This is a genomic window from Streptomyces sp. NPDC020884 (assembly GCF_044333935.1).
Classification (GTDB): Bacteria; Actinomycetota; Actinomycetes; order Streptomycetales; family Streptomycetaceae; genus Streptomyces.
This window is the reverse complement of record NZ_JBIRRY010000009.1, coordinates 170326-282522: the sequence shown is the minus strand read 5'-3', so window position 1 is coordinate 282522 and position 112197 is coordinate 170326. Positions and strand designations below refer to the sequence as shown.

Genomic DNA, 112197 nt, shown 5'->3' with positions numbered 1-112197 from the left:
GTCCCGCACCTGAGCTATGTCGGCGACGCGACGATCGGCGATCACACCAACATCGGTGCGGCCAGCGTGTTCGTGAACTACGACGGGGTGGCCAAGCACCACACGACGATCGGTTCTCACTGCCGTACCGGTTCGGACAATATGTTTGTGGCACCGGTCACGATCGGGGACGGGGCCTACACCGCCGCCGGATCGGTCATCACGAAGGATGTGCCCGCCGGTTCGCTGGCCGTGGCGCGGGGCCAGCAGCGGAATATCGAGGGTTGGGTGGCCCGGAAGCGTCCGGGCAGCGCCGCCGCTCAGGCCGCTCAGGCGTCGCCGCAGGAGACCGACGGGCAAAGCTGACCGGAAACAGGTGCGCCGGTGACGGCGTACCGTGATAGATGCTCACCCATTTCGGCTGGCTCGTTGCACATCGGGACCTATGCGTGCAGCGCCAGATACACGTCTGAGGAGACTGTGCTGTGACCGGGATCAAGACGACCGGCGAGAAGAAACTGATGCTCTTCTCCGGCCGCGCCCACCCCGAGCTTGCCGAGGAGGTCGCCCATCAGCTGGGAGTCGGTCTCGTGCCGACGAAGGCGTTCGATTTCGCCAACGGTGAGATCTATGTGCGGTTCCAGGAGTCGGCACGTGGCGCGGACTGCTTCCTGATCCAGAGCCACACGGCTCCGATCAATAAGTGGATCATGGAGCAGCTGATCATGCTGGACGCGCTGAAGCGCGCTTCGGCCCGCTCCATCACCGTGATCGTGCCGTTCTACGGGTACGCCCGTCAGGACAAGAAGCACCGTGGCCGCGAGCCGATCTCGGCCCGCATGGTGGCGGACCTGATGGCGACGGCGGGTGCGGACCGGATCCTCACCGTCGATCTGCACACGGACCAGATCCAGGGCTTCTTCGACGGCCCGGTGGACCACCTGTTCGCGCTGCCGATCCTGGCGGACTACGTGGGTGCGAAGGTCGACCGTTCCAAGCTGACGATCGTGTCGCCGGACGCGGGCCGCGTGCGGGTCGCCGACCGTTGGTGCGACCGGCTGGACGCGCCGCTGGCGATCGTGCACAAGCGCCGCGACAAGGACGTGCCGAACCAGGTCTCCGTCCACGAGGTCGTGGGCAACGTCGAGGGCCGGGTCTGTGTGCTGGTCGACGACATGATCGACACCGGTGGCACGATCTGCGCCGCCGCGGACGCCCTGTTCGCGCACGGTGCGGAGGACGTCATCGTGACGGCGACGCACGGGGTGCTGTCGGGTCCGGCGGCGGACCGGCTGAAGAACTCGAAGGTGAGCGAGTTCGTCTTCACGGACACGCTGCCGACGCCGGGCGAGCTGGAGCTGGACAAGATCACCGTGCTGTCGATCGCGCCGACGATCGCGCGTGCGGTGCGTGAGGTGTTCGAGGACGGTTCGGTGACGAGCCTCTTCGAGGAGCAGGGCTGACAGCCCTCTGGTGATCCACTTTGGGGTGCGGCCTCCCCGCCGGGTAGACTCAGCGAGTTGCTCGGCGAGGGAGGCCGTACCTGTGTGTACGGCTGTCCGTTATCGACGCGCTCTTCGTAGCAGGCCTGTCGTGGGCCGGGTGACCGTTCGTGTTCCGTCTCCCGACGGCTCACCCACCTGACGAGGAGTGCAACCATGGCTGAGATCAAGCTCGCCACCGAGGTCCGTACCGAGTTCGGCAAGGGCGCCGCCCGCCGCGTGCGCCGCGCCAACCGCGTTCCCGCGGTCGTCTACGGCCACGGCGCCGAGCCGGTCCACGTCACGCTGCCGGGTCACGAGCTGCAGCTGGCGCTGCGTACGGCCAACGTGCTGATCGGTCTCGAGATCGACGGCAAGGACGCGCTGGTCATCCCGAAGGCCGTGCAGCGCAACCCCCTCAAGGGCGACATCGAGCACGTCGACCTGCTGACCGTGAAGCGCGGCGAGAAGGTCAACGTCGAGATCGCGGTGCACGCCGAGGGCGACCTGGCGCCGGGCGCCAACCTGCTCGAGTTCGTGCTGAACACGCTGCTCGTCGAGGCCGAGGCCACCCACATCCCCGAGTCCGTGACGGTCTCCGTCGCGGGCCTGGACGCCGGTGACTCGATCCTCGCCAAGGACATCACGCTGCCCAAGGGCTCCGTGCTGGCCGGCGACGACGACGCCGTCGTGATCCAGGTCGTGGCCGCGCAGGCCGAGGAGCCGTCCGCGGACGAGGCTGCCGAGACCGCCGAGGCCTGAGCCTCACCGCGCGCCGTTCCACCTGCTTGACCGACGGGGTGGTGGTTTCCTTTCGGGGGAGCCACCACCCCGTTCGGCTGTTCCGCAAGCCTGTAGGCCCGTAGGCCCGTAAGCCCGTACGCCCGTATGTGCCGTATATGAGGAGACCGAGCGCTGATGTCCGACGCCACCGACCCCTGGCTCATCGTGGGCCTGGGCAATCCGGGTCCCGACTACGCGGCGAACCGGCACAACGTCGGGTTCATGGTCGCCGATCTGCTGGCGACGCGGATCGGCGGGAAGTTCAAGCGGGCGCAGAAGGCGCAGGCGCAGGTCGTGGAGGGGCGGATCGGTCCGCCGGGTCCGGCGAGCCGCCGGGTGATCCTGGTGAAGCCGATGTCGTACATGAATCTGTCGGGCGGGCCGGTGACGGCGCTGCGGGACTTTTACAAGGTGCCGCTGGACCATGTCGTGGCGGTCCATGACGAGTTGGACGTCGACTACGGGATGCTGCGGCTGAAGTTGGGCGGCGGGGACAACGGGCACAACGGGCTGAAGTCGATGACGAAGTCGATGGGCCCGGACTATCACCGGGTGCGGTTCGGGATCGGGCGGCCGCCGGGGCGGATGCAGGTCGCGGATTTCGTGCTGAAGGACTTCTCGTCGACCGAGCGCAAGGAGCTGGCGTTCCTGGTGGACCGGTCGGCGGACGCGGTGGAGTGTCTGCTGGCGGAGGGGCTGGAGCGGGCGCAGAGCGCGTACAACTCCTGACATTCCTGGTGCTGATGGGGTGTTTTTCGGCCATAGGTTGACCGGGGGTACGGGTCTGGCCAAGGATCGGCCCCCATGAAGCGGAGTTCTTCCCACCGTGCGGCGGTCGCGGGCCGTCGTGCGGCCATGGGCCTGGTCGTCCTGGTGCTGCTGGTCGCGGGTGCGTGGTCGTCGTGGAGCACCGCGCACCACATCGTTCTGGCCAAGGGCCGTGACCACGGCACCGTGACGGTGACCGAGTGCGGCGAGGAGAGCTGCACCGGGTCCTACGAGCCGGACTCGGTGTCGCGGGAGCGCCCGCGGGTCTCCGTGGACCGGTCGGTCGCGGCACGGGAGGGTGATCGTTTCCCGGTGGTGGTGAAGCCCGGTACCGATGCGGTGGTCCGCACGGGGATGCCGGGCTTTCTGCATGCCTGGGTGCCGCTGGGCGGGGCGCTGGTGCTGGCCGCGTTCGTGATCGGCGGCGGGCTGCGGCTGACGCGGACGGCCTGGGGCGTCGGTACGGCAGGGGCGGTCCTGCTGGTGGCGACGTTCGTCGCGCTGTAGCAGGACCGCCCCTTTTCCCGGCGTCCGTACGGTCAGCCTTTCGGCGTGTGCACGGTCAGCCGGTGTTGCGCAGGCCTGCCGCGACGCCGTTGACGGTGAGCAGCAGGGCGCGGGCGAGCAGCGGGTCGGCCTCCTCGCCGCGGGTCGCCGCCTCGCGCTGGCGGGCCAGCAGCGAGACCTGGAGGTAGGAGATCGGGTCCAGGTAGGCGTCCCGGATGGCGAAGGTCTGCTGGAGCACCGGGCTGGTGCCGAGCAGTTCGGTGGAGCCGGTGACCTTGAGGACTTCCCTGACGGTCAGCGCGTGCTCGGCCTCGATGGCGTCGAAGACGTGCTTCAGCTCGTCGGGGACGAGCGTGTCGACGTAGTGCCGGGCGATGCGCAGGTCGGTCTTGGCGAGCGTCATCTCCACGTTGGAGAGGAAGTTCCGGAAGAAGTGCCAGTGCTCGTGCATCTCGTCGAGGACCGTGTCGAGACCGGCTTCGCGCAGGGCCTTGAGGCCGGAGCCGACGCCGAACCAGCCGGGCACGATCTGCCGTGACTGGGTCCAGCCGAAGACCCACGGGATGGCGCGCAGGCCGTCGAGCGAGACGCCCGAGCCGGGGCGGCGGGAGGGCCGCGAGCCCAGGTGCAGATCGGCGAGCTGGTCCACCGGGGTGGAGGCCAGGAAGTACGCCGGCAGGTCGGGGTCCTCGACGAGCTTGCGGTACGCGTCGTGGGCGGCGTCGGAGACGGTGTCCATGGCCGCGTCCCAGCGGGCGAGGGCCTCGTCGGACTGGCGGGGGGCGGTGTGCAGGGCGGAGGCCTGGAGGGTGGCCGCGACGGTCAGCTCCAGGTTCTCGCGGGCGAGGGCGGGGATGAGGTACTTGTCGGAGATGACCTCGCCCTGCTCGGTCACCTTGATCTCGCCCTCGAGGGTGCCCCAGGGCTGGGCGAGGATCGCGTCGTGGGAGGGGCCGCCGCCACGGCCGACGGTGCCGCCGCGGCCGTGGAAGAGGCGCAGGCGTACGCCGTAGCGGTGGGCGACGTCGCGGAGGCGTCGCTGGGCGCGGTGGATCTCCCACTGGGAGGTGGTGATGCCGCCGAACTTGGAGGAGTCGCTGTAGCCGAGCATGACCTCCTGGACGTCGCCGCGCAGGGAGACGAGGCGTCGGTAGGAGGGGTCGGCGAGCATCTCGTCGAGGATGACATCGGCGGCCTTGAGCTCGTCGGTGGTCTCCAGGAGGGGGACGATGCCGATCTTGGCCCAGCCGGCGTGCAGGTCGACGAGTCCGGCCTCGCGGGCGAGGACGGCGGCGGCGAAGACGTCGTCGGCGCCCTGGCACATCGAGATGATGTAGGACTCGATGACTTCGGGGCCGAAGCGCTCGAAGGCCTGCTTGATGGTGTGGAAGACGCCGAGGGTCTTCTCCCCGGCCGCGTCGAGCGGGGCGGGGGTGGGGGCCAGCGGCCGGCGGGAGCGCAGCTCCTTGGCGAGGAGCTTCTGCCGGTAGTCGCGGGGCATGTCGGCGTAGCGCCAGGATTCCTCGCCGAGCCGGTCGAAGAGCTGACCGAGGGCGTGGTGGTGGGCGTCGGCGTGTTCGCGTACGTCCATGGTGGCGAGCTGGAGGCCGAACGCGGCGAGCGTACGGATGGTGCGGTCCATCCGGCCGTCGGCGAAGAGGCCGCCCTTGTGCGCGCGCAGGGAGGTCTGGATGAGCTCCAGGTCGGCGAGGAGCTCGGCGGTGCCGAGGTAGTCGCAGCCGGGGCGGTGGGGGGTGCCCTCGGCGAGGCGCTCGCGGGTGTTGACGAGCTTCTGCCGGATGCAGGTGGCCTTGAGGCGGTAGGGCTCCTCGGCGTTCAGCCGCTTGTAGCGGGGGCTGATGCCGGGGAGGCGCTCCAGGTCGGCCTGGAGGGAGGCGAGGAGTTCCTCGGTGGCTCCGGCGTAGCGGATGGAGTTGGAGAGCAGGCCGCGGAGGTGGTCGACCATCTCCAGGGCGTCGGTGATGCCGTGCTCGTGCTGGAGGATCAGGACGTCCCAGGTGACGGCGGGCGTCACGTTGGGGTTGCCGTCGCGGTCGCCGCCGATCCAGGTGCCGAAGGTGAGGGGGCGGGTGCCGGCGGGCAGTTCGACGCCGACGCGCTCCAGTTCGGCGGCGAGGTCCTCGAGGACGTCGCCGACGGCGTTGGCGTGGAGCTCGTCGAGGTAGTAGATGGCGTTGCGGGCCTCGTCGGCGGGCTCCGGGCGGACGACGCGGAGCTCGTCGGTCTGCCAGATGAGGTCGATGTTCTCGGCGAGCCGGAGGTCCAGGCGGCGGCGGTCGGCCTCGATGGCCGGGGTCTCCAGGAGGGCCGCGATGCGGCGCAGCTTGTTGAGGACCGATCGGCGGGCGGCCTCGGTGGGGTGTGCGGTGAAGACGGGCCGGACGTTGAGGTTCTTGACCGTCTCGCGCAGGTGCTCGGGGTCGGCGTCCTTGAGCCGGTCGGCGGTGCGGGCCAGGAGGCCGCCCTCGGCCGAGCGGCGGTCGCGCATCTCGTGGGCGCGGTGGACCTGCTCGGTGACGTTGGCGAGGTGGAAGTAGGTGGAGAAGGCGCGCACGAGCTGTGCCGCGGTCTCCAGGTCCGTGTCGCCGAGCAGCTCGGCGGCGGCTTCGCCGTCGGTGCGGGTCAGGGCGCGGACCCGCTCGACGAGGTCGAGGAGTCCCTGGCCCTCCTGGCGTACGAGGGTCTCGCCGAGGAGGTCGCCGAGGCGGCGGATGTCGGCGCGCAGCGCGGGGCTGGCGGCAGGGGTCTGGTCGGCACTGCTCACAGTGTGCGGCTCCTTGCAGTGAATGAGGAGGTGCGTTCGCTTCGCCGTCCCCACATGGGTGGTGGTGGGGGCGGGTGGCGGGGTCCGGGGCCCTGCGGCTGGCAGCGGTGCTGTCGCCACGCCCCGACGAGCGGGTGCGGACCGCGCTGTCCGACGCTCCCAGGATAGGTGTCGTCGCAGGCGGCGTGTCCGTTGCCCCGGCGGGGTGTCGGTCGCCGCCCGGCGCACCCGGGCCCTTACTCCTCTACCCCGTGGGCGGGTGGGCTACCGCGTGCGACGGGTTGGGGCGGCCTCTCGTGTTGTGGGGCCGGTCACTGCCATACTTACCAGGCCGTAGGTTACGGAACCGTAGCTACGGCCGTCCGAGTCCTCTCCCTCACCCTCCGAGGTATCCCCCCATGCCGAGCACCCCCCGTGTGATCGACGAGACCGAGCCACCGGAGGCCGCCGCGGCCTCGCTGCCCTCCGCCACGCTGGGCGGCGACAGCAAGCGGTCGATCGAGCAGTTCGCGCTGCTGGCGTTCATCGTGGTGCCGTTCGCGGCCCTGGTCGCGGCGGTGCCGCTGGCCTGGGGCCGGGGAGTGAGCTGGCTCGACGTGGGGCTGATGGTGGCGATGTACTTCATCGGCTGCCACGGGATCACGATCGGCTTCCACCGCTACTTCACCCACGGATCGTTCAAGGCGAAGCGGCCGCTGCGGATCGCGCTGGCGGTGGCGGGTTCGCTGGCGGTGGAGGGGCCCCTGGTGCGGTGGGTGGCCGATCACCGCAAGCACCACCGGTTCTCGGACGCGGAGGGCGACCCGCATTCGCCGTGGCGGTTCGGGGAGAGCCTGCCGGCCCTGATGAAGGGGCTGTGGTGGGCGCACATCGCGTGGATGTTCGACGAGGAGCAGACCCCGCAGCAGAAGTACGCCCCCGATCTGATCAAGGACCCGGCGATCCGGGGCATCTCGCGCCACTTCCTCTCCTTCACCATCGTCTCGCTGGCGATTCCGCCGCTGGTCGGCGGTCTGGTGACGATGTCGTGGTGGGGTGCGGCGACGGCGTTCTTCTGGGGTTCGCTGGTGCGGGTGGCGCTGCTGCACCACGTGACGTGGTCGATCAACTCGATCTGCCACGCGGTGGGCAGGCGTCCGTTCAAGTCGCGTGACCGGTCGGGCAATGTGTGGTGGCTGGCGGTGCTGTCGTGCGGCGAGTCGTGGCACAACCTGCACCACGCGGACCCGACGAGCGCCCGGCACGGTGTGATGAAGGGGCAGATCGACTCCAGCGCCCGGCTGATCCGCTGGTTCGAGAAGCTGGGCTGGGCCACGGACGTGCGGTGGCCCGATGCCGAGCGTATCGACGCCCGGCGCACGTCCGTACCGGCCGACGCGGCATGATTGACGACGTGGCGACCGACGGCAGCAGCGAGAAGAGCAGGCCTTCCCCCTCCCGGCGGACCCGGCGGGTCCGGATGACCGGCAAGGAGCGCCGCGAACAGCTGCTGGACATCGGGCGCGCCCTGTTCGCCGACAAGGGCTTCGAGGGCACCTCGGTGGAGGAGATCGCGGCGCGCGCCGGGGTGTCCAAGCCGGTGGTGTACGAGCACTTCGGCGGCAAGGAGGGCCTGTACGCCGTGGTGGTCGACCGCGAGATGCGTCAGTTGCTGGACATGGTGACGGGGGCGCTCACGGCGGGGCACCCGCGCGAGCTGCTGGAGCAGGCGGCGTTCGCGCTGCTGGACTACATCGAGTCGTACACGGACGGTTTCCGGATTCTGGTGCGGGATTCGCCGGTGGCGCAGTCGACGGGCACGTTCGCGTCGCTGATCAGTGACATCGCCACGCAGGTGGAGGACATCCTGGGCCTGGAGTTCAAGGCCCGGGGCTTCGACCCGAAGCTGGCCCCGCTGTACGCGCAGGCGCTGGTGGGGATGGTGGCGCTGACGGGCCAGTGGTGGCTGGACGTGCGCAAGCCGAAGAAGGCCGAGGTGGCCGCCCATCTGGTGAATCTGTGCTGGCACGGGCTGGAGAACCTGGAGGCGAAGCCCCGGCTGATAGGGCACCGGAAGAACTGACCGCGTAACCCTTCCGCACGTCGTCACCCCTTGTGATGACGCGTGCGGATTTCCCGCCGTAGGGTGGCCGGAAGGGCAGAGGATTCGTCCATGGGAGGAACCATGACCGCCGAGCCGACCGCCGCGCACAGCTCCCGCTGGCCGGTGCCCCCGCAGGACGGATACACCGTGGACGATCTGTTCACGCTGCCCGATCTCCCGCCGCACACAGAGCTGATCGACGGGAGCCTGGTTTTCGTGAGTCCGCAGCGAGACTTTCACAGCACGATGATTGATCTGCTGATGACAGGACTGCGCTGTACGGCGCCCCCGGAGGTGAAGGTGCGCCGGGAGATGACCGTGGTGCTGGATCGGCGGAACGCTCCGGAGCCGGACGTCTCCGTCGTACGGACCGAGGCGGTCACCGGGCTCGACGTGACGCGGTACCAGGCCGCCGACGTCCTCCTCGCCGTAGAAGTCGTCTCCCCCGACTCCGAGGCCCGCGACCGTGAGGCCAAGCCGCACAAGTACGCGACGGCGGGGATCCCGCACTTCTGGCTCGTCGAGATGACCGGCACCGACCAGCACCCCGTCGTCCGGGTCTACGAGCTGGACCCGGTGACCAAGGCGTACGCGCTGACCGGGATCCACCACGACCGGCTGAAGACGGGTGTGCCGTTCCCGGTGGACATCGACGTCTCGGCGGAAGCGCTCAAGGAGCTCTGAGTCTCACAGGGCGTCCGGCTCCAGGAACTCCAGCCGGTTGCCGACCGGGTCGTGGGCGTAGAAGCGGCGGTGGCCGGGAAGGGCCCCGTCCCACGCGACGTCGACGCCGTGGGCCTCCAGGCGCGCCGCGTACTCCACGATCCCCGTCACGCGCAGCCCCGGGTGGGCCTTCTTCGCGGGGCGGAAGTCGCTCTCGACGCCCAGGTGGAGCTGGACCGGGCCGGAGGCGAACCAGCAGCCGCCCCGGGCGGCGAGCACCGGGGGTTTCGGGATCTCGGACATGCCCAGGGCGTCGGTGTAGAAGGCGCGCAGGGCGTTCTCGGAGCCGGGCGGGGCGGCGAGCTGTACGTGGTCGACGGCGGCGAGGCCCACGGGAAGGGACACGACCTCTCCCGGCGCGGCTTCTCCCGGCACGACCTCTCCCGGCCCGACGTCCCCCGGCGCGGCTTCTCCCGTCATGGCTTCTCCCTGCGGGCGACGGCGAAGATGCGGCGGAACGGGAAGACGGTGCCGTGCGGGCCCGGCGGGTAGGCCTCGCGGAGCAGGTCACGGTAGGCGGCGAGGAACGCGTCGCGGGCCTCGGGCTCGTCGGCCAGGACGGTGAGGACGGGGCGCAGGGCGGTGCCCTTGACCCAGTCGAGGACCGGATCCTCGCCGTGCAGGGTCTGGAGGTAGGTGGTCTCCCAGACATCCGCCGCGCAGCCCAGGTCGCGCAGGCGGGTGAGGTAGTCGGCGGGTTCCAGGACGGAGGCGGTGCGGTCGCCGATGCCGTGGAGCAGCGGGCTCCAGCGGTCGGATCGGCGAAGGCCGGCCAGGAGGGTGTGGCTGGGGGCGGTGAAGTTGCCGGGGACCTGGAAGGCGAGGGTGCCGCCGGGGGCGAGGGCGTCGATCCAGCGGGGGAAGTGTTCGGCGTGGCCGGGGATCCACTGGAGCGCGGAGGTGGAGACGATCAGGCCGTACGTCTCGGTGGGCTCCCAGGTCGCGGCGTCGGCCTCGGCGAAGTCGAGCAGGGGCGGCCGGGCGTGGGCGGCGGCTTCGGCGAGCATCTCGCGTGAGGTGTCGTAGCCGGTGATCCGGGCGTTCGGCCAGCGGTCCGCGAGGAGGGCGGTGACGTTGCCCGCGCCGCAGCCGAGGTCGGCGATGCGGGGTGCGGGGTGGCCGGGGAGGTCACCGATATGGGCCAGGAGGTCGTGGAAGGGGCGGGTCCGGTGGTCCGCGTGACGCAGGTACTGCTGCGGATCCCAGGAGGGCCGATCAGGTGCGGTCATGTCGACCAGGATCACTCGCAGAATCTCTTGATGTCAAGACACTTGAATTCAAGAGACTTCATGTCGAGGGACCCTCTACACTGATCGACATGGAGGACGAGGTCGACCGACTGGTCGCTGCATGGCGCCGAGAGCGCCCCGACCTCGACGTGGAACCACTCGAGGTGCTCAGTCGCGTCTCCCGCCTGGCCCGCCACCTCGACCGGGCCCGCCGCATAGCCTTCTCCGAGCACAACCTGGAGCCCTGGGAGTTCGACGTGCTGACGTCGCTGCGCCGGGCCGGCGCCCCCTACCAGCTCTCCCCCGGGCAACTGCTCACCCAGACACTGGTCACCTCGGGCACCATGACCAACCGCATCGACCGCCTCACCAAGAAGAACCTCGTCGAGCGGCTGCCCGACCCGAGCGACCGGCGCGGCGTCCTCGTCCGGCTCACGGCCGAGGGGCGCGACAAGGCCGACCAGTCGCTGGCCGGCCTGCTCGACCAGGAGCGGGCCATCCTCGGCGAGCTCTCCCGTCACCAGCGGGGCGAACTGGCCGGACTACTGCGCCAGTTGACCGCCCCGTTCGACAACATCCCCTAGCGGGGCCGCTGCCGGCTCGGCGGGGCCGACCCCCGCCCGGCGGGCCAGCGCCACCGCGGCCAGCGTCGAGTGCACCCCGAGCTTGCCCAGCACGTTCTGCATATGGGTGCGGACCGTGTGCGGGGACAGGAACAGCCGCTCGGCGACCGCCTTGCGGCCGAGTCCCGCCACCATGCAGCGCAGCACCTCACGCTCCCGGGGCGTCAGCGACTCCACCAGCCGCTCGCTCTCGGTGCGGTGCTTGCGGGCTGCGGTCAGCTCCCGCAGGACGCCGGTGAGCAGGGCGGGCGGCAGATGCGTCTCGTCGCGCAGCACGCCCCGTATCACCGCCAGCAGCCGCTGCAGCGAGCAGTCCTTGGCCACCCAGCCCGACGCCCCCGCCTGGAGCGCCCGCGCGGCGGCCCTCGGGTCGTCCTTCTCAGCAAGCACGACCGACCGCACCGAGGGCCGGCCCGAACGGACCCCGGCGACCAGCGAGATGCCGTCGACGACGCCCGCCCCCTCCTGCCGGGGCGCGGGGACGGTGGGCACGCCGCCGGTCGCCAGGACGCCCAGCTCGGCGTCGACCAGCATCACGTCGTAGCCGCGCCCCTCGGTCGCCGCCCGCTCCAGAGCGCGCAGCGCGGCCGGGCCGCTGCCCGCCGCCGACACATCCACGTCCGGTTCGGCCTCGAGGGCCGCCGCGAGCGACTCGGCAAAGATGCGGTGGTCGTCGACCACCAGAACCCGGATACGCGCCACAGAACCCCCCTCGGTGGGGGCGGACAGCTGCGGGTACGGCGTCCGGGGCTTCCCGGCGGCCCGCCACGCCGACGGCCGCCGCCGTCGACACTGCCTGCCGCCCTGCCCCGGGCGCCGTACCCGACTCTCTCGCCCCCTGAATCGGCACCGGCCCCCACCGGTGCTGAGCATCAGCGTACGGACGGCGGCCACCGAGGGAAGGAGATTCGCCGAACTGGTTGCCTCAGGTGTTTAGGGTGTGCTTCATGTTCCGTCTTGAGACAGAAGTAGACAGAGAACGTCGCATTCTGCTGAGCGGGCGTCTGCACGAGGACAACGTCGCCGCGGCGGCCGGCCTGCGTGCCCTGCTCTCCACCTCCGCCGAGCACGAAGTCCCGCTGGAGGTGTGGGCGTTGGACGAGCACGGAGCCCTGGCCGGCGGGCTGACCGGGCGGACCTGGGCGTACTGGCTGCATATCGATCTGCTCTGGGTCGACGCCCCGCACCGGGGGTCCGGCCTCGGCGCGCGCCTGCTCGCCGAGGCCGAACGGACCGCCCGCACCGAGCGCGCCTGCACCCGCTCACGGCTGGAGACCTGGGACTTCCAGGCCCCCGGGTTCTACCGCAAGCAGGGGTACGAGGAGATCGGCCGGGTCGAGGACTACCCGCCGGGCGTCACCGAGTTCATCCTGGTCAAGGAGCTGTGAGCACCGGATTCCCGGGACTCTCCGCAGCAGGACGCACCGCGGCCGGACTCGGGTCAGCAGGACGCACCGCAGCCGGGCTCAGACCAGTCGGCGCGCTCCGGCCGAGGGGACGCCGTCGAAGATCCCCGGGGCCGCGTGTCCGGCCGCCGCGAACGCCTCGCTGACGGCCTTCGCCACCCGGCCGGCCACGGTCGCCTCCATCAGGACGACCGCCGAGCCGCCGAAGCCGCCGCCGGTCATCCGCGCGCCGAGCGCCCCGGCCTCGTTCGCCGCCTCGACCACGAGGTCCAACTCGGGGCAGGAGACCCGCAGATCGTCGCGGAGCGAGCGGTGGCCCTCGTTCAGGACGGGGCCCGCGGCGCGGACGTCGCCCGCGTCGAGCAGGGCGATGACCTGCTCGACCCGGTGGTTGTCGCCGACGACATGGCGTACGTAGCGGACGACGGACTCGTCCGCCCCGGCGTCGGCGAGGGTGGTGAGCGCCGCGTCGAGGTTCTCGTACGGCAGGTCGCGCAGCATCGGTATGCCGAGCAGCCGGGCGCCCTCCTCGCAGCCGGCCCGGCGCTCCGCGTACGCGCCGTCGCCGAGCGCGTGCTTGACCCGGGTGTCGACGACCAGGAGCGTCAGGCCCTGGGAGGCCAGGTCGAAGGGGACCTGGCGCAGGGAGAGGTCACGGGTGTCCAGGTACAGGGCGTGGCCCTCGGTGCAGCAGGCCGAGGCCATCTGGTCCATGATCCCGCAGGGCACGCCGACGAAGTCGTTCTCGGCGCGGCGGCCGACGACGGCGAGTTCGGCGGGGCTCAGGCCCAGCTCGAAGAGGTCGTTCAGGGCGAGGGCGGTGACGACCTCGAGGGCGGCGGACGAGGAGAGCCCGGCGCCGGTGGGCACGGTGGAGGTCAGCGCGATGTCCGCCCCGGTCACCGGGTGCCCGGCCGCGCGCAGCGCCCAGAGGACGCCCGCCGGGTAGGCGGCCCAGCCGTGGCCGGAGTGCGGGGCGAGTTCGTCGACGCGCAGCGAGACGACGCCGCCGGGCACATCGGAGGAGTACAGCCGCAGGACGCCGTCGTCGCGGCGGGAGACGGCGGCGCGGGCGGTGTGCGGGAGCGCGAGCGGCATGACGAAACCGTCGTTGAAATCGGTGTACTCGCCGATGAGGTTCACTCGTCCGGGTGCCGCCCAGATGCCGTCGGGCTCGCCCCCGTACAACTCGGCGAAGGTGACGGCGGGATCGGTCCCGGACGGCCCCGCGGAGGGCTCGGTGGTCTCGGTCATGGGGCGGTCGTTTCCTCTCGGCGGGCGAACTGCCAGGCGTCGGCGATGATTCCGGCCAGGTCGGCGCGGGACGGCTGCCAGCCGAGGCGCTCGACGGCGGTGGCGGCGGAGGCGACGAGGACGGCCGGGTCGCCGCCGCGGCGCGGGGCGGCGGTCTCGGGCACCGGGTGGCCGGTGACCTTGCGGACGGTCTCGATGACCTCGCGGACCGAGAAGCCGTTGCCGTTGCCGAGGTTGCAGATCAGGTGCTCGCCGGGGGCGGCGGCCTCCAGGGCCAGCAGATGGGCGTCGGCGAGGTCGGCGACATGGATGTAGTCGCGGACGCAGGTGCCGTCCGGGGTGGGGTAGTCGTCGCCGTAGACGGAGATCGACTCGCGCTGCCCCAGGGCCACCTGGAGGACCAGCGGGATGAGGTGGGACTCGGGCGAGTGGCGCTCGCCGCAACTGCCGTAGGCCCCGGCCACGTTGAAGTAGCGCAGCGAGACGGCGGCCAGTCCGTGGGCGGTGGCCTCGCCGCTGATCATGTGGTCGACGGCGAGCTTGGACGCGCCGTAGGGGCTGGTGGGGGCGGTGGGGTCGGTCTCGGTGATGGGGCTGGAGACCGGTTCGCCGTAGGTGGCGGCGGTGGAGGAGAAGACGAGCGTGCGCACGCCGTGCTCACGCATCGCGGCGAGCAGGGCGGTGGTGCCGCCGACGTTGTTGACCCAGTACTTCTCCGGGTCGACGACGGACTCCCCGACCTGGGAGAACGCGGCGAAGTGCAGGACGCCGTCGTAGGAGGGGTCCAGATGGCGGGCGGCGTCCTGGACGCGGCCCTCGATGAACGCGGCGCCGGCCGGGACGCCCGCGCGGAAGCCGGTGGAGAGGTCGTCCAGGACGGTCACGGTGTGCCCGGCCTCCAGCAGGTGCTGGGCGACGACGCTGCCGACGTATCCCGCGCCGCCGGTGACCAGGTACTTCTTCGGGAGCTTGCCGACGTTCGGGGAATCGCTCACTTGCTCGCTACCTCTCGCAGTCGCTCGGCCGCGGCCTCCGGCGGCACGTCGTTGATGAACACGCTCATGCCGGACTCGGACCCCGCGAGGAACTTCAGCTTGCCGGAGGTCCGGCGAATGGTGAAAAGCTCCAGGTGCAGGGCGAAGTCCTCGCGGCCGTCGATCCCGAACGGCGCCTGGTGCCAGGCGGAGATGTACGGGGTCGGCGGCTCGCCGGGGCCGAAGATCCGGTCGAAGCGCCTCAAGAGTTCCAGATAGACCTGTGGGAACTCTGTCCGCGCGTCCTCGTCCAGCTCCCGCAGGTCGGGGACGCGGCGGCGGGGGTGGAGGTGGACCTCGTAGGGCCAGTGCGCCGCGTACGGGACGAAGGCGATCCAGTGGTCGGTGGTGAGGACGACGCGCGATCCGTCCTTCTCCTCGCGGGCGACGACGTCGTCGAAGAGGTTGCGGCCGGTCTCCTCGTGGTGCCGGGCGGCCGAGCGGAGCATCAGCTCGGTGCGCGGGGTGACGAAGGGGTAGCCGTAGATCTGGCCGTGCGGGTGGCCGAGGGTGACACCGATCTCGGCGCCGCGGTTCTCGAAGCAGAAGACCTGGGTGACCTGGCCGAGGGCGGCGTGGGCGGCGGTGCGGTCGGTCCAGGCAGCGAGGACGAGGGCGGCCTGTTCCTCGGTGAGGTCGGCGAACGAGGCGTCGTGGTCGGAGGTGAAGCAGACGACCTCGCAGCGGCCGGAGTCGCCGGCCAGGGAGGGGAAGCGGTTCTCGAAGACGGCGACGTCGTACCGGTCGTCGGGGATCTCGCTCTGCCGTCCCTCTCGGGTGGGGCAGAGCGGGCAGGCGTCGGCCGGCGGGTGGTAGGTGCGGGCCTGCCGGTGCGAGGCGATGGCGACCGCGTCGCCGAGCAGCGGGTCGTGGCGGATCTCGGACGAGGTCGAGACGGGGTCCAGGGGGCGATGGTCGACGGCGTCGCGGACGGTGTCGTCCGCGGCGTCGTAGTAGATCAGCTCACGGCCGTCGGCCAGGGTCGTAACCGTCTTCTTCACCAGGGTCCTCCACCCAATCCTCCCAACATAATCGCACATAACAAATCACAAGCGAACAGTCTCGGTCAATGGTCCAGCCCTGTTCGCTGCGGACCGATCCCCGCTCTCCCCTATCCGACATACCGGGACATTGCCCCGCACTCGATCACGATCGAACAAAGAACCCCAACCAGACTGTTCATTTCTCGAACACAGAGGCGTAAGTTCCCTCGGGTTCAGTTCGCGCAACGAAGCGAGTACCCCCACATGCAGACACTGGCCGAAGGGCTTCGGCTCCCCACGAACGGGCTCGACTACGCCATCCTGGCGATCTACTTCGTCGTCGTACTCGGCATCGGCTTCGCGGCCCGTGCCAGCGTGAAGACGAGCCTCGACTTCTTCCTCTCCGGGCGGTCGCTCCCCGCCTGGGTGACCGGGCTCGCCTTCGTCGCGGCGAACCTCGGCGCCACCGAGATCCTCGGCATGGCGGCCACCGGCGCGCAGTACGGCGTCGCGGTGGTGCACTGGTACTGGATCGGCGCGATCCCGGCCATGGTCTTCCTCGGCCTGGTGATGATGCCGTTCTACTACCGCTCCAAGGTGCGCTCCGTGCCGGAGTTCCTGCTCCAGCGGTTCGACAGGTCCGCGCACCTGCTGAGCTCCGTGCTCTTCGCCTTCGCGGCGATCCTCATCGCGGGCGTCAACCTCTACGCCCTGTCGATCGTCGTGGAGGCGCTCCTCGGCTGGCCGCAGTGGGTCGCGATCGTCGTCGCGGGACTCTTCGTGCTGGTCTACATCACGATCGGCGGGCTCTCCTCGGCGATCTACAACGAGGTGCTCCAGTTCTTCGTCATCCTCGCCGCGCTGATCCCCCTCACCGTCCTCGGCCTCAAGCGGGTCGGCGGCTGGGACGCCATGAGCGACTCGCTGACGAAGCAGCACGGCGGGGACTTCATGACCGCGTGGGGCGGCACCGGCATCGGTGACGCCAACCCGCTGGGCGCCAACTGGCTGACGATCATCCTCGGCCTCGGCTTCGTGCTGTCCTTCGGCTACTGGACGACGAACTTCGCCGAGGTGCAGCGCGCGCTGTCCGCGAAGAACCTCTCCGCCGCCAAGCGCACCCCGCTGATCGCCGCCTTCCCGAAGATCTTCATCGTCTTCGCGGTGATGATCCCGGGCCTGGTCGCCGCCGTGATCGTGCCCAAGATCGGCACCCCCGGCTCCGACCTCACCTACAACGACGCGATACCCCTGCTCATGCAGGAACTGCTGCCCAACGGCGTCCTCGGCATCGCGGTGACCGGTCTCCTCGCCGCCTTCATGGCGGGCATGGCGGCCAACGTGTCCTCGTTCAACACGGTGTTCACCACCGACATCTGGCAGCGGTACGTGGTGAAGGACAAGCCGGACGCGTACTACCTGCGCTTCGGGCGGCTGATCACGGCGATCGGCGTGCTGGCCTCGATCGGCACGGCGTTCATCGCCGCCAGCTTCTCGAACATCATGAGCTACCTCCAGACGCTGTTCTCGTTCTTCAACGTCCCGATGTTCGTCGTCTTCATCATCGGCATGTTCTGGAAGCGGGCCTCGATGAAGTCCGGCGTCTGGGGCCTGGTCGCGGGCACCGGCGCCGCGATGATCAACTACTTCTGGATCTACAAGGGCGGGATCATCGACATCCCGTCCGACCAGGGCGCCAACTTCGTCTCCGCGATCGTCGGATTCGTCGCCGGGGCCGTCGTCATGGTGGTCGTCACCCTCTTCACCGCGCCGAAGCCCGACGCGGAACTGGCCGGTCTGGTCTACGGGACCGAATCGCCGGACCCCGACGAGGCGCTGGACGAGGCGGACAGCGCCTGGTACCGCAAGCCCGCGCTGCTCGGCTGGGGCGCGGTCGTCCTCGCCGCCGCGTGCTACATCCCGTACTCGTTCTGATCGGAGGAACTCACCATGTCCGACCTGCACAAGGAAGTCTCCGAACTGGAGCGCAAGTCCGCGACCGCGGCCCGGCTGTTCGACATCCGGCGGATCATCGGCGGCCTGTTCGTCGTCTACGGGGTGATCGTCACCATCGCCGGCATCAGCCCGTCCGACGCCGATCTGAAGAAGGCCGAGGGCGTCCACATCAACCTGTGGACCGGTCTCGCCATGCTGGCGCTCGGGCTCTTCTTCCTGGTCTGGATGAAGCTGCGCCCGGCCGAGGCCCCGGCGGCCGCGGAACCGGAGCCGGAGTCCGACGCGGGCTGAACCCCGCCCGCCTGTCGCCACGCCCCGCAGGGGCCCCGCGTCACCCGCTCCGACCGGGGACGCAGGGCCCCTGCGGCGTACCGCCGTGGCCCGCGGCCCGCTCCAGCAGTCCCGTGCGGGCGGCGAGGGCGGCCGCCTCCAGCCGGGAGCCGACGCCGAGCTTCATCAGGACCCGCTGGACATGGGTGCGGGCGGTGCTCGGGGCGATGTCCATCCCGGCCGCGATCAGCCGGGTGCCCTCGCCCTCGGCGACCCGCACCAGCACCTCCGCCTCGCGCGGGGTGAGCATCCGCAGCAGCCGGCGCCCCTCGTCGTCGGGCTGGGCCGCCGGGTTGAGCAGCTCGGCGAAGGCCTCCCGCAGGAGCGGCGGGGTGATGACGCACTCCCCCGCCCGTGCCTTGAGCATGGCCCGCTCGACGCCTTCGATGCGCTCGTCGTGCCGGACGTACCCCGCGGCCCCGGCGGCGAACGCCGCGGCGATCCCGCGCGGGCTGGGCACCGGCCCGAGGACCACCACCGCCACCTGCGGGCGTTCCCGGCCGATGCGCACGATCGGGTCGAAGACCCCGGGGGCGGCGGGCGCGGCCGTACCGAACAGGCAGACCTCCGGGGCCCTGCTGACCACCAGATCCGCCGCCCCGGACGTCGGCGCGGCCGCCGCGAGCACCCGGTGCCCGCGCAGTTTCAGCGCCGAGGCGAGTGCCTCGGCGAGCAGACGGTGATCGTCGACCACCATGAGCCGCACGCCCATCGACCAAGCCCCCAAATGCCCCTGTACGCCCCGGATACCGGCCCCCCGGACTCCTGCCCCGGCAAGTTACACGCTTGTTCGACGCCACGCGGCCCTTACGTGGGAGAAGGCCCCCGGAATGGGGAAAACGATCGGCCCCGCCGGTCAGGTGATCGACCGGCGGGGCCTGGCGCTGCTCGGGGGGAGGAGCGCGGTGATCAGTCGGCCCGGAAGGCGACGACGAGGTAGGCCTTCTCGTCCGCGTCGATGACGCTGCGCTCGCTCACCAACTGCTTCGACATGAAGAACCGGCCGTCGGAGTAGAGGAGTTCGGTCGAGTTGACGGAGAACCGCTTCTCCACCTCACGGACCGCCTCGTCGCTCGGGTTCTCGATCAGCAGGGTCTGCTTGAAGGTCTCCCCGTCGATGGAGACGACCTGGCCGCCCTTGTCGTACGGGCCTTCCTTGTAGGCGATGATGTTGGTGCCGTCCATCCGGAGCGGGACCAGGCTGTAGCGGTCGCCCGCGTCCGCCCGGCCGCCGAGGAGCTTTCCGGTGGTCAGGTCGAAGGCGACGACCTCGTTGGTGTCGCCGTACTCGCTGGTCCCGTCGTGGTTCTCGGTCGGCAGGTAGAGCCGGTTGTTGCCGACGGCCAGGCTCTGGCACTGCTCGACCTCGGTGGAGCCGCAGCGGGCCGCGTACTGCTCCGCGTCGGCGGGGATGCGGACGATCAGCTTGCCGGTCGCCGCGTCGATCGAGAAGAAGTCGGAGATGCTGCTGCCGTCACCGGCGGTGTCGCCGACGTCGGCCGCGACCACCAGCGGCTTGGTCGAGACGATGCTCGCGTAGTCGACGCCCGCGGGCATCTGGTACGAGGACAGCGGCGCACCGGTCGTCGGGTTCAGCGCCTGCACGGTGAGCTGCGGGCTGTCGGACGTGCCGCACTTGCGGACCACGGCGAGGGCTTCGCCGCCCCCGTAGCCGCGGTCGTAGCAGCCGTCCGCGCCGACCTTCGGCTTCCACAGTTCGGCGCCGTCGTCGAGCTTGAAGGCCGCGCCGCCCGAGGTGCCGCCCGCGGCGACGGTGGTCCCGCTGAGCGTGATCTCGTCGAAGCGGACCGCCTTGTCACCGCCGGTGGCGGCCATGACGCCCTTGCTCCACAGGAGCTTGCCCGCGGCCATGTCGATCGCGCCGACCTGGTTGCACGAGGGGTACTTGTTGGCCTTGGTCGCCTTCGTCTCCTCGAAGACGATGGCCGTCCTGTAGTCCTTGCTCATGTGCCGGGACGCGGAGCAGACCTCGCCGGGCAGCGGGATGGACCAGAGCTTGGTGCCCTTGTCGCGGTCGTAGGCGGTGATCTCGGCGACGCCGGACTTCACGTACGCCTTGTCGGTGACCCAGGAGCCCGCGACCGTGGTGATGTCGGTGACCGTCGGCTCGGGCAGCTGGAAGGCCACCTTGGACTTGGTGTTGGCGGGCGCCTTCTCGTCGCCGCCGGCCAGGCCGCTGCCCTCGCCGCCCTTGGCCTCGCCGCCGGTGGAGCCGGACGAGGAGGCCTCGTTCTTGCCGCCCTTGTCGTCGCCGCTGGAGGCGTAGATGATCCCGCCGCCGATGATCAGCACCACGGCGACGGCCGCGGCGACGATGATCTGCATCTGGGTGCTGAACTTCTTGCCGCCGTTGCCGTCCGGCTGCGGGGCCCCGTGCTGCGGGTGCATCGGCTGGGTCGGGTAGCCGTAGGCCTGCTGCGGCATCCCGGGCTGGCCGGCGGGCCCCTGCGGGTAGCCGTAGCCCTGCTGCGGGGCCTGGGGGTAGCCGTATCCGTTGGGCTGCGGCGCGGGCGGGGTGGGGTAGCCGCCCGGCTGCGGGGGCGGCGGGGTGCCGTAGCCATCGGCGGGCGCGCCCTGCGGCGCGGTGGGCGGCTGCTTGCCGAAGGGGTCCGCCGGCGGCGGGGTCGGTGCGCCGAACCCTCCCTGCGGCGGGTCCTGCGGCGCGCCGAACCCGCCGGAAGGCGGCCCGGCCGGCGGCGGGGGCGTGTGCGGCGGCTCGTTGGGCGGCTGCTGGGGCGGCTGACTCATGGCGTGCGTACCTCGGGAGACGAGTGCGGGTGGGGGCGCGTCCGGCCGGGAGGGGCCGGCTGCTGTCGGATGCCGTGTCGAGCCGTCACTTCTCGAACACCAGCAGCGTCGACTGCTCCAGCTCTTCCTTGTCGTTGCTCGCGCTCACGCGCTCGCTGAAGATGAAGGAGCGGCCGCCCTGGTAGGCGATCCTGGCCGAGAAGAAGCCGTTCTCGATCCGGCCGGTCGACTCCGGGTGCTGAAGCAGCGTCTTGGGGGTGCCGCCGGTCGGCGGGAGGGTCACGACGGAGCCGGCGGTGTCGTACGTCGGCCGCATGTAGAGCAGCACCTCGCCGCCCTCCATGCCCAGCGGCTTCAGGACGCGCTCGGCCGGGGCGGGCGCCTCCCACTTGGGCTTTCCGGTGTTCAGGTCGAAGGCGATGACCTTGTTCGTCCGGGAGGTCCCGCTGCTGTCGTCCTTGGTCGCGATGTAGAAGGTGTTGGCGTCGGCGGCGACGCCGCTGCATCCTTCGAGCTTCTGGCCGAAGATCGCGAAGCTGTTGCCGCAGTCAGCGGTGAGCGTGTCGCCCTTGGCGGGCGAGAGCTGGGAGCGGAGCTTGCCGCCGTTGGTGAGCGCGGCGATGGCCCACTGCTTCTTCTCCTCGTGGTCGAGCCTGACCACGAGCGGGCTGACCGAGTAGACCTTGCTGATCTCCCAGCCGCGCGGCGGCTGGTAGGTCCACTTGGGCTTGCCGGTGGCCGGGTTCAGTTCCTGGACCTGGTGCTGCGGGTTCTTGACGTCGTCGGTGCGGCAGCTGGCCGCGGCGATCAGCTTGGGTCCGCCGGCGAAGGCGAAGGGCTTGCAGTTGCCCTCGGGGTTGCCGAAGAGCTGCTTGCCGTCGCTGATGCGGTAGCCGTTGGAGTTGCTGGTGCGCCCGACGGTGACGGTGTCGCCGCTGATCGCCAGACCGATGTCCGACAGGAAGTCCCAGGTGCCGTTCTTCTTGATCGTCTGCTTCCAGCCGGCCTTGCCGGTGTTCAGGTCGATCATCTGGAGGAGCGCGCAGTTGGCCTTGTCCGTGGTGCCGTCCTTCACCCCGATGACGATCTTGCCGTCGGTGGTGGGCGCGTTCGGCGTGGCGCACACGTCGGCGGGGAGCGGGAGGCTCCACTTCTTCTTGCCGTCGGCGACGGAGTAGCCGGAGACCTCCCGGTACATGGCCTTGACGACCAGGTCGCCGACGAACCAGGGGCCGTAGACGGAGGAGCCGTTGCGGGGCAGGTCGACGTCGTTCTTCTGGAGCCAGGCGACCTTCGCCTCGCCCGGCTTGCGCCCGGCGTTGAGGTCGTCGTCCGCCTCCCGCCCGTCGCCGCTGCCGTCGCCCTCGTCGACCGTCGGCGACGCGGTGGGAGCCTTGGGGTCGCTGCTCGCGCCGGCGACGGGCTTCTTCTTCTCCTCGTCGCCGCTGTCGCTCACGAGGAACCAGGTGCCCGTGGCGGCGACCACGACCACGGCGAGCGCCGCCGCGACCACGATGCCGGTCTTGCCCTTGAGGAACCCGCCACCGCCGGGACCCGCTCCGCCGGGCGCGGGGGTGCCGGGGTACTGCTGCTGCGGGTAGCCGTAACCGGGCTGGGTCTGCTGACCGTACGGACCGGGAGCCTGCTGACCGTAGGGGCCCGGGGCCTGCTGACCGTACGCGCCGGACTGCTGGCCGTAGGGACCGGCGGCCTGCTGGCCGTACGGGCCGGGCGCCTGGCCGGGCTGCTGCGGGTAGCCGTAACCGGGCTCGGTCGGCGGCGTCTGCGGATAGCCGTACGCCGGAGCGCCCGGCGGCGTCTGCGGCGGTCCGGCCGGCGGCTGCGCGGGGGGCGGGCCCTGGGGCGGCGGGCCGGGCGGCATCTGCGGCGGCTTGGCCAGATTCGGCTGGTCCTGGGGCGGCTGAGGAGCTCCGTTCGGCGGCTCCTGCGGAGCCCCGAAGCCTCCCTGCGGCGGTTGCTGGCTGGGCGGCTGGCTCATCAGCACGTCCCCCTTCGTGCGGTCCGGTGCGCGATTCGGTCTCCCCCGCGATTCCGAAGGGGGTCAATTCCCCTCGGAAAGGAGCGAATCGGGCATGGCTTCCGCGGTGTTACGACAGTCGGCGGGGCTTCTTTGTACCACCCGCCCGCCATCGAACACCGGATCGGTCCACCCCCTGTTCCCAAGGGAGAACCGCCTTGTGATGCCCTCGTTACGCCCGGCCGGAGGTGATGGTCAGTCACCGAAGGCGATCATCGTCCGCATGTCCATCTCCTCCTCGTCACTGTCCGAGCTGACGTAGGTGGTGGCGATCAAGGAGCGTCCGCCGGAATAGCGGATCACGGGCTCGAACATGCCGCGCTCGGCCTCCACGGCCGAGGCCGGGTGCCGCAGGACCGGTTGCAGGGCGCCGCCCTGCGGCCCGAGCGCCATGATGCCGCCACCGGTCCTGGCCTTCGTGGCCGGCGGACTCAGATACAGCAGCACCTTGCCGTCCTCGACCCGCATCGGCTGGAGCGTCTGCATCGGCGGCGCCGGCACCTTCCACTTGACCTTGCCGGTGCTCATGTCGAAGGCGACGACGGCGTTGGTCAACTCCCGGTCCACGGGGGCGGGCTGGGTGGCGAGGTAAAGCGTGTCGGCATCGGCGGCCGCACCGATGCAGTTGTCGATGTTCTCGCCCTGCTCACCGCACCGGACCTCGAAGTTCTCCTTGCCGGGGATGGGCTGGGCACGGTAGGTGCCGTCGTCGTTCAGGAGCGCGATGGCCCACTTCGGCTCCAGATCGCCCTGCCGCAGCGAGACGACCGGCGGGTCGACGGAGTAGAACTGGTCGATCTTCCAGCCCTTCTTGACCTTGTACGTCCACACCGTCCGGCCGGTGGCCGGATCCATGCGCCGCACTTCCTCGTCGGCCGTGTCGTCATCGCCCGGAGCCTTCCGGCAGTCGACCGCCGCGAGGGGGACGTCGCCGCCGGTGAAGCCGTACGGCTGGCAGAAGCCCGGCAGCCGGTCCCACAGGTGCTTGCCGTCGCCGATCCGGTAGGCGTCGGTGCGGGTCGTCCGCCCGACCGTCAGGACGTCGCCGTTGACCGCCATGACGATGTCGGAGAGCCCGTCCTGCATGCCCGAACGGTCGAGCTCGGCGGTCCAGCCCGCCTTGCCGGTGGTCAGGTCGATCATCTGGAGCCGGTCGCAGGCCGCGCCCTCGTCGGTGTCGGTCCGGAGCCCGACGACGATCTTCCCGTCCGCGCTCGGCAGCGTGGGCGCCGCGCAGACGTCGGTCGGCAGCCGCAGGCTCCACTTCCGCGCCCCGCCCTCGACGGAATAGCCGGACGCCGTGCGGTACATGGCCTTGGCCACGATGTCGCCCGCGACCCACGGACCGCGGACGGCGACGCCCTTCTCCGGCAGGTCCACGCCGTTCTTCTGGACCCAGCGGACCTTCGCCTCGCCGTCCTTGCGGCCCTTGTTGAGCTCGGCCGCCCCCGCGGCCGGCGTCATCTCCGGGCCGGGATCGGCGCTGGGCTCCTTCGGAGCGGTGCTCCCCTTCGCGACGCCGGGCTTCTTGTCGTCGGTGTCGTCGCCGCCGACCGCGAACCAGACGCCCGTCCCGACGACGAGGACCCCGGCGAGCACCGCGGCGACGAGACCCGCGCCCCGGCCCCGCGAGCGCCCGCCGGAGGGCTGGTGCTGGGGCTGCGGCTGCGGCTGTCCGTACGGCACGGTGGGCGGCTGCGGATAGCCGTACGGCTGGGACGCCTGGGCCGGTTGACCGTACGGACCGGGGTGCGGCTGGTGCTGCGGCTGGGGTCGCACCGGCTCTCCGTACACACCGGGCTGCGGTTCGTACGGAGCGCCGAAGCCTCCCTGCTCCCCCGGGCTGCCCTGCGGCGGCGGCTGCGACATCGGTGCGTGATCCCCCTCGAACGTACGGTCCCTACCGCCCCGTTCTACCACCTGCCGCGGCGGCCTCCGTCAGGCGTCCTCGGCCAGCTCCAGCCAGCGCATCTCCAACTCGTCCCGTTCGGTGACCAGTTCGCGCAGTTCGGCGTCGAGCCCCGCGACCTTCTCGAAGTCGGTGGCGTTGTCGGCGATCTGGGCGTGCAGCTTGGTCTCGCGGGTGGAGAGCTTGTCGAGCTGCCGCTCGACCTTCTGGAGCTCCTTCTTCGCGGCGCGGGCCTCCTGCGCCGAGACGGCGGGGACGGCGGCGGGGGCCCCGGACGGACGGGGGGCCGCGGCGGAGGGGGTGACCGCCTCCTCCATCCGCTGCCGGCGCTCCAAGTACTCGTCGATCCCGCGCGGCAGCATCCGCAGGGCGCGGTCGCCGAGGAGCGCCATGACCCGGTCCGTGGTCCGCTCGATGAAGAACCGGTCGTGGGAGATCACGATCATCGACCCGGGCCAGCTGTCGAGGAGGTCCTCCAGCTGGGTCAGGGTCTCGATGTCGAGGTCGTTGGTGGGCTCGTCGAGGAAGAGGACGTTGGGCTCGTCCATCAGCAGCCGCAGGATCTGGAGCCGGCGGCGCTCACCTCCGGAGAGGTCGCCGACGGGCGTCCACTGCTTCTCCTTGGTGAAGCCGAACTGCTCGCAGAGCTGGCCGGCGGTCATCTCCCGGCCCTTGCCGAGGTCGACCCGGTCGCGCACCTGCTGGACGGCTTCCAGGACCCGGAGGTTCGGGTTCAGCTCGGTGACCTCCTGGGAGAGGTAGGCGAGCTTGACGGTCTTGCCGACGACGACCTTCCCGGCGGCCGGCTGCTCCTCGCCCTGACTGCGGGAGGCCTCGGCGAGCGCGCGCAGCAGCGAGGTCTTGCCCGCGCCGTTGACGCCGACCAGGCCGATCCGGTCGCCGGGGCCGAGCTGCCAGGTGAGGTGCGTGAGCAGGGTCTTGGGTCCGGCCTGGACGGTCACGTCCTCCAGGTCGAACACGGTCTTGCCGAGGCGGGCGTTGGCGAACTTCATCAGCTCGCTGGTGTCGCGCGGCGGCGGCACGTCGGCGATGAGCTCGTTGGCGGCCTCGATGCGGTAGCGCGGCTTGGAGGTACGGGCGGGGGCGCCGCGGCGCAGCCAGGCCAGCTCCTTGCGCATGAGGTTCTGCCGCTTGGACTCCTCGGTGGCGGCGATCCGCTCGCGCTCGGCGCGGGCGAACACGTAGTCGCTGTAGCCGCCCTCGTACTCGTGGACGCTGCCGCGCTGGACGTCCCACATGCGGGTGCAGACCTGGTCGAGGAACCACCGGTCGTGGGTGACGCAGACGAGGGCGGAGCGGCGGGTCCGCAGGTGGCCGGCGAGCCAGGAGATGCCCTCGACGTCGAGGTGGTTGGTGGGCTCGTCGAGGACGATCAGATCCTGCTCGTCGATGAGGAGCTTGGCCAGCGCGATGCGGCGGCGCTCGCCGCCGGAGAGCGGGGCGATCACGGTGTCGAGGCCGTGCTCGAAGCCGGGCAGCGCGAGCCCGCCGAAGAGCCCGGTCAGGACGTCGCGGATCTTGGCGCTGCCCGCCCACTCGTGGTCGGCCAGATCGCCGATGACCTCCTGGCGGATGGTCTTCGCCGGGTCCAGGGAGTCGTGCTGGGTGAGGACGCCGAGACGCAGTCCGCCGTTGTGGGTGACGCGTCCGGTGTCCGCGTCCTCCAGCTTGGCGAGCATCCGGATGAGGGTGGTCTTGCCGTCGCCGTTACGGCCCACGACACCGATCCGGTCGCCCTCGGACACCCCGAGGGATACACCGTCGAGCAGGGCACGGGTGCCGTACACCTTGCTGACCTGCTCGACATTGACCAGATTGACGGCCATTTCGCTCCTGCCTAGGGGGTTGATCGACCTTCCCAGGGTACGGCGCGGTGGAGGGCGGCCGGTCGTGCGGCCTGGAGAGCGGCGGCGGCACGGTACCGGAACGTGCGGAGTGAAGTTCGTGTGGGACCCGTCGTCCGCGTCGCCGCCTGCCGGTATCACTACGGCCGCTGCATCCCGGCCGGTACGGCGGGCCCCCGCCCCGCCCGCTCCACCAGCAGCCAGCCGCCCAGGGTCATCGCGACGGCCACCGGGGCGCTGACCGGGATCGCGATCAGCAGGGCCGTGCGGCCGTCCAGCAGGCCGCCGAAGCCGACCATGGACAGGCCCAGCACACCGAGCAGACACAGCGTCGCGCCGAGTGCGGCGAGGGGGCCGGCGCCCGGGGCCGCCGTGGTTCCGGGGGCCCCGAAGGCCGGGCGTTCGAAGGTGCGGAAGACCGCGACGAGCCCGGCGGTGAGGGCCGCCGCCAACGCGATCCGCAGCGGGACCTGGGCCCACCAGGCGGCGGTGGCCGGTTCGGGCAGGGGCACGTCGAGGGCGAGCAGCGCCCCGTACACCCCGAACATCGCCGTGAGGTGCCAGAGGAACGCGGTCATCGCCACCCCGTTGGCCGCCACCACCGTGCGCCAGACCCGGGGGCGCTCCAGCAGGCGGGCCGCCGGGGCGCGGAGCAGTTCGACCGCGCCGACGAGCCAGAGGCCGTGGCAGAGCAGGGCGAGGGTGGGCGGGGCCATGTTGCTGACCTTCTCGCCGGGCATCCCGACCATCGACAGCGGGTACGGGCCGAACGCCACCAGGGTGCAGGCGGTGACCAGGCCCGCCCCGGCGAGGAGGGCGGGGCGGCGGATGCGGCCGTCGGCGCGCAGGAAGCCGAGCTGGTGGACGGCCAGCCAGACGAACGCGAAGTTGAGGAACTCGACGTAGGGCACGCCGGCCGCGAACCGCAGGACGTCCACGGCGGCGGCCGCGCCCGCCAGGGCGGCGAAGGCCCCCCAGCCGTACCGCTCGTGCAGCCTCAGCAGCGGCGGGGTGAACGCCACCATCGCCAGGTAGATCCCGATGAACCAGAGCGGCTGGGTCACCATGCGCAGGGTGACGCCGGTCAGCCCGCCGCCCCCGCCGAGCAGCTGGACCAGCAGCGCCGCCGCGCCCCACACCAGGACGAAGACCGTGGTCGGGCGCAGCAGCCGCTGGAGCCGGGCCCGCAGGAACGCGGAGTAGACGGAGTCCGTGGAGCCGCCGGGGCGCTTGCGGAGCAGGGAGCGGTAGGACAGCGCGTGCGAGAAGCCGCCGACGAAGAAGAACACCGGCATCACCTGGAGCAGCCAGGTCAGCGGCTGGAGCGCCGGGACGAGGGCGAGCAGGTTGCCCACCCCGTCCGGGGTGACGGCGGCCATCAGCCAGTGGCCGAGCACGACCGCGGCCAGCGAGGCGACCCGCAGGAGGTCGACGTAGCGGTCCCGGGTGACGGGCGTCGTCCCGGCCAGTTCGCGAACACTTGATCCCATGGACGTACGGTCGCGCGGACCGGGCGGGGCGCGGCACCGCGACCGTACTCAGATCCGGGATGAGTACGAGGGGGGCGGGGGACGGGGGACGTGCGAAGGGTGCCGGGGGGGTGCGTGCGGGGTCAGATCGCCGTGGCGCCCGGCGCGGGCGACACCGCCGTGCGCGCGTTGCGGCACGTCCCGGACGCCAGCAGCGCGTCGGCGACCTTCCGGCCCGTCTCCTCGTCGGGGACCAGGAACGCCGTCGTCGGCCCGGATCCGGAGACCAGCGCGGCCAGGGCCCCCGCTTCCGTGCCCGCCGCCAACGTGTCCGCGAGGGAGGGGCGCAGGGAGAGCGCGGCGGGCTGGAGGTCGTTGCTCAGGGCCCCGGCGAGTGCGCCCGGGTCGCCGGAGCGCAGGGCGGCGAGCAGCGCGGGTGAGGCGGCCGGTTCGGGGACCTGTGCCGCTGCCGTGAGCCGGTCGAACTCCCCGTACACGGCGGGCGTGGACAGTCCGCCGTCCGCCACCGCGAAGACCCAGTGGAAGGCTCCGCCGACCTCGATCGAGGTCAGCTTCTCGCCGCGTCCGGTGCCGAGCGCGGCCCCGCCGACCAGGCTGAACGGCACGTCGCTGCCCAGCTCCGCGCAGATGGCCAGGAGTTCGTCGCGGCTCGCGCCGGTCCCCCACAGGGCGTCGCAGGCGACCAGGGCGGCCGCCCCGTCGGCGCTGCCGCCGGCCATGCCGCCCGCGACCGGGATGTCCTTGGCGATGTGCAGGTGCACGGCGGGGGTGCGGCCGTACCGCTCGGCCAGCGCGAGGGCGGCGCGGGCGACGAGGTTGGTGGTGTCCAGCGGGACCTGGGCGGCGTCCGGGCCCGAGCAGGTGATCCGCAGCGCGTCGGCGGGGGTCGCGGTGACCTCGTCGTACAGGCCGACGGCGAGGAAGACGTTGGCCAGGTCGTGGAAGCCGTCCGGGCGGGCGGCGCCCACGGCGAGCTGGACGTTGACCTTCCCGGGGACGCGGACGGTGACGGCGGCGCTCATCGGGAGACCTCCGGCTTGTGCTCCGCGATGGCCGCGAACTCCTGCACCGTCAGCGCCTCCCCGCGCGCCTGCGGCGAGATCCCGGCGGCGACGAGCGCGGCCTCGGCGGCGGGCGCGGAGCCGGCCCAGCCGGACAGCGCGGCGCGCAGCGTCTTGCGGCGCTGGGCGAAGGCCGCGTCCACGACCGCGAAGACCTCGGTTCGGGAAGCCGTGGTGGCGATCGGTTCGGTGCGCCGGACCAGCGAGACGAGGCCGGAGTCGACGTTCGGGGCGGGCCAGAAGACGGTGCGGCCGATGGACCCGGCGCGCTTGACGTCCGCGTACCAGTTGGCCTTCACCGACGGCACGCCGTAGACCTTGTTGCCGGGGCGGGCGGCGAGCCGGTCGGCGACCTCGGCCTGGACCATGACGAGGGTCCGCTCGATGCTCCCGAACCGCTCCAGCATGGTGAGCAGGACCGGCACGGCCACGTTGTACGGGAGGTTCGCGACGAGCGCGGTCGGGGCCGGGCCCGGCAGCTCGGTGACCAGCATCGCGTCCGAGTGGACCAGGGAGAAGCGGTCGGCGCGCTGCGGCATCCGGGCGTTCACCGTGGCGGGCAGGGCGGCCGCGAGGACGTCGTCGATCTCGACCGCGACGACCCGGTCCGCCGCCTCCAGCAGCGCCAGGGTCAGCGAGCCGAGCCCGGGGCCGACCTCGACGACGACGTCGTCCGGGCGGACCTCGGCCGTGCGCACGATGCGGCGGACGGTGTTGGCGTCGATGACGAAGTTCTGACCGCGCTGCTTGGTGGGGCGTACGCCCAGCTTCGCGGCCAGGTCGCGGATGTCTGCGGGGCCCAGGAGGGCGTCGGGCTCTGTGCTGCTCACCCGGTAAGCCTACGGCCGCAGTGGGGCCACGGACTCGCCCCCCGTTGCACGTACAGCTTCTTCGCCCGGGACGTCTGCTCGGCGGCGGGTGCGTCCTGGGGCCGGCCGCTGCCGCCGAGCGCCTGCCAGGTCCGGGTGTCGAACTGGTACAGCCCGCCGTAGGTGCCGCTCGGGTCGACCGCGCCGGGGCGTCCGCCGGACTCGCAGGCGGCCAGCGCGCCCCAGTTCAGCCCGTCCGCCCCGGCGACCGGGTCGGGGCGCTGCCGGGTGCCGGTGCGCACGACGCGGCTGACCGGCCGGTGGACCAGTTCCTCGGCCGCCCTGCGCGGCTTCTGCCGGACCCCGTTGACGGTCCGCACCGCGTACGTGACCCGGCGCACTCCGTTGCGGCCCGCCCGCTCGACGAGCTCGGTGCCCCGGAACAGCTCGGGGTCCTCGCTCCGTTCGACGGCGTACGGGACGGTCTCCTCGCGCACCTCGCGGGTGTCGGTGATCCGCATGACGGAGATCGTCTGGCCGTCGCGCGGGAAGCCCACGGGGTCGACCGAGGTGGTGTCCTGCCCGTGCAGGGTGATGCCCGCCTCGGCGAGGGCCTCGCGGACGGTGGCGGCGTTGGTGCGCAGGGTGCGTTCCTGGCCGTCGGCCATGAAGGTCACGGTGCGCTCGGTGCGGACGGTGAGGGTCAGGCCGGTGCGGGCGATCCGCGCGGAGCGGGCGGCGGAGAGGTACGCCCCCTCGGCCCGGATCCCGAACTCGCGCAGGGCCTCCGCCACGGTGCCGGCGGTCGTCCAGACCTGGCGGCGGACGCCGTCGAGGGTGAGGGTGATCGGCCGTCCGTGGCGGACGACGACCTCGTCGCCGTGGGCGAGGCCGGTGCCGGGGGCCGGGGCGACGACGTCGTGCGCGCCGACGGTGACGCCCTCCTCCGCCAGGAGCTCGGTGACGTCGTCGGAGAAGGTGTGCAGGGTCCGGGGGGCGCCGTCGACGCTCAGCCGGACGGCCTTGTCGTGGGCGACGAACGCGGTGGTGCCGCCGGCCAGGAAGGCGACGACGAGGGCCTGCGGGACGAGGCGCTTGAGGTTCTGGGGGTTCGCGACGAGGGTGCGGCGCCGCTTGGCGGCCCGCCGGACGTCGGCGCGGCCGGGACCCTGCCGTGGCACGACGAGGGGGACGAGGGGGGTGGCAAGCGGGGCGGCCAGGGGGGTGACGAGCGGGGTGTCGACGACCGTCGGGGCGTGGGCGGCGGTCGCCGGGGCACGGGCGGCGGGCTCTTCGCCCGCTTCCGCGCGGAATCCCTCCGCCACGGTCAGCTGCTCGTGGAACACGCCGGGGAACGCCGCCGGCACCGGGGCGGGAGGCGGCGGCGCCAGTGCCGTACGCGGTCCGCCGCGCGCCGCCCGGTGACTGCCCTGCGAAGTACTCACGCCGCTCCCGAAGATCCGCCCGCCGCCACCTCGTCGTGCGCGGGGACGATAGCGGAGCGTCGGTCACTCTCCAAAGCGACACGACTACCCAGCGTTCCGGTCGGAGTCCGGCCGGAGCGCCGGAGCCGGCGGGTCAGAAATCGAACGCCCGCGCCGTGTTGTCGTAGACCGCGGCGGCCAGCACGTCCTCGTCCAGCCCCTTCACCTCGGCCATGGCACGGAGCGTGACCGGAATGAGGTACGGCGCGTTGGGCCGTCCGCGGTACGGGGCGGGGGTGAGGAAAGGGGCGTCCGTCTCGACGAGGACCAGCTCGGCGGGGGCGACGGCGAGCGCGTCGCGCAGCGGCTGGGCGTTCTTGAAGGTCACGTTGCCCGCGAAGGACATGAAGTACCCGGCCCGTGCGCAGATCCGGGCCATGTCGGCGTCGCCGGAGTAGCAGTGGAACACGGTCCGCTCGGGTGCGCCCGCGTCCGCCAGGACCCGCAGGACGTCCGCGTGCGCGTCCCGGTCGTGGATGACCAGGGCCTTGCCGTGCCGCTTGGCGATCTCGATGTGGGCCCGGAAGGACTCCTCCTGGGCGGCGACCCCCTCGGGGCCGGTGCGGAAGAAGTCCAGACCCGTCTCGCCGACCCCGCGCACCTGGTCCAGGGCGGCCAGCGCGTCGATCTCCGCGAGGGCGTCGTCCAGCGCCGCCTTGCCGCCGGGCTCCCGGGCGCCCTGCCGGGCGGTGCCGTCAGCGACCCCGACGTATCCGTGGACGATGCGCGGGGCCTCGTTGGGGTGCAGGGCGACCGAGGCGTGGACGGCGCGGTGGGCGGCCGCGGTCTCGGCGGCCCAGCGGGAGCCGGCCACGTCGCAGCCCACCTGGACGACGGCCGTCACGTTCACCGCCGCGGCCCTGGCGAGGGCCTCCTCGACGGTGGCGTCCTGCATGTCCAGGTGGGTGTGGGAGTCGGCGACCGGAACCCGCAGGGGCTCGGGCAGCGGCGGGGCTTCGGTACGGCTCATGCCGACGACTCTACGAGGGCCCCGCGCCGCCGCGTCACCTGCGGTGGAGGAGGTGACCTGCGGTGGCAGCGGACAGGGTCACCTGCGGTGGAAGGGGTGGAGCAGGCTGGTCAGCCGCCGACGGGGCACCGGGGCGGCGGCGGACGACACCGCCCGGTCCTCCCCGGCGGCCTCCGCGCCGCGCGGGGCCTGCTGCTTGCGGAGCAACTCCTGGACACCGGCGACCCGCCCCGCCCGCATGATGCGCACCACGTGTCCTCCGCAGTTCGTGCAGGTGGGCGTGGAGAGCGGGGACGGCACGCGCTCGCCGCCCACCGTGTAGACGACGAAGGCATGGCCGTGGACGTCGACATGGTGCTCTATCTCGTAGGACTGCTCCCAGCCGTACCCGCACTTCATGCAGGCGAAGGCATACGCCTCATGGACAGTGGTCGCTGCGATCTCGCTCATGCCTGCTCCTCTTGTCCGCCGGTCGAACGCTCCGGGGACGGCCGACCCGCACGAGGGTTTCGAACGGGTGGCCCGTCCCTTCCAGTGGACACCTGCACCCGGACGGACGCACCAGCTCAGAGCCATTGTTGATGCGTTCTTGGCCTCCTTTTGCCGCCCTTTGCCGCCGCATGGCGCAGGGCAGGACCACGACAGGACAGCGCGTGACCGCCGGGCCACCGAGCGCCCCGTCCACGCCCGGCGCGGATCGTGAACGCGCCCGCGCACCACCCCCGCCCACACCCTTCTTCTTCCCCGAATTCCCGGGCTTTCACCCCACCCGCCCCACATGAATTCACCATTCAATTGAATACTCGATTTCCCCGGATGCCCCGCGCCGATTTGCGGCACCTCCATTCCTCCTTTTCACTCATTACGTCCACCCCATTTCCCACAGGACGGGGAACAACCCATGTTCACCACGGACACCACTGCCACCGACATCGAGCTCGACCTCGACGCGGCTCTCAACCCGGGCGAGGTCGAAGGTCTGTATCGCGACTCCCGCGAGTGCGCCTACCTCGCGCTTCTCGCGGGCGGCGGCGCCCTGCTGCTCTCGCCTCCGACCCCGCGCCCGAAGAAGGGCTAGTCGCCGGCACATGGACCAGACACATGCCTCGTCGCCCCTGGCGGGCGCCGTGCATGACCTGGCAACAGAGGTGGTCCTCGCTCTTCGGAGCGGGGACCACCTCGCCACGGTGTGCGGCGCGGCGGGAATCGACGAGGAGAATCGGACCGGAATCGCGGCGGCACGGGTCATCGGGGCCGACCTGCTGCTGCCCAGTGTTCTGTACGGACGTCATCCGCATCCGGGGGACGTCGCCGTACTCGACCGGGCGGTGCGGGAATTCCCGCCGAAGCCCGACGCCCCGGCCGCCACGGCCTGGAGCCACTGGCACATGATCTCCACGCTCCAGCGGATGGCGGCCCCGTCCCCCGGCTCCCCCGGCGTGCGGGGCACTCCCGGGACGTACCCCGGGACGTACGAGGAGCCCGACGCCGCCTGGCTGGAGGAGGCTCCCTGGCAGGCGTTCACCCACCAGCTCTCGGTGCTCGCGCCGCTCGCCGTCCCGGCCGCCCCGTCGGCCGTGCGGCGGGCCGCGGCGACCCGGGCGGTCGACCTGTCGCGCGGTTTCGTCCGCGCGGTCCGGCGGCGCGACTGGCTCCAGGCGGCGGGCGCGGGCCGCTGGCTCGCGGCCGTCGGCGGCGAACCGGCCACCCTCGGCCTGGAGCGCGGCCTCGACTTCGTCGAGCTGATGGGCGGCCACGACCCCCGCGTCACCCTGCACGTCCGGGCCGCACGGCTGATGGCCGAGGCGGGAGCACCGTGACGACGACGACCGCGGCACAGGGCCCGCAGGGCGGCCCGCGGCCCGGCAGCCGCCCGGGTCCGGGCCCGGACCCCGGGGCCGCGCTCGCGGTCCTGCCCGGTGTCCTGCGCGCCGCCCTCGCCTGGACCGACGCGCACCGGACGCACTTCACGCTCCCCGATGACGTCCTGGAGCCCCACACCCAGGTCAACTCCACGCTCAAACCGCTCGGCGAACTGGCCCAGCTCGGCTCCACGATCCGCCGCGCCACCGCCCCCGGCGCCCCGGAGCACGAGCTGGCCGGGGACCTCGTCGCCTACGCCTGGGAGCAGGTGGCGGCGGGCGAGCTGCTCCTGGAGCTGCTGCGCGCCGAGCCGTTCGCCGCGTACCCGTACGAGATCTACGCCGCCTTCGCCGGATACGGGCTGCGCCACGAGGGCTTCGAGGCGCTGGCCCGCCCGCTCACCGCGACCCGCGCCTGGGCCCACACCGAGCAGCACGCCAACCGTCAGCTGGGCCTGGTCAACTCCGAGCGGCGGGTCGGCGTGCTGACCCACACCGACGCCGGTGCGGTCCTGGCCCGGACCTGGCTCGGCGGCCTGTCGGAGCCGTGGATGTTCGAGGGCCCCTCCGGCTACGCGCTCACGCACACCGTCTTCCACCTCACCGACTGGGGCCGGATGCCGGACCGGGTGCCGGGGAAGATCGACGGCTATCTGCGGACCTGGCTGCCCGCCTGGGCCGACGGCTGTCTGGAGAGCGGGCAGTGGGACCTCACCGGCGAGCTGCTCGCGGTGGCCGCCTCGCTGCCGGGCCCGGCTCCGCTGGAGCTGCTGGACGCGGTGTGGCCGGTGCTCGCCGGCGTACAGCATCCGAGCGGCTGCGTCCCGGAGACCGGCCCACCGGCCCCGGCGGACGCCGGCCCGGACCCGTACCCCTTCATCGACTGCTATCACTCCACGCTCGTGACGGCCTTCGCCGCGGCCCTGTCCCTGAGGTCGCTGCGGGGGACCGGCGAGGCCGTGCCCGGCCGGGAAAGGCGGACCGCATGAGCAGCGGCATCCAGCAGATCCACGACGTCGGGGCCAAGGCCCTGGGCTGGCTGTACGAACACCGGGAGGGGTTCCGGCTGGAGGCCGACCCGTCCCCGGAGGCGGGGATGCTGGACCGGTTCAAACCGCTGGGCGAGCTGGCGCTGATCGGCAAGGTCATCTTCCGCGAGGGCGTGGCCGGCTCACAGCAGTCCTCGCTCGCGCACAAGCTCCTGGACCACGCCTGGCACGAACTGCTGGGCTCCGGGGTGCGGCTGCTGGAGGGGCAGCGGCGCGAGCCGCTCTCGCCGGTGCCGCTGGAGGTCTACGTACCGTTCCGGGAGCTGGGCTACCGGCAGCCGGACCTGGAGTCCGCGATCCGGCTCAACCACCGCCTCGCCAGCTGGGGGGCGCTGGAGGTGCTGCCGGTGCGGCGGCTGGGGCTGAGCGCGATCGAGCGGCGCTTCGGTGCGGAGCCGAGCGTTCCGGAGACGGCGGCGCTGGCGCACACCTGGCTGGCGCGGCGGCCGGAGCCGTGGACCGTCGAGGGCCACATCGGCTACGACATCACCCACACGGTCTTCCACCTCACCGACTGGGGCGAGAAGCCGGGCGGGCTCCCCGCCGACATCGCCGAGTATCTGGCGCTGTGGCTGCCGGTCTGGCTGGACGACTGGCTGGACCTGAAGCGCTGGGACCTGCTGGGCGAACTGCTGGTGGTCGACGCCGCGCTGCCCGAACCGACCCTGGACCCGGCGGCCTGGCAGGGCTTCGCGCAGGCCCAGCAGCCGGACGGGGCGATGCCGGTGGTCGGCGGGATGCCGGAAGGGGACGAGGAGTCGGTGTTCGACCTCGTCTACCACCCGACGCTGGTGGCCGCGTTCGCCTCGGCGCTCGCGATGTCCCGCGCCCTGTCCGGGCTCAGCGCCGCACCGGCCCCGGCATGACCGACGTGACGGCCGCGCCGGTGGCCGCCCCCGGCTGCCCGGCCACCGCCCGCCTCCTGGCTGAGGCGGCCGGGCGGGTCGACGCCCCGGACCTGGTGCTCGCGGTCAGCCGGCACGGGGTGCGCACCGTTCACACCGGCGGGAGCGTGGAGCCGGGCCCGGTCCCCCGCGAGCTGATGGGGTACGAGCTGGGCTCGGCGTCGAAGCCGTACGCGGGGCTGCTGCTGGCCCGGCTGGTCGCCCAGGGCCGGGTGCGGTACGCGGACCGGGCGGCGGACCTGCTGGCCCCGGGCTTCCCGGTGCACCCGGCGGTGCGCCGGATCACCCTGCGCCATCTGCTCACCCACACCTCGGGGCTGCCGGGCCTGCCCGCCGACTTCTACCCGCAGGCGGTGCCCCGCTGGTCCACCGATCCCTACGGCGGCTACCCGGCCGACCGGGTGGTCCGGGCCTTCCTGCGGGCCCGGCCGCGCCACCGGCCCGGTACCCGCTGGCACTACTCGAACTTCGCCGTCTCGGTCCTCGGCCACACCCTGGCGGCGGCCACCGGGACGCCCTGGGAGGTCCTGCTGCACCAGCAGGTGCTGGCCCCGCTGCGCCTGGCCGCGACCCGGGTGCGCCCCGGCCCGGAGGGCACCGGGGCGGTGGGCCACCGCCGGGACGGCACGCCGGTGCCCGCACTGGACACCGGGGGCTTCACGGCGGCGGGCGCGGTCCGGGCGACACCGCTGGACCTGCTGACGTTCCTGGAGGCGCATCCGGGCGGGCCGGGGAGCCCGGCAGAACCCCTGGACCCCACCCTGGCCGCCGCCCTGGCGGAGGTCGGACGCCCCCTGCTGCGGCGGGGCCTGCGGCACGCGCACACCCACACGCTCACCTGGTTCCACCACCCGTCCCCGTACGGTCCGGTCCTCTTCCACGCCGGAGCCACGCTCGGCCAGCAGGCGTTCCTGGGCTTCCGCCCGGACACGGGACTGGCGGTGGCGGCGACGGCGACGCGGCGGGTGCACCGGGCGGACACCTTCGTGGCGACGGCGTACGGCCTGCTGACGGAAACCCCCTGAGCCCTACGGCTTCGGCGGGGCCTTCTCCGCGTTCTTGGCGGCCACCACCGCGTCGAAGACGTCCCGCTTGGGCAGCCCGGCAGCGACGGCAACGGCGGCGATGGCCTCCTTGCGCCGCTCCCCCGCCTCCTCGCGCACCCGCACGCGCCGCACGAGCTCCTCGGCGTCCAGTCCCTCGTCGCCGGAGTCGGTCGCACCCTCCACGACGACGGTGATCTCCCCCCGCACCCCGTCGGCGGCCCACACGGCCAGCTCGCCGAGCGGACCGCGCTTGACCTCCTCGTACGTCTTGGTCAGCTCCCGGCACACGGCGGCGCGGCGCTCGGCGCCGAAGACCTCCGCCATGGCGGCGAGGGTGTCGTCGAGCCGGTGCGGGGCCTCGAAGAAGACCATCGTGCGCCGCTCGTCCCCGACCTCACGGAGCTTGGAGAGCCGCTCACCGGCCTTGCGGGGCAGGAACCCCTCGAAGCAGAAGCGGTCCACGGGCAGCCCGGAGAGCGCGAGCGCGGTGAGCACGGCGGACGGCCCCGGCACGGCGGTGACGCGGATGTCCTGCTCCACCGCGGCGGCGACGAGCCGGTAGCCGGGGTCGGAGACGGACGGCATGCCGGCGTCCGTGACGAGCAGGACCCGCGCGCCCCCGGTCAGGGCCTCCACCAGCTCCGGCGTACGGGCGGACTCGTTCCCCTCGAAGTAGGAGACGACACGCCCCGAGGTGTGGATGCCGAGCGCCTGGGTGAGCCGGCGCAGCCGCCGGGTGTCCTCGGCGGCGACGACGTCGGCCCGCTCCAGTTCGGCGGCCAGGCGTGGCGGGGCGTCCGCCACGTCACCGATGGGGGTCCCTGCGAGCACGAGCGTTCCAGTCGTTCCAGTCACATCAGCCATCCTCGCAGCACGGGCAGCACCCTTCGCACAGATGCGTTCCCTACGATGGCGCGGTGACGAGTACCGCACCCGAGACCCAGCGGGGCCAAGACGCCGGGGACCCGCTCGGCGAACAGCCGACCTCCTGGCAACGGCGGCTGCGCCGCTTCGGCCATGTCCCCCGCCCGGAGACCTCCCTCCGCGACCGGCTGGACCCGCCGTACACCCGGCCGGGACGGCAGATGTGGTCGGTGCTCGCGATCCCCCCGCACGTCGCCGACCGGCTGGTGCGGTGGTCCGGCTGGGGCGGTCCGCTGCTGGTGACCCTGGTCGCGGGGCTGCTGCGGTTCTGGAAGCTGGACCAGCCGCACGCGGTGATATTCGACGAGACGTACTACGCGAAGGACGCGTGGGCGCTGGTCAACCAGGGGTACGAGGGTTCCTGGCCCAAGGACGTCGACAAGCTGATCCTGAAGGATCCGTCCTCCGTCCCCATCCCGACCGACCCGGGCTATGTGGTGCACCCGCCGGTCGGCAAGTGGATCATCGGCTTCGGTGAGCAGCTGTTCGGCTTCACGCCGTTCGGCTGGCGCTTCATGGTGGCGGTGCTCGGCACGCTCTCCGTCCTGCTCCTCTGCCGGATCGGCCGGCGGCTGTTCCGCTCCACGTTCCTGGGCTGCCTGGCGGGCCTGCTCCTCGCGGTGGACGGCCTGCACTTCGTGATGAGCCGGACCGCGCTGCTCGACCTGATCGTCATGTTCTTCGTGCTGGCCGCGTTCGGCTGCCTGGTGGCGGACCGCGACCACTCCCGGCGCAGGCTCGCCGACGGGCTGCCGGTGGACGAGGAGGGGGTGCTGCGGCCGGACGCCCGGGTCGCGGAGACCCTGCGCCTGGGGTGGCGGCCGTGGCGTCTGGCGGCGGGCGTGATGCTGGGACTGGCCTTCGCCACGAAGTGGAACGGCCTCTACGTCCTGGCCGCGTTCGGCCTGATGACGGTCCTGTGGGACGTCGGCGCACGGCGCACGGCGGGTGCGGTGCACCCCTACCGGGCCGTGCTGCGCCGCGATCTGATCCCCGCCTTCTTCTCCACGGTCCCGGTGGCGATCGTCACGTACATCGCCTCCTGGACCGGCTGGATCGTCACGGACAAGGGCTACTACCGCAACTGGGCGGCCACCGAGGGCAAGGACTCCGGCTGGTCCTTCCTGCCGGACTGGCTGCGCAGCCTGTGGCACTACGAGAACCAGGTGTACGACTTCCACGTGGGCCTGACCTCCGGCCACACCTACGAGTCGAACCCCTGGAGCTGGCTCGTGCTGGGCCGGCCCGTGTCGTACTTCTACGAGGAACAGGCCGGCTGCAAGGAGTCGGCGACCGGCAAGTGCGCCAGCGAGGTCCTCGCCATCGGCACCCCGCTGCTGTGGTGGCTGGCGTGCTTCGCCCTCGCATATGTCGTCTGGCGCTGGTTCTTCCGCCGCGACTGGCGGGCGGGCGCGATCGCCTGCGGTGTGGTGGCGGGGTGGCTGCCCTGGTTCTTCTACCAGGAGCGCACGATCTTCCTCTTCTACGCGGTGGTGTTCGTGCCGTTCCTCTGCCTGGCGGTCACGATGATGCTGGGCGCGATCGTGGGCCCGGCGGCGGGCACGGGGGCACGGGCCGAACTGGGCCTCACCGCCCAGGACCCCACCGGCGAACGCCGCCGCACGCTGGGCGCGATCGCGGCGGGCGTGCTGGTGCTCCTGATCATCTGGAACTTCATCTATTTCTGGCCCCTGTACACCGGGACGTCGATTCCCGAGGACCTGTGGCGGGACCGGATGTGGCTGGACACGTGGGTGTAGGAACTCGGGTCGGCCGCCACGGCAGTTGACCGGCCCCCCTTTTTGACGTGCGGGTGGGCCGCGACGCCATTCCGTCGCGGCCCACCCGCAGGGGAAACCGTCGTTCGGCCATGGATCGCCCATGGCGCCGGCGGACTAGAAGAAATGCTTTCGCCCACCGACCGCGCGGCCGGTCGCGCCCAGAATCCACAGGATGGCGCCGACCACGATGAGGATGCCGCCGACCGTGGTCAGCAGCGACATCCCGATAAGAAAGCCGACTATGAGCAGAAGAAGTCCGAGAATGATCACGTTGAATCCCATCGTCAAGTTCGATTAGGCGTGTGCACCTGTATTCACAACGGCTGCAGTGCACCCATCGGTTCGTCCCGGTGCCGAATGTCCGCCAGAACTCGTTGCGTTCGTCCTTGTGCCCACCGATTCAGCGCTCACGCATCACGGCGTCGATGATGTTCGCCGCTGTCGCGCCAGGAATATCGCGGCCACCACCGAAAGGGTCAGGAAGAACAGCGCACCGGCGGCCGCCATCCACGCCAGCACGAGCGCGCCGCCGCCCCCGACGTCGTCCTCACGGGCGACCACCCGCGGGTCGTCCGCCTGGTACCGGACGGTCATGGTCGCGCCGACGGAGCTCTTGCCCCCTCCGCTGCCCACCGGAAGATCCACCACCACGGTCCGCCCACCGGCCTCGAACTCCACCTCGCACTGGCCCGTCATGCACGCGCCGCTGGTGTGCAGGGTCGCCTGAGCCCGCTCGCCGCCCTGGAGGGAGCGCAGGTGCTGAGCCGCCGGGAACATCACCAGCACCGAGAGCGCGCCCAGCAGCAGCCCGAGGGCCAGCGACATCACCAGGGACGCGCGCGGCCCCAGGTGCTGCGCGCCGCCGCCGGACGCGCCCGCGCCCGCGTTCGCCGGAGGGTGCGCTCCGGGCGCGCCCACGTTCGCTTCGCCGGCCAACCGACTCTCCTCCCGCCCATCGGCACCGAGCCGACGTTCCGTGGTCCTCGTGCCTGCTCGTGCCTGCTCGTGTTCGAGCAGGGTAGACGGGTCGCCGGGGGTGAATTCAGGGGTGATGTCGGCACACCGGACCGGTCCCGGCTGCCTGCTGTCGGCAACCAGGGCCCCCTCGCGTACGTTGAGCGCCATCGTTCGAACGGAAGGCATCAAAGTGAAGGCGTACGACCTGGGGTTCGGGGAATCCGCGGACGAGCTGTCGGTCCGGCCCGGCAAGACCGTCGGGATCGATCTGCCCGACGCCCGCGTCGCCGGGTGGTGCGGCGGCCGTGCGCCCGGCATCGAGCCGGCCGGGTGGCCCCGGAGTCCCGTCACCGGACTGCCGATGACCCATGTCATCACCCTCGAACTGCCCGAGGACTACCGGCGCAAGGGCGCAGACCTGGTGGCCATCGCCTTCTTCCACGCCGACGACCATGTCGCCGACGACATCGAGGGCGTCGCCGAGCTGCTGGAGGGCACCGCGCCCACCGCGGAGCAGGCCGCCGATCCGTTCTTCGCGGCGGTGGCCGCGACGGCGGCGGCACGCCATCCCCGACAGCAGGACCTGGAGGACCTCATCGGCGGCGCGCACGCGCTCCTGTGGCTCACCGCCGAGGAGTTCGCCGCGCCGCGCGTCGATCCCCCGGCCGACATCCGGCCCGCCGGGCTCGGTGACCGGTACAGCCGCGGCCAGAACGCCTGGGACGACAGCGCCCCCGAGACCACGGTCTGGCTCGGCGAGCGCACCGGCGACCCGAACACCGGCATCGCCCCGTCGGAGGACGGGGCGGGCGGTTATGCGGCCGCCTGGTCCTCGGACGACGAGAAGCTCGAGGCGTTCTGGTCCTCCGTCGAGGGAATCTCCCACCTCGGCGGCACGGTGATGCCCTGCCAGGGGATGCCGGATGGGCTGACCCCCTATGTGTTCGAGCTGGAGGACGGCGTCGGCGGGCTCAACCTCGGCGGCGGCATCGCACAGATCGACCTGGAGTCGGACGTCTTCGACTGGGCGCAGTAGCGGGCCGGCCCGCCGGCCCGCCGGCGCCCGGGGCTCCTCGGCGGCGCCCCGTCGGCTCAGTCGCCCCCGCAGCCGCCGCCGCAGCTCGACCCGCAGCTGGAGCCGCAGCCGCCCCCGTCGTGCCGGCGGCCGGAGTCGTTCCCGCTCGCCCGGGGCGACGGGCGGGGCGGTGGGTTCCTGCGGCGCTCCTCCGCCTCGCGTTGCGCCGCCCGGTAGCGTTCCGCCCGCTCCCGGCCCTCGCGGAGTCGCTCGCGCTGCCGGGCGGGGCCGTCCGCCGGTTCCCAGGGGCCCAGCCCGTGGCGGCCGCCCGGACGGAGCGGGGCGGTGGTCACGGTCTCGTACATCCGCCCCATCTCCTTCTGGCGGTGGTATTCGGCGCAGGCGTAGGCGAGGACGACCTCGTCGCCCTCGGCGAGGGTGCCGTACAGAACCGCTTCGAACGGCTCGTGCCTCGGGTCGATGTCGTGGTGCCCGTTCCCCACCCCGTACGCCGAGCCGCTGCCCAGCAGCCGCGTCATGGCGCGGGTGTCGCGCTTGCGGGGGACGTAGGCGACCAGGGGCCGCGCCGTGCGGGTGCGGGCGTCCGCGCACACCCAGTGGCGTCCGTCCGCCCCGGCCCGGACGCCCACGATCAGGGCCGGCTGCTCCTCCTCGAACAGCCGCCGCGCCGCCCGGTGGGCGAGCTGACCCCAGCCGCCGAAGGTCGTGCCGGCCACGAGCAGCACCAGACCGATGCGCTGCTGCCCGAGGGCGTCGTACGGGACACCGGCCGAGGTCAGGTCCTGGATCAGGCCATCGGTGAGGATGCCGACGGCGACCAGGCAGAGCGCCAGCCCGAGGTAGACCTGTGCGTGGCCGCGGTGGCCGTCCGACTCCGGGGCGCCCTCGGGCAGCGGGAAGCGACGCTTTCCGGCCGCGGCGAGGGCCAGGGCCCGCTGTCGGCGCCGGGCCCGCAGCCGCAGGCAGCTGCCCGTGACCGCCACGGCGCAGGCGGCGAGGACGACCAGGTGGCCGGCGGTCCCCACCCGGTCGGAGTCTTCGCGCGAGGCCAGGGACAGGCCCGCCTCCACCGCGACGTACAGCGCCGCCGGAACGGCCGCGACCGGGACGTACCGGTACCAGAGCGGCAGGGCGGTCATCAGGAGCACGCCCGGGTAGCGCAGCCAGTCCGTGCCGTCCCCGGGACCGCCGCCCCAGGCCCCGGACGCGGACGAGAGCCCGAACAGCAGGATGTACGCCGCCACGACCAGGGCGGCGAGGATCCAGCCGCCCACGAGCGGGGTGAGCGCGGCCGGGACCCCCGCCTTCCGCCATCGTTCGGCGTCGGCCACGCGCCAGATGGCGACGCCGCCGGAGAGCCGGGTGACCGCGCCGTCTCCGGTCACGGACCAGGTGTCGCCATCGCCTTCGGGCAGGATCCCGGGCGGCAGACGCTTGATGTGATAGGCCGTCACCGGTCCACCGCCGCACGCCCCCGTGTGCCCATCCCGCACGCCCCCCGACGCTCGCTCCCCGCGCATTCCCGACCAGTCTGCCCACGACGGTCCTCCATCACACGGCGGAGAGAGCGCCTTCCGGCCACGCATTCCGGTCCGGTAACAACGCCCTCACGGTCCGCCACAACCCCTTAGGGTTCCTCACAGTTGCCCCTTGAACATGTTCAAGGGGCTCTCCTGGGGAGGGGGACTGCGGGATGCGCAGTGGAGCGAAGGTCGCCGTGATCGGCGGAGCGTTCGTCCTGGTGGCCGGTGGGATCGGTTACGGGGCGTACAGCATGCTCGGGGACACGGGCGGCGGGGACGGCGGTACGCGCAACGCGTCGGAGTCCTCGAAGGTGAAGACGGGACCGCCGAGTGCGCAGGAGATAGCGGAGACGTCCAAGGGCTTCTTCGACGCGTGGGCGGCCGGGGACGCCGAGGCCGCGGCTCTCCTCACCAACAACGAGGCGGGCGCGGAGCCGGTGCTCGCCTCGTACGGCGAGGACGCCCACATCGGCAAGGTGAAGGTCACCCCCGGCCCGGCCGTCGGCACGAAGGTGCCGTACACGGTCAAGGCCACCGTCGCGTACGAGGGCAGGTCGAAGCCGCTGTCGTACGCCTCGGAGCTGACCGTGGTCCGCGGCCTGACGACGGGCAAGGCCCTGGTCGACTGGGCCCCCACGGTCGTGCACCCGCAGCTGACGGAGGGCGCGACGCTGAGGACCGGCGAGTCCTCGACGCCGACGATCGAGGCCGTCGACCACAACGGGACGGTGCTGACCAAGGAGAAGTACCCCTCGCTCGGGCCGATCCTGGACACGCTGCGCGAGAAGTACGGTCAGAGCGCGGGCGGTTCGGCCGGTATCGAGACGTGGATCGAGCCCGCCGACGAGACCCAGCCGGACGTCAACCTGCTGACCCTCTCCAAGGGCAAGCCCGGCAAGGTGCAGACGACGCTGGACGCGGGCGCGCAGGCGGCGGCCGAGCGGGCGGTGAAGAAGTACGCGCAGGCCTCGGTGGTCGCGGTGAAACCGTCCACCGGGGCGATCCGCGCGGTGGCCAACAACCCGGCGACCGGGTTCAACGCGGCGATGCAGGGGAAGCAGGCGCCCGGCTCCACGCTGAAGATCATGACGGCGGCGATGCTGCTGGAGAAGGGCCTGGTCACGGCGAACGGGGCGGCGGAGTGCCCCAAGGAAGCCCGGTACTACACCCGCACGATCCACAACCTGGAGCACTTCTCGCTGCCGGACGGCTCCACGTTCACGCAGAGCTTCGCCAGGTCCTGCAACACCGCCTTCGTCAAGCTGATCGACGACGTCGACGACGACTCGGCGCTCGCCAAGGAGGCGCGGGAGGTCTTCGGGATCGGTCTGGACTGGAAGACCGGGGTCGTCACGACCGACGGCAGCGTGCCGGAGGAAGTGCAGGGGGAGGCCGCCGCCCAGTACATCGGCCAGGGCACGGTCCAGATGAACGCCCTCAACATGGCGTCCGTCACCGCCACCGCCCGCACCGGCACCTTCCGCCAGCCGGTCATCGTCCCGCAGTCCCTGGACGACCGGCAGTTGGCGAAGGCCTCGCGCACGCTGTCTCCGTCCGTCTCGCAGCAGCTCACGACGATGATGCGCGCCACCGCCGCCTGGGGCACGGGCGCGAAGGCGATGGCCTCGGTGGGCGGCGACAAGGGCGCCAAGACCGGTTCGGCCGAGGTCGACGGGCAGGACACCTCGAACAGCTGGTTCACCGGCTTCAGCAACGACCTCGCCGCCGCGGCGGTCGTCCAGGTCGGCGGCCACGGCGGCGACGCGGCGGGCCCGGTCGTGGCCGAGGTGCTGCGCGCGGGCGGCTGAGGCCCCGCGGCCCCACGCGCCGGACAGGTCCTAGGAGGCGACCGCCCAGTCCCCCCGCCCCGCCAGGTCCAGCACCAGGGCGGCGATGTTCCACGCGTCGTCGTCGCCCCGGTGGTGGCGGCCCTCCAGCGGGAGGCCGGCCACCGTCAGCGCCTGCGCCATGCCGGGGCGGCGGCGCAGCCCGTACGAAGCGGTGAAGGCGGCCTTGGCATTCGTATGCCATCGGCCGAAGGGGTAGGCCGCACCCGTCGCCCGGCACTGGCGGGTGAACTGGTTGCGGTCGTAGTCACCCCAACTGGCCCACGGCAGAAGGCCGCTGTGGTGCTCGGCCGCCAGCACCCGGCACGCCTCCGCGAAGGACAGGCCGCCGTCCACCTCCGGCTGCGTCAGCCCGGTCAGCTCCGTGCAGAACGGGCTGACCGCCGAGCGCGCGGGCCGGACCAGCAGCCGGTGCTTGGCCACCCGCTCGCCCGCGCGCAGGTCGACGACGGTGAGGCCGATCTCGATGATCTCGCTGACCTGGCCGGGCGGCGGCTGCCCTTCCCAGCAGGTCGCTTCGACATCGACCACGTTCACCAGGTGCTCGCGCTGCTCCCCCCTGTCCATGGGGGCGAGGGTAGAAGCACGTCCGCCCCCGGGTCATCCGGGTTTCGCGGCCCCGCTCCCGGAGCGGGCGGCGACCCCGGGCAGCCGCGGCCGCGGCCCGCCCGGTTCGGACAGGGTGCGCAGGAACAGCCAGCTCAGCAGGGGCATCGCCACGAGCGGCGCCAGGGCCGTCTGCAGGGACGTGGCGTCGGCGAGGGCGCCGATGGCGGGCCCGGCGAGGCCGCCGATGCTGACGGTCAGTCCGAGGGTGATCCCGCTGGCGGTGCCGACCCGGGAGGGCAGGTAGTCCTGCCCGAGCGTGACCTGCAGCGAGAAGGGCACATACAGACCGGCCGAGGTCAGTGCCACGAACAGGTAGACGGCCGGGCCGGGCACCCACACCACGCCCGCGACGGCCACGGCCGTGATCAGGTACGACCGGCGCGCGACCGCCACCCGGTCCCATCGGGCGGCCAGGGACCCGCCGAGCACCGAGCCGATCGTGCTGCCGAGGTAGAGCACGGACAGGGCCGCGGTGCCCACGGCCATGCTGCCGCCCAGGCGCTGACGGACGTACAGCGAGATGAAGGTGCTCAGGCCGATGAACGCGACTGATCGGAAGACCACGGCCAGGGACAGCTTCACGAAGGAGCCGATGTCGTCGCTGCCGGCCGGCGGCGTCGTACCCGGTCCGGCGGCCTCCCTCCGCTGCAGGGCGCGCACCACGGGCAGGCACATCACGGCGCCGGCGAGGGCCGGCAGCACGAGCAGGGGCGTCCAGCGCAGCCCTCCGGTGGTCACCACGGCGGCGACCATGAGCGGGGCCAGCGCGAAGCCGACCGTGCCGCCCGTGGAGAACCAGCCCATGGCCCGGTGGCTGCCCCGGCCGGCGATACGGGCGACCCGGGCGGATTCGGGGTGGTAGGCGGCCACCCCGACCCCCGACAGCGCGACGAACGCCAGGGTGAGCGGGTAGGAGCCGCTCAGCCCGCTCAGCGCGATGCCGACACCGCCGAGCAGCGTGCTGACCGGCAGCAGCCACGGCATGGCCCAGCGGTCGGTGAGTGCGCCGAACACCGGCTGCGCCACGGAGGACAGCAGCGAGGCGGCCAGCACGATGCCCGAGGCGACCGCGAAGGAGTAGGAACGCTCGGCGACGAAGAACGGCACCAGGGCCGCCACGGAGCCCTGGTAGATGTCGACACAGGCATGGCCCACGGACAGCAGAACGATGGGTGTGTTCCTTCGCATCCCGCCATGCTCCGACCCACAGAGCTGTCGCGCTTTCGATAAACTGCCATATGATGCCGAACATCCGCCACGATCCCCTTCGCCAGGATCCCGTCCGGCACGACCCCGTGGCCCCGACCCGCACGCGGCGGCTCGCGCCCGGCGGCTCGATCGACGCCCACCGGCACGACGACCACCAGATCGTCTACGCGGGCCGCGGGGTGCTGGCGGTCACGACCAGCGAGGGATCCTGGGTCGCCCCGGGCACACGCGCCATCTGGGTGCCCGCCGGCACCGTGCACGCACACCGGGCGTACGGCGAACTCGATCTGCACCTGGTGGGGCTGCCCGTCTCCGAGAACCCGCTCGGCCTCGACGCACCGACCGTGCTGGCCGTCAGCCCGCTGCTGCGCGAACTGCTCATCGCCTACACACGCACCGGGGACGACGAAAGCCCCGAGCGGGCCCGCCTGCGCGCGGTGCTCCTCGACCAGTTGCGGGCCTCCGCCCAGCAGCCGCTGCATCTGCCCACTCCCACCGCTCCCCTGCTGCGCACCCTGTGCGACATCCTGCAGGCCGACCCGGGCGACGGCCGCACGCTCGCCGAGCTCGGCCGCCAGATCGGGGCGAGCGACCGGACCCTGTCCCGGCTGTTCCGCGGTGACCTCGGCATGACCTTCCCGCAGTGGCGGACCCAACTGCGCCTCCACCACGCCCTGATCCTCCTGACCGAGCGGACGCCGGTGACCGCGGTGGCGCATCAGTGCGGCTGGTCGTCCACGAGCGCCTTCATCGACGTCTTCCGCCGCACCTTCGGTCACACCCCGGGCTCCCACCCGACGGGCTGAAGCCATCCGAAGCCCCCTCGCACGCGCACTTCGCCGACCGCTAGCGTGCAGCCATGAACACATCCGAACCCACCGAAACCACTCCCGCCGCCCCCGTCTCCCACGCCCACCCCCGGTTCGCCGAGGCGCTGGCCGGGCTGGGCCTCCAGGTCGAGGTGCGCCGCTTCCCGGACGCGACGCGTACGGCGGCGGAGGCCGCGGCGGCGGTCGGCTGCGAGCTGAGCGAGATCGTCAAGTCCCTGGTCTTCACGGCGGACGGCGTGCCGGTGCTGGTCCTGATGGACGGCTCCTCGCGGGTCGACGTCGAGCTGGTCCGCCGTGAACTGGGCGCGCAGAAGGTCAAGCGGGCGGACGCGGACCTGGTCCGGGAGACGACCGGGTACGCCATCGGCGGCGTACCGCCCTTCGGCCACGCCACCCGGACCCGGGTGCTGGCGGACCGGCGGCTGCTGGACCACGCGGTGGTGTGGGCCGCCGCGGGCACCCCGCACACGGTGTTCCCGCTCGACCCGAAAACGCTGATCGCCCACGCGGGCGCGACGGTCACGGATGTGCGCGAGCCCGCCAAGTGACCCCCCTGGTCGCCGCCGCGGTCCTCATAGCCGCCGTCACGCACGCCAGTTGGAACGCCATCGCCCACGCGATCAAGGATCAGGTGGTCTCGTTCACGCTGATCTCCGGCGGCGGTCTGCTGATCGGCGCGGTGCTGGCCCTCTTCGCACCGGTCCCGGCGGCCGGGGCCTGGCCCTACCTCCTGGTCTCGGTCGCGCTGCACGTGGCGTACTTCCTGCTGCTGATGCTCTCGTTCACGCTGGGCGACTTCGGCCAGATGTACCCGATCGCCCGGGGCACGGCCCCGCTGGTGGTGACGGTCCTGGCGGCGGTGTTCGTCGGCGAGCGCCCGAACGGCTGGGCCACGGCGGGCGTGGCGGTGGCCTCCGCCGGACTGGTCGGCCTGGCGCTGTGGGGCATCCGGGGCTCAGGCAAGCGCCCGCACTGGCCGGCGATCCTGGCGGCCCTCGGTACCGGGCTCGCCATCGCCGGGTACACCACGGTCGACGGCGTCGGGGTCCGCGCCTCGGGCACCCCGCTCGGTTACGTCGCGTGGCTGATGGTCCTGCAGGGCCTGGCGGTCCCGGCGTACGCGTACTACCGCCGCCGCAACGAACTGGCCTCGCAGTTGCGCCCGTTCGCCGTGCGGGGCCTGCTGGGCGCCACCCTGTCGGTGGCCGCGTACGGACTGATCCTCTGGGCCCAGACGAAGGCCGCGCTGGCCCCGATCGCGGCGCTGCGGGAGTCGTCGATCATCGTCGGCGCGGCGATCGGCACGCTGTTCTTCAAGGAACGCTTCGGTGCTCCGCGGATCGCGGCGGCGGGGCTGATGCTGGTCGGCATCGGGCTGATGCTGCGCACGAGTTGACACCCCCCCACCCCTCCGGACAGGCAGGGGCGGAAGGGCGTCAGAGGAGGGATCGGGCTCAGACGGTAGCCTTCGTCGGCTCCTCGTCGCTGTCTCCGCCCGTCCCCTCCGTACCGCCGGCCTTCCGCACCCGCACGTATTCGAGGAAGCTGTCGAGCTCGCGCTTGACCACGGGGGCGAGGAGGTAGAGGCCGATGATGTTGATGACGGCGAGGGAGAAGAGCACCGCGTCGGCCAGGTCGATGAGGGTCTGCAGGGTGAGCATGGACCCGGCGACGGCGAACAGGGTGTAGAGGCCCTTGTAGATGGTCTCGCTGGTGCGGCTGCGGCCGAAGAGGTACGTCCAGGCCTTGAGGCCGTAGTAGCCCCAGGTGAGCACCGTGGAGATCGCGAAGAGCATCACGGCGACGGTCAGGATGTACGGGAACCAGGGCAGCACGGTCTCGAACGCGTCCGAGGTGATCGTCACGCCGCCGATGGACTCGCCGTCGCGGGCCTCGCCCCAGCTGGCCGGGTTGGCGATGACGATGGTCAGCGCGGTCATGGTGCAGATGATGACGGTGTCGATGAATGGTTCGAGCAGCGCGACGAGGCCCTCGCTGGCCGGGTGCTTGGTCTTGACCGCGGAGTGGGCGATCGGCGCGGAGCCGATGCCGGCCTCGTTGGAGAACGCGGCGCGCTTGAAGCCGATGATCAGTGCGCCGAGCACACCGCCCGCGACGCCCTCGGGGTTGAACGCTCCCTCGATGATCGTGCCGATCGCGGCGGGCACGGCGGTGACGTTGACGAGGATGACGACGAGGCAGGCGACGACGTAGATACCGGCCATCGCGGGCACGAGCCGGCTGGTGACCGAGGCGATGGAACGGATGCCGCCGAGCAGCACGATGCCGACGAGGGCTGCGACGAGGATGCCGAAGAAGAGCGCACCGCCGGAGGAGCCCATCGCACCGCTCTCGCCGCCGGTGACGGAGACGAGCTGGGCGTAGGACTGGTTGACCTGGAAGAGGTTGCCGCCGAAGAGCCCGAAGAACAGGATCATGATCGAGGAGAGGACGGCGAGGACCTTGCCGAGGCTCTTGCCGTTCTTCCCGAAGCGTTCGGCGAGCCCCTTGGGCAGGTAGTGCATCGGCCCGCCGGAGACGGTGCCGTCGGCGTGGACCTCGCGGTACTTCACGCCGAGGGTGACCTCGACGAATTTGGTGGCCATGCCGAGGAGGCCGCAGAGGATCATCCAGAACGTGGCTCCGGCGCCGCCGATGGAGACGGCGACGGCCACACCGGCGATGTTGCCGAGGCCGACCGTGCCGGAGACGGCGGCGGTCAGCGCCTGGAAGTGGTTGACCTCGCCCGCCGAGTCCTTGTCGTCGTACTTGCCGCGCACCACGTCGAGGGCGAGCCGGAACTTGCGCACCTGGACGAATCCGAACCAGCCGGTGAAGACGAGGCCGGCCACCGCCAGCCAGGCGACGATGAGCGGCACGTCCGCCCCGGCGATGGTGACGGAGTAGAAGACGATCCCGCCCAGCCAGTCGGCTATGGGCTCGAAGAACCCGCTGACGGATTCGTCGATGTTCTCGGTGATGGAGTCGAGTGTCACGTTGGCTACCTCGATGACGCAGGAACAGCGGACCGTGGGGCGTCCTGTGCCGTTCGGTGTGCGATGGGGGGACGTTTCTGGAGGGATGAGCGAATGTCGTCGTCCGGTCGGCGACCCAGCGCGTCCCATGGAGTGGACGACGATGACGGCCGCTCCGGCCTGCCACCGGGGCGGTCCCGGCACTCCGCTTCGGCGAGGGTTCCGCCTACGAAGTCGGGCATTTGTACCACGCCTTTTACCAGATCTTTAGTGACGCAGATCACTCTTGCAGGTAACGCGCGTGAAGATGCCGGGCGAGTGACGTCATCGTTATGCGGGATCGCAGATACGTTTATCGGACACCTATCGACAGGTCAGAGGGGGCGCCCCCGGTCGGAGGGGGTGTTCCCACCCCGCTTACCCCGCCGGTCGCCTCGTAGACAGACCGGCGCGGCTCATCAACCCGTCACACGTGCCGCGCAGTACTCCCGGACCGCGACGAGGACCGCAGCGTCCGACCAGATCCGCGCCGCCCAGGGAATGCCCCCACGACGACGACCGGCCCCGGCGCCGTTCACGCAAGAGCCTCGGAACGCCATCGTGCACGGACGCCTGAACCGAAGGGCCGGGACTTGTCGTGGAGGCACTGGCCGACCACTGGGGCATCACTCCCCGGGCCCGTTCCCCGCAAGACCGTGCGGGCGGAATTCGACCTCGTACGCGTGTGGTTGTTGAGTTCGCCCACGGGGATCCGGGGGGGGGGCAGCCGCGACCTCCGGGGGATCATGGGGTGTCGAGTCCCTGATCACCGCGGCGGTTCCGATGCCGCCGACTTCGTTCCCGTTGCGCAGTCCCCTAGAGGGACATGCCGCAGTACAGGCGCTGTCGCGGCCGGGCGGCGCGGGCGAGTTCGCCGAGGCGTTCCAGGAAGTCGGCCAGGAGCCCTGGGTCCTGTCCGTCGCCGTCCTCCGTGCGGGTCCACGCGGTGGCGGTTTCCAGCAGGCGCTCCGGGGTGGCCGCCGCGAGGGCGTCGCGGAGGCTGTCGGTGAGCGAGACGAGCCAGGGCCCTTCGCTCTCGGGGTCGTTGAGCAGTGCGCAGAAGCGGGGGTCGGCTTCCACCTGCTCCTCGGGCACCCCGGTCAGATGGGCCTCGACGGCTCCGAGCAGCACGTAGGGGTCCGCCCCCTTGAGGCCGAGCGTGCCGAACGGGTCGTCCGCGCAGCCGTCCGCGAACAGCGTGAGGGCCTGCCCGTCGTCGGTGGCCGCGTAGTAGTCGTAGATGTTTCCCATGGCGGGAGCGTGCCAGCTCGGGCACCGCCCCGGCCAGCGCCGCGACGCCCGCCGAGACCAGCGGGCAAGGCCTCCGCGACTACCATCCGGCCCATGACGACCACCGCGCGCGGCGAAGAGACCCACGGAAAACCGGACGGCCGACAGCCCGGGAACGGGTTCGAGAACGGTCTCGTGGACGGGTACGCCATCGACACCGATCCGGACCGCATCGACATCGGCCTGGTGCACCACTGGCTCTCCACCGACGCGTTCTGGGCGCTCGGCCGCAGTCGTGACCTCGTCGAGCGGTCCCTGCGCGGATCGCTCAACTTCGGTGTCTACGACGCCGAGGGGACGCAGGTCGCCTACGCCCGTGTCGTCACGGACCGGGCGACCTTCGCCTGGCTCTGCGACGTCTACGTGGACCCCGCGCATCGCGGCCGGGGCCTCGGCGTGCGGCTGGCGACCGCCGTACGCGACCACCTCGCCCCGTACCGGCTCAAGCGGACCCTCCTCGCCACGCTCGACGCCCATGAGCTGTACGCCAAGGTCGGGTTCGTGCCCGTCGCCGATCCCACGATGCTGATGGTCCTGAGCCCGGAGTCCTAGCGGCCCTCCTCCGCCGGGAAGAGGCTCGGGGATCGCGCGTCGGCCGGTGCGTTCACTCCGTGGCGCCGCGCCTGCCGGCGAAAGCCGCCCCGGCGACCGTCCACGTGGCCATGCCCCACAGGCAGAGGGCGGAGACGAGGCCCACGGTGAGACGGACAGCACGGTCGGGGCCGTCCGTCAGCCACACGGCCACGCCCGATGCCCCGGCCACGACCAGCAGGGCGGCCGGAACGCGCAGCCGGGGCTGCTCGAACACCGCGGCGAGCGGGAGGAAGTGCAGCCCGACGACCACCGCGACCAGCGGGGGAATGAGCACCGGCACCGCGGCCCGCGAGCAGAGAACCGCGATGCCCACGATCAGCAGCCACTGGAGAGCGTTGATCTGGTTGAACCGCCGACGCCGGTCGGCGGGAAAGGGCCCTCCCGCCGACGCGGGGAGCGAACGGCGCGCCGCGAGCATCAGCCCCACCGTGACGGCGCAGCCGGCCACCACGGCGACCAGCCGGGCCGCGCCGTCGAACGCGCTCGTGGCCAGCAGCCACCAGCCGAGGCCGAACAACGCGAGGAACCCCACCCCTGACTTGAACATGATCAGGAGCCTAGGTGAGGAATCAGCCATTCCACCCGGTCGTGCCTGCGGGGATCCCGCCTCGTCGCCCCGGCCTCACCGAGCGGAGTCCGTGATCAGCTCCGCCACCACCTCCCCGTCCTCCTCCACCCCCGTCGGGCGGAAGCCGAGCGCTGCGTACAGGTGCGCGGCGGCCTGGTTCTCCGGGGCGTAGGAGAGGCGTACGGCGGTGCCGTCCGCGCGGGCGGAGAGCCAGGCCGACAGGGTCCGTACGGCGGCGCGGCCGATGCCCGTGCCCTGGTGGGCGGCGTCGATCAGCATGCCGCCGATCCAGTGCGAACCGTCCTCGTCCCGGGCCCACATGATGTGCCCGGCCACCTCGTCGCCCGCGCGGACGGCCAGTGAGGTCCAGGTGTCCTCGCGGCCGCTCAGCACCAGGTAGCGGGCGGCCAGGGCCGGGACCCAGTCGCGCTGGTCGTCGCGGGGCGCGCTGTCGGCGACCGCCCGCCAGTTGTCCGCGTCCACCGCGCACAGGGTGACGGGGCGGCCGGTCTTGTCGGTGTGTCCGTGGTCGATCATCCGCGCAGGGTAAATCCGTCCTCGCACCGGCGACCACGGGATTTCGCGGCTGCCGCGGGCCCGTTCCGCCACCGGCGGCCCCGGATCACGGCTGCGTCATCGCCTGCCGGAAGCCGGTGTTCACCGCGAGGATCCCGCCGTCCACGCGCAGCGTCGTCCCGGTGATCCAGGCCGCGTCCGTGGAGGCGAGGAAGGCGACGGCGGACGCGACGTCCTCGGGGGTGCCGACGCGGCCGAGCGGGTAGAGGGCGGCGGCCCGGTCCAGTTCGGCGTCGCGGCCCGCCCAGGCGTCGGTGCGGATCGTGCCGGGGGCGACCAGGTTGACGCGCACGCCGCGCGGTCCCGCGTGGCCCGCCAGCGTACGGGTCAGGCTGGTCAGGCCCGCCTTGGCGGCGCTGTAGGCGTGGCCGCCGAAGGACTGTTCGCCGTTGACCGAGCCGATGGTGACGATCGCGCCCCGGCCCGAGGCGGCCAGGTGCGGCAGCGCGGCGCGGGCGCAGCGGAACGGGCCGGAGAGGGTGATGTCCAGGTCGCGTTCCCAGACCTCGTCCGTCTCGTCCTCGAAGAGCGGCTCGTCCTCGCCCGCCGCGTAGGCGTTGTTGACCAGGACGTCCAGGCCGCCGAAGGTCTCGACCGCGTACGCCACCGCCGCCTCGACCGCCGCCCGGTCGGCCACGTCGCAGACGAGGGGTTCGGCGGTGCCGCCCGCCTCGCGTACCGCCGCCGCCGTGCGGGCGGCGCGCTGCGCGTCCAGGTCGGTGACCAGTACGCAGGCCCCTTCCGCCGCCAGACGGCGGGCCGTTGCCGCGCCGATGCCTTGGCCGGCAGCCGTGATCAGGGCGCTGTATCCGGCAAAACGGGCTGGTGTCCGGGCTGGTGTCATAGCGCCGACCGTACTGCCCTGACCAGGGCCTGGGCACGGGGGTCGGCGGTGACTCCCTTCTGGAGTCCGTTGGTGACATAGCCGAGCGCGATGCCGGACTCGGGGTCGGCGAAGCCGAGGGAGCCGCCGCGTCCGGGGTGGCCGAAGGAGCCGGGGCCGAGCAGCGGGGCGGCCGGGCCGTGCAGCATGTAGCCCAGGCCGAAGCGGGTGTTGACGACGAGGACGCGGTCCGGGCCCGCCGACTCCTCGGTGCGGGCCAGGGTGAGCGTGGCGGGGGCGAACAGGCGGCGGTGGCCGTCGACGGGACCGATCATCGCGGCGTAGCAGCGGGCCAGGCCCCGGGCGGTCGCGATGCCGTTGGAGGCGGGGAGCTCGGCCGTGCGGTAGGCGGGGTCGTTCTCGTCGGGGAACGGGTCGATCGCACCGAACGCCCTGCGGGTGAGGGAGTCCGGGTCGCGGTAGGCCTCCACGACGGAGCGTTTGGGGCGGACGCGCAGCGCGCCCGATGCGGCGGAGCCGGCCGGGGGGCCCACCGGGCCGATGCGGCCGATGCGGTGCGCCTCGTCGGCAGGGAGCCCGAACCAGAAGTCGAGGCCGAGCGGGCGGGCGATCTCCTCGGCGATCCAGCGGCCGATGGTGCGGCCGGTGGCGCGGCGGACCAGCTCGCCGATCAGCCAGCTGTAGGTCTGGGCGTGGTAGCCGTGGTCGGCGCCGGGCTCCCACTGCGGGCGCTGGGCGGCGACGGCCGCGGGCCCGGAGACCCCGTCGGCGGCCTCGGCGGGGGTGAGGGGGGTGTCCAGGGCGGGGATCCCGGCCCGGTGGGCGAGGAGGTCGCGGACCAGGACGCGTTCCTTGCCGTTCGCCGTGAACTCCGGCCAGTAGGTGGAGACCGGGGCGTCCAGGTCGACCTGCCCGCGCTGGTGGAGGAGCAGGGGGACGGCGGCGGCGATGCCCTTGCCCGCCGACCGGACGATCTGGACGGTGTCGACGGCCCACGGTTCGGCCCCGTCGACGTCTCGCGTACCGGCCCACAGGTCGACGACCTTGCGCCCGTGGCGGTAGACGGCGACGGCCGCGCCGCGCTCCCCGCGCTGCTCGAAGTTACGGACGAAGGCGTCCGCGACCGGTTCGAATCCGGCCGCCACCGTGCCCCGTACGTCCACGGTCACGGCCGCGGCCGCCTCCGTACCCCTTGCTCCCGCTCCCGTGTCCGGTTCCGGTTCCGCTTCCGCGCCCGCCGTGCTCACTCCCGCGCTCCCGCTCATCCCCCCATGGTGCACGTCCCGGTGGGGTGCGTGGGGAGTGGGTCACCGTCACCACCGCACTGTCACGATCTGTTTACGACGATGGAACGGTGACCGAACGCGGATCGAAGCCGAACGGCAGCTCCAGCCGGTGGGAACGCATCAACTTCTCGTCGCGGAGCAGGTCCTGGGTGCGGTCGTCGGCGGCGATGACGCCCTCGCTGAGGATGACGGCGCGCGGGCAGAGCTCCAGGGCGTACGGCAGGTCGTGGGTGACCATCAGCACGGTGACGTCCAGGGACCGCAGGATGTCGGCCAGTTCGCGGCGGGAGGCCGGGTCCAGGTTGGAGGAGGGTTCGTCCAGGACGAGGATCTCCGGCTCCATCGCAAGGACGGTGGCCACGGCGACGCGGCGACGCTGCCCGAAGGAGAGGTGGTGCGGCGGCCGGGCGGCGAACTCCTCCATGCCGACCTGCTTCAGCGCGTGGCGGACCCGCTCCTCCAGCTCCGGGCCGCGCAGTCCGGCGGAGGCGGGCCCGAAGGCGACGTCCTCGCGGACGGTGGGCATGAACAGCTGGTCGTCGGGGTCCTGGAAGACGATGCCGACGCGGCGGCGGATCTCGGCGAGGTTCCGTTTGGCGACCGGGAGGCCGGCGACGCGCACCGTGCCCGAGCCGGCGTCCAGGATGCCGTTGAGGTGCAGGACGAGGGTGGTCTTGCCCGCTCCGTTGGGGCCGAGGAGCGCGACGCGTTCGCCGCGTCCGACGGTCAGGTTCACCCCGAAGAGGGCCTGGTGGCCGTCGGGGTAGGCGTAGGCGAGGCCGCTGACTTCGAGCGACGGGGTGTCCTTCATGGAGGCGGTCACAGGGTCCATCCCAACAGACAGACGGCGAGGGCGAGTGCGGGGAGGGCCGCCGCGTACGCCCACTGGGTGCGGGTGGCGGTCGCCTCGTCGATGACCGGCATCGTCCCGGTGTAGCCGCGGCTGACCATGGCGAGGTGGACGCGTTCGCCGCGTTCGTAGGAGCGGATGAACAGGGCGCCCGCCGAGGCGGCGAGCACCCGCCACTGCCGTACGCCGCGCGCCTCGAACCCCCGGGAGCGGCGGGCGATCGACATCCGCCGCATCTCGTCGGTGACGACGTCCCCGTACCGGATCATGAACGAGGCGATCTGCACGAGCAGCGGCGGCAGCCTGAGGCGCTGGAGGCCGAGCAGGACGGCGCGCAGTTCGGTGGTGGAGGCCAGCAGCACCGAGGCGGCGACGCCGAGGGTGGCCTTGGCCAGGACGTTCCACGCGCCCCAGAGGCCGGGGACGCTGACGGAGACGCCGAGCACGGCTGTCTGCTCGCCCGGCACCACGAACGGCATGAGCAGGGCGAACGCGACGAACGGCACCTCGACGACGAGCCGTCTCAGCAGGAAGCCGGCGGGGACGCGGGCCACGGCGGCGACTGCGGCCAGCAGCGCCGCGTACAGCCCGAAGGCCCACATCGCCTCGCGCGGGGTGGAGACGACCACCAGCACGAAGCAGAACACCGCCGCGAGCTTGCAGTGCGGGGGCAGTTCGTGGACCGGCGAGTGTCCGTGCCGGTAGAGCTTGTGGGCGTGGCCCGCGCCCATGTCAGGCGTTCTCGTGATCGCGGGAGGCGCCGGCGCGCCCGTCCTCGCGGCGGCGGCGGACCGCCCAGAACACCCCGGTGCCGACGACGACGGTGGCGCTGACGCCGATCACCCCGGCGAGCCCGCCGGAGAGCCGGGCGTCCGCGATGTCGCCGACGCCGTAGTCGGCGAGCGGGGAGTCGGCCGCGCCGTGCTCCTCGGCCTTCTCGTCGATGCCCTGGTCGGCGGCGACCTTCTCCAGGCCGTCCGGGTCGGCGGAGGCGTAGAAGGAGACGACGCCGGCGAGCAGGAACGCGGAGACCAGGCCGGTGATCCAGAACCCGCGGGTGGAGCGGGCCGCGGCCGGTTCGGGGTCGCGGGGGGCGGCGGGGGCGTCGACCAGTTCGCCGTCGATCCGGAGCTTGAGGGGGGCGGCGAGCCCGCTGACGCCGTGGACCAGGTCGGGGCGCACCGCGAGGACCGCGCCCACGGTCAGCGCGGTGATGACCGCCTCGCCGATGCCGATCAGGGTGTGCACGCCGACCATGGCCGTGAAGACCTTGCCGATCGGGATGTCGGTGGTGCCGCCGATCCAGTAGAGCAGCGTGAAGACCGCGGCGGCGGCCGGTACGGAGACCAGGGCGGCCACGAAGGCGGAGGCGGTGGCCGACCGGCGGGTGCGCGGGAGCACCCCGGTCAGCAGCCGGAACAGGCCGTACGCGACGAGGACGGTGACCACGCCCATGACGGTGATGTTGACGCCGAGGGCGGTGAGGCCGCCGTCGGCGAAGAAGATGCCCTGCATCAGCAGGACCACCGCGACGCAGAGCACCCCGGTGTAGGGCCCCACGAGGATCGCGGCCAGCGCCCCGCCCATGAGATGCCCGCTGGTGCCGGCCGCGACCGGGAAGTTCAGCATCTGCACGGCGAAGATGAAGGCGGCGACGAGCCCGGCGAGCGGCGCGGTGCGCTCGTCCAGTTCGCGGCGCGCTCCGCGCAGGCTGACGGCGACCGCACCGGCGGCGACCACCCCGGCGGCCACGGAGACAGGTGCATCGATGAATCCATCGGGTACATGCATGGGAGGCTCCGCTTCCTGCAGGGTCCGCGCGGTCTCCGCGCCCGTGCGGTCGCGGTCCTGCGGGCGGGGTCATGAACCCATCAATCATAGTGCCGTCCTGCAAACCATGCGCAAGAGCGGAAACCTGGCATGTGCCTCACGAGGGCCGAGGAGTCACCCCCACACCCGCTCGCCTGCTCACCCGCCGTCACGCGAGCACACGCTCACCGCGCCACTTCCCTGAAATATGGGACATTAGAGGACAGAGCGATACATATAGGAGGAGCCGGCCCATGTCCCCTGTGATCGAAGTACATGCCCGAGCCCGGCTCATCACCGATGGCCCTCTGACCCGTCCGGTCCCCGTCGACCTGCGCTACGACCCGGCCGACGAACGGCGCACCGTCCACATCGGGCTGCCCGACGGAACCGACTGGGCCTTCGGCCTCGACCTCCTGGAACGCGGTCTGCGGACCCCGATCGAGCGCGGCGCCGTCCGCGTGTGGCCGTGCGGCCGTACGCAGCTGATCGTGGAGCTGCACTCGACGGACGGGGTCGAGGTGTTCCAGTTCGAGATCCGGACGCTGATCCGCTTCCTCGCCCGAACCCGCGCGCAGACACCGGCCACGGCGCCGGACGCCGACCGGGAGCCGCAGCCGCCGTCCCGCACCACCCGCCCGGAGCGGAGCGCCCAGCCGAAGCGGGGCGCCCAGCCGGCCCACGGCTGAGGGCGCCGCGTCCGAGGAACGAGGAAAGCCCCCGTGCTGTTCGCACGGGGGCTTTCTCTGTGCCCCGGCCCCCGTCCCCACAGGTAACCGGCGCTTCCGGGACCGCGCTCCGCTCGGACACGGCCCCGGAGTCGGGGCGACGCGCTCGGGTCGGGGGACCCGGGCCGCCGCGTGCGGGAGGGGAGGTCAGACGCGGACGAGCTCGCGCTCGCCCTCGCCGCCGCCGTCCCCGTGCCCCGCGGGACCGGGCTCCTCGGTCAGCTGCTTCTGCAGCTTCTCGCCCTCCACGTCCACGTTGGGCAGCGCACGGTCCAGCCAGCGCGGCAGCCACCAGGCCCGCTTGCCGAGCAGGGCCAGGACGGCGGGCACGATCGCCATCCGCACCACGAAGGCGTCGAAGAGCACGGCGACCGCCAGCGAGAAGCCGATCATCTTGACCATCTGCTCGCTGGAGCCGATGAAGCCGGAGAAGACCGCCATCATGATCACCGCCGCGGCCGTGACCACCCGCGCACCGTGCTGGAAACCGGTCACGATGGCCTGCCCGGGGCTCTCGCCGTGGACGTACGCCTCACGCATCCGGGTGACGAGGAAGACCTCGTAGTCCATCGCGAGACCGAAGACCACACCGACCATGAAGATCGGCATCATGCTCATGATCGGACCGGTCTGCTCGACGCCGAAGAGCGAGCCGAGCCAGCCCCACTGGAAGACCGCGACGACCGCGCCGAGGGCCGCGACCACCGAGAGCAGGAAGCCCAGGGCCGCTTTCAGCGGGACGAGGACCGAGCGGAAGACCAGCATCAGCAGCAGGAACGCGAGGCCGACGACGAGCGCCAGGTAGGGCAGCAGCGCGTCGTTCATCTTCTGCGAGAAGTCGATGTTCATCGCGGTGGCGCCGGTGACCAACACCTCGGCGCCGGTGTCCGACCTGACGTCCGCACCCGCGTCGCGGATCGAGTGGACGACGTTCTCCGTCGCGACGGAGGACGGCCGGTCCTTGGGGATGACCGTGATCGTCGCGGTGTCGCCGGCCTTGTTGAAGGCGGGCGGGATGACGGCGCCGACGCCGATGGACTCGATCTCCTCCGAGACCCGTGCGGCGGCGGCCTTGCCGTCGGAGCTGTTCTTCGTGTCGACGACGACCAGCAGCGGCCCGTTGAACCCGGGGCCGAAGCCGTCCGAGAGCATGTCGTACGCCTGGCGCTGCGTGGTCGACTTCGGCTGCGCGCCGTCGTCGGGCAGGCCCATCTCGAGCGAGGCGGCCGGTACGGCGATGATGCCGAGGCCGAGGACGCCGACGAGCATGACCCAGACCGGCTTGCGCAGCACGAACCGCGCCCAGCGGGTGCCCATGTTCGGCTTGGCCTCGGGGCTCTCCTCCACCGCGGCGCTCTTGCGCGCCTTGCGGCCGATGACCCGCTTGCCCGCGAAGCCGAGGGCGGCCGGGACGAGGGTGAGCGCGATGAGGACGGCGATGGCGACGGTCGCTGCGGCGGCCAGGCCCATCTTCGTCAGCATCGGGATGTTGACGACAGCGAGGCCGGACAGGGCGATGACCACGGTCAGGCCGGCGAAGACGACCGCGGATCCGGCCGTGCCGACGGCCCGCCCGGCGGCTTCCTCGCGTTCCCGGCCCGCGGCCAGCTCGGCGCGGTAGCGGGAGACGATGAAGAGCGCGTAGTCGATGCCGACCGCGAGGCCGATCATCGTGGCGAGGATCGCGGTGGTGCTGCCGAGGTCCAGCACGCTGGCCAGCGCGGTGATCGACCCGACCCCGATCCCGACCCCGACGATCGCGGTCAGCAGCGAGAGCCCGGCGGCGACCAGCGAACCGAAGGTGATGACCAGGACGACGGCCGCGATGCCCACCCCGATGACCTCGGCGGCCCCGGTGTGCGGCATGACCTGGAGCGCGTCACCGCCGATCTCCACCTTCATGCCGCTCTGCTGGGCGTCCTTGCCCGCGTCCTTCAGCGCGTTCGTGGTGTCCTTGCTCAGCTCCATGGAGCTGACCTTGTAGTTGACCGAGATGTACGCCGTCGAACCGTCCTGGCTCACGGCCTGCTGCTCGAACGGGTCGGCGACCGCGGCGATCTGCTTCGAGCCGGACCGCAGCTCCTTGACGATGCCGGTGATCTCGCCCTTGTTGGCGGAGTCGGTCACCTTCTCGCCCTCGGGCGCCTTGAAGACGACGCGGGCGGTGGCGCCGTCGGCACTGGAGCCGGGGCTGCGCTGTTCCAACAGGTCGAAGGCGCGCTGCGCCTCCGTACCGGGAATCGAGAAGGAGCTGGAGGTGTCGGTGGGCGCGGTGGCCATACCGATTCCGGCGACCGCCAGCAGCGCCACCCAGATCAGGGCGACGAAGCGGCGGCGGCGGAAGGTGAGCCGTCCGAGCTTGTAGAGGAAAGTGGCCACGAGGGCGTACTCCCGGTCAGGTCGTATGAGTGGAAATCGGGCGTGAGGAACCAGCCCGACGACGAGAGCGGCGTGTCAGGTGGAGCGTCGGGGAGAGGGCCGTACGGGTGGGACGGGGACGTCAGACACCGAGAGCGGGGAGAATCACGGAGTCCACGTAATCGATGAGGAACGCCTGGTCGAGCGGGCGGTCCTCGATCAGCTGCCGGGCGGCCAGTGCGCCGACCAGCATGTGCGGGATGTACTTCAGCGCCGGATTGTCCGGGCGCAGCTCACCCCGGTCCACCGCCCGTTGCAGCAGCTGGTCGAGACCGGTCATCTCCGGTTCGATCAGCAGCTCACGCAGGGCCTGGAGCAGCTCGGGGAACTCATGGACGGCATGGCTCAGACCCCGCATCAGCGCGGCGTCCTTCTCCATCTGGCAGTCGTCGGTCCGGCTCAGCGCGGCATGGAAGTCCCCGCGCAGCGAACCGGTGTCGATGTCCGAGAGGCTCCCCGGCTTGTTGTGCCGCAGCGCCTTCGCGACCAGCTCGGGCTTCGAGCCCCACTGGCGGTAGAGGGTGGCCTTGCTCGACCGGGTGCGGGCGGCGATGGCGTCCATGGTCAGGGCGTCGTAGCCGACCTCGCGGAGCAGGTCGAGGACGGCCTCGTAGAGCTCGCCCTCACGCTCGGGGGTCAGCCTGGTGCGTGCCATGTGCCGACCTCCTTCGCGTTCGCTTCACCTGTCCGGTGTCCCGCTCATTCTCGCTCAGTCCCGCTCAGCATCGAACGAAACTGTTTCGTACACCTGAACCGTACTCCCCCGGTCCAGCGAAACGAAATCGTTTCGCTTGTGTCGTGCACCACAAGTTGCCCCGGGCCCTCCGCACGGAAAGCATTGGGGGGTGAGTGACGACGTCGCGTATCTCCGTTTCCCGCACCTTCACCAGGACTTGCTGTGCTTCGCGGCCGAGGACGACCTCTGGGTCGCGCCTCTCGCCGCCGCGGGGCACCGCCCAGGACGGGCCTGGCGGGTGACCGTCGACCGGACCCGGGTCAGCCATCCGCGCTTCTCGCCCGACGGCTCCTCCATCGCCTACACGACCTGGCGCACCCTGGACCCCGAGATCCACCTCGCCCCGGTGGCCGGCGGCCCGGCCCGCCGGCTCACCCACTGGGGGTCGACGGACGCCCGGGTCTGCGGCTGGAGCCCCGATCCGGCCGAGGCCTGCCAGATCCTGGCCGTGTCCTCGCACAACCAGCCGTTCTCGTACTTCTCCTGGGCCTACAGCGTCCCCACCGACGGGAGCCCCGGCGGCAGGCTCCCCTGGGGCCCGGTCTCCGACATCGCGGTCGCCGACATCGACGGCGAGCGCCGCACCCTGCTGCTCACCGGCACGCCCCCGCACGAACCGGCCGCCTGGAAGCGCTACCGGGGCGGGGCCATGGGCCGCCTGTGGCTGCACGGCGAACGGCTGCTCCCGGACATCGACGGCCACCTCGCCAACCCGATGTTCGTCGGCCGCCGCATCGCGTTCCTCTCCGACCACGAGGGCGTCGGCAACCTCTACTCCTGCCTGATGGACGGCACCGACCTGCGCCGGCACACCGACCACGACGCGTTCTACGCCCGCAACGCCTCGAGCGACGGCCACCGGGTGGTCTACCAGTGCGCGGGCGAGCTGTGGCTGGTCGAGGACCTGGAGTCGCCCGACGCCACCCCGCGCCGGCTGGAGGTACGCCTGGGGGGCCCGCGCACCGGCCGGCGCGCCCACCAGGTGCCCGCCGCCAGCAACGTCGACTCGCTCTCCGTCGACGAGACGGGCCGGGCCAGCGCCGTCACCGTACGCGGCAGCCTCTACTGGCTCACCCACCGCGACGGGCCCGCCCGCACCATCGCCGACACCCCCGGCGTCCGGGTGCGGCTGCCGGAGATGCTCGGCAGCGGCGGACAGGTCGCGTACGTCACCGACGCGGACGGCCCGGACGCGGTCGAGATCTCCTATCTGCCGCGCGCCAGCGGCGACCGGCCCCCGCGCAGGCTGGCCTCCGGGCAGCTGGGCCGGGTCCAGGAGATGATCTCCGACCCGGAGGGCGAGCGCCTGGCCATCGCGTCGAACGACGGCCGGCTGCTGCTCCTGGACACGGGGGAGGCGCAGGCCGCCGAGGCCCCCGAGGCGACGGACCGGGGGCCCGGCGGCTCGACCCGTGCCGACCTCCACGCGGCCACGGGCGCGGTGGCCCCGGACAGCGCCGCGCCGGTCGACGAGCACCCCGGGCTCACCGAGCTGATCCGCTCGGTCAACGGGCCCGTGCGCGACCTCGCCTTCTCCCCCGACGGCGACTGGCTGACCTGGTCGCACCCGGGCGTCGGCCGCTCGCTGCGACAGATCAAGCTGGCCCGGATCTCCGGCCCCGGCGCCCCGGTGATCGTCGACGTCACCAACGGCCGCTTCGAGGACGAGAACCCGGTCTTCACGGAGGACGGCCGCTATCTGGCGTTCCTGTCCTGGCGGGGCTTCGACCCGGTCTACGACGTCCACACCGGCGACCTGTCCTTCCCGCTCGGCTGCCGCCCCTACCTGGTCCCGCTCTCGTCCGCCACCCCGTCCCCCTTCGCGCTCTCGCCCGACGGGCGTCCGGCGGCGGGCGGCCTGGACCCGGTGGACGTGCCCGAGGGGGGTACGTCGGAGGGGTCGACGGTGATGGTGGAGTTCGAGGGCCTGGAGAGCCGGGTGACGCCCTTCCCGGTCTCCGCCTCCAAGTACTCGGCGCTGGCCCCGGTCAGCGGCGGCGGTCTCGTCTGGCTGCGCTGGCCGATCTCGGGGGCGCTGGGCGAGACGTTCGCGAACCCGGCCGACATGTCGGGGCGGCCGACCCTGGAGCACTTCAACATCGCGAAGGCCCGCAGGACCGAACTGGTCGACCACCTCGACTGGTTCGCGGTGAGCGGCGACACGTCCCGCCTGGTCGTCATGGACGACGGCGAACTGCGCGCCCTGCCCGCGACCGAGCCGGGCGACACCGACTCCACGGTCTACCTGGACCTGCGGCGCATCCTGCACGAGGTCGACCCGGGGGCGGAGTGGCGGCAGGCGTACGGCGAGGCGGGCCGGATCATCCGCTCCTACTTCTGGGAGCCGGACATGTGCGGCATCGACTGGGACGGCGTGCTGGACCAGTACCGCCCGCTCGTCGAACGGGTCGCCTCCCCCGACGAGTTCGCGGATCTGCTGCGCGAGGTGCTGGGCGAGCTGGGCACCTCGCACGCGTACGTCTCCCCCGCCCGCCGCAACGAGGGCCCGCCGCACTACCAGCGCGCGATCGGCCTGCTGGGCGCCAACCTGGTCTGCCGGGAGGGTTCCTGGGTCGTCCAGCGCATCCTGCCCGGCGACTCGTCGGACTCCAAGGCGCGTTCGCCGCTGGCGGGTACGGGGATCAGGGAGGGCGCGGTCCTCACCCATGTCGACGGCCGCCCGGTCGACCCGGTCACGGGCCCGTACCCCTTGCTGACGGCGGCGGGCGGCACCACGGTGGAACTGGCCTTCTCCCCGGCGGGCGGGGGCCCCTCCCGCCGGGTGGCGATCATGCCCCTGGTGGACGAGCGCCCGCTCCGGTACCAGGACTGGGTGGCCAAACGCCGTGACGTCGTAAGGAAGTTGAGCGGCGGCAAGTGCGGCTACCTGCACATCCCGGACATGGGCGGCTCGGGCTGGGCCCAGTTCAACCGGGACCTGCGCCTGGAGGTGTCCCGCCCCGCACTGATCGTGGACGTCCGGGGCAACGCGGGCGGCCACATCAGCGAACTGGTCGTGGAGAAGCTCACCCGCAAGATCCTCGGCTGGGACCTGACCCGCAACGCACAGGCGGTGAGCTACGCCTCCAACGCCCCCAGGGGCCCGGTCGTCGCCCTGGCCGACGAGGCGACCTCCTCCGACGGCGACATGATCACCGCCGCGTTCCGGCTGCTGAAGCTGGGCCCGGTGGTGGGCCAGCGCACCTGGGGCGGCGTGGTCGGCATGACCGGCCGCCACCGCCTGGGCGACGGCACGGTGATCACGGTGCCGATGAACGCGGCCTGGTTCGACACCTACGGCTGGTCGGTGGAGAACCACGGCGTGGAACCGGACGTGGAAGCCCTGCGCACCCCCCTGGACTGGGCGGAGGGCCGGCACGCGGTCCTGGACGACGCGGTCCGCCTGGCATTGGACCTCCTGGCCGCACACCCGGCGGCAACGCCACCGTCGTACGACACGGCCCCGAACCTGCGGAGGCCGCCGCTGCCACCCAGGTGACCGCACGAGGGCTCCGCCCTCCCGTGATTCAGGCCGCCGAACACCCCTTCAAGCGCCCGTCCGCCGCCCCTTCAATCCCGCCCTGCACTCTCCCAAGCCCTCTACGCGCCTGTTCAATCCCGCCCGACGCTCCTCCAAGCCCCCTACGCGCCTCTTCAATCCCGCCCGACGCTCCTCCAAACTCCCTACGCGCCTCTTCAAGCCCGCCCGGCACCCCCTCAAGCCTCTCCGCCGCCCCTTCAAGCCCGCCCGGCACCCCCTCAAGCCCGTCCGGCGATTGAGGACATCTTTTCCAGCCCGTCCGGCGCTTGAGGACAAAGAAGGAGGCGCACCCGGTCACCCGGGTGCGCCTCCTGACGCGACGCGTACGCACGCGCACAGCGCAGCGCGCACGCGTCACACTTCAGCGACCGTCAACGGTCAAAGCGCTCGCGCGCCTGGTCCGCGGCGTCCTGGGCACGGTCCTTCATGCCCGAGGAGGAGTCCGACTCCTGGTCGCGGTCCTGGGAAGCCCGGTCCTTGGCCTGGTCCTTGCCCTGGCCGGCCTTCTCCTTGGCCTGGTCGGCGAGCTCCTGCGCCTTGTCCTTGAACTGGTCTGCGATACCCATGCTGTTCACTCCTGTGGGATGCCTGGGGTACGTGGGGATGGCCCCCTGCGGGGCCTCGCCCAGCGTTGCACGGCCTGACATTCCACGCATTTCGTACCGCTACGGTCAGTCAGTGCGCGCCGCACGCGCGTCCTGGTCCGCCGCTCCCCCGGCCCCCACCAGCCCCTTCGACACCGTGTGCAGCCGCGGCTCGAAGCGCCGCATCTCGCGCCGTCCGCCGATCGCGATGACGGAGGGCAGATAGCCGCGCACCGACTGCATGCCGCGCAGCCACCACTGGGCGTACACATGCGGGGAACGCCGCGCGATGCCGTCGACGATCCGGTCGACGGCCGGGCCGAGCGGATAGGTGCGGTTCATCGGCCACGGCAGCCGCTGGCGCAGCTCGCGCATCACGTCGTCCTGGTCCGCGCCGCGCACCATGTCCGTGTCGGTCCAGGAGAGATAGCCGACGCCGACCCCGACGCCCTTGTAGCCGACCTCGGCGCGCAGGCTGTGCGCGAAGGCCTCGACGCCCGACTTGGACGCGCAGTACGCGGTCATCATCGGGGCCGGGGTGATCGCCGCCAGCGACGCTATCTGGAGGAAGTAGCCGCGGCTCTCCATCAGCACCGGCAGGAAGGCCCGTCCGGTGACCGCCCCGCCGATGAGGTTCACCTCGATGACCCGCCGCCAGGCGTCCGGGTCGGAGTCGGCGAACGGGCCGCCCGAGGCGACACCCGCGTTGGCGACGACCACGTCGACCTTGCCGAAGCGTTCCTTCACCTCGCGCGCCACCTGAGCCATCGCCTCATGGTCGGTGACATCGGCGAACCAGTGGTCGCTCTCGCCGTGCAGCCGCTCGGAGACGTGCTTCAGCTCGTCCGGCTCCAGGCCGACGAGCGCCAGCGTCGCACCGCGGGCGGACAGCTTGCGGGCCAGCAGCTCGCCCACGCCCCGGGCCGCGCCGGTCACGACGACGACCTGGCCCTCCAGATTCCGCTTGCTGCTCATGCGACATCCTCCTTCTCCGACGTGGCGGCCGTCCCCGTGGCGACGTACCGGCCGACCAGCTCCCTGATCTTCGCCGTGACGGCCTCCGGGGCCTCCACCGGCGTCATGTGCCCCAGGCCGGCCAGCTCGGTCAGGCCGAGGCCGACCGGCAGGGCGGCGGCGATGGCCCGCGCGTGGACCGGCGGGGTCAGCCGGTCGTCCGTGCCGACGATCACCGCGGTCGGCACCCGCAGCTCGCGCACGCCCGCCGCGAGGTCCAGCTCGCCCAGCACATGACCCCACTCCACCCTCGCGCGGCGCGGGCAGGCGTGCACGATGCGGGCGCAGGCGTCGACCCGCTCCGGAGCCGAACCCGCCCCCATCGTGGCGTACTTGAGGATCTTCCTGGAGACCGGATTGACCGGCCCCAGCGGTGCCCTCGCCCCCAGTACGGCGGCGGTGAGCCGGGTGCGCAGCGCGCCCGCGGGGAGCGGCAGGACGCGCGCCTCGGCGGTCAGCCGCGTACTGCCGGTGGAACAGAGCAGGACGGCGGCCGCGTGCTCGCGCAGTCCGGGGCGGGCGGCGGCGGCCATCAGCGTCATCCCGCCCATGGAGTGCCCGGCGAGCACCGCCTTGCGGCCGGGGGCGAGCGTTGCGGCGAGGACCGCCTCGAGGTCGTCGGCCAGCGCGTTCACGCTGTAGCCGCCGGGGCCGGGTTCGGGGGTGAGTCCGTGGCCGCGCTGGTCGTAGGCGATGACCCGGTGGTCGGCGGCGAGATCGCGGATCTGGGCGTCCCAGAAGCGGGTGTTGCAGGTCCAGCCGTGGGCCAGGACGACGGCCGGGGCGTCCTCGGGGCCGTGCAGTTCGACGTGGATCCGCGAACCGTCGGCGGAGCGCGCGGTCGACTCGGCGGCGGGCACCGGCGGTAGGGCGTCGCGGTGCAGGAGGCGGCTCATCGTGCGGCCTCCTCGGCGACGGAATCGGCCTCCGTGGCGGCGGTCACGCTCTCGCGGTCGGTGCGGCCGGGCTGTTCGGGTACGCGCCCGGTCCCGGCGGCCCGCTGGGCGCCGCCCGCCGTGCCGGCCCGGATGACGTCGTACTCCGCGAGGTCCACCGAACGCGTCTGCCGCCGGAACTCACTCGTGGTGCCGGGCCAGACCGTGGTGTTGCGGCCCGCCTCGTCCAGGTACCAGCTGGTGCAGCCGCCGGTGTTCCACACGGTGCGCTTCATCCGCTGCTGGACCCGGTCGTTCCATACGGTGACGGCGCCGGAGCGGGCCCCGAGCGCGGCGCGTCCGCCTAGCACGTTCAACTGCCGCACGTAGTCGGCCATGTAGTTCAGCTGGGACTCGATCATCAGGATCATGGAGGAGTTGCCGAGCCCGGTGTTGGGGCCGATGATCGTCATCCAGTTGGGGAAGCCGGCGGCGGTCGCGCCGCGCAGGGATTTCATCCCGTCCTTCCAGGACTCGGCGAGCGTGATGCCCTCCTCGCCGACGACCCGCTCCGCGATCGGCATGTCCGTCACATGGAAGCCGGTGCCGAAGACGATCGCGTCGACCTCCGCCTCGCTGCCGTCGGCGGCCACGACCGTGGAGCCGCGTATCTCGCTGAGACCGGAGGCCACGACATCCACATTGGGCCGGGCGAGCGCCGGATAGTACGTACTGGAGAGCAGGATCCGCTTGCAGCCGATGCGGTAGTCCGGCGTCAGCTTGGCCCGCAGGGCCGGGTCCTTGATCGCCCGCGCGATGTTGGACTTGGCTATCCTCTCCACCACCCCGAGCTGGTCGGGGTGCTTGGTGAAGGCGCTGACCTGCAACTCCCGCAGGCCCCACAGCAGTCCGCGGCGCGCCGTGCCGGTCACGGGGACGGCCCGGTGCAGAGCGCGCTCCGCCTTGCTGATGGCACGGTCCATGCGCGGCATCACCCAGGGCGGGGTGCGCTGGAAGAGCGTGAGCCTGGCGGCCTTCGGCTGTATCGCCGGGACGATCTGGATGGCGGAGGCGCCTGTGCCGACCATCGCGACGCGCTTGCCGGCCAGGTCGTAGTCGTGGTCCCAGCGCGCGGAGTGGAAGACCTTGCCGGGGAAGGTGTCGAGGCCGGGTATGTCCGGCATCTTGGGGTCGGAGAGGGGTCCGGTGGCGGAGACGACGACATCCGCGTGCAGGACGGACCCGTCGGCCGACTCGATCACCCAGTACAGGTGCTCCTTGTCCCAGCTCATCAGCTTCACCTCGTGGTTCAGCCGGATGTGCGGGCGGAGCCCGAAGGTGTCGGCGACGCGCTCCAGGTAGGCCCGGATGTGCTCCTGTCCGGAGAAGGTGCGCGGCCAGTCGGGGTTGGGTGCGAAGGAGAAGGAGTAGAGATGGGACGGTACGTCGCAGGCGCAGCCGGGATAGCTGTTGTCGCGCCAGGTGCCGCCCACCGAGTCGGCCCGCTCCAGGACGACGAAATCGGTGATGCCTTCGCGGCGCAGCCGGACCGCGGCCCCCAGGCCCCCGAATCCGGTTCCGATCACCGCCACACGTACGTGCTCCTGCTGGGCCATACTGCCGCCTCCCGCGGTACGTCACGTGACTCTGCCAGCAATCACTGGCATTGTTCGGAGAGTAGAGCAGGACCGTACTGATGGGTAGGGGGCGGACCGAGGAAAGTTACCGGCGGTACAACATAGGGTGCCCCTGTGGCTGAAGGACGCGAGCACCGCGAATACCGCATGGAGGAGCTGGCCAAGGAGGCCGGCATCACCGTGCGGACCCTGCGCTTCTACCGGGAGCGCGGGCTGATCCCGCCACCTCGCCGCGAGGGCCGCATCGCCTGGTACGACGACCACCACCTGGCCCGGCTGCGGACCATCGCGGCCCTGCTGGAGCGCGGCCACACCCTCAACGGCATCGCCGACCTCGCGGCCACCTTCGAGAGCGGCCGCGATGTCGCCGAGGTGCTGGGCCTGGGCGAACCGACCGAGGAGACCCCGGTCCGCCTCACCCCCGAGCAGCTCGCGGACTACTTCGAGGGCGAGGTCACACCCGAGAACCTGGCCACCGCGCTGGACCTGGGCTATCTCGCCACCGACGGGGACGAGATCGTGCACATCAGCCGCCGCCTCCTGGAGGTGTCGGCCGAGCTCGTACGGGAAGGGGTGCCGCTGTCCACGGTGCTCTCCTCGGGCCGCCGCGTCCGCGAGCACGCGGACGCGCTCGCGGAAATCTTCGTACGCGTGCTGCATGCCCACACCACGGAGACCGAACCGGCCCAACTCCGTCCACTGGCCCGCGCGGTGGTGGACGCCGAGCTGTCCATGGCCCTGGACCGCAGACTGCGCCGCGAGGACGGCACGCAGCCGCCCCGGCCCGACTGACGGGGCCCGCGCCCGGATTCAGCGCTCGTAGACGACCGTCACCGGCGCGTGGTCGCTCCAGCGCTCGCCGTGCGTGGCCGCCCGCTCGACCCAGGCCTTCACCGCACGCCCGGCCAGGCCCGGGGTCGCCATCTGGTAGTCGATGCGCCAGCCGCTGTCGTTGTCGAAGGCGCGCCCGCGGTAGGACCACCAGCTGTACGGCCCCTCGACGTCCGGGTGCAGCCGCCGCACGACGTCCACGTACGCGGCCTCCTCCAGGACCCGGGTCAGCCAGGCCCGCTCCTCCGGGAGGAAGCCGGAGGACTTGCGGTTGGCCTTCCAGTTCTTCAGGTCGGCCTCCTGGTGGGCGATGTTCCAGTCGCCGCAGACCACGACCTCGCGGCCGTCCGCCGCCGCCCGCGCCCTCAGCCCCTGAAGGTAGGGCAGGAAGGCGGCCATGAAGCGTTCCTTCTCGTCCTGGCGCTCGGTGCCGACCTCGCCCGAGGGCAGATACAGGCTCGCGACGGTGAGACCGGGGAGGTCGATCTCCGCATACCGGCCGCTCGCGTCGAACTCCTCCGCCCCGGGGACCCCGAAGCCGCCGAAGCCGATCTGGACCCGCTCGGGGGCCTGCCGCGAGTAGAGCGAGACGCCGGCGCGGCCCTTGGCGGCAGCGGGCGCGTGGACGGTGTGCCAGCCCTCGGGGGCGCCCACCCCTTCGGGCAGCTGGGCGAGCTCGGCCCGCACTTCCTGGAGGCAGACGACATCGGCGTCGGTCCCCGCCAGCCACTCGACGAAGCCCTTCTTGGCGGCGGCGCGGAGCCCATTAACATTCACGGAGGTCACTGTGAGCATCCCGGAACAGTACCTACTCCACCCCTACGCATAGATGTACGATATCCAGCATGAATATTCAGAATCGCCCTTTCGACCATCCCGACGCCGTGAAACTCAACGACCAGGTGCAGCTCGAATACGACGAGCGCTACGGCGACGGGGGCGACATCACACCGCTCGACCCCTCGATGTTCCTGCCGCCGCGCGGCCTGTACCTGCTCGCCTACGACGAGCTGGACCGCCCGGTGGCGACCGGCGGCTGGCGGACCCAGAACCTCAACGCCGAGGGCTACCTGGACGGCGACGCCGAGATCAAGCGGATGTTCGTGATCCCCGAGGGGCGCGGCAGAGGCCTGGCCCGGCGGATGCTGGCCGCCCTGGAGGACGACGCACGCGCCGCCGGCCGGACCCGGATGGTCCTGGAGACCGGCGACCAGCAGCCCGAGGCCATCGCGCTGTACGCGTCCAGCGGCTACACGGTGTGCGCGAAGTTCGGCCACTACCGGGAGTACGAGAGCAGCATCTGCATGGCCAAGCCGCTCCAGCAGCCCGGAGCATGATCCCGTGCCCCGACACGGGGGCACGCGCGCAGGCATGGGCAGGGCTCCGGCACCCGAGGCAGGCGCCGGTCAGCGGGTCCCGGGCGCGGGTCAGCGCACCCGCGCGACCCCCACGTAGAACCCACTGCGCTCCCGGGCGGGCGCGGGCGGCTCCTGATACCACTCGGCGGCGGGCACCAGACCCGGCGCGACCAGCTCCAGCCCCTCGAAGAACGGCTCGACCTCCGCATGGGTTCGCATGCGCAGGGCGATGGCCCCCTTCCGGTACGCCTTCTCCGTCTCCTCCCGCAGCTCCGGGTGCTGATCGGCCGTGCCGTGCGACAGCACCAGAAAGCTCCCCGGGGCCAGCGCTCCGACGAGCGTCCGTGTGATCCCGTACGGATCCTCCTCGTCCCGCAGGAAGTGCATCAGCGCGATCAGGGACAGGGCGATCGGCCGGTCGAAGTCCAGCGCCTTCGCCGCCTGTTCGAGGATCGTCTCCGGCTCGCGCACATCGGCGTGCAGATAGTCCGTCGCCCCCTCGGGGCTGCTGACCAGCAGCGCCTCCGCGTGCCGCAGGACGATGGGGTCGTTGTCCGCGTACACGATCCGGGCCGTCGGGGTGACCCGCTGGACGATCTGGTGGAGGTTGGGCGCCGTGGGTATCCCGGTGCCCACGTCCAGGAACTGGTCCACTCCCTGCTGCGCCAGCCAGGCGGCGGACCGGTGCATGAAGGCCCGGTTGCGCGCGGCGTTGGCCCGCGCCTCGGCGGGCAGCTTCTCCCCGACCTCCTGGTCGACCCCGTAGTTGTCCTTGCCGCCGAGCAGCCAGTCGTAGACGCGCGCCGGATGGGGCTTGCTCGTGTCGATCGGATCGCGATGCGGGGCGGACGTCACAGCAGCCACTCCTCCGTACGGAAACCAGAGCCGGGACCTGCACCGGCGTCCGGAAAGCGTACGCCGCCCCACGTTCAAGCAGCCACCCGGACAACGAGGTTGGTCACGCGCTCCCGCCGAGCACCAGGACCACGTGCTCGTTCTCCCCGTGCCTTACCGTGCCGGTCGCCGTGAACCCGCACTTCTCCAGCAGGCGCACCGAGCCGGTGTTGTCGACGACGGGGTCCGCGTACAGCGGGCGGGCCGTCTCCCGCTCCAGGAACGCGGTCAGCGCCTCGGTGCCGATGCCCCGGCCCCAGTACGAACGGCCGAACCAATAGCCGATGAAGCGCCGCTCCTCCTCCCACCAGGCCACGATGTTCCCCGCCGGCTCGCCGTCCACGTCGACCGTCTGCACGAAGACGGTGGCGTCCCCCAGCACCCTCGCCTTCCAGTGCGCCATGAACGCGTCCCGCTCCCGGGGGGCGAACCGCGATCTCCGGGCCGCCTCCGGGTCGTTCTCGTAGGCGAGAAAGACCTCCAGGTCCGCTGGTACGACATCTCTCAGTTGCACGCTGCTCTCCATGCCCACCGAGTCTGGCACCCACCACTGACAACCGGCCCGGCCGCTCACCTCGGGGTGGCCAGCACCTGGGTCCAGTAGGGGCCGCGCGGGGAGTCGGCGATGCCCACGCCCACGTGGACGAAGTCGCAGTTGAAGATGTCGTCGTCGCGGCCGGGGCTGTTGCGCCACTCCTCGACGACCGCGGCCGGATCGCTCATCCCCGTCGCGATGGTCTCGCCGACCGCCGACCAGTCGTAGCCCGTGGCGCCGACCCGGTCGCCCGCGCCCCGGCCCGAGGAGTCGGTGTGGTCGAAGTAGTTCCGTGCGGCCATGTCCTCGGAGTGCCGCTGGGCGACCTCGGTCAGCCGGGGGTCGGTCGCCAGCTCCGGGCAGCCGTTCGCGGCGCGCAGGGTGTTGACCCGGGTGACCACGCGGTCGTCCGGACCGGGGCGCGGCTCGGTGGGCGCGGGCGAGGCGGAGGGCGACGGGGAGACGGCGGGCGGCCGGGAGCGGGCGGCCGTACGGCTCGGCGAGGGCGAGGGCGAGGCCGTGGAGGGAGTGGGCAGCGGCTCGGCGGGAGCGGCCGCGGGCGGCGGGGGCGAAGGGCTGTACGTGACGCCCCCGCCCCGGGATTCGGGCGGGGCGGGGGCGGAGGGCCAGATCAGTACGGCGAGGGCGGTCACGGCGGCCGCGCCGGCTATCAGCCCCGCCGCCTTCCCGACCGAGAACGCGACGGACGCGGAGGGGGCCGCGGCGGCCGGTGCGGCGGAGGAGGCGACGGCCACCGCCGCCGACTGCCCGCTGTCGTAGAGCGGCAGCACGAGGGCGAGCCCGGAGAGCAGGCCCTCCGGCGGGACCAGCCCCGCACTGCCGTCGGAGCAGGAGGCGCAGCCCCGTACATGGCGGGCGATCCGCTTGCGCCACAGCGGCGTCGGCGTACCGTCCCAGTCGCCCAGCAGCTCCTCCAGGGCCGGGCAGCGGGGGTCGGACGCCAGGGCCCGGACTACCGCGCGGCCGACGTCGAGCTGGTTCTTCACCCGCTGGACGCGTACGGCGGCATGCTGCGGGGAGAGGCCGAGCGCCTCGGCGAGCTCGGACCGGGTGAGGTCGCCGGTCGTCTCCAGCCACCACAGGGAGAGCACATCGCGCTCGGCGTCGTCCAGCCAGCGGGTGGCCTCGGCCGTCTCGCGCCGCTGCCCGGAGAGTTCGAGGCGCAGGATCGTCAGGTCGACGAAGTCGGCGGCGGGGTCGGCGGGGTCCTCGGTCGCCTCCAGCGGGGCGGGGCGATGGCCGAGCCCGGACCAGCGGGTGCGGACCTGGTTCATGGCGATGGCGACGAGCCAGGAGCGGAAACGGGACGGATCGCGCAGCGAGGGCAGTCCGGACAGGGCCCGGAGCATCGTCTCCTGCACCACGTCGTCCACGTCCGGATGGCCGTTGAGGGCGCGTCCGACGACGTTGTAGACCAGGGGGAGGTACTGGGCGGCCAGCCGTTCCCCGGCGGCCCGGTCGCCGTTCCTCGCCGCGATGACCAGAGCGGTGCTGTCCACGCCGTTCACGCCCTTCGTTCCGTTCGCCACGTGCGTTCCGTTCGCCACGTGCTCGCGTCCCGGACCGGCCGAAGACGCGTGAGCGCGGCTCCGAGGGGGTGTGGGACAGGTCACCCCTGGGGGTTTTGTTATCCGTCCCCCGTCCGGTGGTCAACCAGTATGCGGGGGCCCGTCGGCCGGCCCGCCGAGAGACCGCCGGAAAACGGGAGGGACATGTCGAGCAGAACGGACACCGACGTCGTGCTGCCGGAGGCCGCCGGCGGCGGAGCGGGCCACGCCCCGGAGGCCGTGGGCGGCACGGGGAGCCGTGCCGCCCACGACACCGCGCCGCCCGGGGCCACCGAGGCGCATGTCACAGCGGCGCGCACGGGCGAGGCCATCACCACCTCGGCCCTGCACGCGGCCGCGACCGGCGCCGACACCTTCCCCGGCGTCCTGCGGGAGGCGCTGAACCGCCGCGGGCTGTCCCTGGAGCGGGTGAGCGAACGGCTCAGAGTGCGGGGCATCACCATCAGCCAGGCGACCCTCAGCAGCTGGCAGCGCGGCCGCAGCCAGCCCGAACGGGCCCGGTCCCTGCGGGCCGTGGAGGTGCTGGAGGAGATCCTGGAGCTGCCCGCCGGAGCCCTGCGCTCGCTGCTCGGACCGCGCCGCCCGCGCGGCCGGATCACCCCGCCCGGCGCGGAGGGGGCGGCGCTCCAGATCCTCGGGGAGGACTCGGTGGTGGAGAAGGCGCTCGGCGCGCGCTTCCGCCACTTCAACCAGGAGACCAGCTCGCTGGTCGTCCACGACATCGTGCAGGTGGGCGAGAGCGGCACGCTGAGCGGGATCTCCACCACGAACGTGCTGCGGGCCAGCCGGGCCGGGGCCGACCGGGCGATCTTCGTCCTGAGCTTCGACGACGAGGCGGCCGAGCCCGTCGACATCAAGGTCACCTGCGGACGCCTCGTGGAGGCCACATATCTGAAGGGGCTCAAATCCCTGGTGCTGGAGATCCACTTCGGCCGGGAGCTGGCCAAGCTGGACACCACGGTGGTGAGTTACGCGGTCGAGGTGAGCCCCTCCGAGACCCCGGCCACGCACTACGAACGCTGGTCGCGGACGAACCTCCACGAGTACCTCCAGCAGGTCTTCTTCCACCCCGGCGCCCTCCCGTCGGACTGCCACCGCTATGTCCGGGAGAAGGTCGGCGCCCCGCCCCGCGGCCGGCGGCGCATCCCGCTGAGCGACGCGCACAACGTCCATGTGCTCACCTCCCGGTGCAAACCCGGTGTGCACGGGGTGGCGTGGGACTACGGGACGGGAACAAGTGGAACGGGAGACCGCCCAGGATGAGTGGACGGTCTCCCGCGTCTGGGGGGTGGCCCCGTGCCGGTCGGTTTCTCCGGTACGGCTACTTGGTGTTGAGCGTCAGCCCGTAGTACGCGAGGGCGTCGTCGAGCGGCTGGAAGTAGGAGGAGCCGGGCGAGTTGACCTGGCCGTTGCAGCGCTGGTTGCTGGGACCGCCGGACGTCATGCCCTGGGCCTGGTCACCGGAGATGTACGCGCCCCCACTGTCCCCTCCCTGGGTGCAGACGCTGGAGCTCGCCAGGCCGGTCACGACGGTGTCCGGGCCGCCGTTCTGGTCGGTGTAGGTGACGCTGACGTTGTACGAGCCGACCTTGCCGCAGGTCCAGTTGGTGGTCTGGCCGGACTTGCAGAGCGCCGCGCCCGAGGGGGCCCGATCGCTGCCCTTGACCGGGACGGTGCCGGCCTTCCCGTACGTGGTGACGTCGAGACCGATCGAGTTGCCGGAGTCGACGGCCGCGATGCCCATGTCGACGCTGCGGGTGCCCAGCGCGAACCGGGTGTGGGTGCCCTTGGCGAAGCGCGTGCCGTTGTAGGCCAGTTCGGGCAGGTCCTCGATGCAGTGCCCGGCGGTCACGAGCACCTGCTTGCCGTTGCGGTCCTTCGCGCCGTAACCGACGGAGCAGAGGTAGCCGTTGAAGGTCATCCGGCTGCCGGGCGGAACGACGGCCTGGGTCTCCAGCTTCTCCTGCCCCTGGACGACGCGGACGGCGTCACCGTTGCTCTTCGCGGCCTTCAGGAAGCTGCGGGTGGCGGCGTCGGAGTCGCCGTTGACCTCGACGGTCACGGTGTCCGAAGCAAGGTCCACCGACCACGCGGACACCCCGGCCGGGGCGCTCTTGAGCGCCTTGGCGTCGAGCGCGGCCTTGATGCGGTCGAGCTCGCTCTCCCCGCGCTCGGGGACCCGGGCCCGGAGGCCAGCGGCCCGGACGTCCTTCGCCGCTTCGGCGTCGGCGGCGTTGACGATCAGCGAACCGTCCTTGGCGAAGAAGGCCCCGAGCGTGCTGACCCGGTCCTTCCGCAGCTCCGCGAACCGGTCCTGCTGATCGGCTTCCCGGTCCAGCCGCGCCACGGCGGCCTTCTCGCTGACGCCCAGGGTCTTGGCGAGCGCCTGGACCATCTCCGACTGGTACGCCGGAGCCGAGGGTTCCGTCGTCGTACCGGCATAGGCTCCTGTGGCGACTCCGGCCGACAGAAGCGCGCCGATCGAGGCGGCCACGATGTATCTGCGCGCGTTCTTCTTCCTGCTGTGCTTCACGCGATTCCTTCCGCTACGCAGGCGAGCGTCCAGACAATGGGGGGGGTGGCCACACCGCGCCTGGGGAAGCGCGATGTGTTCCATGGACACTGCCCGGCGGCGATGACATGTTCCTGTCGCCGCGCCTCGAACTCTGGCCCAGCCGGAACTGCCGCGACAAGAAGCGGAGATGGGGCTCTTTTCTACAGAACTGGCCGAGAACTGTAGAGAAGGCGACAGATATTCACGGGCCGACCCCCGGCCGGACCTGCGCAGTCCTGTCGGCGGCCACGGCGATGAGCCATCGGCGCACACGGCGGGGACGGACGGCCGACGCCTCCCGGAAACGACGAAATCCCGCCCGATCGAAATGATCGGACGGGATTCGTCAACCGCCTGCGGTGTTACCCGTATACGGCTCGCTGTGGACCTGTGGGGATTTGAACCCCAGACCCCCTCGATGCGAACGAGGTGCGCTACCAGACTGCGCCACAGGCCCTTGCGACGTGTGAAACTCTAGCACTCCCACCGGGGTGCTTGGAAATCCGTTCCTCCGCTGGTCAGCGGTGCCGGGATTTCCGAGCCCCACCGCCGCCGCCTCACTCGTTGGCCGCGCGCGGCCGGTCCTCGTCGTCGTACTGGTCGAAGAGGGGGGTCCGGCCCCGGTCGCGGTTGCGGCGGGACTGGTTGGTGCGCTGGCGCGGGGCCGGGTCGACGGCGGGGGCCGTCGGGTGCGACGTGCCCGTCTGGGTGGGCTCGGCGGTGCTGGAGCGGGCCGCGCTCCAGGTCTCCGGGTTGCCGACCTCCACGCCGCCCGTGGCCCGGGGGGCGACGGGCGCGGTGACATAGGTGGGCAGCGGTACGGGAACGGGCTCCCAGCTGTCGCCCTGGACGCGGCCGCGTTCCCGCTGCTGGTCCACCCACTCCGCGTGGTCCGTCTGCTCGACGAGGGCGCGCCGGCCGGCCTCCTGGGGGGAGACCGTGGGCGTGGGCTCCGGCTCCGGGTGGTGGGCTTCGGAGTCGTCGTCGGGCTCGGCGGGGGCGGGCGCCGCGGGCTGGTGCCTGCGGGGGCGGTTCTCCCGCAGGCGCTGGGCGGCGACCTCGGCCCTGCGGCGGTCCATCGTGAAGGCGAACCGTCGGCGTTCCTGGGCGCGCAGATGCACGATGTACGTGCTCAGCAGCACGGCCGGCGCCGCGGGAGCCCACAGGAAGCCGAGGCCGCCGACCGCCGCGACGACCGCGCCGAGGGTGAAGGCCAGGAAGAGGACGACCGTGGTCCGCCTGCGCCGCGCCAGGACCTGGGAGCGCTGGGCACGCCGGGCCCGCTCGGCGTCGGCCGCACCGGAGCGCGGACGCCGCTGGGCGGGAGGCGCGTGTTCCGCGGGACGCTCGCCGGACCGGCGGTCCTGCGGCTGACGGTCCGACGGCTGGTGTCCGGCCCGGCGGTCCTGTGTCGGGCGGTCCTGCGCCGGGCGGTCGGATGCCTGGTGGCCCTGGGCGCGCTCGGGCGCGTGCGCCGGGTCGCTCACCCGGGCTTCCGTGTGCGCCGGAGGCGCGGCGAAGGCCCGGACGTCCACGGATTCCATACGGTCCGTTTCCCGGTCCGGGTCGACGTCGGGCCCCGCCTCCTCGGCGGTGCGCTCCCGCAGCTCCTTGGCGTACCGGCGCTCCATCGCCGCCCGTCCGGACAGCAGCCGGATGGCGGTGCTGAAGCGTTCCGTCGGACGGGCCTCGTTGAGCTCGTCCTGCCTGCGGAGCCACATCGGCACCAAGTAGGCGGCCCAGGCCCCGACGATGACTGCGTAGATGAGGCCGCTGCTGCTCACGCTCACACCGTAGAGGGGTTTGCGCGGAAGGATCCGCCAATTGGCCCGGTGTGTCGCACGATCCGGCTGATATCACGGACTTTTTTTGTGATTGTTCGGATCAACAGCCGCCGATAGCCCGACCCATTGCGGTCACCCGGCGATCAAATTCGAACATCTATTTTATTTCTCCGGCCGGTCCGGGCCCCCGCGGCGTCACGGGGCGCGACCGGCGCCAGCGCCGGAGCATCCCCTCGGGCACTTCCTCGGCGGTGAGGGCGAAGATCAGATGGTCACGCCAGGCGCCGTCGATGTGGAGATAGCGCGGGCGCACGCCCTCCGAACGGAATCCGAGTTTCTCCACCACCCTGCGGCTGGGCCCGTTCTCCGGGCGAATGCAGACCTCGATACGGTGCAGGCCCACCGAGCGGAAGCAGTGGTCGACGGCGAGGGCGACGGCCGTCGGCATGACCCCGCGCCCGGCGACGCCCTGGTCGACCCAGTAGCCGATATGGCCGGAGCACATCGAGCCCCAGGTGATCCCCGCGACCGTGAGCTGGCCGACCAGCCGGCCCTCGTACTCGATGGCGAACGGCAGCATCCGCCCCGCGTTCGCCTCGGCGCGCAGGTGGCGGACCATCTGCCGGTAGGTGGGGCGCTGCGCCATCGGGCCGCCGGGGGCGGGCGGCGGGACGGTGGCCTCCCAGGGGCGCAGCCAGTCGCGGTTGCGCCGGTTGACCTCGCGCCACACCCGCTGGTCACGCATCTTTATCGGGCGCAGGACGATCTCGCCGTCGGTCAGCGTCACCGGCCAGGTCGCGATGTTCAGCTCGGGCTCCCCGGTCGGGGGTGGTCGCCGCCGCGGAGCTGGTCGACGGCGTGCACCAGGAGTCGGCCGAGGACCGCGAGCCCGTCCTTCACCCCGCCGGTGGAGCCGGGCAGGTTGACGATCAGGGTGCCGGAGGCCACGCCCGCCAGGCCCCGGGAGAGGGCGGCGGTCGGGACCTTGGCGAGTCCCTCGGCCCGGATCGCCTCCGGGATGCCGGGGATCTCGTGGTCGAGGACGCAGCGGGTGGCCTCGGGGGTAGCGTCGGTGGGCGAGATGCCCGTACCGCCGGTGGTGACGATCACGTCGTACCCGGCGGCGACGCCCGCGCGCAGGGCCGCCTCGACCGGATCGCCGTCGGGGACGACCTGCGGGCCGTCGACCGTGAAGCCGAGGCCGGTCAGCGCCTGGGCGATCAGCGGGCCGCCCTTGTCCGCGTACACCCCGGCGGAGGCCCGGTTGGAGGCGGTGACGACGAGGGCGGCGTACGGCGAGAGCAACGCGGCTCCGGTCGGCTCCGGCCCCCCTGCCGGCTGCTCGTGGCCGGGGGCTCCGGGCTCCGGCGGCGTCACGCGTCCGGCCCCTCCGGCGCGGTGCGCCGGTAGTCGCCGGACTTGCCGCCCGACTTCGCCTCGACCCGTACGTCGGTGATGACCGCGCTCTTGTCGACCGCCTTGATCATGTCGACGACGGTCAGGGCCGCCACCGACACCGCGGTCAGGGCCTCCATCTCCACGCCCGTGCGGTCCGTCGTCTTCACGGTGGCCGTGATCTCCACCGCGTCGTCGGACACGCTCAGGTCGACCTTCACGCCGGAGACGGCCAGCGGATGGCAGAGCGGGATCAGGTCCGGGGTGCGCTTGGCCCCCATGATCCCGGCGATCCGGGCGGTGGCGAGGGCGTCGCCCTTGGGGACTCCCTCGCCGCGCAGCAGCTCGATCACGCGCGGCGAGACGAGCACCCGGCCGCCGGCGCGGGCGACCCGGGTGGTGACGTCCTTCTCCGACACGTCGACCATGCGGGCCGCGCCCGCCTCGTCGATGTGCGTCAGCCTGTTCTGCGTACTCAACTCACTCCGCCTAGCGGTAGGGGCGCCGGTGAACCTCGGAACCGGAGGGGATCCCCCGGAAGGCACGGCGGCAGATACCGTACCGCCACCGGGCGGCGGTCAGCGGAGCAGGATCACGTCCGTCTCCGTGCCGGGCTCGACCGAGGTGACGTCCTCGGGCACCACGATCAGGACGTCCGCCTGCGCGAGCGCGGCGATCAGATGCGAACCGGAACCGCCGACCGGGGCGACCGTGCCCGCCTCCGCGTCGTACGTACCGCGCAGGAACTGACGGCGGCCTTCCGGCGAGGTGAGCGCCTTCTCGGCGCTCAGCCGGGCGCGGGTCGTGGGGCGGTGCACGTCGGTGAGGCCCATCAGGGCACGGATGGCGGGGCGGACGAACAGCTCGAAGGAGACATAGCTGGAGACCGGGTTGCCCGGCAGGGCCAGCAGCGGGGTGTGGTCCGGGCCGATCGAGCCGAAGCCCTGCGGCTTGCCCGGCTGCATGGCCAGCTTGCGGAACTCGACCCCGCTGCCCGGCTCGTCCTCGTCCCCGACCGAGGACAGCGCCTCCTTGACGACGTCGTACGCGCCGACGCTGACACCGCCCGTGGTGACGACGATGTCCGCGCGGATCAGCTGGTCCTCGATCGTGGCGCGGAGCGTTTCGGCGTCGTCGGCCACCGCGCCGACCCGGTAGGCGATGGCTCCGGCGTCCCGGGCGGCGGCCGTCAGCGCGAAGCTGTTGGAGTCGTAGATCTGACCGCCCTTCAGCGTCTCGCCGGGCTGGACCAGTTCGCTGCCGGTGGACAGGACGACCACGCGGGGGCGGGGCCGTACGACCACGGTGGAGCAGCCGATCGCCGCGAGCAGCCCGATCTGCGGCGGGCCGACGACCGCCCCGGCGGCCAGGGCCAGATCGCCCGGCTTGACGTCGCTGCCGCGCTCGCGCACATGGGCGCCGGCCACGGCGGGCCGGTGCACCCTGACCTCGCCGGTGGCGTCCTCGGGCGCGTCGCTGTGGGCGCGCATGGCGGCGGCCGGGCCCTCGCCCGTACCGCCGTCCGTCCACTCGACCGGGACCACGGCCTCCGCACCGGCGGGCAGCGGGGCGCCCGTCATGATGCGGGCGGCCTGTCCCGGTCCCACGACCTGGCCGTCGGCGAGCCCCGCGCTGCCCGCGGCGACGTCGCCGATGACGGTGAGGACCGCGGGGAACTCCTCGCTCGCCCCCTCGATGTCGGCGATGCGGACCGCGTAGCCGTCCATGGAGCTGTTGTCGAAGGGCGGCAGGGCCACCTCCACGACGACGTCCTTCACCAGGACACAGCCCTGGGCGTCCGGCAGCTGCAGCTCGATGGGCTCCAGCGGCCTCACCGCGGCCAGGATGTCGTCCAGGTGCTCGTCGACCGACCAGATCGTGCTGCTCACGGGGTTACATCTCCTCAGCGACGTACTTGCGCAGCCAGGTCCGGAAGTCCGGCCCCAGGTCTTCACGTTCGCACGCCAGTCTGACAATGGCGCGCAAGTAGTCACTGCGGTCGCCGGTGTCATAGCGGCGGCCCTTGAAGACGACGCCGTGCACGGGGCCGCCGATCTTCTCGTCCGCGGCGAGCAGCTGGAGAGCGTCGGTGAGCTGGATCTCGCCGCCGCGGCCGGGCTCGGTGTGTCGCAGTATGTCGAAGACCGCGGGGTCCAGGACGTACCGGCCGATGATGGCGAGGTTGCTGGGGGCGTCGGCCGGGTCCGGCTTCTCGACCAGGTCGGTGATGCGGACCACGTCGCCGTCGACGGTGGCGTCCGCGGCGGCGCAGCCGTAGAGGTGGACCTGCGAGGGGTCGACCTCCATCAGCGCGATGACGCTGCCGCCCTCACGCTCCTGGACCTCGACCATCCGGGCCAGCAGCGCGTCGCGCGGGTCGATCAGGTCGTCGCCGAGCAGCACCGCGAAGGGCTGGTCGCCCACGTGCGGGGCCGCGCAGAGCACGGCGTGCCCGAGGCCGCGGGGGTCACCCTGGCGGACGTAGTGCATGGTGGCCAGGTCGCTGGACTCCTGGACCTTGGCGAGGCGTTCGGCATCGCCCTTGCGGGTGAGCGCGGACTCCAACTCGTAGTTGCGGTCGAAGTGGTCCTCGAGGGGACGCTTGTTGCGGCCGGTGATCATCAGCACGTCGGAGAGGCCCGCCGCGACGGCCTCTTCGACGACATACTGGATGGCCGGCTTGTCGACGACAGGCAGCATCTCTTTAGGAGTGGCCTTCGTGGCGGGCAGGAACCGGGTACCGAGACCTGCTGCCGGGATGACGGCCTTGCTGATCCTGGAGGGCGACTGAGTCATGTGCCGACCTTAACGGGTGCACACGGCTGGAAGCTGATATTCCGGTTAACTTCGTCCTAAAATATGCCCATACGAGAATCGTGCGAGTCTCCCTTGAACACCGACAAGTCCGGAAAGGCGTCCGCAAAGAGTCCCCTGCGGCGCGAACTGCTCGCCGCGCGGGCCCTCCTGACGGAGGAGGACACCGTCCGGGCTGCCGCGGCTCTCGCCGCGGCAGCCCTTGACCTGCCCGAACTGGCCGACGCCCGTACGGTCGCCGCGTATGTCTCCGTGGGGCGCGAACCGGGAACCCGCGCCCTCCTGGAAGCGCTGCGCGGGCGCGGCGCGCGGGTGCTGCTGCCGGTGCTCCTGGCCGACAACGACCTGGACTGGGCGGTCTACGAGGGCCCGGAGCACCTGCTGCCGGCCGGGCGGGGGCTCCTTGAGCCGGACGGCCCACACCTCGGCCCCGCCGCCGTCCTGGACGCCGACGCGGTCCTGCTGCCCGGTCTGGCGGTGGACGGGGCCGGGATGCGGCTGGGTCGGGGCGGCGGCAGCTACGACCGGGTGCTGGCCCGGCTGACGGCCGCCGGGGCGCACCCGGCACGCGTCGTGCTCCTGTACGACGGCGAGGTGGTCGCGCGGGTCCCCTCGGAGCCGCACGACCACCCCGTGGACGCGGTGGTCACGCCGGCCGGAGCGCGGCGCTTCCCTTCCTGATCCCCCTGCCGGGGCTCTCGGCGAGCCCTACGGTTTCAGCGTCAGCGTGTCGACGGTGGACGCGTCGACCGCCTCCGTCCCGAAGGACCAGTCGAGCAGCTCGCCGTCGACCCACTTGTCGGTCTGGTCGGTGTAGTGCGCGCTGAACGCGTGCCCGGAGGCGCCGGTGAGGTTGATCCAGCGGGACTTGTCCCAGTCCCCCACGTTGACGACCATGCGCATCGAAGGCACCCAGACGACCTCGTAGCCGCTCGCCGCGTTCCAGCCGGTGGCGTTGACCGCGGCCTCGCCGCCGCCGAGGTTCCAGGGGCCGCGGTTGAGCGCCCGCTGGAGCAGGCCGGGGCCTTCGGTACCGAGGGTCTGGTTCTTCAGCGTCAGCCGGTGCAGCCGGCCCCAGCTCCAGGTGGAGATGTTCTTGCCGAGCTTGGCGGTCAGCTCCCAGCGCGCGTCCTCCATGGCCCGTGCGAAGAGGTCGTCCCGGCTCTCCAGGGCGTCCTCACGGCCCCGGGCGGGCGCCTTCCACCACTCGTTGTCCTGGTCGTCCACGATGTCCCGGACGACCTGGAACCAGCGGTCGCCGCCGTCCGGCTGCGCGGAGTCGCCGTCGCGCTGGCCGCACTCGCGGACGAGCTTCTTCTGCTGGTCCGCCGGGCCGCTGTTCTTGGCCGGCGGCACACTGAGGCAGTCGCCCTGGACCCGCATCTCCTTGGGGAGCTTGTTGCCGAAGGCGAGCTTCAGGATGTTACGCCAGACGCCGTTGAAGTACGCGGCGGCCGCCGAGTCGGGTTCCTGGGTGTAGTCCCAGCCCTCCAGCAGCTTCTGGGCCTCGCGGACGCTCGGGTCGGAGATGTTGATCTTGCGCAGCTCGGGGACCAGCAGCGCGGCGATCTCGCTGAAGTTGTCCATCTGCATCTTCTGCATGTCATCGGTCGAGACCTTCTCGCCCCCCTTGATCTTCTGGGCGAGGAGGTCGTTGATCCGCTGGCTGCGGGTGCCGTAGCCCCAGTCCTTGGTCAGGAGGTGGGGGTACTTGCTCTCGTCGATGACGGCCTGGTTGGCGGTGACGATGTAGCCGCGGTCCGGGTTGTACTCATAGGGCAGCGCGTCGAAGGGGATGTAGTCCTTCCACGCGAACCGGGGGTCCCAGCCCGGCGCCGGCGTCGTTCCGTCGAAGCCCTCCGAGCGGACCGGGATCTTGCCGGGGGCCTGGTAGCCGATGTTGCCCTCGGTGTCGGCGTAGATGAGGTTCTGCGAGGGGACCTCGAAGTTCCGGGCGGCCGCCCGGAAGGTGGTGAAGTCCTTGGCCCGGTTGAGCGCGAAGACCGCGTCCATGGACTTGCCGGGATCCAGCGCGGTCCACTTCAGCGCCACCGCGTAGCCGTCGGCGCGGTCCGGCGCCGCGTTGCTGACGGGGGCCTTCTGGCCGACCTTGTCGAGCTCCTTGCTGCGGTCGGAGACCAGGGGCCCGTTGTTCGTCTGCCGGACGGTGATCGTCCGGTCCTTGCCGCCGGCGACCTTGATGGTCTCCTCGCGGGTCTTGAAGGCCTTGGTCCTGCCGTCGTACAGGTAGCCGTCGCCGGAGACCTTCTCCAGGAAGAGGTCGGTGACGTCCGCGCCCAGGTTCGTGAAGCCCCAGGCGATGTCCTGGTTGTGGCCGATGATCACACCGGGCATCCCGGCGAAGGTGTAGCCCGCGGTGTCGTACTGGCAGCTCTGGGAGAGCTCCCGGCAGTGCAGGCCCATCTGGTACCAGAGGGAGGGCAGCATCGGGGCGAGGTGCGGGTCGTTCGCGAGCAGCGCCTTGCCGGACGTCGTGTGCTTGCCGTCGACGACCCAGGAGTTGGATCCGATGCCGCTGCCGTTGGGGCCGAGCAGCGCCGGGATCTCGTCGAGGGTGTCGGAGAGCGCGGAGAGCTGGGTGTTCAGGCCCTCGGCTGCGCCCTGCGGGGTCGACGACCCGATGGAGTCCGACGGGGTCGCCTCGGGGTCGAACTTCCCGGTGACCGGGGAGACCGCGCCCTGCTCGACGATCGGCTTGTGCTGCTTGTACGGGTAGCCGGGGTACAGGTCCTCGATCTGGTCCTTGTCGAGGCGGCTGGTCAGCAGCGAACGGTCGATCTCGTCCTGCATGTTGCCGCGCAGGTCCCAGGCCATCGCCTTGAGCCAGGCCACCGAGTCGACCGGGGTCCACTCGCCGGGCTTGTAGTCGTTGGTCAGCCCCAGCGCCGCGTACTCGACCGAGATGTCCCGGCCTTCCTTGCCCTTCAGATACGCGTTGACGCCCTCCGCGTACGACTGGAGGTTCTTCTTGGTGCCCTCGTCCAGGACCTCGTCGTACTCCTTCTGCGCCACCTGTCGCCAGCCGAGCGTCCGCAGGAAGGAATCGGTCTCCACCTGTCCGGAACCGAACATCTCGGAGAGCCGGCCGGACGTCATGTGCCGCCGGACGTCCATCTCCCAGAAGCGGTCCTGGGCCTGGACGAAGCCCTGGGCGCGAAAGAGGTCGGCGTCGGAGTCCGCGTAGATCTGCGGAATTCCGTAGGAGTCGCGTTTGACCTCGACGTCGCCGGAAAGGCCGTCGAGAGTCAGCGAACCGGTGGTCTGCGGGTACGAGGCCCGCACGGTGGACACGGACCAGTACGCCCCGTATCCGACACCCGCGACGAGCGCCAGCACCAGGACGAGCACGATCAGGCGGGCGCGTCGCCCCTTCTTCCTGCCGGGCTTCTTCGCGTCGGAAGGGCCGGAAGAGGCGGTTGTGTTGGCGGGCATCGCTGTCCTTCGAGGGGCAGGGTGGTCCTGGGAGTGCAGGAGCAACCATAGGCGCAGCGGAGAAGCCACTCGGACGCGGTATGGGGATGCATCCATTTGCGTCTTCCTCGTACGAACACTCGAACCCGTCAAGGAATCGTTAAAGATTAGGTAAGGTAACGAAGTAACTGGCTGCCGGAGGACGATCCGGCAGGCGCACGCAGGGAAGGAACGGACCCTGACTGTCCACGCGCTCAACGAACTCCTGCTCGTCTGCTCGCTCGTCCTGCTCGTCGCCGTGGCGGCGGTACGGATCTCCTCGCGCAGCGGGCTCCCCAGCCTGCTCCTGTATCTGGGCATCGGGATCGCCCTCGGGCAGGACGGCATCTTCGACGTCAAGTTCGACAACGCCGAGCTGACGCAGGTGATCGGCTACGCCGCCCTGGTCGTCATCCTGGCCGAGGGCGGACTCGGGGCGAAGTGGAAAGAGGTCAGACCCGTCCTGCCCGCCGCCGCGGTGATCTCGACCGTCGGCGTCGCCATCAGCGTGGGCGTCACCGCCTCGGCCGCGCATTACCTCGTCGGACTGGACTGGCGCCAGGCCCTCATCATCGGCGCGGTCGTCTCCTCGACCGACGCGGCGGCCGTCTTCTCCGTGCTGCGCCGAGTGCCGCTGCCACCCCGGATCACCGGCGTCCTGGAGGCCGAGTCCGGCTTCAACGACGCTCCCGTCGTCATCATGGTCGTCGCGCTCTCCGCGGTCGGCCCGGTCGAGCACTGGTACATCCTGGTCGCGGAGATCGCCATGGAGCTGGCCATCGGAGCCGCGATCGGCATCACGGTGGGCTGGCTGGGGTCCCTGGGCCTGCGGCACGTGGCGCTGCCCGCCTCCGGCCTCTACCCGATCGCCGTGATGGCCATCGCCGTCTCCGCGTACGCGGCGGGCGCCATGGCCCACGGCAGCGGGTTCCTCGCCGTTTATCTGGCCGCGATGATCCTCGGCAACTCCAAGCTGCCGCACTGGCCCGCCACGCGCGGTTTCGCCGACGGGCTCGGCTGGCTGGCCCAGATCGGCATGTTCGTGCTGCTCGGCCTGCTCGTCTCCCCGCACGACCTGGTGGACGACTTCTGGCCCGCCATCGTCGTGGGCCTGGTGCTGACCATGGTGGCGCGACCGCTGTCGGTCTTCCTCAGCCTGGCGCCGTTCCGGATCCCGGCCCGCGAGAAGGTCCTCATGTCCTGGGCCGGACTGCGTGGGGCGGTGCCCATCGTCCTGGCGACCATTCCGATGGTGTCCGGGGTGCAGGGCAGTACGAGAATCTTCAACATCGTCTTCGTCCTGGTCATCGTCTACACCCTGATCCAGGGACCGACGCTGCCGTGGGTCGCGAGCAAGCTGAACATCGCCGACGACCCGGCCGAGGCCGACGACCTGGGCATCGAGTCGGCCCCGCTGGAGCGACTGCGCGGCCATCTGCTGTCGGTCGCCATCCCCCCGAAGTCGAAGATGCACGGCGTCGAGGTCGGCGAGCTGCGCCTCCCGGCCGGCGCCGCGGTGACCCTGGTGGTCCGCGAGAACAAGAGCTTCGTACCGTCCCCGGCGACGGTGCTGCGGCGCGGTGACGAGCTGCTGGTGGTGGCCACCGATCCGGTGCGCGACAGGGCGGAGGAACGCCTGAGAGCGGTCGGCGAGGGCGGCAAGCTGGCCGGCTGGCTGGGCACCGGCGGATCCCCGGCTGCCGGCGCACCCGGCACGACGGGCCCCCAGGGCGGATCCGCCATCCCCCAGGCGATGAAGCTGGCCAAGAAGCTCGGCGGCGGCGTCAACGGAAGCGGAAGCGGCACGAAAACCCGTCCCTGATCACCCTGGGGCGCCCCGATACCCCCTGAGGTGCCAACACAGGCGATCAGCGGCGAACGCGTCGCAGATCACAGGCCGAAACGGAAGCCCTGTGCGCAATCACAGGCGCACAGGGCTTCCCTGCCTGTAGCATGAAGGCAACCTGATCGACCAACTCTGTCTGAAGCAGAGCTGGCGCGACCCGTATGGCGGTCGTGGTGTCTCTTCGCCCGGCGTTTCTTCGCCGCTTGCAGCGAGTCGCCCGGCATCTACCGCAGTTCCGCGCGAAGAGGACAGCTCTCGGCCGCTTCCGTCCGGCCCGCCCCACAAGGGCGCCGGGAAGCAGGGCCACCAGGCGGCAGAAAGGCAAGGACCGTGGCAACCACGGTCTCCGACCGCCCCGGATACGGGCAACTGCTGCGCACCCCCGGTGCGTGGACCTTCCTCCTCCCGGGCTTCGCCGCACGGCAGCCCTTCGCGATGCTGACCATCGGCACCGTCCTCCTCGTGCAGCACACGACCGGCTCGTACGGCAGCGCGGGCGCCGTCGCGGCGGTCTCCGGCGTCTCCATGGCACTGTTCGCCCCGCAGAGCGGCAAGCTCGCCGACCGTTTCGGCCAGCGTGCCGTCCTGCTGCCCGGGGTCCTCCTCCACGCCGTCTCCGTGAGCGCCCTGACCGTACTGGCGCTGACTCACGCACCCCTGTGGGCGCTGTTCGTCGCCGCCGTGCCGACCGGCGCCTCGATCCCGCAGATCGGCCCCATGGTGCGGGCCCGCTGGGCCGCGATGCTGGGGCCGACCCCTGACCGGCCCGCCTCCCCGCTGATGTCCACCGCGGCCGCGTTCGAGTCGGTGACGGACGAGTTCACGTTCGTCCTGGGCCCGGTGATCGCGACCGCGCTGTGCACCGGCGTGCACCCGGCGGCCGGTCTGATCACGGAAGCCGTCCTGACCCTGGTCGGCGGCCTGTTCTTCGCCGCACAGCGCGCCACCCAGCCCGCCCCCCGCAACGCGGCCACCGCGGCCGAACCGCACGCCTCGGCGCTCTCCGTGCCGGGCGTGCGCGTCCTGGCCGTCACCTTCCTGGGCATCGGCGCGGTCTTCGGCGGGATGCAGGTCTCGCTGACCGCGTTCTCCGAGGAGATCGGCCACCCCGGGGTGAACGGCGTGCTCTACGGGATCTTCGCGGCGGGCAACATGCTGGCCGGCATCGCCTGCGGCGCCATCGCCTGGAAGAGCAGCCCGCGCCGCCGGCTGATCGTCGGGTACGTGGCGCTGACCCTGACCGCGTCCGGTCTGTGGGCTGTGCACTCGGTGCCGCTGCTGGCCGGGCTCGGCCTGCTGGTCGGCCTCTGCATCGCTCCGGCGCTGATCAGCGGCTACACCCTGGTCGAGTCGCTGGTGCCCGCCACCGCCCGTACCGAGGCCTTCACCTGGCTGACGGGCGCCGTGGCGCTCGGACAGGCGGCGGCCGTCACCGTGGCGGGGCAACTCGCCGACGCCCACGGCGCGAGCACCGGATTCCTGGTGCCTCTGGCCGGAACGGCCCTGGCCCTGGTGACCCTGCTGGCGCTGCGCTCACGGCTGACTCCGAGGTCCCCGGGACGCACCGTCGCACGTGGGATCGGTCACCGCGAGCCGGTCACGGTGGACTGATTCAACGGAATACGTCAGTATGGAGCGTCGTTAGCACTCATTGAGTGAGAGTGCCAGGAGGAGCAAGTGCCGACCTATCAGTACCAGTGCACCGAGTGCGGCGAGGGCCTCGAGGCGGTGCAGAAGTTCACCGATGATGCCCTGACCGTATGCCCGAGCTGCGACGGACGCCTCAAGAAGGTGTTCTCCGCGGTCGGCATCGTCTTCAAGGGTTCCGGTTTCTACCGGAACGACAGCCGCGGCGCCTCGTCGAGCAGCACGTCGGCGTCGACGGCCTCGAAGCCGTCCGACTCCGCGTCGTCCTCGTCGTCCGGTTCGGACACGAAGGCGAGCGCATCGTCGTCGTCCTCTTCGTCCTCCTCCTCGTCGTCGGCCTCCGCGCCGGCCTCGTCGAGCGGTACGTCGGCCGCCTGAGCCCGCGTACGCCCCACCTGCTTTTCACCGGACCCCCGCCGATACCCATCGGCGGGGGTCCGGCCGTTTCCTCCGGGGAACGCCCCGGCGGATACGGTGACCGCATGGTGAACGCACAGACGGAAACGAACTCCGGTACGGGTACGGCGAGTACCGAGGGTTCCGCGGAGATCGGTGTCATCGGCGGCTCGGGCTTCTACTCCTTCCTGGAGGACGTCACCGAGGTCTCCGTGGACACCCCTTACGGGAAGCCCAGCGACTCGGTCTTCCTCGGCGAGCTCGGCGGCCGACGGGTGGCCTTCCTGCCCCGCCACGGACGCGGCCACCACCTGCCGCCGCACCGCATCAACTACCGGGCCAACCTGTGGGCGCTGCGCTCCGTCGGGGTCCGGCAGGTGCTCGGGCCGTGCGCGGTGGGCGGGCTGCGGCCGGAGTTCGGTCCGGGCACCCTGCTCGTCCCCGACCAGCTGGTGGACCGCACCAAGGCCCGCGTGCAGACCTATTACGACGGTGAGACCCGGGCCGACGGGACCGTACCGAACGTCGTCCACCTGGGCTTCGCCGACCCGTACTGCCCCGAGGGCCGCAAGGCCGCGCTGGCGGCGGCCCGCGGACGCGACTGGGAGCCGGTGGACGGCGGCACCCTGGTGGTCGTGGAGGGCCCCCGCTTCTCGACCCGCGCGGAATCGCGCTGGCACGCGGCGATGGGCTGGTCGGTCGTGGGCATGACCGGGCACCCCGAGGCGGTCCTCGCCCGGGAGCTGGGGCTCTGCTACACGACGATGACCCTGGTGACCGACCTGGACGCGGGGGCCGAGGCGGGTGAGGGCGTCTCGCACGAGGAGGTGCTCCAGGTGTTCGCGGCCAACGTGGACCGACTGCGCTCGGTGCTGTTCGACGCGGTGGCCGGGCTGCCGAGCAGCGGGAGCCGCAACTGCACGTGCACCCACGCGCTGGACGGGATCGACACGGGGATCGCGCTGCCGTAGCCGGGATCACCACCGCTGCGGCGGGCGGGCTTCGGCGGGCGGGCTTCGGCGGAACGTTCGCCGGAACGGGTGAGGGAGTTTTCCACAGTGCGGGGCCTGTCCACAGGCCTCAGCGGGATCCGCCCGGAGAGTGGAAAGTGAGGGGAGTTCGGCCGGATCGACCGGGCCGGACTCCCCTTTCCCTTGAGCTCGTTCACCCGATTCCAGGTGGTGCCATGTCCCCGTCGTCGCCGTCCCCATCCATGCCCCTGTCCGCCTCCCCGCCCCCGTGCGCTTCTCCGCCGGCGCCCGCACCGTGCGGGGTGGGGCCGTTCGCGCCGCTGCGGGTGCGGGGCGGTGGCGCGGACCGGCTGCGGCGCATGGTGCGCCGGCAGCGGCGTGCGGCGGCCGCGGGACTCGCGCTGGCGGGCGCGGCGCTCGCGACCACGGGCCTGAGCGACGCCGACGGGAAGGCCGGGGCACCGGACGCTCCCCCGGTGGCGGGCCGGTCTTCGGTGCGGCTGGTGTCCGCCCCGGTCCGGATCGCCGACGCGGAGACCGTACGGCTGCTGCGGCCGGGAGACCGGGTCGATGTGATCGCGGTCGGTGAGGCGGGCGGCGACGCGCGCGTGGTGGCCCGGGGGGTGCGTGTGGCGAAGGTCCCGCACCCGGCCGCCGCACCCGGCGGCCGCGCGGTGGACGGTGCCGATCCCGGGGCGGGGGCGCTGGTGGTGTTGTCCGTGGAGCGGCCGACGGCCACCGCGCTGCTCGGCGCGGGCGCTTCGGGGCAGCTGGCCGTGGCGGTGTCCGATGGGAACTGACGCCCTGTCATGTCACTCGTGGGAATTAGTGGATTGGACAGTGTCGCCTTCACCCGCCTTAGGTGGCGGAGCAGTTTGCTCCCCCTACCGCACATGCGAAAGAAGGCTTACCTGTGAGCGAGAAGAAGGTCAGTCTGCTGGACGGCTTCAAAGCCTTCCTGACGCGCGGCAATGTGATCGACCTCGCGGTGGCCGTCGTCATCGGAGCGGCGTTCACCAACATCGTGAACGCGGTCGTCAAGGGCGTCATCAACCCCCTGGTCGGTGCGTTCGGCACCCAGGACCTCGACAGCTACAGCTCATGCCTCCAGGGCCCCTGCACCACGGACCCGAAGACCGGCGAGATGGACGGGATCGAGATCCTGTGGGGTTCGGTGCTCAGCGCCGCCCTCAGCTTCCTGATCACCGCTGCCGTCGTGTACTTCCTGATGGTGCTGCCGATGGCCAAGTACCTGGCCAGGCGGGCGGCGATGCAGGCCGCCAAGGAGGGCGTGCAGGAGACGTTGGAAGTGAGCGAGCTGGAGGTGCTGAAGGAGATCCGCGACGCTCTGGTCGCGCAGCGCACCGATGGCGCGCCCGGCCTCCGTGGGCCGGACTCGGGCGAGGGCCCGGGGGGAACCGGCGGGGCCGCTCCGGGCCCGGTCGAGAACCGGTAGCCCTTCGGGCGGCTGCTCAGATGTGGTGGGGAGGCTTCTCGTCCAGGAAGCGCGCGAGGTCCGCGGCGCTGCCGCCGGCGAGAGGCCGCTCACCCCACCCCTGGTCCGTATCGTCCGCGGACTGCCGGTCCAGCGGATCGTCGAAGACCAGAACCGGCTTGGGCTTCGGCTCCGGGGGCGGCTGCTCCGATGGCTGCTGCTGCTTCGCATCACGCGGGCGGGGGGCGGGGGCGGCGCTCATGTCTCCAGGGTACGGCGGCTCACCGCGAGGTGTGAGCCGCCGTGGAGCCGGACGGCGGGCGTCAGCGGTCCTTCGGGTCGATGAGCCACAGGCCGAGCACGACGAGGAACGACAGACAGAGGAAGCCGGCCCCCCACCAGGCCGTGCCGGTGTTGCCCTCCATCCACTCGTCGATCAGGACCGTCAGTGCCCAGAGCTGGCCGATGACGACGGTCATGGCGAGGGTGAGCCGGGCGGTCAGTTTCGAAGAGCGTTCGGGATTCTGGTCAACGCCCGCTCCGGGCCCGGGGCCGGTGTGCCGGACGCGGGGGTCGCCGTACCCGCTGGTGGGGCGGATCTGCGGATACCGCTCATGGACGGGCCGGTTCAGCTCGGGGTCGGCGCTGCCGGGGCGGTAGGCGGGGTAGTGGCTGCCCGGGGGCGGCAGCGGCTGCTCGGGGCCCGGGGAGCCGCTCATGCCCGCCCGCCCGGGTTCTCGGCGGAGGCGGACGCCCGGCCGGCTCCACGCCCCGGACCGCCGGCCGGACCGGCTGCGGGGCCGGTGCCCCGGTGGCCGGGTTCCGTTCCGCCGCCGGACCGGGGCGCGGACCGCTCACCGGCGCTCCGGTTCCGGGCTCGTGCCCCGGCGGCCCGGGGCGGGGATTCGGCTCCGCTGCCGATGTCGGGGCAGCCGATACGGGAGGCGAGGTCGGGGCGCTCCCCGCCGAGCTGGCGGCAGAGCCCTCTCTCGATGCTCTCGCCGGAGCGGGTGGTCCCCACGGCCCAGATGCTTCCGTCGTCCTGCTCGATGACCACGACCTTGGGCAGTCCGCGGGGCGGCGGTCCGGCGGTGACCTCGCCGGACCGGGCGTCGAAGACTCCCTCGTGGCAGGGGCAGTACAGCTCGCCCTCGGAGCCCCGGTCCTTGCGCCAGAGCACGGCGCAGGCGAGGTGGGTGCAGACGGCGGAGTAGCCGACGAGGGTGCCGTCGTCGAGTCGGACGGCGACGGCCCGATCCTCCTCGCCCGGGTAGCGGAAGGCGATCGACTCGCCGGGCAGGAGCTGCTGGGCGATGCGCTTCGCCTCGGGAGCCTTGCCCTCCTCGCCGTCGCCGTGGCGGTGGAGGATGCCGGCCGCCACCCCGATGCCGCCGACGGCGAGACCGCCAGAGACGGTGGTGACGATCCGGAGGTAGTCCCGTCGGGTGGTGAGGGAGTCGGCGGCGATCCGGTCCTGGAGGGCCTCGCGCGGGTCTCCCCCGGCGGGGTGCTCGCCACCCGGCTGCTGTTCGGTGACGCTCATCGGCGGACGTCCTTCCCGTTGATCTCGACGACGGGGAGGCCGCCGGGGACCGGCCACTGGACCCGTTCGGCGGGGACGACCATGGCCACGCCGGTGCGGACCTCGGTCTCGCCGAAGACGAAGGTGTCGGCGACCTGGACACCGGGGCGCTCAGCCTGGAGTTCCTCGAGGGTTCCGTAGAAGAGCGCTCCGGTCGGGCAGACGGTGGCGCACATGGGGGCGAGGCCGTAGGCGGTGCGGTCGTAGCAGAGGTTGCACTTCAACTGCAGCTTCGCCTGGAGGTCGATCTTCGGTACACCGAAGGGGCAGGCGTTGACGCAGTTGGCGCAGCCGATGCAGCGGGTGGTGTCGGCCTGCTGCACCACACCGTCGGCGGTCACCAGGATCGCGTCGGCCGGACAGACCTCGGCGCACGGGGCGACCGGGTCCTCGCAGTGCATGCAGACGGTGGGAAGGGAGGCGACGGACTGGCCCTCGTCGGTGTAGTCGAGGTGGATCATCGATTTGCCGCGGTGCGAGTCGCATTCGCGGCAGGCGGAGACACAGGCCTGGCAGCCGATGCAGCGCCCCGGGTCGATGAAGATCGTTCTGCCCATCATGGGGCCTCAGCTCCTCTCCGAGGTGCCACGGCCCTGGGGGGCCGTGGGAGGCAGCGGGTCGGTACGGGAGACCTGGGTCTCCGGGTAGGCGACATGTCCGGGAGCGACCGGCGGGGCGGGGACCTCGTCGATCCGCTCGGCGTGCTCGATGCGGCAGGCGCACACCTTGTACTCGGGAATCTTGGATCGGGGGTCGAGCGCGTCGATGGTGAGGGCGTTGGCCGCGGTGGGAACGGGCCAGTGGTAGGGGATGAACACGGTGTCGGGGCGGATCGCCTCGGTGACCAGGGCGGGGAAGACCTCGCTGCCGCGCCGGGTGACGACGCGGACGGGCTCGCCGTTGCGGAAGCCGTGGGAGGGGTGGATCTCGGCCCAGGGGCGCGGGGTCTGTTCGACGAGGGCGCCGAGCCTGCGGGTCTGGTTGCCGGAGAGGAAGTGGGCGACGGTGCGGCCGGTGGTGAGCGACATGGGGTGCTCGTCGTCGTAGGGGTCCATCGGCGGGTGCCATTCGACGACCTGGAGGTGGATCTTGCCGTCGGGGTGGTAGGTCTTCCCGTCCTCGAAGAGGCGGGGGGTGCCGGGGTGGTCGGTGGTGGGGCAGGGCCAGGCGATGCCGCCGGTCTCCTCCAGCCGTTCGTAGGTGATGCCGTAGTAGTCGTTGACGGTGCCGGCGGAGGCGACGCGCAGTTCGTCGAAGACCGTGCGGGAGTCGGGGAAGTCGAACTTGTCCCCGGCGCCGAGGCGGCGGGCGAGTTCGCACATCACCCAGGTGTCGGTCCGGACGCCTGGGGGCGGGTCCTGGGCCTTGTTGTGCTTGACCACGCGGGCTTCCGCGTTGGCCATCACCCCTTCGTCCTCGGCCCAAGTGGTGACGGGGAAGACGACATGGGCGTTGGCGGCGGTCTCGGAGAGGAAGAAGTCGAATTGCGCGTGGAATTCGGTGGCGTCGTACCCCTCCTTGACCACCCGGTAGTTGGGCAGGGAGACGAAGGGGTTGTTGCAGATGCCGATCAGGCCGCGGATCTCGCGGCGCTGCATCTGCCAGACCATTTCCATCATGGAGGTCCCGGCGACCGGGAGTTCGGACTCCTCGATGCCCCAGATCTCGCAGATCTGGCGCCGGTGCTCCTCGTTCATGATGGAGCGTCCGCCGGGGAGCAGGTCGGACTTCTGGCCGTGCTCGCGGCCGCCCTGTCCGTTGCCCTGACCGGTGATGGTGCCGTAGCCGGCGCCGGGTTTGCCGATGTGGCCGGTGGCGGTGCAGAGGCTGATCACGGAGAGGCAGTTCTCGACGCCCTGCGAGTGGTGCTCGATGCCCCGGGCGTGCCAGGCCATGGCCTTGGGCGCGCGGGCGAAGGTGCGGGCGACCTGGACGATCTGTTCGGCGGGGATCCCGCAGATCGCGGCGGCGCGGGAGGGCGGGTACTCGGCGGCCTTGGCCTTGACCTCCTCCCAGCCGGTGGCGTGGGCGGCGAGGTAGTTCTCGTCGGTGAGCCCTTCGGCGATGACGACGTTGAGGACGGAGGTGAAGAAAGCGGCGTCGGTGCCGGGCTTGAGGGCCACGTGGATGTCGGCGGTCCGGGCGATGGCGGTCTCGCGCGGGTCGATGACGATGAGGCTGGCCCCGCGGTCCCGGGCTCCCCAGACGTACTGGGTCATCACGGGGAAACACTCGCCGACGTTGGAGCCCGCGATGAGCAGGCAGTCGGTGAGCAGGATGTCGGAGAAGGGGTTGCCGGCCCGGTCGATGCCGAAGGCGAGCTTGTTGGCGCCCGCGGCGCTGACCATGCAGAGGCGGCCGTTGTAGTCGACGTGCCGGGTCTTGAGCGCGACCCGGGCGAACTTGCCCACCAGATAGGTCTTCTCGGAGAACAGGCTGGCCCCGCCGAGGAGCCCGAAGGCGTCGTTGCCGTAGGTCTGCTGGATACGCCGGACCTCGGAGACGGTGAAGTCGAGCGCCTCCTCCCAGGAGACCTCGTGGAACTCCTCGTCGCGGGAGCGGCGCATCAGCGGGGCGGTGAGCCGGTCGGGGTGGTTGACCTGCTGGTAGGCGTTGATGCCCTTGGGGCAGAGCCGCATCCGGTTGATGTCGTGGTTGCGGGGTTCGACGCCGAAGACCTTGCCGCCGCGGTCCACGCGGAGATACATCCCGCACTGGACGCCGCAGAAGCAGCAGTGGGTCGGCACCAGCGTCTCGCCGTTCTGGTCGGCGTGCCACTGGTCGGCCGGGATACCGCCGGCGTCCCGGAAGGCGCGGGTGCCGGGAGGAGCGAGGGAGGGATCCAGGGGGATGAACGTACGGCGGTCGGCAGCAGCTCGCGGATCCGCGGTCACTTGAAGCCCTTCTTCACATGGGAGAGATAGGCGCTGCCGCGCAGCACCCGCTTGCAGCGCGGGCAGTATTCGGCCCAGGAGTCGAAGTCGAGGCTGAGGTCGCGCATGGTGCCGCGCAGGTTCTCGACGTACGGGCCGGTGTCGATGGGTTCCTCGCAGCGGCGGCAGGCGAACACCTCGTCGTCCTTGCGGCCGGTGTACTTGAACAGCTGCATGCCGACCGCGGCCGGGCGCTGGACGATGTGGAAGAACTTGCCGAACGGGATGTAGATGAGGGTGAAGACCACGGACACCATGTGCAGGATCGCCAGGAACTGATAGCCGCCGCCGTGCAGGAAGACCGAGGAGAAGGTGAGCAGCAGGCCGGTCACGGAGATGACGATGAGCGCGATCAGCGGCACCAGGTCGTAGCCGAAGCGCTGGCCGGTGATGGCACCGCGGTCCTTCATCCGTCGCCACAGGAAGTAGGAGGCGCCGGGGATGACGAGAACGGCGGCGATGTCCAGGCCGTGGAACATCAGCCAGCCGAGAAGGTTGAGGGAGTCGAATCCGAGGATCTTGAAGCCCCAGATCCGCATCTCGTAGCCGGGTCCCGATCCGCTGCCGGAGGTGAAGGTGAACCAGCCCCAGGTGAGCGGGAAGGTGATCAGGGCGGCCAGGATGCAGCCCCAGAAGATCAGCTGATGGGCGGCCCAGCGCGCGTGGGAGCGGGCGCCGAGGAACTTCTGGAAGCCGAGGTAGGTGGCGATCATCTTCGGCAGGGCGGTGGGGGCGCGGCGGAAGTTGTCCAGGGAGAAGAGGCTGCGCCAGCCCTGTTTGAACAGGCGTCGGGCCCCGGGGGCGGAGATCCAGACGGTGTACCGGTAGGCGACGCCGAAGGCGAGGAAGACCGTGGCCACGGCATACGGGAGGAGGGCCGAGTCGAAGTTGCGGAGCATGCGGCTACCGAGCACGATCGCGAGGATCAGCAGGACGGAGACGGCCACTCCGGCGAGCGTGGCCCGGGTGGTGACGGACCGGGGGCCGGTCGCGGCGGGCGGCGTGGCCGCGGAGCCGCCGGGGGCGTCGGGTTCGGCTGCTGCGGTGGCTTCTGAGGGCTCGGTCACCCGGCCACCGTAGGACCCTTTGGGCGAATTAAGCCCATTTTAGGCGATGTGAGGGTGAGCGGGTCGCCCGGACAGTCGCAAGGGTCGCCTGGCCCGGACGGGCCCGCACCCCCGTCCGTGCGGGGCCTCGCGCACCGCCCCCGGCCCGCCGGTACGTTCGAGACACATCGGCCCGCGCTCCCCCACGGGCCTCGATCCCGACCTGAGGAGCCGCACGATGACCCGCGAGGACCAGGCCCCCGAGCTCCCGCCGCTGCTGGACGCGCTGACCGATGTGGCCGGAATCCGCGTCGGCCACGCCGAGGTCGCCGGTGACGGTGCACTGAGCGGCACGACCGTCGTCCTGGCACCCGAGGGCGGGGCCGTGGCCGCCGTGGACGTACGGGGCGGCGGGCCGGGCACGCGGGAGACGGACGCACTGGATCCGCGCAATCTGGTGCAGCGGGTCGACGCCGTCGTCCTCACGGGCGGCAGCGCGTACGGGCTCGACGCCGCGTCCGGTGTGATGGCCTGGCTGGAGGAGCAGGGCCGGGGCGTCCGGGTCGGCGCAGGACCCACCCAGGTGGTGCCGGTCGTTCCGGCCGCCGCCCTCTTCGACCTGGGCCGGGGCGGCGACTGGCGGGCCCGCCCCGACGCGTCGACCGGCCGCGCCGCGGTGGAGGCGGCTGCCGCCACGGGGCCCGGGGACCCCGTCACCGAGGGCGGCGTGGGCGCGGGCACCGGCGCGGTGGCCGGGCAGCTCAAGGGCGGCATCGGCACCGCGAGCATCCGCCTCGCCTCCGGGGTCACGGTGGCCGCCCTCGTCGCGGTGAACGCGGCGGGCTCGGTGGTCGATCCCCGGACCGGGGTGCTGTTCGGGGAGTACGGGGCCGGGGAGCCGCCGGCGCACCCGCCGGCCGAGGTCCACGCGGCGGCGGTGCTGCGCCTCGCGCGGGAGCGGGAGGCGGCAGAGGCGGCCGGGGGCGGGGCCCCGCCGTTCAACACGACGATCGCGGTCGTCGCCACGGACGCGGACCTGGTCCGGGCGCAGGCCCAGAAGCTCGCGGGCACGGCGCACGACGGCCTGGCGCGCGCGGTGCGCCCGGTCCACCTGCTGACCGACGGGGACACCGTGTTCACCCTGGCCACCGGGCAGGTGCGGGTATCGCCGGGGGATCCGGCCGCCGTCAACGAGATCCTGGCGGCGGGCGCCGACGTCCTGGCACGGGCCGTCGTGAAGGCGGTGCGCGCGGCCCGGAGCACCGAGGGGCCGGGCGGCCGGCTCCTCTCGTACACGGAGTTGTACGGCGGCTGAGGGCGGCCCCGTCGCCCCGGCGGAGCGGCGCGGGCAGCCCAGCCCCATGACGGATCGGCGCGAACGGCACAGGCAGCCCAACCCCCATGACAGATCAGCGCGAGCGGCACGGGCAGCACCGTCACCCCCCTGCCGGATCGGCGCGCGGCAGGGGGCGTGCGGGGTGAGCGAGGGGCGCGCGGGGTGGCCGACTCATCGACTGCGCAAGGGAGTTCATCCCAACCGCCCGAAATGCACCAGTGGCACGGGGGGAACTTTCTGCGTGCGCCCTACGTTTTTACCAACCCCGGTCACGATGTCGGACCCAGGGACTACGTTAAGCACGCATCAAGTAACACGCGGCGACGGCCTGGAGACACCACCTTGAGCGATCCGTACGAGACAACCGAGCACCACCTCGACCGACTCCTGCGACGCGCCCTCAACTCCTTCGACCTTCCCGACAGCACGGTCGACCGCCTCGGCACGGCGCTCGCCCACAGCAGCTCCCTGCACTCCTCGCACCACAGCTCCGTGCTGCACCGCGAGACCTACCGTCACACCTATCTCCTCGCCGACGGCTCCGCCCTGACCCTGTGGGAGCTGGTGCACAGCGAAGGCCGGGACGTGGGGAGCCCGCGCCGGCACGAGCTGTACGACGAGGAGGGCGACGCCCGCATCGCCGCGTCCCGGCTCGCCGGGAGCTTCTCCGACTCCCCGGCCTTCGGCGACGAGGGGGCGCAGGAGGGGCAGGGTCACATGGAGATGCTGACGGTCCTGATGTCCGCCCCTCCGGCCCCGCTCCCCCGGACGTACGCCCCCGACAACTCCGCGGACCACGCCCGCCGGGTGCTGCGCCGCGCGGAGAACGCCGACCGGCCGGGCGAGCGGAAGGCGCGGCTGCTCCGGTCCGCCTTCGCCCACCACATCACGCAGATCTTCGGGCGTCAGTGCCGCGTCGACGGCCGGCCGGCCGGATTCACGCTCTACGAGCACGCGTTCCTGCTGCTGGACGGCAGCGAGACGAGCCTCTGGGAGGTCGAGCACACGGCGACGCCCGACGGCCGGCACATGTGCGAGGTGTACGAGGACGAGCACACCGCCCGTGCGGCGATGGAGAGTCGCGCCCGGATCTGCTGACCCGGACCGCCGGGGCCGGTTCCGCTGCCCCGGCGGTCAGTTCGCGTCGCCCTCGACGTGGACCCGCGGCCGGGCGGGCAGAGCGAACATCACCAGGAAGATCACCGAGAGCACCCCGGCCACCCACCACAGCGACTGCTGGAACGCGTCGACGAACGCCGGGCCGAGCGCCTCGGGGGCCAGCCGGTCGCCGATCGCGCCGAAGAAGACGACGGACACCAGGCCGAGGCCGAGCGCCGTCCCCATCTGCTGCACGGTGTTGATCAGGCCGGACGCCGAACCGGCGTGCTCCTTGGGCACTTCGGAGAGCACCGCGTCGGTCAGCGGAGCCACGATCAGCCCCATCCCCACGCCCATGACCACCAGCGGGACGGCCATCTGCCAGGACGTGATGCCCATGCCGTACTGCTCGCTCTCCCAGAGGTAGATCAGCAGTCCGGCGATCATCAGGAGCGCGCCGGCCTGGAGGACCTTGCGGCCGAAGCGGGGCACGAGCTTCTGCACGGAGATCCCGGCCGCCACCGAGACCGAGACGGAGAACGGGATGCCCGTCGTGCCGGCGCGCAGCACGCTCCAGCCGAGGCCCATCTGCATGTAGAGGGTCCAGACCAGGAAGAAGATGCCGAGCCCGATGCCGAAGGTCAGTTGAACAGCGATGCCGGCGGCGAAGCTCTTCACCCGGAACAGGGACAGTTCGATCAGCGGCGAGCCGTCGGTCAGGGACTTCTGCCGCTGGTAGATCACCAACGCCGCGAAGACGAACAGGCTGCCCACCATCGACAGATGGCCCCAGAGAGGCCAGCCCAGCTCGTGCCCCCGGGTGAGCGGATAGATGAGCATCAGCATGGCCAGGGTGACCAGGGCGACGCCGGGCAGGTCGAGACGGACCGCCTTGGGGGCCTTCGACTCGGTGATGAACTTCGCGCCGAGGATCAGTCCGGCGATGCCGACGGGCAGGTTGATCAGGAAGATCGGCCGCCAGGAGAGCCCGAAGAGGTCCCACTCCGTGAGCAGTGCGCCCAGCAGCGGACCGGAGACCGCGCCGAGCCCGACGATCGCGCCGAAGAGACCGAAGACCTTGCCGCGCTCGTGGGCCGGGAAGGTGGCGTGCACGATCGACAGCACCTGTGGCACCATCAGCGCGGCCGTGGCGCCCTGGAGGATGCGTGCCGCGACCAGTATGTCGGGGCTGCCCGCGATGCCGCACAGGGCGGAGGCGAGGGTGAACCCGCCGATGCCGATGAGGAAGAGCCGCTTGCGCCCGTAGATGTCGCCGAGCCTGCCGCCCGTGATCAGCCCGGCCGCGAACGCGAGGGCGTAACCGGCGGTGATCCACTGGATCGCGGAGACGGAGGCTCCCGTCTCGCGCGTGATGCTGGGGATCGCGATGTTGACGATCGTGACGTCGACCAGGTCCATGAAGGCCGCGGTCATCACGATGGCCAGCGCGAACCAGCGACGCCGGTCGGCCTCTGCGGGAGCGGGTGCGACCGGCGTCTTCCCCGGTGCGGGTGTCGTGGGCGGTGCGAGGCGGGACGCCGCGGGCGGCGGAGGTGCGGAAGAAGGCATGGGAAGAACCTATGCATTCATTAGGTCAGATCATGACCTGATGGTCCGGCATCCTGCACCCATGTCCGACACCCCCGCACGCCTGCTGAAACTGCTGTCGCTCCTCCAGACCCCCCGCGAGTGGCCGGGCGGCGAGCTGGCCGAGCGGCTCGACGTCAGCCCGCGCACGATCCGCCGCGACATCGACCGGCTGCGCGACCTGGGCTACCCGGTCGAGGCCTCGCGCGGCTCGATCGGCGGCTATCGCCTGGTGGCGGGCGCCGCCATGCCGCCCCTGCTGCTGGACGACGAGGAGGCGGTGGCCATCGCGGTGGGGCTGCGGGCCGGGGCGGGGCACGCGATCGAGGGCGTCGACGAGGCCTCCGTACGGGCGCTGGCGAAGCTGGAACAGGTGCTCCCCTCCCGGTTGCGGCACCGGGTCTCCGCGCTCCAGAACGCCACGGTGCCGCTGACCCGGGGCGACGGCGCGACCATCGACCCGCAGACCCTGACGGCGCTGGCCTCGGCGGCCACCGGGCGGGAGCGGCTGAGGTTCGCGTACCGCAGCGGCGACGGCACCCGGACGAAGCGGCAGGTCGAGCCGTACCGGCTGGTGAGCACCGGGCAGCGCTGGTACCTGGTGGCGTACGACCTCGGCCGGGAGGACTGGCGGACGTTCCGGGTGGACCGGGTCGGCGAGCCGCAGGCCACGGGGGCCCGGTTCACGCCGCGACCGCTGCCCGTCGAGGACCCGGGAAGCAAGGCGGGGAACGAGGGTGGGAGCGACGCGGGAAGCGGGGACGCCGCGAAGTTCCTGGCCCGGTCGATGAGGCGGATGCAGCCGGAGCTGCGCCTGGATGTGTGGTTCGGCGCACCGGCGGAGTTCGTGACGGCGCGGCTGCCCGCGGGATTCGGGGCGCCGGAGCCGGACGGGGCGGGCGGCTGCCGGCTGCGGACCTCGTGCACCGACTCGCTGGAGTGGGTGGCGCTGCGGCTGGCACTGGTGGACTGCGAGTTCTCCGCGCAGGGGCCGCCGCAGCTGGTGGCGTACCTGGAGGCACTGGGCGCCCGGCTGACCCGCGCCGCCACGCCCCCGCCCCGGGGGGACGCCCCGGAAGGGGGCCGGCTCCCGGCTGCCCCGGAACAGGGATGAGCCCCGACGCCGGGGGGGGTGGGCGCCGGGGCTCAGCTGGGGGACCGGTGAAAAACCGGTCGGGTGACCGGAATGACCCGGTCGGTCAGCCGGTGCGAACCGGCTTGATGGGGAGATTACGGGTTATTGGCTCACGCCGCAGCGTCAAAGCCCGTGTCGTGAGCCATTCGCTTCAATTCGAGCAGTGCGTGCTTCTCTATCTGGCGGATCCGCTCCCGCGTGAGGCCGTGCTGCTTGCCCACTTCGGTCAGGGTCCGCTCGCGCCCGTCCTCGATGCCGTACCTCATCTTGATGATCGAGGCGGTCCTGTTGTCGAGCTTGCCGATCAGGTCCTCGAGCTCCTCGCTGCGGAGCAGAGTCATCACCGACTGCTCGGGCGAGACGGCGGAGGTGTCCTCCAGCAGGTCGCCGAACTGGGTGTCGCCGTCGTCGTCCACGGACATGTTGAGGCTGACCGGGTCGCGGGCCCAGTCCAGGACGTTGCCGACGCGCTCGGCGTTGGAGTCGAGCTCGGCGGCGATCTCCGCGTGCTCCGGGTCGCGCCCGTGCTCGCGGTTGAACTCGCGCTGGACCCGGCGGATCCGGCCGAGCTCCTCCACCAGGTGGACGGGGAGCCGGATCGTGCGCGACTGGTCCGCTATGGACCGGGTGATGGCCTGCCGGATCCACCAGGTCGCGTACGTGGAGAACTTGAAGCCCTTGGCGTAGTCGAACTTCTCGACCGCGCGCACCAGGCCCGCGTTGCCCTCCTGGACCAGGTCGAGCAGAGGGAGCCCCGCGCGCGGGTAGCGGCGGGCCACGGCGACGACGAGCCGGAGGTTGGAACGGATGAATATGTCCTTGGCGCGCTCGCCCTCGGCGACCAGCGCCTCCAGCTCCTCACGCTTCGCGTCACCGGCGTCGCTCTCCACCTCACCGCCGAGGATCTGCTGGGCGTAGACGCCCGCCTCGATGGTCTGGGAGAGGTCGACCTCCTTGGCGGCGTCGAGCAGCGGTGTGCGGGCGATCTCGTCCAGGTACATGCCGACCAGGTCGCGATCGGCGATTTCCCCGCCCACGGCGCGAACACTGCCTGCCCGGCCGGTCCCACCGGAGGTGGTGGACGTACGACGGGCGACGGCACGGGTTGCCATGCGTGCTCCCTTGCTGAGTAGGTCGCGACACCCTTTCGGGTGCCCTGCATCCGATGGAAACAACGACTGGAATCCGGACAGAATTCCCATGCCGCACATTCACTTTCGCGGTCATGCAGTACCCTGTCCGGCGCCGACCGCCGGATCCCTGCCTCGGATCCCGCCGGACGCGCAGGTCAGAGCCGTTTCCGAGGCCGGCCCGGCCCCTTCCGGCTCCCGGATCGGGTACCCGGAATCATCGCGCCCATGAGACCGCGCTCACATCCACGCCCCTTCTTGCGCCACCCGGCCACCCCGGGGTCCAGGAGGGCCGCGCTCCTGCCGTGAAAGACGTCTCGGGCGCCGTTCGGGTTGCTCAGGATGTCCGCGATATGCCGGATCGGTCGTTCTCGGGACCTCGGCCCGGCCCGCTCCCGGGACCTCGGGCCGCCCCGGCCGGGAACCACGGCCCGGCGTACCAGGACCTCGGTCGGAGACCGACCGGGACCTCGGTCCCAGGCCTACCGGGACCGCAGCCCGATCCGCCGGGGCCCGCACCCACCTAGCGTGACCGGCACGGACGGCACCACGGCCGGGACAACACGGACGGCACCACGGGAGCGTGATCGGCATGGACGACACCACGGGCACCCTCGACGAGGCACTGGAGCGCATCCACCTCTCGGGGCCGGAGCGCGACGGCTGGCTCAGCAATCACGCGCCGATGGCCGTGGAGGCCCTGGTGCGGCACGGTCAGGCGTCGGCCGTGCACCGGTGGCTGGACCGCTACGGCCCGAAGCTGGAGGAGATGCCGGACACCGGCTCCCCCGTGACCGCGCGGAACTGGACCGAGGCGCTCGGCGACCCGCGCCGCGTCGCCGACTGGACGGCGTACTTCGAGCGGGAGACGGCGGAGAGCCCCTGGCGCGAGGTGCTCGCCGAGTGGTGGCCCCGGCTGCTGCCGGGCATCGCGGCGGGCGCCACGCATCCGGTGATCCGGGTGGGCCATGCCGTACGGACCCTGCTGACCGGCGAGGAGACCGCCCCGCGCGTCCGGGAGCTGGCCCACGCCCTCGGCTACTGGGCCGCCCGGCACCAGCCGCTGCCCGCCCTGGTGCCGCTCGGCCCGGCCCCGAGCGCGGCGGCGGCGCTGGACCGGGTGCCGCTGGTGCCCGACCCCAGGGGTGGCATCCGGGACCGGTTCGCGCAGCTCACCGGGTTTCCGGACTGGCCCGGTCCCGGGCAGGAGCCCGCCGGTCCGGAGGCGGCCCGGTCCGCGCTCCGGGAGCTGATCCGGGCCTCGACGCACCGGTACGCCACCCACGCGCACGGCGAGCCGATCATGCTGGTCCACGCGGCGACCGCGCCCAACGCGGTCCTGCGCACCCTGCCGGCCCTGCCCGGCGCGCTGTGGACGCCGAGCCTGCGGGCCGCCTGGGCGGCGAGCGCCGCGGTCACCGCCGCCTACGCACCCCGGGAGGCGGCCCCGGTTCCGGGCTCGGCATCGGGCGCGCCGGACCCCGGGGAGTTGTTCGCTCGGGCGGCGGCGCACGGCGACGATCACACCATCAAGTTCACCGACACGGCGCTGGACGTCGGCGACCCGCTCGCGTTCGCCGCCGCCCGGCGCGCGATCGAGCTGAACCCACCGGTGTTCTGACGGGGCCTTCCGGCGTCCCGACCGAACCCGCCGGCCGGTGTTCCGACCGGACCCTCCAGCGTCCCGGCCGAACCCACCGACCGGTGTTCCGACCGGACCTTCCGGCGTCCCGGCCGAACCCACCGGCCGCCCTTCCGGAGCCCTCAGCCGAACTGCAGCGAGCGCTTCGCCAGCCCCATCCAGAACCCGTCGATGACGCTCCGCCCCCGGTCCAGCTCGTCCTCGGCCGCGCCCAGCGTCACGAACAGCGGCGCGAAGTGCTCGGTGCGCGGGTGGGCCAGCTTCCCGGCCGGGGACGTGTGCTCGAAGTCGATCAGCGCGTCGATGTCCTGGGCCCGCAGGGCACGGTCGCCCCAGTCGTCGAACTCCGCCGACCAGCCGGGAACACCGCCACCCTGGTGCCGCAGAGCGGCCAGGTTGTGGGTGAAGAAGCCGCTGCCGACGATGAGCACGCCCTCGTCGCGCAGAGGGGCGAGTTTGCGCCCGATGTCCATCAGCTTCCGCGGGTCGAGGGTCGGCAGGGAGATCTGGAGTACGGGGATGTCGGCGTCCGGGAACATCTCCACCAGCGGTACGTACGCCCCGTGGTCCAGGCCCCGGTCCGGGATGTCCTGGACCGGCGTACCGGCGCCGCGCAGCAGTTTGCGGACGCTGTCGGCGAGCCGGGGCGCGCCGGGGGCCCCGTACCGCACCGCGTAATAGTGCTCGGGGAAGCCCCAGAAGTCGTACACGAGCGGCACGGTCTCGACGGCTCCCAGGGCGAGCGGGGCCTCCTCCCAGTGGGCGGAGACCATCAGGATCGCGCGCGGGCGGGGCAGGCCCGCGGACCAGGCGGCGAGCTCACCGGGCCAGACGGGATCGTCGGCCAGCGGCGGTGCGCCGTGCGAGAGGTAGAGGGCGGGCATGCGCTCCGCGGTGGCTGTCATGACACTCCCCATCCACTGGACGCGGAACCCGGGGTGCTGGGCACCGCGTTGGGTGCACAGGGCACTGGTTCCGGTCACGAGTTCGTCCGAGCAGGAGTTCCCCGAGGTCATCCGGGGGATCGTTGTTCAGGGGTCCTGCGGAATCCCTGCGGATCCGCGCCGGATCCCTTTCGGGAACCTCCTCGCAGGCTTCTTGAAACTTCAAGTTCCTACTTCCGGAGACCTTAGCCCTATCTAGTTAAACTTTCAAGAAAAGGTCGTACAGTGGAGCACATGACCACGGCATCCACCGGCGCGCCGCGCTGGCTCACCGACGAGGAGCAGTACGCCTGGCGGGCCTATCTGCATGCCACCACGCTGCTGGAGGACCACCTCGACCGCCAGTTGCAGCGCGATGCCGGTATGCCGCACATCTATTACGGGCTGCTCGTCCAGCTCTCCCAGGCTCCCCGTCGCCGCCTGCGGATGACGGAGCTGGCCCGGAACGCGAAGATCACCCGTTCCCGGCTCTCGCACGCCATCGCCCGGCTGGAGAAGAACGGCTGGGTGCGCCGCGAGGACTGCCCCTCCGACAAGCGCGGGCAGAACGCGGTGCTCACCGACGACGGCTACGCGATGCTCCGCCGCTCGGCGCCGGGCCACGTCGAGGCCGTACGGCAGGCAATGTTCGACCGGCTCACCCCCGAGCAGGTGAACAGCCTCGGGGAGATCATGCGGGTGCTCGCCACCGGTCTCGAACCGGAGGGCACGGACGCGGATCTGCCCTGGCTCCGCTGAGCGATCGCTGAGCGGTCGCGGAGCGGAACCAGGGCAGAGGCGGGATTCGACCCGTGCCGGCGGGCCTGCGTCGAGGAGTCGGCGTCAGTGGGCGACGACCGGGATCTTGAACTCTTCCTCGGCGCCCGCACCGGACGCTCCGTCCACCGAGCCCGACCCCGTTCCGGGGCGGCCGGTGTTGATGAGGGCGATCGCGATGGCCGCGGCGGCGACGAGGATGCCGACCGCCCACCAGATCGCGGCGGCGAAGCCGCTGACCATGGCCTGGAGCTCCAGGAGCCGCGGGTCCGTGGCACGGGCAGCGTGGTCGGCGACGTACGCGGTGGTGGCGCTCGCGGCGATGGTGTTGAGCAGGGCGGTGCCGATGGCGCCGCCGACCTGCTGCGAGGTGTTGACCATCGCGGAGGCCACTCCCGCGTCACGCGGCTCGATGCCGTGCGTGGCCAGGGACATCGCCGGCATGAACGCCGTACCCATGCCGAGGCCGAGCAGCAGCATGCCGGGCAGGATGACGGCCGCGTAGCTGGTGTTCAGATCCAGCTGGGTCAGGAACAGCATGCCGACCGCGGCGACCAGGAATCCGGGGCCCATCAGCAGACGCGGCGGGACCCGGGTCATCAGCCGGGTGCCGATCTGGGTGGAGCCGGTAATCATGCCCACGATCATCGGGAGGAACGCGAAGCCGGTCTTGACCGGGGAGTAGCCCTTCACGACCTGGAGGTAGTAGGTCAGGAAGAGGAACAGCCCGAACATCGCGATGATGGCGAGACCCAGCGAGAGGTAGACCCCGCCGCGGTTGCGCTCGGTCAGCACGCGCAGCGGCAGCAGCGGCGACTTCACGCGCGACTCGGTCACGACGAAGGCGAGCAGCAGCACGGCGGCGGCGACGAACATCGAGACGGTCAGCGTGTCCGACCAGCCGGCCGACTCGGCGCGGGTGAAGCCGTACACCAGGGCGACCAGGCCGAGCGTGGAGAGCACGACGCCGGGGATGTCCAGCGGTGCGCGGTTGCGGGCGCCGGACGGCTCACGGATCACGAAGTACGCGCCGGCGGCGGCGACGATGGCGAACGGGATGTTGACGAAGAACGTCCAGCGCCAGTTCAGGTACTCGGTGAGGAAGCCGCCGAGGATCAGCCCGACCGCGCCACCGCCACCGGCGATGGCCCCGTAGATGCCGAACGCCTTGGCGCGCTCCTTGGCGTCGGTGAACATCACGGCGAGCAGGGACAGGGCGGCCGGGGCGAGCAGGGCACCGAAGACACCCTGGAGGGCCCGGGAGCCGAACATCATCGCCTCGTTCTGGGCCGCTCCGCCGAGCGCGGAGGCCAGGGCGAAGCCGATCAGGCCGACGACGAAGGTGCGCTTGCGTCCCCAGAGGTCGGCGATCCGGCCGCCGAAGAGGAGGAGCCCACCGAAGGCCAGGGCGTAGGCGGTGATGACCCACTGCTTGTTGCCGTCGGATATGCCGAGGTCGGTCTGGGCGGAGGGCAGCGCGATGTTCACGATGGTCGCGTCGAGGACGACCATCAGCTGGGCGAGCGCGATGAAGGCCAGCGCTTTCCAGCGACTCGGATCGGGAAGGGCTGTGTCAGCCGTTTTTGACATGGGTGTAGCCACCTAAGGACGTGCGAGGGCGCCGAGGCGTCGCGAAGTGGGCGTCGGCGGTACGTGCTGGCGTACGCGCGACGGGATGAAGTGGAGTGTGGACGTGGACACGGCGGTCCACAGGATGGTGTTTCCGGTTGACGGAGAAGCGTCGGGCGGGCGAACGCCCGCGGGCGTCACCGGTGCGGCCGGGGCCCCTCGGTCAGGGACGGGGCCGGAAGGTTCAGTTCGGTGCGGGCGTCAGGGGCGCCGCAGGTCCTCCAAGGTCGCCGCCGATCCGGGCAGTACGGAGCGGGCCGGGGTCTCCAGTCCGTCCAGGAACAACTGCAGGTGACGGTGGGTGAACCGGTCGATGCCCTGGCAGGCGATGCCGGGGAGCGGCCGGGTGAGCTGGGAGAGGGCGACGAGTACGTCACCGACGGCGATGTCGGTGCGCAGCCGCCCCGCGGACATGGCGCGCGCCACGAGCCCTTCGACGGCCTCTTCGAGGCGCCGGCGCTCGGCGAGCAGTTCGGGGTGGTCCTTGTCGAAGACGCCGGAGAGCATCGGGCACAGGGCGCCGATCCGTTCGTCGGCGGCCGCGTGCACGAAGCGGCTGAGCGCGGCGAACGGGTCGGACTCCGCGGCGACGGCCTCTTCGGCCCGGAGGGTGGTGCGGGAGGTGACGGCGAGGACGACCTCATGGGTGAGGGCGGCCCGGTCGGGGAAGTTCCGGTAGAGCGTGGCGTTGCCGACGCCCGCCCGCCGTGCGACGTCGTCCAATGCCACGTCGGGCCCGAACTCGACGAACAGCTCGCGGGCGGCCGCGACGATCCGCTCGCGGTTGCGCAGCGCGTCGGCCCGCGGGCGGGCCGTGCGGCACTGCGCTGCCGGTGCGGTGTTCTCGGCGACGGTCTCCACGACGACGGTCCTTCCCTTCACCTCTGTGTAGCCGGTCGGCCCCGGTCGGTAACTGGGGACCGTTTCCCCGTTTAGCGGGGACACGTATGCAAACGGGGAGAGGATCCCCGCTTATTTCCCACCCCCATGTGACCTGAGTCACATCACCTCCGAAGGGAAAACCCTCCGATCGGCGCACCCAGCGAGCGGCCCCGGACCACTCGGCACAGGCTGATCGCCAGAGCGCAGTCAGGGGTCGGCCGACTGCCGCGGACCCCGAAGGCGCCTCTATGCAGCAGCCCCGCCACCGGATACGCAGACACCGCCGCCCGGTCGCCCTGGCCGGCGCGACCGCGCTGGTCATAGCGGCCATGGCATCGGCCAGCACCACCCTGCCCACCGCCGGGCGCGCCTCGGCGGGCCCGGCGGCCACCGCCCAGGACTCCGCGCTCGCCCCGTGCCGGATCTCCTCCACCATGGGCGTGCAGATGTCCGAGGGCCTGCCGACCCCGCCCGGCTACGCCCGGTCGACCGGCGAGATCAGGGCGCTCAACCTGATGATCGACTTCCCGGACGCTGAAGGGACGGAACCCGCGACGGACCGGTACGCGGAGTTCTTCCCGCAGACCTCCGAGTGGTTCAGGGCCAGCTCCTACGGCCGGCTCGTCTACCGGCCCGAGGCCCCCGTCAAGGACTGGCTGCGGATGCCCCTGCCGTTCACGGAGTACGGGATAGAGCGCGGCTCACCGTTCGAGCCG

At 71.9% G+C, this 112197-nt stretch carries 104 protein-coding genes and 1 tRNA gene (2 of these 105 cut by a window edge); 42 read left to right on the top strand and 63 right to left on the bottom strand.

Annotated elements, in window-relative coordinates:
* The 5 genes from glmU to ACH4UK_RS26950 form a co-directional block, all read left to right on the top strand.
* Positions 1-345, top strand: partial view of a bifunctional UDP-N-acetylglucosamine diphosphorylase/glucosamine-1-phosphate N-acetyltransferase GlmU gene (gene glmU / locus ACH4UK_RS26970; RefSeq protein WP_398360378.1) — the final stretch only. 1104 nt of this gene lie to the left of the window's left edge; the window shows 345 of its 1449 coding nt (coding positions 1105-1449); the start codon falls outside the window, past its left edge; it ends in the stop codon at positions 343-345.
* A 119-nt stretch (positions 346-464) separates the two neighbouring features.
* Positions 465-1442: a ribose-phosphate diphosphokinase gene (locus ACH4UK_RS26965; protein WP_015609053.1), complete on the top strand. Its 978-nt coding sequence runs from the start codon at positions 465-467 to the stop codon at positions 1440-1442.
* 195 nt (positions 1443-1637) lie between these two features.
* A complete protein-coding gene (locus ACH4UK_RS26960; protein ID WP_398360376.1) occupies positions 1638-2222 on the top strand; it encodes a 50S ribosomal protein L25/general stress protein Ctc in 585 nt (194 codons plus the stop codon).
* A gap of 156 nt (positions 2223-2378) precedes the next feature.
* Entirely contained in the window at positions 2379-2972 is a 594-nt protein-coding gene (pth, locus tag ACH4UK_RS26955) for an aminoacyl-tRNA hydrolase (RefSeq protein WP_398360374.1), read from the top strand.
* A 75-nt stretch (positions 2973-3047) separates the two neighbouring features.
* Entirely contained in the window at positions 3048-3518 is a 471-nt protein-coding gene (locus ACH4UK_RS26950) for a hypothetical protein (protein ID WP_398360372.1), read from the top strand.
* A gap of 55 nt (positions 3519-3573) precedes the next feature.
* On the opposite strand, the gene ppc is transcribed toward ACH4UK_RS26950, so the two are convergent.
* A complete protein-coding gene (ppc, locus tag ACH4UK_RS26945; RefSeq protein ID WP_398360371.1) occupies positions 3574-6303 on the bottom strand; it encodes a phosphoenolpyruvate carboxylase in 2730 nt (909 codons plus the stop codon).
* A 398-nt stretch (positions 6304-6701) separates the two neighbouring features.
* On the opposite strand from ppc, the gene ACH4UK_RS26940 reads away from it, so the two are divergent.
* From ACH4UK_RS26940 to ACH4UK_RS26930, 3 genes are all read left to right on the top strand, one after another.
* A complete protein-coding gene (locus ACH4UK_RS26940) occupies positions 6702-7688 on the top strand; it encodes an acyl-CoA desaturase (RefSeq protein ID WP_398360369.1) in 987 nt (328 codons plus the stop codon).
* Positions 7685-8365: a TetR family transcriptional regulator gene (locus tag ACH4UK_RS26935; protein ID WP_398360367.1), complete on the top strand. Its 681-nt coding sequence runs from the start codon at positions 7685-7687 to the stop codon at positions 8363-8365. The genes ACH4UK_RS26940 and ACH4UK_RS26935 overlap by 4 nt, the downstream gene beginning before the upstream one ends.
* Before the next feature lie 102 nt (positions 8366-8467).
* On the top strand, positions 8468-9070 hold the full coding sequence (locus ACH4UK_RS26930; RefSeq protein ID WP_398360634.1) for a Uma2 family endonuclease: 603 nt from the start codon (positions 8468-8470) through the stop codon (positions 9068-9070).
* Between the two features lie 3 nt (positions 9071-9073).
* Here the strand turns inward: ACH4UK_RS26930 and ACH4UK_RS26925 are convergent, their stop codons facing one another.
* Both ACH4UK_RS26925 and ACH4UK_RS26920 read right to left on the bottom strand, forming a co-directional pair.
* The gene (locus tag ACH4UK_RS26925; RefSeq protein WP_398360633.1) at positions 9074-9454 is read right to left on the bottom strand and encodes a glyoxalase; all 381 of its coding nucleotides are present in this window, start codon (positions 9452-9454) and stop codon (positions 9074-9076) included.
* A 71-nt stretch (positions 9455-9525) separates the two neighbouring features.
* A complete protein-coding gene (locus ACH4UK_RS26920) occupies positions 9526-10338 on the bottom strand; it encodes a trans-aconitate 2-methyltransferase (protein WP_398360366.1) in 813 nt (270 codons plus the stop codon).
* An 89-nt stretch (positions 10339-10427) separates the two neighbouring features.
* Here ACH4UK_RS26920 and ACH4UK_RS26915 point away from each other — a divergent pair, with 89 nt between their 5' ends.
* Positions 10428-10922, top strand: a complete 495-nt coding sequence (locus ACH4UK_RS26915) for a MarR family winged helix-turn-helix transcriptional regulator (protein WP_398360365.1) — start codon at positions 10428-10430, stop codon at positions 10920-10922.
* Here the strand turns inward: ACH4UK_RS26915 and ACH4UK_RS26910 are convergent.
* Positions 10881-11663: a LuxR C-terminal-related transcriptional regulator gene (locus tag ACH4UK_RS26910; RefSeq protein ID WP_398360363.1), complete on the bottom strand. Its 783-nt coding sequence runs from the start codon at positions 11661-11663 to the stop codon at positions 10881-10883. The genes ACH4UK_RS26915 and ACH4UK_RS26910 overlap by 42 nt on opposite strands.
* A gap of 245 nt (positions 11664-11908) precedes the next feature.
* Here ACH4UK_RS26910 and ACH4UK_RS26905 point away from each other — a divergent pair, with 245 nt between their 5' ends.
* Entirely contained in the window at positions 11909-12349 is a 441-nt protein-coding gene (locus ACH4UK_RS26905; protein ID WP_398360361.1) for a GNAT family N-acetyltransferase, read from the top strand.
* 78 nt (positions 12350-12427) lie between these two features.
* Here ACH4UK_RS26905 and galK read toward each other — a convergent pair whose 3' ends face one another.
* The 3 genes from galK to galT are packed head-to-tail and all read right to left on the bottom strand — an operon-like array spanning position 12428 to position 15656.
* Positions 12428-13621, bottom strand: a complete 1194-nt coding sequence (gene galK / locus ACH4UK_RS26900) for a galactokinase (protein ID WP_398360360.1) — start codon at positions 13619-13621, stop codon at positions 12428-12430.
* Positions 13618-14616, bottom strand: coding sequence for a UDP-glucose 4-epimerase GalE (gene galE / locus ACH4UK_RS26895; RefSeq protein ID WP_398360358.1), 999 nt, complete (start codon positions 14614-14616; stop codon positions 13618-13620). Before galE ends, galK begins: the two co-directional genes overlap by 4 nt.
* Entirely contained in the window at positions 14613-15656 is a 1044-nt protein-coding gene (gene galT, locus ACH4UK_RS26890; RefSeq protein ID WP_398360357.1) for a galactose-1-phosphate uridylyltransferase, read from the bottom strand. The genes galE and galT overlap by 4 nt, the downstream gene beginning before the upstream one ends.
* A gap of 246 nt (positions 15657-15902) precedes the next feature.
* Here galT and ACH4UK_RS26885 point away from each other — a divergent pair, with 246 nt between their 5' ends.
* Positions 15903-17573 (top strand): sodium:solute symporter family protein, encoded by a 1671-nt coding sequence (locus ACH4UK_RS26885; RefSeq protein ID WP_398360355.1) that lies wholly within the window; start codon positions 15903-15905, stop codon positions 17571-17573.
* Positions 17574-17588: 15 nt separating this feature from the next.
* The gene (locus tag ACH4UK_RS26880; protein WP_398360353.1) at positions 17589-17885 is read left to right on the top strand and encodes a hypothetical protein; all 297 of its coding nucleotides are present in this window, start codon (positions 17589-17591) and stop codon (positions 17883-17885) included.
* 40 nt (positions 17886-17925) lie between these two features.
* Here ACH4UK_RS26880 and ACH4UK_RS26875 read toward each other — a convergent pair whose 3' ends face one another.
* The 11 genes from ACH4UK_RS26875 to ACH4UK_RS26825 form a co-directional block, all read right to left on the bottom strand.
* Positions 17926-18636: a helix-turn-helix transcriptional regulator gene (locus tag ACH4UK_RS26875; RefSeq protein WP_398360351.1), complete on the bottom strand. Its 711-nt coding sequence runs from the start codon at positions 18634-18636 to the stop codon at positions 17926-17928.
* Between the two features lie 197 nt (positions 18637-18833).
* The gene (locus ACH4UK_RS26870) at positions 18834-20693 is read right to left on the bottom strand and encodes a PQQ-binding-like beta-propeller repeat protein (RefSeq protein ID WP_398360348.1); all 1860 of its coding nucleotides are present in this window, start codon (positions 20691-20693) and stop codon (positions 18834-18836) included.
* Positions 20694-20778: 85 nt separating this feature from the next.
* Positions 20779-22692, bottom strand: coding sequence for a PQQ-binding-like beta-propeller repeat protein (locus ACH4UK_RS26865; RefSeq protein ID WP_398360347.1), 1914 nt, complete (start codon positions 22690-22692; stop codon positions 20779-20781).
* A gap of 234 nt (positions 22693-22926) precedes the next feature.
* Entirely contained in the window at positions 22927-24600 is a 1674-nt protein-coding gene (locus tag ACH4UK_RS26860) for a PQQ-binding-like beta-propeller repeat protein (protein WP_398360345.1), read from the bottom strand.
* 69 nt (positions 24601-24669) lie between these two features.
* Positions 24670-26487, bottom strand: a complete 1818-nt coding sequence (locus tag ACH4UK_RS26855; protein WP_398360343.1) for an ABC-F family ATP-binding cassette domain-containing protein — start codon at positions 26485-26487, stop codon at positions 24670-24672.
* Positions 26488-26645: 158 nt separating this feature from the next.
* A complete protein-coding gene (locus ACH4UK_RS26850) occupies positions 26646-27995 on the bottom strand; it encodes an acyltransferase (RefSeq protein ID WP_398360342.1) in 1350 nt (449 codons plus the stop codon).
* A gap of 122 nt (positions 27996-28117) precedes the next feature.
* Positions 28118-29017, bottom strand: coding sequence for a 4-(cytidine 5'-diphospho)-2-C-methyl-D-erythritol kinase (locus ACH4UK_RS26845; RefSeq protein WP_398360340.1), 900 nt, complete (start codon positions 29015-29017; stop codon positions 28118-28120).
* Positions 29014-29886, bottom strand: coding sequence for a 16S rRNA (adenine(1518)-N(6)/adenine(1519)-N(6))-dimethyltransferase RsmA (gene rsmA / locus ACH4UK_RS26840; RefSeq protein ID WP_398360338.1), 873 nt, complete (start codon positions 29884-29886; stop codon positions 29014-29016). Before rsmA ends, ACH4UK_RS26845 begins: the two co-directional genes overlap by 4 nt.
* Complete coding sequence (locus tag ACH4UK_RS26835) at positions 29883-31232, bottom strand: ubiquitin-like domain-containing protein (protein WP_398360631.1); 1350 nt, start codon at positions 31230-31232, stop codon at positions 29883-29885. The genes rsmA and ACH4UK_RS26835 overlap by 4 nt, the downstream gene beginning before the upstream one ends.
* 211 nt (positions 31233-31443) lie before the next feature.
* Positions 31444-32319 (bottom strand): TatD family hydrolase, encoded by an 876-nt coding sequence (locus ACH4UK_RS26830; RefSeq protein ID WP_398360336.1) that lies wholly within the window; start codon positions 32317-32319, stop codon positions 31444-31446.
* 78 nt (positions 32320-32397) lie between these two features.
* A complete protein-coding gene (locus tag ACH4UK_RS26825) occupies positions 32398-32769 on the bottom strand; it encodes a hypothetical protein (RefSeq protein ID WP_398360334.1) in 372 nt (123 codons plus the stop codon).
* A gap of 451 nt (positions 32770-33220) precedes the next feature.
* On the opposite strand from ACH4UK_RS26825, the gene ACH4UK_RS26820 reads away from it, so the two are divergent.
* The 5 genes from ACH4UK_RS26820 to ACH4UK_RS26800 are packed head-to-tail and all read left to right on the top strand — an operon-like array spanning position 33221 to position 37160.
* Entirely contained in the window at positions 33221-33397 is a 177-nt protein-coding gene (locus tag ACH4UK_RS26820; RefSeq protein ID WP_007455151.1) for a hypothetical protein, read from the top strand.
* 10 nt (positions 33398-33407) lie between these two features.
* Complete coding sequence (locus ACH4UK_RS26815; protein ID WP_398360332.1) at positions 33408-34139, top strand: hypothetical protein; 732 nt, start codon at positions 33408-33410, stop codon at positions 34137-34139.
* Positions 34136-35170, top strand: a complete 1035-nt coding sequence (locus tag ACH4UK_RS26810; RefSeq protein WP_398360331.1) for a DUF6895 family protein — start codon at positions 34136-34138, stop codon at positions 35168-35170. The genes ACH4UK_RS26815 and ACH4UK_RS26810 overlap by 4 nt, the downstream gene beginning before the upstream one ends.
* Complete coding sequence (locus ACH4UK_RS26805) at positions 35167-36096, top strand: DUF6895 family protein (protein WP_398360329.1); 930 nt, start codon at positions 35167-35169, stop codon at positions 36094-36096. Before ACH4UK_RS26810 ends, ACH4UK_RS26805 begins: the two co-directional genes overlap by 4 nt.
* Entirely contained in the window at positions 36093-37160 is a 1068-nt protein-coding gene (locus tag ACH4UK_RS26800; protein ID WP_398360327.1) for a serine hydrolase domain-containing protein, read from the top strand. The genes ACH4UK_RS26805 and ACH4UK_RS26800 overlap by 4 nt, the downstream gene beginning before the upstream one ends.
* 3 nt (positions 37161-37163) lie before the next feature.
* Here the strand turns inward: ACH4UK_RS26800 and rsmI are convergent, their stop codons facing one another.
* A complete protein-coding gene (gene rsmI, locus ACH4UK_RS26795; protein ID WP_398360325.1) occupies positions 37164-38045 on the bottom strand; it encodes a 16S rRNA (cytidine(1402)-2'-O)-methyltransferase in 882 nt (293 codons plus the stop codon).
* A 53-nt stretch (positions 38046-38098) separates the two neighbouring features.
* Between rsmI and ACH4UK_RS26790 the strand changes: the two genes are divergently transcribed.
* Positions 38099-39865, top strand: a complete 1767-nt coding sequence (locus ACH4UK_RS26790) for a dolichyl-phosphate-mannose--protein mannosyltransferase (RefSeq protein WP_398360323.1) — start codon at positions 38099-38101, stop codon at positions 39863-39865.
* A 135-nt stretch (positions 39866-40000) separates the two neighbouring features.
* Here the strand turns inward: ACH4UK_RS26790 and ACH4UK_RS26785 are convergent, their stop codons facing one another.
* Positions 40001-40168 (bottom strand): hypothetical protein, encoded by a 168-nt coding sequence (locus tag ACH4UK_RS26785; RefSeq protein ID WP_398360657.1) that lies wholly within the window; start codon positions 40166-40168, stop codon positions 40001-40003.
* A 132-nt stretch (positions 40169-40300) separates the two neighbouring features.
* Positions 40301-40822: a hypothetical protein gene (locus ACH4UK_RS26780; protein WP_398360322.1), complete on the bottom strand. Its 522-nt coding sequence runs from the start codon at positions 40820-40822 to the stop codon at positions 40301-40303.
* 211 nt (positions 40823-41033) lie between these two features.
* Between ACH4UK_RS26780 and ACH4UK_RS26775 the strand changes: the two genes are divergently transcribed.
* Positions 41034-41879 carry a hypothetical protein gene (locus ACH4UK_RS26775; RefSeq protein WP_398360320.1) on the top strand — a complete coding sequence of 282 codons (846 nt, stop codon included), beginning with the start codon at positions 41034-41036 and terminating at the stop codon, positions 41877-41879.
* A gap of 56 nt (positions 41880-41935) precedes the next feature.
* On the opposite strand, the gene ACH4UK_RS26770 is transcribed toward ACH4UK_RS26775, so the two are convergent.
* The gene (locus ACH4UK_RS26770; protein WP_398360318.1) at positions 41936-43333 is read right to left on the bottom strand and encodes a hypothetical protein; all 1398 of its coding nucleotides are present in this window, start codon (positions 43331-43333) and stop codon (positions 41936-41938) included.
* Between the two features lie 239 nt (positions 43334-43572).
* Between ACH4UK_RS26770 and ACH4UK_RS26765 the strand changes: the two genes are divergently transcribed.
* Positions 43573-45210 carry a penicillin-binding transpeptidase domain-containing protein gene (locus ACH4UK_RS26765; RefSeq protein WP_398360316.1) on the top strand — a complete coding sequence of 546 codons (1638 nt, stop codon included), beginning with the start codon at positions 43573-43575 and terminating at the stop codon, positions 45208-45210.
* A 30-nt stretch (positions 45211-45240) separates the two neighbouring features.
* On the opposite strand, the gene ACH4UK_RS26760 is transcribed toward ACH4UK_RS26765, so the two are convergent.
* A complete protein-coding gene (locus tag ACH4UK_RS26760; RefSeq protein WP_398360314.1) occupies positions 45241-45816 on the bottom strand; it encodes an exonuclease domain-containing protein in 576 nt (191 codons plus the stop codon).
* Between the two features lie 33 nt (positions 45817-45849).
* Positions 45850-47046: an MFS transporter gene (locus ACH4UK_RS26755; RefSeq protein WP_398360312.1), complete on the bottom strand. Its 1197-nt coding sequence runs from the start codon at positions 47044-47046 to the stop codon at positions 45850-45852.
* Between the two features lie 50 nt (positions 47047-47096).
* Here ACH4UK_RS26755 and ACH4UK_RS26750 point away from each other — a divergent pair, with 50 nt between their 5' ends.
* The 3 genes from ACH4UK_RS26750 to ACH4UK_RS26740 are packed head-to-tail and all read left to right on the top strand — an operon-like array spanning position 47097 to position 49293.
* Positions 47097-47873 (top strand): AraC family transcriptional regulator, encoded by a 777-nt coding sequence (locus ACH4UK_RS26750; protein ID WP_398360310.1) that lies wholly within the window; start codon positions 47097-47099, stop codon positions 47871-47873.
* 53 nt (positions 47874-47926) lie between these two features.
* Positions 47927-48445 carry a YbaK/EbsC family protein gene (locus tag ACH4UK_RS26745; protein ID WP_398360307.1) on the top strand — a complete coding sequence of 173 codons (519 nt, stop codon included), beginning with the start codon at positions 47927-47929 and terminating at the stop codon, positions 48443-48445.
* Positions 48442-49293 (top strand): EamA family transporter, encoded by an 852-nt coding sequence (locus ACH4UK_RS26740; protein WP_398360305.1) that lies wholly within the window; start codon positions 48442-48444, stop codon positions 49291-49293. Before ACH4UK_RS26745 ends, ACH4UK_RS26740 begins: the two co-directional genes overlap by 4 nt.
* A gap of 58 nt (positions 49294-49351) precedes the next feature.
* Here ACH4UK_RS26740 and ACH4UK_RS26735 read toward each other — a convergent pair whose 3' ends face one another.
* Together ACH4UK_RS26735 and ACH4UK_RS26730 are read right to left on the bottom strand one after the other, a co-directional pair.
* Positions 49352-50893, bottom strand: a complete 1542-nt coding sequence (locus tag ACH4UK_RS26735; RefSeq protein ID WP_398360303.1) for an alanine/glycine:cation symporter family protein — start codon at positions 50891-50893, stop codon at positions 49352-49354.
* An 834-nt stretch (positions 50894-51727) separates the two neighbouring features.
* Positions 51728-52162 (bottom strand): hypothetical protein, encoded by a 435-nt coding sequence (locus ACH4UK_RS26730; protein ID WP_398360302.1) that lies wholly within the window; start codon positions 52160-52162, stop codon positions 51728-51730.
* Between the two features lie 93 nt (positions 52163-52255).
* Between ACH4UK_RS26730 and ACH4UK_RS26725 the strand changes: the two genes are divergently transcribed.
* A complete protein-coding gene (locus ACH4UK_RS26725; RefSeq protein ID WP_398360300.1) occupies positions 52256-52753 on the top strand; it encodes a GNAT family N-acetyltransferase in 498 nt (165 codons plus the stop codon).
* A gap of 52 nt (positions 52754-52805) precedes the next feature.
* Here the strand turns inward: ACH4UK_RS26725 and ACH4UK_RS26720 are convergent, their stop codons facing one another.
* From ACH4UK_RS26720 to ACH4UK_RS26690, 7 genes are all read right to left on the bottom strand, one after another.
* Positions 52806-53342, bottom strand: a complete 537-nt coding sequence (locus ACH4UK_RS26720; RefSeq protein WP_398360298.1) for a hypothetical protein — start codon at positions 53340-53342, stop codon at positions 52806-52808.
* A gap of 75 nt (positions 53343-53417) precedes the next feature.
* Positions 53418-53900 (bottom strand): GNAT family N-acetyltransferase, encoded by a 483-nt coding sequence (locus ACH4UK_RS26715; RefSeq protein WP_398360296.1) that lies wholly within the window; start codon positions 53898-53900, stop codon positions 53418-53420.
* 85 nt (positions 53901-53985) lie between these two features.
* Positions 53986-54783: an SDR family NAD(P)-dependent oxidoreductase gene (locus ACH4UK_RS26710; RefSeq protein ID WP_398360295.1), complete on the bottom strand. Its 798-nt coding sequence runs from the start codon at positions 54781-54783 to the stop codon at positions 53986-53988.
* Positions 54780-55946 carry a serine hydrolase domain-containing protein gene (locus tag ACH4UK_RS26705; RefSeq protein WP_398360629.1) on the bottom strand — a complete coding sequence of 389 codons (1167 nt, stop codon included), beginning with the start codon at positions 55944-55946 and terminating at the stop codon, positions 54780-54782. Before ACH4UK_RS26705 ends, ACH4UK_RS26710 begins: the two co-directional genes overlap by 4 nt.
* 175 nt (positions 55947-56121) lie before the next feature.
* A complete protein-coding gene (locus tag ACH4UK_RS26700; RefSeq protein ID WP_398360293.1) occupies positions 56122-56901 on the bottom strand; it encodes an energy-coupling factor ABC transporter ATP-binding protein in 780 nt (259 codons plus the stop codon).
* Positions 56889-57650 (bottom strand): cobalt ECF transporter T component CbiQ, encoded by a 762-nt coding sequence (gene cbiQ, locus ACH4UK_RS26695; RefSeq protein WP_398360291.1) that lies wholly within the window; start codon positions 57648-57650, stop codon positions 56889-56891. Before cbiQ ends, ACH4UK_RS26700 begins: the two co-directional genes overlap by 13 nt.
* Before the next feature lies 1 nt (position 57651).
* A complete protein-coding gene (locus ACH4UK_RS26690; protein WP_398360289.1) occupies positions 57652-58710 on the bottom strand; it encodes an energy-coupling factor ABC transporter permease in 1059 nt (352 codons plus the stop codon).
* Positions 58711-58982: 272 nt separating this feature from the next.
* Here ACH4UK_RS26690 and ACH4UK_RS26685 point away from each other — a divergent pair, with 272 nt between their 5' ends.
* Positions 58983-59417, top strand: a complete 435-nt coding sequence (locus tag ACH4UK_RS26685) for an SsgA family sporulation/cell division regulator (protein ID WP_398360287.1) — start codon at positions 58983-58985, stop codon at positions 59415-59417.
* 186 nt (positions 59418-59603) lie between these two features.
* Here the strand turns inward: ACH4UK_RS26685 and ACH4UK_RS26680 are convergent, their stop codons facing one another.
* Together ACH4UK_RS26680 and ACH4UK_RS26675 are read right to left on the bottom strand one after the other, a co-directional pair.
* Positions 59604-61835, bottom strand: coding sequence for an MMPL family transporter (locus ACH4UK_RS26680; protein ID WP_398360285.1), 2232 nt, complete (start codon positions 61833-61835; stop codon positions 59604-59606).
* A 121-nt stretch (positions 61836-61956) separates the two neighbouring features.
* A complete protein-coding gene (locus ACH4UK_RS26675) occupies positions 61957-62529 on the bottom strand; it encodes a TetR/AcrR family transcriptional regulator (RefSeq protein ID WP_398360283.1) in 573 nt (190 codons plus the stop codon).
* A 190-nt stretch (positions 62530-62719) separates the two neighbouring features.
* Between ACH4UK_RS26675 and ACH4UK_RS26670 the strand changes: the two genes are divergently transcribed.
* Positions 62720-66109, top strand: coding sequence for a S41 family peptidase (locus tag ACH4UK_RS26670; RefSeq protein ID WP_398360280.1), 3390 nt, complete (start codon positions 62720-62722; stop codon positions 66107-66109).
* 413 nt (positions 66110-66522) lie between these two features.
* Here ACH4UK_RS26670 and ACH4UK_RS26665 read toward each other — a convergent pair whose 3' ends face one another.
* From ACH4UK_RS26665 to ACH4UK_RS26650, 4 genes are all read right to left on the bottom strand, one after another.
* Positions 66523-66717 carry a hypothetical protein gene (locus ACH4UK_RS26665; protein ID WP_398360278.1) on the bottom strand — a complete coding sequence of 65 codons (195 nt, stop codon included), beginning with the start codon at positions 66715-66717 and terminating at the stop codon, positions 66523-66525.
* 105 nt (positions 66718-66822) lie between these two features.
* On the bottom strand, positions 66823-67710 hold the full coding sequence (locus ACH4UK_RS26660; protein WP_398360276.1) for an SDR family oxidoreductase: 888 nt from the start codon (positions 67708-67710) through the stop codon (positions 66823-66825).
* Complete coding sequence (locus ACH4UK_RS26655; protein ID WP_398360274.1) at positions 67707-68645, bottom strand: alpha/beta fold hydrolase; 939 nt, start codon at positions 68643-68645, stop codon at positions 67707-67709. The genes ACH4UK_RS26660 and ACH4UK_RS26655 overlap by 4 nt, the downstream gene beginning before the upstream one ends.
* Entirely contained in the window at positions 68642-70240 is a 1599-nt protein-coding gene (locus tag ACH4UK_RS26650; RefSeq protein WP_398360272.1) for a flavin-containing monooxygenase, read from the bottom strand. Before ACH4UK_RS26650 ends, ACH4UK_RS26655 begins: the two co-directional genes overlap by 4 nt.
* 168 nt (positions 70241-70408) lie before the next feature.
* Here ACH4UK_RS26650 and ACH4UK_RS26645 point away from each other — a divergent pair, with 168 nt between their 5' ends.
* Positions 70409-71053 carry a MerR family transcriptional regulator gene (locus tag ACH4UK_RS26645; protein WP_398360628.1) on the top strand — a complete coding sequence of 215 codons (645 nt, stop codon included), beginning with the start codon at positions 70409-70411 and terminating at the stop codon, positions 71051-71053.
* 18 nt (positions 71054-71071) lie between these two features.
* On the opposite strand, the gene ACH4UK_RS26640 is transcribed toward ACH4UK_RS26645, so the two are convergent.
* Positions 71072-71887 carry an exodeoxyribonuclease III gene (locus tag ACH4UK_RS26640; RefSeq protein ID WP_398360271.1) on the bottom strand — a complete coding sequence of 272 codons (816 nt, stop codon included), beginning with the start codon at positions 71885-71887 and terminating at the stop codon, positions 71072-71074.
* Between the two features lie 50 nt (positions 71888-71937).
* Between ACH4UK_RS26640 and ACH4UK_RS26635 the strand changes: the two genes are divergently transcribed.
* The gene (locus tag ACH4UK_RS26635; RefSeq protein WP_398360269.1) at positions 71938-72429 is read left to right on the top strand and encodes a GNAT family N-acetyltransferase; all 492 of its coding nucleotides are present in this window, start codon (positions 71938-71940) and stop codon (positions 72427-72429) included.
* A gap of 90 nt (positions 72430-72519) precedes the next feature.
* Here ACH4UK_RS26635 and ACH4UK_RS26630 read toward each other — a convergent pair whose 3' ends face one another.
* The 3 genes from ACH4UK_RS26630 to ACH4UK_RS26620 form a co-directional block, all read right to left on the bottom strand.
* On the bottom strand, positions 72520-73305 hold the full coding sequence (locus ACH4UK_RS26630; RefSeq protein ID WP_398360267.1) for an SAM-dependent methyltransferase: 786 nt from the start codon (positions 73303-73305) through the stop codon (positions 72520-72522).
* A gap of 103 nt (positions 73306-73408) precedes the next feature.
* Complete coding sequence (locus ACH4UK_RS26625) at positions 73409-73870, bottom strand: GNAT family N-acetyltransferase (RefSeq protein ID WP_398360265.1); 462 nt, start codon at positions 73868-73870, stop codon at positions 73409-73411.
* A 44-nt stretch (positions 73871-73914) separates the two neighbouring features.
* A complete protein-coding gene (locus ACH4UK_RS26620) occupies positions 73915-75429 on the bottom strand; it encodes a sigma-70 family RNA polymerase sigma factor (RefSeq protein WP_398360263.1) in 1515 nt (504 codons plus the stop codon).
* A gap of 183 nt (positions 75430-75612) precedes the next feature.
* On the opposite strand from ACH4UK_RS26620, the gene ACH4UK_RS26615 reads away from it, so the two are divergent.
* Positions 75613-76731 carry a multiprotein-bridging factor 1 family protein gene (locus ACH4UK_RS26615; RefSeq protein ID WP_398360261.1) on the top strand — a complete coding sequence of 373 codons (1119 nt, stop codon included), beginning with the start codon at positions 75613-75615 and terminating at the stop codon, positions 76729-76731.
* 58 nt (positions 76732-76789) lie between these two features.
* Here the strand turns inward: ACH4UK_RS26615 and ACH4UK_RS26610 are convergent, their stop codons facing one another.
* The 8 genes from ACH4UK_RS26610 to galU form a co-directional block, all read right to left on the bottom strand.
* Entirely contained in the window at positions 76790-78001 is a 1212-nt protein-coding gene (locus ACH4UK_RS26610) for a S1 family peptidase (RefSeq protein ID WP_398360259.1), read from the bottom strand.
* Between the two features lie 404 nt (positions 78002-78405).
* A tRNA-Ala gene (locus ACH4UK_RS26605) sits at positions 78406-78479 on the bottom strand.
* A 100-nt stretch (positions 78480-78579) separates the two neighbouring features.
* Entirely contained in the window at positions 78580-79806 is a 1227-nt protein-coding gene (gene glpR, locus ACH4UK_RS26600; protein ID WP_398360257.1) for a gephyrin-like molybdotransferase receptor GlpR, read from the bottom strand.
* 157 nt (positions 79807-79963) lie between these two features.
* Positions 79964-80593, bottom strand: coding sequence for a GNAT family N-acetyltransferase (locus tag ACH4UK_RS26595; protein ID WP_398360255.1), 630 nt, complete (start codon positions 80591-80593; stop codon positions 79964-79966).
* A gap of 17 nt (positions 80594-80610) precedes the next feature.
* Positions 80611-81111 (bottom strand): molybdenum cofactor biosynthesis protein B, encoded by a 501-nt coding sequence (locus ACH4UK_RS26590; RefSeq protein WP_398360626.1) that lies wholly within the window; start codon positions 81109-81111, stop codon positions 80611-80613.
* 68 nt (positions 81112-81179) lie between these two features.
* Positions 81180-81680: a cyclic pyranopterin monophosphate synthase MoaC gene (moaC, locus tag ACH4UK_RS26585; protein ID WP_398360253.1), complete on the bottom strand. Its 501-nt coding sequence runs from the start codon at positions 81678-81680 to the stop codon at positions 81180-81182.
* A gap of 99 nt (positions 81681-81779) precedes the next feature.
* Positions 81780-83090, bottom strand: coding sequence for a gephyrin-like molybdotransferase Glp (glp, locus tag ACH4UK_RS26580; RefSeq protein WP_398360252.1), 1311 nt, complete (start codon positions 83088-83090; stop codon positions 81780-81782).
* A 4-nt stretch (positions 83091-83094) separates the two neighbouring features.
* Positions 83095-83997 (bottom strand): UTP--glucose-1-phosphate uridylyltransferase GalU, encoded by a 903-nt coding sequence (galU, locus tag ACH4UK_RS26575; RefSeq protein WP_137234670.1) that lies wholly within the window; start codon positions 83995-83997, stop codon positions 83095-83097.
* 93 nt (positions 83998-84090) lie between these two features.
* On the opposite strand from galU, the gene ACH4UK_RS26570 reads away from it, so the two are divergent.
* Positions 84091-84696 (top strand): 5-formyltetrahydrofolate cyclo-ligase, encoded by a 606-nt coding sequence (locus ACH4UK_RS26570; RefSeq protein ID WP_398360250.1) that lies wholly within the window; start codon positions 84091-84093, stop codon positions 84694-84696.
* Positions 84697-84723: 27 nt separating this feature from the next.
* Here ACH4UK_RS26570 and ACH4UK_RS26565 read toward each other — a convergent pair whose 3' ends face one another.
* Entirely contained in the window at positions 84724-87468 is a 2745-nt protein-coding gene (locus ACH4UK_RS26565) for a penicillin acylase family protein (protein WP_398360248.1), read from the bottom strand.
* A gap of 277 nt (positions 87469-87745) precedes the next feature.
* Between ACH4UK_RS26565 and ACH4UK_RS26560 the strand changes: the two genes are divergently transcribed.
* From ACH4UK_RS26560 to ACH4UK_RS26535, 6 genes are all read left to right on the top strand, one after another.
* The gene (locus ACH4UK_RS26560) at positions 87746-89308 is read left to right on the top strand and encodes a potassium/proton antiporter (RefSeq protein ID WP_398360246.1); all 1563 of its coding nucleotides are present in this window, start codon (positions 87746-87748) and stop codon (positions 89306-89308) included.
* Between the two features lie 354 nt (positions 89309-89662).
* On the top strand, positions 89663-90943 hold the full coding sequence (locus tag ACH4UK_RS26555; RefSeq protein ID WP_398360245.1) for an MFS transporter: 1281 nt from the start codon (positions 89663-89665) through the stop codon (positions 90941-90943).
* 66 nt (positions 90944-91009) lie between these two features.
* The gene (locus ACH4UK_RS26550) at positions 91010-91357 is read left to right on the top strand and encodes an FmdB family zinc ribbon protein (RefSeq protein ID WP_398360243.1); all 348 of its coding nucleotides are present in this window, start codon (positions 91010-91012) and stop codon (positions 91355-91357) included.
* A gap of 104 nt (positions 91358-91461) precedes the next feature.
* Complete coding sequence (locus ACH4UK_RS26545) at positions 91462-92346, top strand: S-methyl-5'-thioadenosine phosphorylase (protein WP_398360241.1); 885 nt, start codon at positions 91462-91464, stop codon at positions 92344-92346.
* Between the two features lie 326 nt (positions 92347-92672).
* Positions 92673-93146, top strand: a complete 474-nt coding sequence (locus ACH4UK_RS26540; protein ID WP_398360624.1) for an RcpC/CpaB family pilus assembly protein — start codon at positions 92673-92675, stop codon at positions 93144-93146.
* 113 nt (positions 93147-93259) lie between these two features.
* Positions 93260-93802: an MscL family protein gene (locus ACH4UK_RS26535; protein WP_398360239.1), complete on the top strand. Its 543-nt coding sequence runs from the start codon at positions 93260-93262 to the stop codon at positions 93800-93802.
* 16 nt (positions 93803-93818) lie between these two features.
* Here ACH4UK_RS26535 and ACH4UK_RS26530 read toward each other — a convergent pair whose 3' ends face one another.
* The 6 genes from ACH4UK_RS26530 to ACH4UK_RS26505 form a co-directional block, all read right to left on the bottom strand.
* Positions 93819-94043: a hypothetical protein gene (locus ACH4UK_RS26530; protein ID WP_398360237.1), complete on the bottom strand. Its 225-nt coding sequence runs from the start codon at positions 94041-94043 to the stop codon at positions 93819-93821.
* Positions 94044-94104: 61 nt separating this feature from the next.
* Positions 94105-94500: a hypothetical protein gene (locus ACH4UK_RS26525; protein WP_398360234.1), complete on the bottom strand. Its 396-nt coding sequence runs from the start codon at positions 94498-94500 to the stop codon at positions 94105-94107.
* A complete protein-coding gene (locus ACH4UK_RS26520; protein WP_398360232.1) occupies positions 94497-95324 on the bottom strand; it encodes a ubiquinol-cytochrome c reductase iron-sulfur subunit in 828 nt (275 codons plus the stop codon). The genes ACH4UK_RS26525 and ACH4UK_RS26520 overlap by 4 nt, the downstream gene beginning before the upstream one ends.
* Entirely contained in the window at positions 95321-95923 is a 603-nt protein-coding gene (locus ACH4UK_RS26515; RefSeq protein WP_398360230.1) for a 4Fe-4S dicluster domain-containing protein, read from the bottom strand. The genes ACH4UK_RS26520 and ACH4UK_RS26515 overlap by 4 nt, the downstream gene beginning before the upstream one ends.
* Positions 95924-95929: 6 nt before the next feature.
* Positions 95930-98257 (bottom strand): molybdopterin oxidoreductase family protein, encoded by a 2328-nt coding sequence (locus tag ACH4UK_RS26510; protein WP_398360228.1) that lies wholly within the window; start codon positions 98255-98257, stop codon positions 95930-95932.
* Positions 98254-99363 carry an MFS transporter gene (locus tag ACH4UK_RS26505; RefSeq protein WP_398360226.1) on the bottom strand — a complete coding sequence of 370 codons (1110 nt, stop codon included), beginning with the start codon at positions 99361-99363 and terminating at the stop codon, positions 98254-98256. Before ACH4UK_RS26505 ends, ACH4UK_RS26510 begins: the two co-directional genes overlap by 4 nt.
* Before the next feature lie 217 nt (positions 99364-99580).
* Between ACH4UK_RS26505 and ACH4UK_RS26500 the strand changes: the two genes are divergently transcribed.
* Both ACH4UK_RS26500 and ACH4UK_RS26495 read left to right on the top strand, forming a co-directional pair.
* Complete coding sequence (locus tag ACH4UK_RS26500; protein WP_398360224.1) at positions 99581-100657, top strand: P1 family peptidase; 1077 nt, start codon at positions 99581-99583, stop codon at positions 100655-100657.
* Positions 100658-101020: 363 nt separating this feature from the next.
* On the top strand, positions 101021-101776 hold the full coding sequence (locus ACH4UK_RS26495; RefSeq protein ID WP_398360222.1) for a DUF6227 family protein: 756 nt from the start codon (positions 101021-101023) through the stop codon (positions 101774-101776).
* Positions 101777-101812: 36 nt separating this feature from the next.
* Here the strand turns inward: ACH4UK_RS26495 and ACH4UK_RS26490 are convergent, their stop codons facing one another.
* Positions 101813-103345 carry an MFS transporter gene (locus ACH4UK_RS26490; RefSeq protein WP_398360220.1) on the bottom strand — a complete coding sequence of 511 codons (1533 nt, stop codon included), beginning with the start codon at positions 103343-103345 and terminating at the stop codon, positions 101813-101815.
* A 61-nt stretch (positions 103346-103406) separates the two neighbouring features.
* Here ACH4UK_RS26490 and ACH4UK_RS26485 point away from each other — a divergent pair, with 61 nt between their 5' ends.
* Entirely contained in the window at positions 103407-104477 is a 1071-nt protein-coding gene (locus ACH4UK_RS26485) for a helix-turn-helix transcriptional regulator (protein WP_398360218.1), read from the top strand.
* Between the two features lie 131 nt (positions 104478-104608).
* Here ACH4UK_RS26485 and ACH4UK_RS26480 read toward each other — a convergent pair whose 3' ends face one another.
* On the bottom strand, positions 104609-105610 hold the full coding sequence (locus ACH4UK_RS26480; RefSeq protein ID WP_398360217.1) for an RNA polymerase sigma factor RpoD/SigA: 1002 nt from the start codon (positions 105608-105610) through the stop codon (positions 104609-104611).
* Positions 105611-106220: 610 nt separating this feature from the next.
* Here ACH4UK_RS26480 and ACH4UK_RS26475 point away from each other — a divergent pair.
* Complete coding sequence (locus ACH4UK_RS26475) at positions 106221-107249, top strand: questin oxidase family protein (RefSeq protein ID WP_398360215.1); 1029 nt, start codon at positions 106221-106223, stop codon at positions 107247-107249.
* Positions 107250-107392: 143 nt separating this feature from the next.
* On the opposite strand, the gene ACH4UK_RS26470 is transcribed toward ACH4UK_RS26475, so the two are convergent.
* Positions 107393-108175 carry a dioxygenase gene (locus tag ACH4UK_RS26470; RefSeq protein ID WP_398360213.1) on the bottom strand — a complete coding sequence of 261 codons (783 nt, stop codon included), beginning with the start codon at positions 108173-108175 and terminating at the stop codon, positions 107393-107395.
* 264 nt (positions 108176-108439) lie between these two features.
* Between ACH4UK_RS26470 and ACH4UK_RS26465 the strand changes: the two genes are divergently transcribed.
* Positions 108440-108952 carry a MarR family winged helix-turn-helix transcriptional regulator gene (locus tag ACH4UK_RS26465; RefSeq protein ID WP_398360211.1) on the top strand — a complete coding sequence of 171 codons (513 nt, stop codon included), beginning with the start codon at positions 108440-108442 and terminating at the stop codon, positions 108950-108952.
* A gap of 84 nt (positions 108953-109036) precedes the next feature.
* Here ACH4UK_RS26465 and ACH4UK_RS26460 read toward each other — a convergent pair whose 3' ends face one another.
* Together ACH4UK_RS26460 and ACH4UK_RS26455 are read right to left on the bottom strand one after the other, a co-directional pair.
* Positions 109037-110560, bottom strand: coding sequence for an MFS transporter (locus ACH4UK_RS26460; protein WP_398360210.1), 1524 nt, complete (start codon positions 110558-110560; stop codon positions 109037-109039).
* A gap of 240 nt (positions 110561-110800) precedes the next feature.
* Entirely contained in the window at positions 110801-111460 is a 660-nt protein-coding gene (locus ACH4UK_RS26455) for a TetR/AcrR family transcriptional regulator (RefSeq protein ID WP_398360208.1), read from the bottom strand.
* Between the two features lie 269 nt (positions 111461-111729).
* Between ACH4UK_RS26455 and ACH4UK_RS26450 the strand changes: the two genes are divergently transcribed.
* Positions 111730-112197 carry the beginning of a M6 family metalloprotease domain-containing protein gene (locus ACH4UK_RS26450; RefSeq protein ID WP_398360206.1) on the top strand. It continues 810 nt past the right edge of the window, so only the first 468 of its 1278 coding nucleotides appear in the window; the start codon lies at positions 111730-111732; its stop codon lies beyond the right edge, outside the window.

Excerpts from the sequence above, each read along its gene's own strand:
- ACH4UK_RS26830 (WP_398360336.1), bottom strand. The coding sequence starts at position 32,319 with ATGAGCCGTACCGAAGCCCCGCCGCTGCCCGAGCCCCTGCGGGTTCCG.
- ACH4UK_RS26885 (WP_398360355.1), top strand. The coding sequence starts at position 15,903 with ATGCAGACACTGGCCGAAGGGCTTCGGCTCCCCACGAACGGGCTCGAC.
- ACH4UK_RS26845 (WP_398360340.1), bottom strand. The coding sequence starts at position 29,017 with ATGAGCGCCGCCGTCACCGTCCGCGTCCCCGGGAAGGTCAACGTCCAG.
- ACH4UK_RS26870 (WP_398360348.1), bottom strand. The coding sequence starts at position 20,693 with ATGAGTCAGCCGCCCCAGCAGCCGCCCAACGAGCCGCCGCACACGCCC.
- ACH4UK_RS26825 (WP_398360334.1), bottom strand. The coding sequence starts at position 32,769 with ATGAGCGAGATCGCAGCGACCACTGTCCATGAGGCGTATGCCTTCGCC.
- ACH4UK_RS26750 (WP_398360310.1), top strand. The coding sequence starts at position 47,097 with ATGATGCCGAACATCCGCCACGATCCCCTTCGCCAGGATCCCGTCCGG.
- ACH4UK_RS26485 (WP_398360218.1), top strand. The coding sequence starts at position 103,407 with ATGTCCGACACCCCCGCACGCCTGCTGAAACTGCTGTCGCTCCTCCAG.
- ACH4UK_RS26875 (WP_398360351.1), bottom strand. The coding sequence starts at position 18,636 with ATGGGCGTGCGGCTCATGGTGGTCGACGATCACCGTCTGCTCGCCGAG.
- ACH4UK_RS26650 (WP_398360272.1), bottom strand. The coding sequence starts at position 70,240 with ATGGCCCAGCAGGAGCACGTACGTGTGGCGGTGATCGGAACCGGATTC.
- ACH4UK_RS26865 (WP_398360347.1), bottom strand. The coding sequence starts at position 22,692 with ATGAGCCAGCCGCCCAGCCAGCAACCGCCGCAGGGAGGCTTCGGGGCT.
- ACH4UK_RS26720 (WP_398360298.1), bottom strand. The coding sequence starts at position 53,342 with ATGTTCAAGTCAGGGGTGGGGTTCCTCGCGTTGTTCGGCCTCGGCTGG.
- ACH4UK_RS26660 (WP_398360276.1), bottom strand. The coding sequence starts at position 67,710 with ATGAGCAGCAAGCGGAATCTGGAGGGCCAGGTCGTCGTCGTGACCGGC.
- ACH4UK_RS26755 (WP_398360312.1), bottom strand. The coding sequence starts at position 47,046 with ATGCGAAGGAACACACCCATCGTTCTGCTGTCCGTGGGCCATGCCTGT.
- ACH4UK_RS26815 (WP_398360332.1), top strand. The coding sequence starts at position 33,408 with ATGGACCAGACACATGCCTCGTCGCCCCTGGCGGGCGCCGTGCATGAC.
- ACH4UK_RS26880 (WP_398360353.1), top strand. The coding sequence starts at position 17,589 with ATGTCCGACCTGCACAAGGAAGTCTCCGAACTGGAGCGCAAGTCCGCG.
- ACH4UK_RS26745 (WP_398360307.1), top strand. The coding sequence starts at position 47,927 with ATGAACACATCCGAACCCACCGAAACCACTCCCGCCGCCCCCGTCTCC.
- ACH4UK_RS26710 (WP_398360295.1), bottom strand. The coding sequence starts at position 54,783 with ATGACACCAGCCCGGACACCAGCCCGTTTTGCCGGATACAGCGCCCTG.
- ACH4UK_RS26520 (WP_398360232.1), bottom strand. The coding sequence starts at position 95,324 with ATGAGCGTCACCGAACAGCAGCCGGGTGGCGAGCACCCCGCCGGGGGA.
- ACH4UK_RS26655 (WP_398360274.1), bottom strand. The coding sequence starts at position 68,645 with ATGAGCCGCCTCCTGCACCGCGACGCCCTACCGCCGGTGCCCGCCGCC.
- ACH4UK_RS26515 (WP_398360230.1), bottom strand. The coding sequence starts at position 95,923 with ATGATGGGCAGAACGATCTTCATCGACCCGGGGCGCTGCATCGGCTGC.
- ACH4UK_RS26640 (WP_398360271.1), bottom strand. The coding sequence starts at position 71,887 with ATGCTCACAGTGACCTCCGTGAATGTTAATGGGCTCCGCGCCGCCGCC.
- ACH4UK_RS26565 (WP_398360248.1), bottom strand. The coding sequence starts at position 87,468 with ATGCCCGCCAACACAACCGCCTCTTCCGGCCCTTCCGACGCGAAGAAG.
- ACH4UK_RS26935 (WP_398360367.1), top strand. The coding sequence starts at position 7,685 with ATGATTGACGACGTGGCGACCGACGGCAGCAGCGAGAAGAGCAGGCCT.
- ACH4UK_RS26930 (WP_398360634.1), top strand. The coding sequence starts at position 8,468 with ATGACCGCCGAGCCGACCGCCGCGCACAGCTCCCGCTGGCCGGTGCCC.
- ACH4UK_RS26760 (WP_398360314.1), bottom strand. The coding sequence starts at position 45,816 with ATGGACAGGGGGGAGCAGCGCGAGCACCTGGTGAACGTGGTCGATGTC.
- ACH4UK_RS26685 (WP_398360287.1), top strand. The coding sequence starts at position 58,983 with ATGTCCCCTGTGATCGAAGTACATGCCCGAGCCCGGCTCATCACCGAT.
- ACH4UK_RS26625 (WP_398360265.1), bottom strand. The coding sequence starts at position 73,870 with ATGGAGAGCAGCGTGCAACTGAGAGATGTCGTACCAGCGGACCTGGAG.
- ACH4UK_RS26470 (WP_398360213.1), bottom strand. The coding sequence starts at position 108,175 with ATGACAGCCACCGCGGAGCGCATGCCCGCCCTCTACCTCTCGCACGGC.
- rsmI (WP_398360325.1), bottom strand. The coding sequence starts at position 38,045 with ATGGCTGATGTGACTGGAACGACTGGAACGCTCGTGCTCGCAGGGACC.
- ACH4UK_RS26905 (WP_398360361.1), top strand. The coding sequence starts at position 11,909 with ATGTTCCGTCTTGAGACAGAAGTAGACAGAGAACGTCGCATTCTGCTG.
- ACH4UK_RS26530 (WP_398360237.1), bottom strand. The coding sequence starts at position 94,043 with ATGAGCGCCGCCCCCGCCCCCCGCCCGCGTGATGCGAAGCAGCAGCAG.
- ACH4UK_RS26960 (WP_398360376.1), top strand. The coding sequence starts at position 1,638 with ATGGCTGAGATCAAGCTCGCCACCGAGGTCCGTACCGAGTTCGGCAAG.
- ACH4UK_RS26700 (WP_398360293.1), bottom strand. The coding sequence starts at position 56,901 with ATGGACCCTGTGACCGCCTCCATGAAGGACACCCCGTCGCTCGAAGTC.
- ACH4UK_RS26615 (WP_398360261.1), top strand. The coding sequence starts at position 75,613 with ATGTCGAGCAGAACGGACACCGACGTCGTGCTGCCGGAGGCCGCCGGC.
- ACH4UK_RS26490 (WP_398360220.1), bottom strand. The coding sequence starts at position 103,345 with ATGCCTTCTTCCGCACCTCCGCCGCCCGCGGCGTCCCGCCTCGCACCG.
- ACH4UK_RS26545 (WP_398360241.1), top strand. The coding sequence starts at position 91,462 with ATGGTGAACGCACAGACGGAAACGAACTCCGGTACGGGTACGGCGAGT.
- galK (WP_398360360.1), bottom strand. The coding sequence starts at position 13,621 with ATGACCGAGACCACCGAGCCCTCCGCGGGGCCGTCCGGGACCGATCCC.
- ACH4UK_RS26820 (WP_007455151.1), top strand. The coding sequence starts at position 33,221 with ATGTTCACCACGGACACCACTGCCACCGACATCGAGCTCGACCTCGAC.
- ACH4UK_RS26460 (WP_398360210.1), bottom strand. The coding sequence starts at position 110,560 with ATGTCAAAAACGGCTGACACAGCCCTTCCCGATCCGAGTCGCTGGAAA.
- ACH4UK_RS26675 (WP_398360283.1), bottom strand. The coding sequence starts at position 62,529 with ATGGCACGCACCAGGCTGACCCCCGAGCGTGAGGGCGAGCTCTACGAG.
- ACH4UK_RS26920 (WP_398360366.1), bottom strand. The coding sequence starts at position 10,338 with ATGACCGCACCTGATCGGCCCTCCTGGGATCCGCAGCAGTACCTGCGT.
- ACH4UK_RS26715 (WP_398360296.1), bottom strand. The coding sequence starts at position 53,900 with ATGATCGACCACGGACACACCGACAAGACCGGCCGCCCCGTCACCCTG.
- ACH4UK_RS26725 (WP_398360300.1), top strand. The coding sequence starts at position 52,256 with ATGACGACCACCGCGCGCGGCGAAGAGACCCACGGAAAACCGGACGGC.
- ACH4UK_RS26800 (WP_398360327.1), top strand. The coding sequence starts at position 36,093 with ATGACCGACGTGACGGCCGCGCCGGTGGCCGCCCCCGGCTGCCCGGCC.
- galU (WP_137234670.1), bottom strand. The coding sequence starts at position 83,997 with ATGACTCAGTCGCCCTCCAGGATCAGCAAGGCCGTCATCCCGGCAGCA.
- ACH4UK_RS26950 (WP_398360372.1), top strand. The coding sequence starts at position 3,048 with ATGAAGCGGAGTTCTTCCCACCGTGCGGCGGTCGCGGGCCGTCGTGCG.
- ACH4UK_RS26940 (WP_398360369.1), top strand. The coding sequence starts at position 6,702 with ATGCCGAGCACCCCCCGTGTGATCGACGAGACCGAGCCACCGGAGGCC.
- ACH4UK_RS26475 (WP_398360215.1), top strand. The coding sequence starts at position 106,221 with ATGGACGACACCACGGGCACCCTCGACGAGGCACTGGAGCGCATCCAC.
- ACH4UK_RS26665 (WP_398360278.1), bottom strand. The coding sequence starts at position 66,717 with ATGGGTATCGCAGACCAGTTCAAGGACAAGGCGCAGGAGCTCGCCGAC.
- ACH4UK_RS26860 (WP_398360345.1), bottom strand. The coding sequence starts at position 24,600 with ATGTCGCAGCCGCCGCCGCAGGGCAGCCCGGGGGAGCAGGGAGGCTTC.
- ACH4UK_RS26635 (WP_398360269.1), top strand. The coding sequence starts at position 71,938 with ATGAATATTCAGAATCGCCCTTTCGACCATCCCGACGCCGTGAAACTC.
- ACH4UK_RS26765 (WP_398360316.1), top strand. The coding sequence starts at position 43,573 with ATGCGCAGTGGAGCGAAGGTCGCCGTGATCGGCGGAGCGTTCGTCCTG.
- ACH4UK_RS26805 (WP_398360329.1), top strand. The coding sequence starts at position 35,167 with ATGAGCAGCGGCATCCAGCAGATCCACGACGTCGGGGCCAAGGCCCTG.
- ACH4UK_RS26855 (WP_398360343.1), bottom strand. The coding sequence starts at position 26,487 with ATGGCCGTCAATCTGGTCAATGTCGAGCAGGTCAGCAAGGTGTACGGC.
- ACH4UK_RS26525 (WP_398360234.1), bottom strand. The coding sequence starts at position 94,500 with ATGAGCGGCTCCCCGGGCCCCGAGCAGCCGCTGCCGCCCCCGGGCAGC.
- pth (WP_398360374.1), top strand. The coding sequence starts at position 2,379 with ATGTCCGACGCCACCGACCCCTGGCTCATCGTGGGCCTGGGCAATCCG.
- ACH4UK_RS26730 (WP_398360302.1), bottom strand. The coding sequence starts at position 52,162 with ATGGGAAACATCTACGACTACTACGCGGCCACCGACGACGGGCAGGCC.
- ACH4UK_RS26500 (WP_398360224.1), top strand. The coding sequence starts at position 99,581 with ATGACCCGCGAGGACCAGGCCCCCGAGCTCCCGCCGCTGCTGGACGCG.
- ACH4UK_RS26785 (WP_398360657.1), bottom strand. The coding sequence starts at position 40,168 with ATGGGATTCAACGTGATCATTCTCGGACTTCTTCTGCTCATAGTCGGC.
- ACH4UK_RS26915 (WP_398360365.1), top strand. The coding sequence starts at position 10,428 with ATGGAGGACGAGGTCGACCGACTGGTCGCTGCATGGCGCCGAGAGCGC.
- ACH4UK_RS26690 (WP_398360289.1), bottom strand. The coding sequence starts at position 58,710 with ATGCATGTACCCGATGGATTCATCGATGCACCTGTCTCCGTGGCCGCC.
- ACH4UK_RS26850 (WP_398360342.1), bottom strand. The coding sequence starts at position 27,995 with ATGGGATCAAGTGTTCGCGAACTGGCCGGGACGACGCCCGTCACCCGG.
- ACH4UK_RS26480 (WP_398360217.1), bottom strand. The coding sequence starts at position 105,610 with ATGGCAACCCGTGCCGTCGCCCGTCGTACGTCCACCACCTCCGGTGGG.
- cbiQ (WP_398360291.1), bottom strand. The coding sequence starts at position 57,650 with ATGGGCGCGGGCCACGCCCACAAGCTCTACCGGCACGGACACTCGCCG.
- ACH4UK_RS26645 (WP_398360628.1), top strand. The coding sequence starts at position 70,409 with ATGGAGGAGCTGGCCAAGGAGGCCGGCATCACCGTGCGGACCCTGCGC.